Source organism: Mycobacterium sp. IDUB_1 (genome assembly GCF_055419625.1).
The window spans coordinates 1-113,669 of record NZ_JBVAYA010000007.1; the positions used below are offsets into that span (position 1 = coordinate 1).

Here is a 113,669-nt window from a genome sequence, read left to right on the forward strand (position 1 = left end):
GCGGCGTTCGTCAGGGTCGACGCCTTCCCCCTCACCCCCAGCGGAAAGCTCGACCGCAAGGCCCTACCCGACCCGGTGGTCACCGGCGGCGGAGGTCGCCCGCCCACTACCGAGCGGCACCGTCGACTATGCGACCTCTTCGGTGATGTGCTCGGTACGTCGGTGGACTCGATCGACGCCGACTTCTTCGAAATGGGCGGACATTCTCTGCTCCTGGTGCGGCTTGCCTCGGCGTTGCGCCGGGAGTTCGCCGGTCCGGCAGAGGACCTGTCGGTCGCCGACCTGATGGTCGCCTCGAGCGTCGCGGCGGTGGATGCCCTGTTGTCGGGGCATTCCGACAGCGCCGGCGCCGGGAGCTTCGCACCGGTCCTGGCGCTGCGCGCAACGGGGACCGCAGCCCCGCTGTTCTGCCTGCCCCCGGCCAGTGGCCTGGGATGGCCCTACGCAGGGCTCAAACATGTTCTCCCGAAGGACATCCCGCTGTACGCCTTGCAGTCACCGCTGTTCTCGGGTGGCGAGTTGCCCGGCGACCTGACCACTCTGGCAGCCAGCTATGCCGACAGCATCGAGGCGATCGCTCCCACCGGGCCCCTCCGTCTACTCGGGTGGTCGTTCGGTGGCGCGGTCGCGCTGATGACCGCGCAGGCGCTCCGTCGGCGTGGTCGGCGCATCGGATTCCTCGGGATGCTGGACTCCTACCCCGAAGTCACCGAGGCGGGCCGCACACTGGATCGGGATGCGGTCCTGACCCGTGTACTCGCCGAGATGGGTTTCCCGGTCCACCCGGAGGACAGGATCACCGTCGAGCAGGCCATCGACCTGATGAAGTCCCAGGGCGACGCGATCACGGTGCTCGACGACCAGCACGTCGCGGCGGCGATAGAGAACTACATTGCCGCAGAACACTTCACGGCAGACGCCGACTACGGCCGCTACGACGGCGACGTGTTCTTCGTCGACGCGGCCGAGGAGGTGGATCAGTGGGGAACGGCATCACCGGCCTGGCGGCCGCACGTCGGCGGCGAACTGACCGCGGTGCCGGTCCCGTTCCGACACTCCGACCTCCTCGACATCGCAGCCCTCGACGAGTACGGCCCGGCGCTGGTCGCGATGCTGACGCGCGAGGACGGGTCCTGACACGACAAACCCCGCCGGCAGTGCGCCGGCGGGGTCTGTCGAGGCTGCGGTCAGGCGTTGGCGAGGTCGGCGACCGGCCGACCCGCAAGAGCATTGGCCAACTGCGGGGTGAGCACGTCGAGGGCGTACATCAGCGCCTGGGGGCCGCTGTAGGTCAGCGCACCGCTGAGGTTCGACTCGAATGTGGTGTACAGCGTCCGTCCGTCACGGACCACACCCAGCCGGGAGAATGCAGGCGAGGACATCATCTGCTCCTGCGTGGCACCGTTGACGAACAACACGTCGCGATCGAGCAGGTCGAGCCGTTCCTCGCTGACATCACCGTGGACATCCTGGGTCTTGAAGCCCAGCGCGGTGAACAGCGAACGGCGAGGGTCGTTTTCGGGCAGCAGATAGTGCCCGCCGTTTTCCGGGCCGAAGTCCACGACGAGCGTCTTCCCCTCGAATTCGGGGTGCGCGGACCGCGCATCGGCGATCTTGCCCTTGACCTCCGCGACGAGCTTCTCCGCCTGGTCCTTCTTTCCGAGCGCCGTTCCGGTGGTGAGCAGCTGGACATCCCACGGCGTCTCCTCGTCGGCGTAGTCGCCGGACTGGATCACGGTCGGCGCGATCGACGACAACCTGTCATAGGTCTGGCGGTCGATCGTCTCGTAGATCGCGAAGATCACGTCCGGCTTCTGCGCGGCGATGGCTTCGAAGTCGATCGTGTCGGCACCCCAGGTGGTGACACCCTTGTCGTCGGTCGCCGCCTTGACCCAGGGGTAGCCGTTGTACTCGGTGAAGAACTCCCGCGTGCTGACGGGAATGACCCCGAAAGGCAGCACGAAGTCCTGGTCGGTCCAGCCGACGGTCACGACCCGCTTCGGGTCGGCAGGAACCTTCGTCTCGCCGAATTTGTGGGCGATCGTCACCGTCTGCGCCTGCGGCGTCTCGGTCGACGACGACCCACAGCCCACCAGCGCGGCGACGAGCAGCAACGCTGCCAGTACGGTCGCGGCGGCACGCCCTCTGCGGCGCCCTCGATGTTGCTGCTCGGTCACGCTGGTGTCCCTTTCGTTCGGTATAGATCGCGCGAGCAGATTAGCTTAGCCTCGCATAACTTACTAGCCGCTGGTTGCGTTGCGTCTGCATGTCCGCGCACCGCTCGACATTCGGCCGCGTTGGCCGCCAACAGTTTTGGCGCCGTGTGACCGGGGACGTAGGTCTTGCAGATCAATAAACATAGGCTAGCCTTATTTTGACAACTGGAGGTGAAATGCTGCGCACAATGCTCGGAGGCAAGATCCACAGGGCGACGGTCACCCAGGCCGACCTGCACTACGTGGGTTCGATCACCATCGACGCGGATCTGATGTCCGCCGCGGGGATCATCGAAGGCGAGCAGGTGCACGTCGTCGACGTCACCTCTGGCGCACGACTGGTCACGTACGCCATCACCGGGGAGCCCGGCTCGGGCATCATCGGAATCAACGGTGCGGCAGCACATCTGATCTCACCGGGCAATCTGGTGATCATCATGTCGTTCGTCGGCGTCGCGCAGTCCGACCTGGAACGTCACCGCAGTGCGGTCGTCCACGTCGACACCGCCAACCGCATCGTCGGCCTGGGAACGGACCCGTCCGAACCCGTCCCCGGCGCGCTCGACCAGATGGCAGGAGCGTGATGACAACGTTCGACCGACCGTCGACCGAGCAGGTGCTCGACCTCGTGGGCGTCGGCTTCGGCCCGTCCAACCTCGCGCTGGCCATCGCGCTACGCGAACACAACGACACCGCCGCCGTACCGCTGACGGCTCAGTTCGTGGAGGCCAAGGCGGAGTTCGGTTGGCACACCGGCATGTTGATTCCGGGCGCGACCATGCAGATCTCGTTCCTCAAAGATCTCGCCACCCAGCGCAACCCCACCAGTGAGTTCACGTTCCTGAACTACCTCACCGACCGGGGCCGCCTGACCGAGTTCATCAACTACAAGACGTTCTTTCCGACACGCGTGGAGTTCCACGACTATCTGCGCTGGGCAGCAGACAAGGTCGCGTCCCCCGTGCATTACGGGTCACGCGTCACCGCGGTCCGCGATGCCGGCGAGTTCTTCGAGATCGAGGTGACGGGCTCCCACGCCGGGACCCTGCGGGCCCGCAACGTGGTGATCGCCGGCGGGCTCCAACCCCAACTGCCGCCCGACGTCACCCCGTCGCCGCGAAAGATCCACAACCACAACTTCCTTCACGACCTCGATCGCCTACCGACCAGACGCCACAACCGGTTCGTCGTCGTCGGTGCCGGGCAGAGCGCAGCCGAGGTCTGTGCGTATCTGCACGACATCGACTCGACCGAGGTGCACGGAGTCTTCGCCAAGTACGGCTACAGTCCCGCTGACGACAGCCCGTTCGCCAACCGCGTGTTCGATCCCGACGCTGTCGACGACTTCTACAGCGCCAGCCCGCCGGTCCGGCGCCAGCTGCTCGACTACCATCGCAGCACCAACTACTCCGCGGTCGACATGCCGCTGATCGAGGATCTGTACGCCCGCGAGTACGCCGAGCGGGTCACCGGACCACGACGGTTGTACCTCCGCGGCGCATCCAGCGTGTGCGGAACAGACGAACGCGACGACGGGATCTCGGTCGACATCCGTCACCATCCGTCCGGCCGGATCGACCGAATCGATTGCGACGCAGTGATCTACGCGACCGGATTCACACCAGCCGCGCTCGGCGCGATCCTCGGGCCCCTTCACGCCGATCTGGTCTATCACGACGGGCGTCCCGCGGTCTCGCGTGACTATCGGCTCGTCACCGAGCCACCCACCGCAGGGGGGCTCTACGTCCAGGGCAACACCGAGCACACCCACGGACTGACCTCATCGCTGCTGTCGAACATCGCGATCCGCAGCGGAGAGATCCTGGCGTCGATCGGCGCCGGCCGGACGGTGTCGGCCCATCAGCGGGAAGTGGAACTGAGCCGCCCCTAGCGGTTGAGCTGCCAGATACGGGTCGACAACGCCGTCGCGAAGGCACACCACAGCGGATAGGGAGCCAGCGCCGCACCCGCGGCAGGCTGTACGGACGCGGCCCGGCGCGCCAGATCGGTGCTGCTGACGGCCAAAGCCGCCGCTGCCACCGCGGCAGCGCCGAGCCGGCGCTGATTGAAGAAGATCCAACTCCATCCGGCGTTCAGCACCAGATTGGCCGTCAACGCTCGGGTGTAGGCGCGTGCCTCGTCATGCCGGCCCTGCTCCTCGAGGGCATCGATCGTCGAGGCCGACACCACCGCGATGTCGGTGTAGAGGATCGGCCACACGATCGGGAACGCCTGCCGCGGAGGCTGGAAGGACGGCTTCTTCAGGCGCGCGTACCAGGGCGACTGAGCGGGCCTGCTGGCCAGCCCGCCGACGACGGCAGTGGCGAGCGCTGCGCCGGAGGTCTTGGCGAGAGTGTTCGAGGGCATCGGTGACCCTTTCCGGCGGCCTTTCCGGCGGCCTTGCTGGCGGCGTTATTCACCGACGCTACCGAAGCGCGGCACCTCGAGCGGTGACGATTCGGTAGCCGCCGTAGAGCACGGCCGCTGCCGCCGCGTTGACGAAATAGGCGATGTCGGCACCGTGCCAGGCTGTCGCGATCGGTCCGTGGATCAGGGTGGTGTTCATGAACGGCACTGCGACCACGTAGGCGAGCACGAACACGATCAGCGCCGCGGCCGCGTCGCGCCTGTTGGTGGACTCCTCGGCAGGATCGACGATGTCGCGCCCCGCCATTCGGCGCCGCCAGTCGATCACCAGCACCACGACGAACGCCGGAATCCAGTAGCTGACGAGCAGCAGGACGTCGGTGAAGCGCTGCGCGGTGTCCGCCGCATGCAGCCACAGGATCAGAGCGAACGCGAGGACGGTGACGATCACCGCAGAGATCGGCCGACGCACCCGGACGCCGACGGTCTGAAGGGCCAGCGACCCGCTGTAGTCGTTCATCACCCCGGACCCGATGGATGCTATCGCGATCACCAGCAGCGCCACGGCCCCCAACGCTCCCCCGCCCATCACCGCGCGCACACCTTCGGCGGTCTGCTCACCCACCAGTTCGGCCGCCGCGATTCCGATGCCCTGCACGAACGCGTAGGCCAGCAGGAGTCCCGCCGTCGTGAACGCGAACACTTTGGCCCGCGAGACATCGGCGGGCAGATAGCGACTGAAATCGGCGGCGTAGGTGGCCCACGACACCGCCAGGCTGAACGCGATCGTCACCTCGAGGACGAACGCGGCGACCAGGTCCGGGCCGGCCGCGGTGGCCGGCGCAACGATGTCATGGCCGCCGATCAACTTGACGGTGAACACGACGAACGTCACGAACAACACCACCGTCAGGACGGCCTGCAACCGGTGGATCAACTCGTAGCCGAAGACGCCGACCACGCCCTGTACCCCGAGCACGATCAGCACCGCTGCCCAGAACGGAATCCCGAGCAACACCGACAACGCCTCGCCACCGAACAGGCCGACCAGCGCATCCCATGCGATGGACGAAATCCATTGCAGCGCAGCGGGGACTACGACCGTCCCGCCAAAAGCCATCCGCGCGTTGGGCATTTGACCGGCGCCGGTGCGCGGCCCCCAGGTCGAGAGGTAACCGACGACCAGAGACCCGAGCAGAGTGCCGATCAGCATCGCGAGCATGCCCAGCCAGAATCCGAGGCCGAGCGCGATCGCCAACGTGCCGGTGAAGACTCCCGTCATGTTCACCTGGGGCGCGAACCACACCGTGAAGAGCCGGCCGGGACCGCCGTAGCGCTGATCGGTCGGAATGGGCGCGATGCCGTGCGTCTCCATCGACAGATCGCCGGCGCCCGACGGCCGATGGCCGGTGAAGACCGGCCCGGTCAGTGCGGCGGATCGGACCTGCGGCGAGCTTCCTTGAGCCATGGCCACATTCGATCACGGACGCCCCACCCGCGGCGTCCCGGGTTGCCGACCTCGCGGGAGAAGAGTCCATAATCGAACACGAATCAAGACGTGCTAACGATCGGAGGGGGCGTGGCCAACAGTGCGCCTCGTCTGCTCGTGGTCGGACTCAGTGTGGTGGTCCTCACCGTGGCGGTGTTGCAGACCGCGGTGGTGCCGGTGCTGGGGGTGATCGCCGACCAGTTGGGCGCATCCACGGTCGCGGTCAGCTGGGTCGTCACCGCCAATCTGCTCGCCGCGGCGGCGGCCACACCGCTGATCGGCCGCCTCGCCGATCTGCATCGCAAGAAGCACGTGCTTCTCACGGTGCTCGCCGTTGTCCTCGCCGGCTCGCTCCTCGCGGCGACGACGACCTCGCTGCCGCTGCTCATCCTGGCGCGCGTCCTACAGGCGGCCTCGTTCGCCCTGTATCCGATCAGCATCGCGATCCTGCGCGAGGAACTCCCCGAGCATCGCATCGGATCGGCGATGGCCGTCCTGTCGGGAACGCTGGGCTTCGGTGGTGGCGCAGGTCTGGTCGTGGTGGGTCTGCTGATGAGCGGCGACGCCGGGTATCACCGCGTGTTCTGGCTGACCACCGGCTTCAGCGTGCTCGTCCTCGCGATCGTGATCGCTGTCGTGCCCAACCGACCGCGTTCCACTGCAGGCACCATCGACTGGGTCGGTGCACTGGGCCTCGCGGTGGGCCTGTCGGCGATGCTGCTGTCCATCACGCAAGGCCATTCATGGGGGTGGGGCTCGACGCGGACAGTGGCCTGCCTGGCGGGGGGCGTGGTCGTGCTCGTGGGTTGGTGGCAGTGGGAGCGACGGGTGAGCCAGCCCCTGGTGTCGACCCGGATGCTGGCCCGGCGCTCGATGCTGCTGACCAATGTGGCCACGGTGTTCGTCGGCATGGGCCTGTACTTCGCGTTCCTCGGCTTGACGCAGTTCGTCCAGATGCCGGGCGGTCCGGACGGCTATGGATTCGACGCTACGGTGCTGCAGGCGAGCGTCGTGTACCTCTTACCCGGAGCTGTCACCGGCTTCGTGGTCGCCTTGGTCAGTGGCCGGTTCATCGATCGGTTCGGCGCGCGCCCCGTGTTGGTCGTCGCCGCGATGGCCGGCATCGTCGGGTTCGTGTTGGCAGCCTTCGTGCACTCCACGCCGTGGCAGGTGATCATCGCCAGCGTGCTGGCCAACGGCTACATCAGTCTCGGCTACGGCGCGCTGCCCGCGCTCGTCGTCGGGGACAGCGACGCCGGAGAGACGGGCGTGGCGACGGGCATGAACGCGATCGCGCGCACCGTCGGCAGCTCCACCGCTGCGGCGGTGGTCGCGGTGCTGCTGGGCCGCACCGATTCGACCGGTGTCCCGCTCGAGAGCAGCTTCGTCGTGATCTTCGCGGCGGGTGCGGTCACCGCGCTCCTCGCGATGGTGTTGATCGCCGCCTCGCGGCCCCGGGCAGCGCCACCCGCGCCGGACGCCCGCTTCCAGACGCGGGCGATGAACCACGAGTGGGGGTGACCCGGCAGCTCCGGTCGGCTCAGCGCAGTTCGGCGAGGTTGCACACCGAACGTTTCACATCGCCCTTGATCACCCGGGCGACGACGTTCCCCACCGGCGTGTTGAGCAGACCGCCGGACAGATTGGCCACCACGCGAAACGACGATCCCCGCGTTCCAGCGGCGTCGTGGGGGTCGACGGTCAGACTCAGCGAGATGCTCACGCCCCCGCGTCCGTTCCCCATCAGCTCGATTGCTTTGGGCTCGTCGTAGCGCGTCACGCGCCAATGGATGGTGTTGCGGAAACCTTTGACCTTGATCAGTGAGGAGACCTGGGTGTCGACCTCGATCTCGTCGGGCACCGGACTCTTCCAGCCTCCGAAGATCGTCAGCCACTCGTCAAAGCGCTTGAGGTCAGACGCCAGGGTCCATGCCCGTTCGGGGCTCAGATCCGAGCTCACGGATACATCGACTGCGGCCATGGCCCTTCACTACCCCGCGGGCTACGGGCGGTAAACGGCGACAAAGGCCGCAGCCGAGCGGCAGACTCATACAGATAACGAAGTTCGCCGGCCGCAGCGCCCCCGGTCCTGCGTGAGTGGCCCGCGTCTCTAAATCCTGAATCGCGCCGGTTCTCGCAACTGATTGCGGTTTGGGCGAAGGATTCCATTGTAAGAATGTAAATTCGTTGCGGAAACGGTTGCGAAGGGCGGCGCGATCCGCGAAGGTTTACTACGGCCACGACGGCCGACGTTCGAGGAGGATCCGCCCTGACCGGCACACACACCACCGCAGCAGACCAGACGTCAGGGTCTGCGGGACGCGACGCGACCCGCGCCAAGAGCGGCCCCGTGATCGAGATCGACCACGTGACGAAACGCTTCGGCGACTACGTCGCCGTCTCGGAGGCCGACTTCACCATCGCCCAGGGCGAGTTCTTCTCGATGCTGGGCCCCTCCGGCTGCGGCAAGACGACCACGCTGAGGATGATCGCGGGATTCGAGACGCCGACCGAGGGCGCCATCCGGCTCGAAGGTCGCGACGTGTCGAAGACGCCACCGAACAAGCGCAACGTCAACACCGTCTTCCAGCATTACGCGCTGTTCCCGCACATGACGGTGTGGGACAACGTGGCCTACGGACCGCGCAGCACGAAGAAGGACAAGCAGGAAGTTCGTAAGCGCGTCGACGAGCTCCTCGAGATCGTCCGGCTGACCGACTTCGCCGAACGCAAGCCCTCCCAGTTGTCAGGCGGACAGCAGCAGCGCGTCGCGCTCGCGCGGGCGCTGGTGAACTACCCCAGCGCGCTCTTGCTCGACGAACCACTGGGCGCCCTGGACCTCAAGCTGCGCCACGCCATGCAGTTCGAGCTGAAACGCATTCAGCGCGAAGTCGGCATCACGTTCATCTACGTCACCCACGACCAGGAAGAGGCGCTGACGATGAGTGACCGCATCGCGGTCATGAACGCCGGCAACGTCGACCAGATCGGTTCTCCGACCGAGATCTACGACCGGCCCTCGACGGTCTTCGTGGCGAGCTTCATCGGCCAGGCCAACCTCTGGGCCGGGCGGCAGACGGGCCGCGTCAATCGCGACTTCGTCGAGATCGATGTGCTCGGTTCGACGCTCAAAGCACGCCCCGGTGACACCACGATCGAACCCGGCGGCCACGCCACGCTGATGGTGCGACCCGAACGCGTTCGCGTGTCGATGGACGCCCCGACCGGCGACGTCGCCTCGGTGCGCGCCACGGTCACAGACCTGACCTTCCAGGGACCGGTGGTGCGCCTGTCGCTGGCCGCGCCCGACGAGTCCACGGTGATCGCCCATGTGGGGCCCGAGCAGGATCTGCCGATGCTGCGCCCCGGTGACGAGGTCCATGTGGGGTGGGCACCCGAGGCGTCGCTGGTGTTGCCCGGTGCCGACATCCCCACCACCGAGGACCTCGAGGAGATGCTCGACGACTCCTGATCGTCCCGCGGGCCGACCCACCCGTTTCGACCCCACCCCTTCTCTGGACCCGACGAAAGGTACGCCTCGCCATGTCCCCCGAGTTCGACCCCCGCCTGCTCGCCCGCCTCACCGCGAACCGCACGTCGCGCCGCCGATTCCTCGGCGGCAGCGCGGCTGCTGCCGCGGCTCTGGGCCTCGGCTCGACCGTGTTGGCCGCCTGCGGCGGATCCGACAGCAACACCGCCAGTTCGAGCAGCCAGGACAGCGGCCCGGCCAGTGGCACACTGCGCATTTCGAACTGGCCGCTCTACATGGCCGACGGCTTCGTCGCAGCGTTCCAGACGGCCTCGGGCATCACGGTGGATTACAAGGAAGACTTCAACGACAACGAGCAGTGGTTCGCCAAGGTCAAGGAACCGCTGTCGCGCAAGCAGGACATCGGCTGCGATCTGGCGGTGCCGACGTCGTTCATGGCGACCCGGCTGCATCAACTCGGCTGGCTCAACGACATCAGCGACGAGGGCGTGCCGAACAAGAAGAACATCCGCCCCGATCTGCTGGAAGCTAGTGTCGATCCGGGCCGTAAGTTCACCGCGCCCTACATGTCGGGACTCGTCGGGCTGGCCTACAACCGTGCGGCCACGGGCCGGGACATCACGTCCATCAACGACCTGTGGGATCCGGCGTTCAAGGGCCGGGTCAGTCTGTTCTCCGATTCGCAGGATGCACTGGGCATGATCATGCTCTCGCAGGGCAACTCGCCGGAGAACCCCACCTCCGAGAGCGTGACGAAGGCGATCGACCTGGTACGCGAGCAGAACGACAAGGGCCAGATCCGCCGCTTCACCGGCAACGACTACGCCGACGACCTCGCCGCCGGCAACATCGCTGTCGCACAAGCATATTCGGGCGATGTGGTGCAGCTGCAGGCCGACAACCCCGATCTGCAGTTCGTGGTCCCGGAGTCCGGCGCCACCACGTTCGTCGACACGATGGTGATCCCCTACACCACCCAGAACCAGAAGGCCGCCGAGGCGTGGATCAACTACGTCTACGACCGGGCGAACTACGCCAAGTTGGTCGCCTTCGTGCAGTACGTGCCGGTGCTGTCGGACATGACCGAAGAGTTGGAGAAGGTCGATCCGGCCGCCGCCAAGAACCCGCTGATCAACCCGTCGAAGGAGACGCTGGACAAGTCGAAGGGTTGGGCTCCGCTCACCGACGAGCAGACGCAGGAGTACAACACCGCCTACGCCGCCGTCACCGGCGGCTGAGCCGATGGCCGGTGTAGCCAGCAGCAGCAGGCAGCGGAGCAAGATCGCTCCCTACCTCATGGTCTTGCCCGCGCTCGTGTATCTCGCGGTGTTCTTCGTCGTGCCGTTCTTCTCCCTGGCCCGCACCTCGCTGTCCACGACCGGCGGCTCGGTGTTCATGCCGACGCTCCAATTCGGCTGGAACTTCGGTAACTTCACCGACGCGTTCGTGCTCTACAAGGACCAGATTTTCCGGTCGTTCGGCTACGCGTTCGCCGCCACGATCCTGTGTCTGCTGCTGGCGTTTCCGCTGGCGTACGTCATCGCGTTCAAGGCAGGCCGCTACAAGAACCTGCTGCTGGGTTTGGTGATCCTGCCGTTCTTCGTGACGTTCCTGATCCGCACGATCGCATGGAAGACGATCCTGGCCGACGAGGGTTGGGTGGTCAGCGCGCTGGGTGCGGTGGGTCTGCTGCCAGAGGAGGGGCGGCTGCTTTCGACCAGTTGGGCTGTGATCGGCGGCCTCACCTACAACTGGATCATCTTCATGATCCTGCCGCTCTACGTCAGCCTGGAGAAGATCGACCCGCGGCTGCTCGAGGCGTCCAAGGACCTGTACTCCTCGGCCGGGCGAAGTTTCGGCAAGGTGATTCTGCCGCTGTCGATGCCGGGCGTGCTGGCTGGCAGCATGCTCGTGTTCATTCCCGCGGTCGGCGACTTCATCAATGCCGACTACCTGGGTAGCACGCAGACCACGATGATCGGCAACGTCATCCAGAAGCAGTTCCTGGTGGTCAAGGACTATCCCGCGGCGGCCGCGCTGAGCCTTGGCCTGATGCTGCTGATCCTGGTCGGCGTGCTGCTCTACACGCGTGCGCTGGGGACGGAGGACCTGGTATGACGACCCAGGCCGGCGCAGCGGTCGCCACCGCGGCACAGCGGACGCCCACCGCGAAAAAGGTCAGGGCGCGGCGCAATTGGGGTGACCTGCTCCTGCGGATCTCGGCGGGGCTGGTGCTGCTCTACCTCTTCCTGCCGATCTTCGTGATCATCCTGTTCTCCTTCAACAAGCCGGCCGGAAAGTTCAACTACAGCTGGCAGGGCTTCACGCTGAACAACTGGGCGCACCCGTTCAAATATCCACCCCTGACCGAAGCGCTCAAGCTCAGCCTCAACGTCGCCGCGGTGTCGACGGCCGTCGCGCTGGTGCTGGGCACGCTGGTCGCGATCGCGCTGGTGCGCCAGCGCTGGCGTGGCCAAGGTGCGGTCGACACCTTCCTGGTGCTTCCGCTGACCGCGCCCGAGGTCGTGATGGGTGCGGCGCTGCTGACGCTGTTCCTCGATCTGGGCTGGGCTGCCGGGTACACCACGATCCTGCTGTCGCACATCGCTTTCGAGGTCAGCTTCATCGCGATGACTGTGCGGGCACGCGTGCGAGGCTTCGACTGGACCCTCGAAGACGCATCGCTGGATCTGGGCGCGAGCCCCGCCCGCACGTTCTTCAAGGTGACTCTGCCGCTGATCGTGCCCGGCATCGTCGCCGCGGCGATGCTGTCGTTCGCCCTGTCACTCGACGACTTCATCATCACCTACTTCGTCAGCGGCTCGACGGTGACCTATCCGCTCTACGTGAACGCCGCGGTCAAGGCCGCCGTGCCGCCGCAGATCAACGTGCTGGCCACCGCGATCCTGGTGATCAGCCTGGTTCTGCTGGCGATCGGAACTCTATACCGCCGCAAGCGTTTCGAGGCCTGAGCTCAGCTCGCGTCGAGACGCACCCGGACCGTCACGCGGCCGCGATCATCCCGCTGCGCCACCGCGTGACCGGTCCGATCGGCACCGTCGAAGTCGGTCAGTGTGATGGGACCGCCGACGCCGGTGAAGTTGCGCCACCAGGTCTTCTGGTCGGGCGCCATCACGCGGATGACGACCTCGTCACCGGAGCGCTGATAGCTGACCGGCGTCTGGAACGTCTGGTGCGATCGCCGCCCGGTGTATCGGATGACCACCATGGTGCGCCGCACCAGTGGACCGATCACCGGGGCGTGGATCAGGCGAGCCGCGCCGCCGTTGACGAGGCCCACCACGGGTGAGCCGAAGATTCCTCTGCCCATGTCTGACACGGTAACCGCTCAGCCGACCTCCAGAGGCACAGGTTGGGCGCGGGCCCCCGAGCGGGCAGCGCCGGCGCCCGCGGCGACCACGAAGGCGACGCCGAACACGCCCAACGGCCCCGGCACCTGGTGCAAGATCACCAGACCTACCAGCATCGCCAACGCAGGCTCCAGGCTCATCAGCGTGCCGAAGGCCGCGGTGGTGAGGCGCCTCAGCGCCAACAGCTCGAGCGCGAACGGCACCACCGGGAGCAGGATGGCCAAGCCGAGGCCCAGCAGCAGGATGTCGGCGTCGATCCGGGGAATCACGGTCGGGCCGACGACAGCGGTGGCGAACAAAGCCGCGACCGGCATCGACACGGCGAGGCCCGCGATGCCGGCAACTTCGTCGCCCACCTTCTGGGTGAGCAGGATGTAGCCGGCCCAGCACACGGCGGAGCCGAGAGCGTAGGCGACGCCGACCTGGTCGACGGTGCCGCTCCACGGTTCGGTCAGCAGGACGACGCCGACCGCCGCCAGACCCGGCCACAGCAGCCGACCGCGGCCGTGCCCGCGAGCGACGGCGACCGCGAGCGGGCCGAGAAACTCCAGCGCGCTGGCCGTCCCGAGGGGAATGCGGGCGATAGCTGCCATGTACAGCAACGTGATTCCAGCTGTGACGACGCCGAGGACGACGCACATCAGGAAGGAACGGCGCGTGAACGCCGCCCACCGCGGGCGCACGATGACGAGCAAAAGGACACCGGCCCACATGAGGCGCAGCCACGCGACGCCTTCCACGCCGATGTCGTCGATGAGCGTCACGGCGAACGCCAGGCCCAGCTGCACGCAGGCCATTGCGCCAACTGCCATCGTGGCGCCCGACCGTGCCCCTTGCGAAGTCATGTCTGCATTGAACGGGACGCCGACTGTTGCGGTCCACCTGATTCTGACGGACATACCGTTCGTATTTCCCGGACGTTCAGGAGTTGTCCCCAGGAGCTGTTTTCATCCCCAGGCGGACGCGGTCGGGCGGTGGGTTGGGCGGCTGGATGTCGGATGGCGCCGGCAGGTTGAAGGCATGACCCCTATCAGTTCTCTCGCCATCGACGAGCGGTTGTCGGTGCTGCATGAGGAGTTGGCGGAGTTGACGGGGCAGCGCAACGCGATCGATGCGCAGATCGTGGAGATCGCTGCGGAGATCGACCGGGATCAGTTGTGGGCGGCGGCCGGGGCCCGGTCGACGGCAGGCTGGCTGGCGTGGAAGGCCGGGGTGTCGCCGTCGCGGGCGCACACCATCGCCGCAATCGCCCACCGTTACGACGAATTCCCCCGGTGCATCGCAGGATTGGCGGAGGGTCGGCTGTCTGTGGACCAGGTCGGGGCGATCGCCGAACGCGGACTGCCCGGCTCCGACGATCACTTCGCGACGCTGGCCCAGTGCGCGACCGTGACTCAGCTGCGCACCGCACTGAGCATGCAACCGAAGCCCGAGCCCGCACCCGCGTCTGACGACCTCCATGACGACGAGGACGAGCCAGCGTCCGAGTCGGGGCCGGTCCCATCGATAACCTCGCGCACTGATGAGCAGTACACGTACTGGCAGATCGCGCTACCCCACAAGGAAAGTGCAGCGTTCGAAGCTGCTCTGGGATCCCATCGCGACGCTCTTGTGGCGGAATGGAACACCGGCGATCCGGATGAGCGGGCACCGGTTCCCAGCATGGCGGCGGCGTTCCTGCGGCTGGTCCAGATGAGTTGGGATGCCGAGGCTTCCACGCGGCCGCATGGGCAGCGCACCACCGTCGTCCTGCACGTCGACGTCGCGGACAATGTCGCGGCGCTGCATCTGGGTCCGGCGCTCACCGATGCCGAACGCCGGGAACTGACGTGCGACGCCACATGCGAGGTGTGGTTCCGCCGCGAGGGGCAGGTGATCGGGGCCGGGCGGACGACTCGCACGGTGAACCGGCGGCTGCGCCGTGCGCTGGAGCATCGCGACCGCAGCTGTGTGGTGCCCGGCTGCGGGGCCACGCGCGGGCTGCACGCTCACCACCTCGTCCACTGGGAGGACGGCGGACCCACCGAACTGTGGAATCTCGCGCTGGTCTGCCCGTATCACCATCGGGCCCATCACCGCGGCCTGATCACCATCACCGGACCCGCCGACCACCTCGTCGTCACCGACGCCGCCGGCCACACCCTCACCTCAGCCTCCCTGGCCCGGCCACCCACCCAACCCCCACCGGACGTCGCACCGTGTCCCGGGCCCACCGGCGAACGCGCCAACTGGTGGTGGTACCAGCCCTACGAACCACCGCCACCTGACTGACGCTCCGATCGGCCACGCGTTGTTGTCGGTACCCCTGCCTAGTGTGCGGGTGGGGTACCGACAACGAGGAGAGACCATGATCACGCTCGACACCACGGCACTGGATTCGTACATCAGCGAGGACAGCGGCGGCCCCGTGGTGATGCTGAACCTTCTTCGCTTCCGCCCTGACGGCGGCCGGGACACCTACCTCGAATACATCGCACAGTTCGAAAGCACCGGCGTGCAATCGAAGTACGGCGTCGATGTGCTCTACGTCGGCAGCGGTGGCGTCGCGCTGTCCGCAGAACCGGGCCAGGACTGGGACATGGTGGCCCTCGTGCGCTACCCCAGCCGTCAGCACTTCGTCGACATGATCAACGATCCGGAGTATCAGCGCTTCGAACACCTGCGCGCTGACGCGCTCGTCGAGGCGGTGCTCCAGGCGACGATCCCGGCCCCCGCGTAGGTGCCGTGCCAGCGTCAAGGGCGCGTTCCGGCCAGCCCGGTGTTGCAGACCGCGCAGTGCCCGTAGCGATGTCTTCCCACGTTGCGCCTGTTCGCCTCGCCCGGATCAGCCGACGATGGTCAGCAGCTTGACGACGTGCCTACGGGAAGTATCGGAGTCGGTCAGCCGTCTCCCGCAAAGCGGGGCGGGACTGTTTCGGGTGACGCTACGACGTGCCGCGAGGCGATCACCCAGCTGACCGAGTGCGGCGCTAACTCCGTTGTGCTTCAGCCGATTTCGGTCGATAAGGAACACCAGATGATCTGCGATCAGCTACTGAGTGCCTGACCGAGTCGCCGGCTACCGTCGCGGCAGGGCCGGGGCCCACGGCCGCGAGCGAGCACAGTCGCTGGCACCGCGGCGAGCGCGAGCAGCACTCCTGCGGTCGAGACGTACACGTGGACGCCCGTCGCTGTGCTGACCGGGGCACCGGAAAACGATGCATCAGGAACGCTCGTCGCTTCGAGGATCTCGGTGCCCACGATGGTCACCAGCACCGAGCCCAACGCCATCACGACGGACACCAACCCTGCGACCATAGCCTGGCTGCCTTCAGCAGCGCTGCCTGTCGCCACCGTGTACCCGGCGGCACCGATGGCGCCCGCCGCCACCCCCATCAGCGCACTGCAGACCATCGCCACCGACAGCGCCGACACACCGACCGTCATCGCACAGGTCGCCGCCGCCCCGATCGCAATGCCGCCCAGCAGCGCGACTTCGGAACCGACACGCAGGGCCAGCCACCCGGCGCCCACGCCTCCGACCGCGATCCCGAGGTTCGCAACGGCGAACAGCGCGGCGACCGCCTCCCCAGAACCGAGGCCGTACCCGAGGCCTTGCTCGGCAGACACGTAGGCGATGACACCCATCAGCTGCAGCATGGATCGGAAGGCCCCGGCCGCCAACAGCAGAGCCGTCAGGGTGAGCACAAGACGACCGCTCACCACTTGCAGATCGATGATCGGATCAGCGATCCGCGACGAACGAAATGACCATGCACTCATCGCAACACCGCCCGCGACCATGAGGTAGACCATCTCGCGTGACAACCAACCGGCGTCGGCGCCGAGGCTGACGCAGGCCAACAGCGCGCTCAGCCCGCCACCGAGAAGAAGCGCCCCGAGGACGTCGAGGCGACCTCCGCTTTGGATGGACGATTCCGGGACGAGCATGCGCACACCCAGTGCGGACACCGCCGCGAGCAGCGCTGCGGCGACGAAAGCGCTGCGAGGACCGAATGCGTCGATGATCGGTTTCATCACCACCGGCTCGACGATTCCCACTACGGACGAGGCGGAGGTTACGAAACCCACCATGACGGTCGCCACCTGCGTGGAGCACACATTCATCACAAGAGCCACCGACAGGAAAACGACGGCAAACGCGGCGCCCTGCAGAACACGGCCCATCAGAAACACCCACAGGCTCGACGCAGCGACACAAAGAAGCGCTCCCGCACAGGCTAACCCGAGAGTGAAGACCATCACCTTGCGCCTGCCGTGTAGGTCGGCGGCCCTCGCAAGCAGCGGCGACCACACGGCGCCGGCCAGCAGCGCGCTTGTGGTCAACCAGGCCGTCTCGTCGGTGTCGAAGCGATCGAGCAACTGCGGGATGATCATCATCGGCGATCCCACGACGACATCGGCCACGACATTGGCGAGGACCAGAATCACTGCCCACCCGACGATTCGGTTCATCGGCGAGCGTTGCGTGGCAATGTCTCTGACCGACGGTTCAGATCGTGGTCGCGTAGCGCCAGGCTCGTCGCGGCGGTCCGCAGGGGCCCCTGCAGAAGGCCGAGCAGTCCGAGCCGCTGCAACCACGGCACGGCGCACAGCTTCACGTTGCGACGCAGCAGCTGAGCGGGCGTTCGCACGAGGACCGTACCGTCGGTGCGCAGCGCCAGGTCCTGGTTCATCGTCACGTACTCGCGCATCCGGTGCTCGTAGGCGGCGAAGGCATCCCGCGCTCTCTCGTGCGCGGACAGCTCACTGGCCAGCACGTACGCACCCGCGATCGCGATGCTCGTGCCCTGCCCGGACAGGAACGCCGGCGCGTACGCCGCATCGCCGACCAGCGCGACCCGAGCAGAGCTCCAGTGCGGCATGCGCACCTGACTGACCGTGTCGACGTAGAGATCACCGGCGTCAGCCATCGTGTCGATGACTTCGGCTGTGCGCCAACGATCGTCGGCGAATGCCTCGCGGAACGCACCCACCAATGCCGCGCCGTCGTGGCGGTCGATGGTTCCCGGCGCCGGGTGAACGAACGTCGCGAACGCCCGACCCGGCGCACCGTCGGCAGAGCGTTCGACCAGAACCGTGCGTCCCGGATGCGAGTAGAAGTAACCGGTTCCCGGCGCGAAGGCCGCCTCAGGCAGGTCCCACACCGCCACGTACGGCCCGAGGTGACGCAGATAGCGCGCCTCGGGCCCGAAGGCGAGCGCGCGGACATTGGAATGGATACCGTCGGCGCCGATCACCACGTCGACGATCTCGGCGGGACGGCGTTCGAACGTCACCTCCACCCCGTCGTCGAACTCCCGCAGCGCGGTGATCGACTCGGAGAACACGTATTCGACGCGGTCGGCGGTCGCCTGGAACAACACCTCACTGAGCTCTCGCCGGGAGATCTCGACGTCACCGTCCCCCGAGGAGCCGAGCAGATTGCCGTAATCGAGCGTGCACAACGAGTGCCCGCGCGGGCTGAGCAGGTCCACCGGCACGTGCCGGTATCGATGCTCGACCAGCCGCTCATGAAGGCCCATGCGGGTGACCACGTCGACGGCGGTACCGCGAACATCGACCGGATAACCGCTGGTGCGCAATTGGTCTGCGCGTTCGACGACCGTGACGTGCCAGCCTGCCTCGGCCAGCCAGAAGGCCAGAACAGGGCCGGCGATGCTCGCGCCGGAGATCAGAGCTTTACGTGTCATGAGAGCCCCACACATGTCGGATGAAATAAGCTACAGGAGCGTTGCTTACTCTCGACACGCTAGCTCTGTGCGTTAAGCTACGCAAGTGTCCTCTAAGGTGACAGTCACCCATCGGCGACGCGGCGCTGAACTCGAGTCCGCGATCTTGGACGCGGGCTGGGAGCAGCTGCTCGACGCCGGCTACGCGGGCTTCACGATCGAGGCGGTGGCGGCCCGGTCACAGGCCGCACGGTCTGTCGTGTACCGCCGCTGGCCGACGCGGTTGGATCTTCTCGAGGCCGTGATCCGCCGTCGCGGCGAGATCGACGTGATTCCCGTCCCGGACACCGGGACACTCCGCGGCGACGTCCTTGCGGTGCTCACCGACTTCAACGATCGCCGGGCGCGCACGATGGGGCTGTTCGCCGCCCTCCTGGGCGCCTACTACGACGAGGCAGGTGGATCGCCGGCAAAGCTACGCGCGCTGTTCGTCCCCGACGGGCCGAGCATCATGGCGCAGATCGCCGAACGCGCTGTCGCACGAGGTGAATTGGCGAGCATGCCGCCGCCCCGGATCCTCAATCTGCCCGCCGACCTACTGCGCCACGAACTGTTCATGACGATGGCCGCGGTACCGCGGGACACCATCACCGAGATCGTCGACGACGTGTTCCTGCCGCTGGTGAGCCGGCGGTGACTCAGCTGCTGGCCTGCGCCGGTTCGTACGAACAGATCGCGTCGACCTTGTCGGCCGAGGCGCTCGTCGGGTCGAATTCGTAACCCAACCAGTCCTTGGCGAGCCGGCGGGCCAGTTCGAGGCCGATCACCCGCTGCCCGAAGCACAGCACCTGGGCATTGTTCGACAGCACCGAACGCTCCACCGAGAAGCTGTCGTGCGCGGTGACCGCCCGGATACCCGGCACCTTGTTCGCGCTGATCGCCACACCCAGCCCGGTTCCGCAGACCAGCAGTGCGCGGTCGGCCTTCCCCTCGGCGATCATGCGGGCGGCGGCCACAGCGACGTGCGGGTAAGCCGTGTTCTCCTCGGCGCTCACCCCGACATCGGTGACCTCGGCGACCCGGTCGTCAGCCTGCAGATCGTTTTTGAGTGCTTCCTTGTAGTCGAAGCCGGCGTCGTCGGAGCCGACGACGATGCGGAGCCCTGCCATGGCGGGTCACTTCCCTTTCGCTGTTGTGCGAGTCGAATTCAGCGTGTCCGCGACGGTGCGCAGGCACATGGCCAGCGACGTCGCGCCGGCGTCGGGGGTGCCGACGCTGCGCTCGGCCAGCGGCCGGGCCCTCCCCACCTTGGGGCGCATGTCGGCTGTGGCCTTCGCGGCCTCGGCCGCGACCTCGGCTGCCGCGCCCCACGCCTCCTGCCACGGTGTGCCGTCGGCGACCCGCCGTTCGAAGTCGTCGACGAACGGCAGCAGGGCGTCGAGCATCGTCTTGTCCCCCGGCGACGCGCCGCCGAGTGAGACCAACGCGTCGTAGCCGTCGCGCATTCCGCCGGACACCGCGTCACCGGCGGGGCGGCCGGTGTCACCCAGTCGTGCGCCGAGGGCCGACAACAACGCGCCCCACAACACCCCGGACGTACCGCCGGCTTTGGCTGCCCATTCCTTGCCTGCCTCGGCGAGCACCGATCCCTGGCCACCGCCCGCATCGACCGCGCGCTGCGCTGCCGAACAGGCGGCCGAGCTGCCCTTGACCATTCCCCTGCCGTGGTCGCCGTCACCGGCGACGGCGTCGATGCGACCGAGCTCGTCTTCCGCCTCGGCCAGCATGCCGGCCATCGCAGTCAAAGAACGCAGCACCACCTGCGCACCGCGGCGACCCTCGTCATCGGCGAGCTCGTCCAACGCCGGCGTCGACGAATTCGCCTGCAGCTCCTGGGCACTGCGTCGTTCTGCGGTGGTCGCAGCCGCGTCCCCGGTGGCCGGCGCGCCCTTGCGATAGGCCGGGGTGTCGGCCGGCGCGGTCCAGTACCGCTCGAGCTCGTCGTCGAGCCACATCACGGTCAGCGAGCAGCCGGCCATGTCGAGGCTGGTGACGAGCTCGCCCACCTCGGGCTCGACGATCTCGAAGCCGCGATCCCGCAGCAGCCGCGCCACCGTCCCCCACACCACGAACAACTCTTCGTATTTGGTGCGGCCCAAGCCGTTGAGGATCACCGCCAGCCGCTTGGACGTCGCGTCTGGACGATCGGCGAGCACACCGTCGACCAGCGTTTCAGCGAGCGACTCGGCGGTCGGCATCGGCTCGTCGGCCACGCCCGGCTCGCCGTGGATACCGAGGCCGACGCCCATCGTGCCCTCTGGCACTGTGAACAGGGGATGGTCGGCACCCGGCATCGTGCAGCCGTCGAACGCCACGCCCAGCGTGCGGGTCGCCGCGTTCGATGCTTCGGCGACCCGGACCACACCCGCCAGATCGAGGCCCTCCTCGGCCGCGGCGCTCGCACACTTGAACACGGTGAAATCACCGGCGATACCGCGTCTTTTCGCTTCCTCGCCCCGGGGCGCGCTGGCGACGTCGTCGGTGACGGCGAAGTACTCGGCATCGATGCCCTCACCGCGCAACTGTGTCACCGCGAGGCCGAAATTCATCACGTCTCCGGCGTAATTGCCGGTGGTCAACAGCACGCCCGCGTCACCGTGGGCGGCGCGAGCCACCGACGCGGCCTCCTCCGCCGACGGCGAGGTGAAGATGTTGCCGACCACCGCACCGTCGGCGAACCCGACACCGACCGTCCCGCAGAACGCCGGGTAGTGGCCCGACCCGCCTCCGATGACGACCGCGACCTTGCCCGGGCGGGTCTGATGGGCACGCACCACACCGCCCGGCACTCCGGCGACGTAGCGGGCATTGGCGTCCAGGAACCCGACGAGCATGTCTTCGGTGAACCGGGCGGGGTCGTTGTACAGCTTGGTCATCGCAGTCGCTCCCCGGTGTCGGCGTCGAACAGGTAGACCCGTTCTGCCGGCGCCGTCACCGCAACGTGCTGCTCGGGTTCGTGGCTCTTTTCGGCCGGGGTCTGCACCACGATACCGTCCTCGATGCCCGCCACCGTCGTGGTCGCCAGGCCGAACTCCAGTAGGTGCTCGAAGTAGGCGACGGTCGCAGCAAGGCCGTCGGTGCCCCGTTCGGCCAGCGCGCAATCCTGCGGACGGATGCCGACCGTGACCGCGGTACCGTCACTGACCGAGGTCGCCGACGTTGCCAGAGATCCTGCGCCAGAGCCGATCTCGACGTGGACCCGGCCGTCGCGCACCCTCGCGACGCCGGGCAGAACGTTGATCGCGGGCTCACCGACGAAGCCGGCGACGAACAGGTTGGCCGGGTCGTCGAACACCTCGTCGGGCGTTCCGAACTGCTGCACGACGCCACCGTCCATGACGGCGAGCCGATCCGCCAGCGACAGTGCCTCCACCTGGTCGTGGGTGACCACGATCGTCGTGTAGCCGAACTCGCGCTGCAGCACCTTCAATTCGCGTCGCACGCGGTTGCGTGCGGAGGCATCGAGGTGGCTCAGCGGCTCGTCGAGCAGCAGCACCGGGGGGTTGCGCACCAGCGCGCGGGCCAGTGCCACGCGCTGCTTCTGACCGCTGGACAGGCTGGCAGGCCGCAGCGACAGCAGATCGTTCATCTCGAGCCGGTCGCAGATCGAGGCGACCATCTTCTCGGCGCCCTTGACCTTGCGGGCCTTCAGTCCGTAGAGCAGGTTGTCGCGTACCGACAGCGGCGGATACAACGCGTAGCTCTCGAAGCCCACGCCGATCCCGCGCTTGGCAGCGGGCAACTGGGAGATCTCACGCTCACCGATCTTGATCGACCCGCTGGTCACCGTTTCCAACCCGGCGATCATCCGCAGCGTGGTGGTCTTGCCGCACCCCGACGGGCCGAGCAACGCCACCAATTCCCCCGGCCGGATGTCGAGGTCGATGCCCTTGACGGCGGTCACCGCATCGCGGCCGCGTGACGAGTAGGTCTTCACCAGGTCGCGCAACGTCAGGCTCTGCGCGCCCTGCTGAGTGGAGTTGTCCGTCGCGACGCTCACTGCACTGCCTCCAGGGTCTGGTCACTGAACCGGCTGGTGTCCCCGTCGCCCGGGGCGAACACGTGCACGTCGGACTCGGCGATGCGCATCGTGATGTCGTCTCCCTCACCGACTCCGTGGCGTCCGGAGGTGAGTGCGATCAACTGCGCCCCGCCCACGTCGACGGTCAGCTCGATGTTGCGGCCGAGTCGCTCAGCGAGTTGGACGCGCCCGCGTAACGAACCCTCCCGGCTGGTCACGTGAATATCGCACGGGCGCAATCCGACTCGGACGCGGGTGCCGCGCTCGCAGTTCACGTCCGGAGGTACCGGCACGTCGAGCGAACCGTCACCCAGCCGGATGCGGCCGTCGTCGACGACACCGTCGAGCAGGTTGATCTCGGGCTGGCCGAGGGCGCGCGCGACGAACGTGTCCGCGGGCCGGCGCCAGATCTCCTCAGGTGTACCGATCTGCATGAGCCGGCCCTCGCGCATCACCGCGATGCGGTCACCCAGCGCCAGCGCCTCCTGGTAGTCGTGCGTGACATAGATCGTGGTGGTGTTCGACATCGCGCCGAGTTGCTTCAGCTCAGCCCGCATGGCCGCACGCAGTTTCGCGTCCAGATGGCTCAGCGGCTCGTCCAGCAGGTAGACATCGGCCGGACGGACCAGCACCCGACCCAGCGCCACGCGCTGGCGCTGACCGTTCGACAGTTCCCGGGGCAACCGGTTCTTCAAGTGATCGATGCCCAGCGTGGTGGTGACCTGGTCGATGCGCTTGGTGCGCTCGGCCTCCGAGTACGTGCCTGTGCGACCCGATTTCAGCGGCGACGCCAGGTTCTCGGCGACGGTCTTCTGCGGGTAGAGCGCATAGCTCTCGAACGCCATCGCCACGTTGCGGTGGTAGGGCTCCACCGCTGTCATGTCCACTCCGCCGATCGACACCGAACCCGAGTCGACGTCGACGAGTCCGGCGATCGACTTCAACGTGGTCGTCTTGCCGGCGCCGCTGGGGCCCAGGATCACGAAGAACTCGCCGTCGGCGATGTCGAGGGAGATGCCGTCGACCGCGCGGACGTCCTTGCCGTAGGTCTTGCAGATGTTGGTGATCGTAACCGTGGCCATCAGGCTTTCACCGCCCCGAATGACAGGCCCCGCACCAGGTATCGCTGGATCGTCAGTGCGAGGACGAGTGGTGGCAGCGCGGCGATCAACGCCGCGGCAGCCGTGAGGTTGTAGTACGCCTGGCCGCCGCCGCCCAGGAACTTGGTGATGGCGACGGTGACGGTGCCGGCGTTGCTGTCGGCCAGGATCAGCGGGAACACATAGTTGTTCCAGGCGAAGATGAACGCCAGCAGCGCTGCCGCCGCGATACCCGGGCGCACCATCGGAAGCGCCACCATCAGGAAGGCGCGCCGGCGCGTGTAGCCGTCGAGGAGTGCCGCCTGCTCCAGATCCGCGGGCAGATCCTGGAAGTAGGACCGCAGAATCCACACCACCAGCGGCATGGTGACCAGCTGCAGCACCCAGATCATCCCGACCTTGGTGTCGAACAGGCCGATCTGGTTGTAGATCACGAACAGCGGCACGATCACCATCAGCTCGGGGGCGAATCGGAACGACAGCATCTGGAACATCAGGTCGTTGCTGCCGCGGTACTGCCAGCGGCCCGCGGCGTAGGCGGCCGGGATGCCGATCACCAGCGACACGATCACCGCGCCACCACAATTGAGCAGGCTGGTGAGCAGCGACGCCTTGAAGTCCACGCTCGTCATCTGCGTGCCCTTGTCGGACACCACCGTCGCGAAGTTCGACCATGTCGGACTGAACGAGAAGTACGTCGTCGTCTGCTGTTCGGCGTTCTTCAAGGCCAGCATCAGCATCCAGAAGATCGGGAACAGCGAGAAGACGAACCAGATGACCAGACCGACGTCGGCGGCCACGGCGCCGATGGACCAGCGCCGCTGACCGGGTTGCAGTTCGGCTCGGGACAGGTTGAGGGCCATTATTACGACTCCGCTCCGGCAGCGCGGCGCTGCGCTTTTCCGAGCACGCTCACCAGGTAGCGCGCGGTGATGAACACGATGATCCAGAGCAGCAGCATGTAGGTGCTGCCCCGGGAGTAGTCCAGGTTGATGATCGAGTCCTCGAAGGCGCCGATCTGGAGGGTGCGGGTGGCCACGCCGGGGCCGCCCGCGGTCAGCACGAAGATGTGATCGAACACCTTGAGGTTGTCCATAAACCGGAAGATCACGGCGACCAGGATGTAGGGCCACAGCATCGGCAGCATCAGCTTGCGGAACATGAAGAACCAGCTGGCGCCGTCGACGTCGGACGCCTCGAACGGCTCCTTGGGCAGGGACCTGATGCCCGCGAGCACGAGGATCGCCACGAACGGGGTGAAGATCCACACGTCGACCAGGATCACCGAGAACAGGGCGTTGCTCGCCGACAGCCAGTCGAACGTGTTGCCCAGGCCGAGAACGTGATTGAGGATGCCGAACTGCGGGTTGAACATCAGCTTCCAGATGACGCCCGCGATCACCGGGGCGATCATCAGCGGCAGGATCAGGACTTTCTCGAAGATCTTGCCGATGATGCTGGACCGGTTGAGCAGCAGGGCCAGCCCGACGCCGAGCACCGTCTCGATCGCGGTGGCGGCGATGGCGAAGATCGCGGTGACCTTCACGCTCTGCCAGAACACCCGGTCCCCGAGGACCGAGGCGAAGTTGTCGAACCACACGAAGTGTGGATTCGGGTTCACGGCAGCGTAGTTGAGGAAGGCGTAGTACGCGCCGACGAAGAACGGGTAGAGGATGCCGATGACGATCACCAGGGCGGGGATCGACAGCAGATAGGGCCGCAACTTGCGGCGCCAGGTCGGCACCTCGGGGAGCTTGCGTGCGCCGGCCGAGGCATCGGGCCGCGGCGACGCCGCAGGCGCCTTGGATGTCTGAGTCGTCATCGATGCCAGAGCTCCTAGAGGTTGACCTTGGACGTGTTGGTCTTGGCGAGGCTGCGCAACCGCGACGCTGCGTCCTCACCGCCGTAGATGTCCTGCAATGCCACCGCCCAGTTCTGGGTGGTGTCGAAGAACTTCTTCTGCGGGGTGAACTGGATCTTGGACTGGCCGATGACCGTCTCGAACGCCTCGAGATAGCCGAACTGATCGGCGGCGACCCGTTTGAATGTGGTGTCGAACACCGACTTTCGGACCGGATCCGCGTAGGTACCACCCTCGACGGCCTTGTTCATCGACTCCTTGCCCGTTGCCCACTGGATGAACAACCACGCAGGCAGCTTGTTGCGCGAGTTCGCGCTCATCGCCCAGCTCCAGGTCCACAGGTTGGTCTTGTAGTTGCCGTCCGGACCGGCCGGCCCCGCGTACCACGCGATGTTGCCGGCCTCCTTGCTCGCACCCGGCTTGTTCTTCGGGTACGTGGCGCTGTCGGCGTCGTAGACCATCATCGCCTTGCCGTCTCCGAGATCGCCGGTGGCGTTGGGATAGTCGTAGGTGGTCCACGACGTCGGACCTGCCTCGTGCTGCATGGCGATCCACTTCTTCGTGAAGTCGATCGCCTTGTCGCTGTCCATCTCGGCGATGAGTTCCGAACCGTTCCAGGTGTAGTCGACGGCGCCTTCGCGGGTGTACTGCGTCATGAAGCCCGGATGGATGGTGGCCCAGGACTTGGAGCCGCGTGTGGAGATGCCGTAACGGTTCTGGGAGCGGTCGGTCAGGTCGATGGCCAGCTGGATGAAGTCGTCGAGATTGTCGGGCAAGCGCGTGATGCCCTTCTCGTCGAACACCCGCTTGTTGTAGGCGACCACGTTGTTCTCGAAACCCCACGGGATCGCCCACTGCCCGCCCGTCCCGAGCGGCTGGCCCAACTCGAAGTCCCAGCGCGTCGAGGTGCGCAGCCCGTCGAAGATGTCCTCGAAGTCGTACTCGGCGTTGGTCGCCGCACTGTTGGACAGCCAGGGGTTGAGGTCCTCGATCCACCCGGGCGGGCCGTACTGCCAGATGAAGTAGGCACCGAGCATGAACGCGTCGTGTTTGCCGGAGCCGCCGGCCAATTCGGTGTTCAGCTTGGTGAAGTAGTCCGCCTCGGGCACCAGATCGACGTTGACGTTGATGCCCGTCAACTCCGTGAACTCTTTGAGCAGCGGCTGGTAGGACAGCTGGTACGGGTGCGGGGTCTGCAGGATGTTGATGGTGGAGCCGGCCGCCTTGCGCCAATCGAACCCACCGGTCACCGCGTCCGCGCCGTTGGGCATGCTGGCCTTGCCGCCCACGCCACACGAACTCAGCACCGGCACGCTGGCGGCCGCGGCGCCGGCCACACCCAGTGCCGTCAGCATCTTTCGACGCGAGAACTGCTGCCCCATAGGGGGATTCGAGAACAGACTCATCGGGGTCCTTTTCTGGGGTGCTTTTCGTGACGTCCCTAGTTCAGGCGGGGATCAGGGAGACCTTGACCGATTCCTTGCCGCTGGCGACGAGGTCGAGACCCTGTTGGAACTCGGTCAGTGGCAGCTGGTGGGTGCAGATCTTGTCCATCGGGAGCACACCGGACTCGATCATCTTGATCGCCGCGGGCCAGCAGTAGGGACCCAGATGCGCGCCGAGGACGTCGAGTTCCTTGTCGTCGCTGATGATGCTCCAGTCGACGGTCACGTCGCTGCCGAACACGCCGTACTCGACGTACCGGCCGAGCTTGCGTAACAGGTTGAGCCCCTGCGGAACCGCCGAGGGATGTCCGGTGCCCTCCAGGTACACATCGGCGCCGTAGCCGTCGGTCAGTTCCTTGACGATCTCCACGGCGTCCTGTTCGGCGATGTTGATCGTGATGTCGGCGCCGCAGAGCTTGGCGAGCTCGAGCTTCTCGGGCGCCATGTCGAGCGCGATGACGTGCATCGGGTTCTTGGCGCGGGCGCCGGCGACCATACCGAGGCCGATGGGTCCGCAGCCGGCGACCACCACGACGTCCTCGAAGAGGATCTGCGCCCGCTCCACCGCATGCAATGAGCACGACAGCGGTTCGGCGAAGGCGGCATGCTGGGGTGCGACGTCGGCAGACACTTTGTGCACCAACGCTTCCGCTGGGTAGACCATGTAGCTGGCCATCGCCCCCGGGGTGCGCCGCTTGAAGCCGTAGAGGTCGTGGGGCTGACACATGTGGTACTGGCCCCGCTTGCAGAATCGGCACTCCCAGCACGGCACGATCTGCTCGGAGACCACCCGGTCGCCCACGGCGATGCCCCAGCGGGAGGCGGCGATCTCGTCGAGATCGACGACGCGGCCGACGAATTCGTGGCCGGGGATCACCATGGTTTCCGCCCAGGCGGGCCGGTTCTCGTCTCCCCAGAACTTCGCCGCACCGTGGTAGCACTTCAGATCGCTGGCGCAGATACCGACCGCCTCGACCTTCACGAGCGCCTCGCCAGGACCGCGTTGGGGGACCGCAACCTCCTCGAGTCGGTAGTCGTGGGGCCCGTGGCAGACCACTGCCTGCATCTTCTCGGGGATCTGAGCGGACATTCTTCGATCGGACGACGCGGTTTGATCAGACAACGCAGGTTCCTCCCTCTGTGTTCGGAGTCACAGTAGCGAAGGCGGTGCACATCTGTCCAGAACATCTGTTCAATGAACTTCTTTCCAGAGCAGACGTTCGGTGTCATACTTTGCCCATGTCTCGGCCGCCCGCGCCCGCCACCTCGTCGGCGAAGCCCGATGGCGCCGCGCCCGAGCCGGAGAGCAGTCATTTCCCCGCCACCCTGCTCTACACAGCAGCGCGGCTCTACTACGAGGACGAGGCCACCCAGGCCGAGATCGCCGAGCAACTGGGCACCAGCCGAGCGACGGTGAGCAGGCTCCTCGCCGAGGCGAAACGCCAAGGCATCGTGCGTATCGAGGTGGTCCCGCCGGCCCAAGCCCGACCCACGGAGCTGGCCGACCGGGTGGCCCGGGCCCTGAATCTGAACACCGTCTACCTGTCGCCGCCTCTGCCCGCGCCCGGACCCGGACGCAGCGTCGTCGACATCATGGGGCGGGTGCTCGCGCCGGCGACGGCACGGGCGCTCGCCGAAGCGGGTTTGCTCCCGGGTGACGTGCTGCTGGTCTCCTCCGGCCGCACGGTCTACGAGCTGGCCCAGCACGAACTCACCTCGCTGCCCGGCGTGGTGGTGACCCCCACTGTCGGCGGCAACGACCAGCCCTACGAGTGGTATCAGACCAACGAGATCACGCGGCTGGTCGCCAATCGCGTCGGCGGGCGTGCCAACTACCTTTTCGCACCGGCACTTCCGGGACCCGCGCTGTATGACTCCCTGCTCGAGGATCCGAGCATCCAGCGCGTGCTGCACCAGTGGCCGCATGCCCGGTGCGCGCTGATGGGTGTCGGCGCGCCACCGCTGACCCGCTCGGACATCCCCCAATTCGTGCCGACCGGCTCGACGTCGCTGCGCGCCGCCGTCGGCGACGTGTGCTCGCGCTTCTACGACCGCAACGGCACCCCCGTCGACTTCGACGGTGCAGAACGGCTGATCGCGCTGGAACTGGAGACACTGCGCCACATCCCGGTCACGATCGCGGTGGCTGTCGGCAAGGACAAGGTGGAATCCATCACCGCCGGCGCCCGCGGCGGGTACTTCAACCGACTCGTCACCGATCCGGGTACCGCCGAGGCGCTGCTGGCGGCCACCGATGACCCCACCGATGCGCAGGTAGCACAGGAGGTTTCGTGACCACCACCGCCGAGCAGAGATACTCCGGGGCGATGCGGCTGGACGGCAAGCGCGCGCTGATCACCGGCGCCACCAAGGGCATCGGCGCCGACATCGCCCGTGCGTTCGCCGCTGCCGGCGCCCATTTGGTACTGAGCGGGCGCGACGAGACCGAACTGGCGCAGGCGCGACAGTCGCTCGGCGATCAGTACGGAGTCGAGGTCCGTGCCGTCGTGGCCGACCTCGCCGACCCAGAGGGTCCGGCGGCGTTGAGCCGCACCGCTCCCGAGGCGTTCGGCGGTCTCGACATCCTCGTCAACAACGCCGGCATCTCGCTGCCCGAACCTGTCGTCGCGACCACCGCGGAGAACTTCGACGCCACGCTCGCGGTGAACCTGCGGGCTCCCGCACTCCTGGCAGCCCAGGTCGGAGCGCTCATGGTGGAGCAGGGCACCGGTGGCGCCATCGTCACCGTCGCCTCCGCGGCAGCGCTGGCCCCGCTACCGGAGCACTACGCCTACTGCGCATCCAAGGCCGGCCTGGTGATGGCGACCAAGGTCCTCGCTCGCGAACTGGGACCGCACGGCATCCGCGCGAACTCGGTGTGCCCCACGGTCGTGCTGACCGAGATGGGCCAGAGGGTGTGGGGCGAGGAAGCCAAGGCTGCGCCGATGATCGCCCGAATCCCGCTGGGCCGCTTCGCCGTTCCGCACGAAGTGTCCGACGCGGTGGTGTGGCTGTGCTCTGATGCGGCGAGCATGATCAACGGCGTCGACCTTCCGGTCGACGGTGGCTACACGATGGGCTGAGCCGGCTCAGTCGACGGTGCCGGCGTCGGCGGCTGCCAGCCGGTGGACCTGCTCCCGCGTGGCCGGATACAGCTGCGCCCACGTCGCGAAGAGCTCCTCGTAGCGGGCTCGATTGCTCGGGTCGGGCGTGATCTCACGCTCGATCGTGGCCCAATCCGTCTCGGGCGGAACCAACCCCACCCCGATACCGGCCAGCAGTGCGTCACCGTAGCTTGCTCCGATGGCCTGCTCGGGCACCAGCTGCGAGCGTCCGGTGACATCGCTGACCGCCTGCGCCCACACCGGGCTCTTGAGACCGCCGCCGACCGCGACGGTGCGACGTGCCTCGTGGGCGTCGTCGAACCGGTCCAGGATCTGCCGGATGCCGAAGGCGATACCTTCATAGGCCGCCCGGAAAAGATGCCCGCGCCCGTGCCGCAAGGTGAGACCGGCAAGCACACCGCGGGCGTTCGGATCGAACACCGGAGTGCGCTCACCAGCCAGGTACGGCAGCATCAGCAGCCCCTCGCTACCCGCGGGCACGGCCAACGCCTCGGCGGTCAGTTCCTCGAAAGAGGGCTTGCCCGTGAGTGATTGCAGCCAGTTGATCATCGTGCCCGCCGTCGAGGTGCCTGCTGCGAGCGCCAGCGTTCGGGGATCGACTCCTGCAGTGGTCCACAGCGTGGGATCGCTGTGGTACTCGTCGATCACCTGGACCAGGAACATCGTCGAGCCGTACATCAGCATCTGGTCCCCGGGACGGCGCACGCCGACCGAGAACGCCTCCGAGTACGCGTCGACGGTCCCCGCGGCGACCGGAACGCCTGCCGGCAATCCCGTCTCGCGGGCGGCCACGGCGCTGACCTGTCCGACGACATCGCTTGGCCACACCAGGGACGGCAGCGGCAGCGGCCCGCAGATGCGCTCGGCCCACTCCCGGTTCCAGTCGAAGTCACGGGTGGCGTACAGCGGGTCGCACTGGCTCGCGGTGTGGTGATCCATCACATACTCGCCGGTGAGCTTCGCGGCGATGAAGGAGTTGGAGCCGTACCAGCCGGCAGCGGCGTCGAACACATGCGGCTCGTGATTGCGCACCCACTCGATCTTCGGCCCGACAGCTTGACTGGACAGCAAGGTGCCCGCCCGTTCGAGGATCTTGTCCTCGCCCAATTCCGCTGTCAACGAGTCGATTTCGGCGTGCGCACGGGTATCGATGCCGTACAGGATGGCCGGCCGCAGCGGGCGCAGATCGGCGTCGCAGAGCACCAGGCAGGGACCCACACCGCTGACACACACGCCGGCCAGGGATGCGTTGGCCGGTTGGCGGGCCATCAGCGCGCTGCTGATCGCGCACACCTCACGCCACCACACCGCCTCGGCGTCGACCTCGGCCCACCCCGGCCGCGGAAGATCCATCCCGTGAGCGATGGTCTCCGTGGCCAGCACTGTGCCCGAGCTGTCGACGAGAACTCCCTTGGTGCTTCCTGTTCCCATGTCGATGCCGAGCAGCGTGTCCACGACCCAACCCTACGTGCAGGAGCACAATCGCTGGCGTGGACTTCCGTCGACTCCAGCTGCTCCTCGCACTGTCGCGCCTCGGTTCGATGCGGGCGGTCGCCGACGAGTACCACCTCACCACCTCGACCGTGTCGGCGCAGATCGCCGCCCTGACACGCGAGACCGGGGCGCAACTGATCGAGCCGCAGGGCCGACGGGTGCGGCTCACCCCGGCGGGACGGCGCCTGGCCGATCACGCGGTGACCATCCTCGCGGCGGTGGACCGCGCACGACTGGATCTGGACGCCGGTGCCGACCCGGCCGGCACCGTCCGTGTCGGCGGGTTCGCGACCGGAATCCGCGTGTCGCTGCTGCCAATCGCCGCAGCGTTTCGCCGACGACTGCCGCAGGTGGACTTCATCATCAGCGAGTACGAGCCGGTGGAAGCGTTTCGGCTGCTGACCGCCGACGACCTGGACCTGGCGCTCACCTACGACTACAACCTGGCGCCGGCATCCCCGGGGGCTCTGCTGGAATCGGTGCCGCTCTGGTCGATCCGCTGGGGTCTCGGGGTGCCGAGTGGCACCGCGCGCACCATGACCACGCTGCGCGACTACTCCGACCAGACGTGGATCGTGAACTCCCGCAACACCGCTGACGAGGATGCGGTGCGCACACTGGCGTCGCTGTCCGGCTTCACCCCGCGGATCGCCCATCAGATCGACAGCCTGGATCTGGTGGAGGAACTGATCACCGCGGGCTACGGGGTGGGACTTCTGCCGATCGAGCGCCCCACCGCCGCCGGGGTGACGGTGTTGCCCCTGACCGGCCCCGACGTCGTGCTCACCGCGTACGCCGTCACCAGGATCGGGCGCGCCGACTGGCCGCCGCTACGGGCCGTGCTGGACGCCGTGCGACCGCCCCCGGGCGAACCGCTGCCGCGCGCGATGTGGCCACGGCCTGAGGCCGCACGGCTCACGTGAGGATCAGCGGAAGGTCAGGCCCTCGGCCATTCGGTAACGGTCGAGAACCTCCGGCGTGGGCTCTGCCTCGTGGACGGTGGTGTCCGCCAGGGACCACTGCGGTGGGTTCTGGCCACCCGCCAGCGCCCAGGCCGCCTGCCTCGCCGCGCCGAGCGCGACGTATTCCGCCGGTGCCGGAACATACACGGGCGCACCGAGAACGGCCGGCGCCACCGCTCTGACCGCCGCCGAGCGTGCCCCGCCGCCGATCAAGATGATGCGGTCGACCGCGACGCCGTGTGCGCGAATCTTGTCGATGCAGTAGGCCATGGACGCCAGCAGACCCTCGACGGAGGCCCGAGCGATGTTGGCGGAGTTGAGGTTTCGCGTGGTGATGCCGTGCAGCGCGCCCGTGGCGTCGGGCAGGTTGGGTGAGCGTTCCCCGTCGAGATACGGCACCAGCGTCAAGCCGTCGGCGCCGACGGCAGCGCTGAGCGCGAGCCGGTCGAACTCGTCGAACTCGACGCCGAGCATGCGCGCCACCGCGGCGAGCACAGGCGCCCCGTTGAGCGTGCAGACCAGCGGCAGCTGCCGTCCTGTCGCATCGGCGAACCCCGCGACGATGCCCTCGGGGTCGCACGGCGCCGTCCCACCGACGGCGCTGACCACACCCGAGGTGCCCAGCGACACCACACAGTCGCCCGGCCCGGCGCCCAGGCCGAGCGCGGCCGCGGCGTTGTCCCCCGCGCCGGCCCCCAGGAGCGCGCCGTGGGCGGTCTGCGACGCCGAACCGGCGGGGTCGACGACGGTCGGCAGCGTCGGGCGTCGCCCGCGCATTGCCAGCTCGAGCAGTTCGACGTCGTAGGAATCGGTCGCGGCTGAGAAGTACCCCGTGCCGCTGGCGTCACTGCGATCCGTGGTCAGCTCGCCGATGTCGGTGGCGCCCGACAGCCGCCATGTCAGCCAATCGTGCGGGAGGCAGACCGCGGCGGTGGCATCGGCATGCTCCGGTTCGTGATCGGCCAGCCACCGCAGCTTGGTGGCGGTGATGGCGGCGACGGGCACGACGCCTGTGCGCTGTGCCCATCTGTCGGGGCCGCCGAGTTCGTCGACCAGATCGGCCGCCGCACCGGCAGAGCGGGTGTCGTTCCACAGCAACGCGTCGCGGACGACGTTCCCCGATGCGTCCAGGCACACCATGCCGTGCTGCTGCGCGCCGACGGAGACTGCAGCGACGTCGTCGATGCCGCCCAGCTCGTCGAACGTCGCTCGGAGCGCGTCCCACCAGTGCGCCGGCGCCACCTCGGTGCCGCCCGGGTGGGCACTGGTGGCCGACCGGACGGTTCGGCCGGTCTCGGCATCACAGATCAGCACTTTGCACGACTGGGTGGACGAGTCGATTCCCGCGACGAGTGGCACGCCTGCGAAGCTACCCCGGCACGTCACCCGGTCGGGTTTGGTCGCCGAATCGCGTGGGAACATGTCCGGCATGTTGATCCGTCGCGTTGCGCGTCCAATGCTGTCCGCCGTGTTCATCTCCCGAGGGGTCGAGGCCCTGCGGAGCCCCAAACCCGCAGCCCAGTCCACGCAGAACACTCTCGACGGGCTCAGCAAGCTCCCCGATCCGGTCAGCACCAACCTGCCGTCGGATGCCGAGACGGTGGCCCGGATCAACGCGGCCGTTCAGATCGGCGGCGGGCTGCTGCTGGCGACGGGGAAGCTCCCGCGGTTCGCATCGGCGGCGCTGGCGCTGACCGTGGTGCCGGGTTCCCTCGGCGGACACAACTTCTGGAACGAGACCGATCCGCAGCGCAAGGCCGACGAGCGGCGCGCGTTCGTCACCGACATCAGCCTCATCGGAGGCCTCATCATCGCCGCGGTGGACACCGAGGGTAAGCCGTCGCTCGGCTGGCGCGGCCGGCGCGCAGCACGCAAAGCCGCCGAGGCGGTGACAGCCGCACTTCCCGTCGGCGCGGCCGCCGGCGGTTCGTTGGCGGACAGCGAGTTCGCCGACAAGCTGGGCCACGGCCTGCAGGTCGGCGCTGAGCGCGGTCGCGAACTGGCCCACATAGCGCGGGAACGCGGCGGCGAATTCGCCGAGGTCGCGCGCGAACGCGGCGGCGAACTCGCCGAGGTCGCGCGCGAACGCGGCGGCGAACTCGCCGAGGTCGCGCGCGAACGCGGCGGTGAACTCGCCGAGGTGGCTCGCGAACGCGGCGGCGAGTGGGCGGTGCTGGCCCGCAAACGTGGCGAGGAATTCGCCGACGTGGCACGCGACCGTGCACCCGAGCTGGCCGATGCCGCCCGTGAGCGCGCCCTTCGCTCGGCCGACATCGCACGCGAGCGCGCCGCAGAACTGGCCGACACCGCGGGTTCCGAGGTCAAGAAGCGCCGCAAGCAGCTGCGCTGACCCCTGCACAGAAGAAGCAGCAGCCCCCGCGAAGCCCTTTCGCGGGGGCTTCCTGCTGGGTACGGTGGGCTCGCAATCCAGCCGCCGCCACAAGGAGCTCCCCGATGACCAGCGACTATCCCCCGCAGTCCGGCCAATACGGCTACCCGGGGTCGTACCCGCCGCCCGGCGGCGGCGCCCAACCCGGCGGCGTCGGCGTGCGCTTCGCCGCCCGGTTCATCGACGGTCTGATCGTCGGCATCGTCGGCAGCATCATCGTCTTCGCGATCGGCGCGATGTCCAACGTCTGGATCACCGGGCTGTTCACCGGCGCGCTGAGCTTCGCCTACTACGTGGCGTTCGAGGTCACACAGGGCTGGACCCCGGGCAAGAAGCTGCTCGGCCTCAGTGTGCACGGTCCCGGCGGTGCACCCAAACCGACTGCCGCACAGTCGGCGATCCGCAACTCGTGGACGCTGCTGCCGATCATCCCGTTCATCGGCGGCCTGCTCGGCGTGGTGGCGATCGTCGTCATCGCGGTGACGATCAACAGCAGCCCCACCAAGCAGGGCAAGCACGATGAGCTCGCCGGCGGCACCCAGGTGCTGAAGGCCCCCTGAAAGCCTGAGGCCCGCCGCTGGACTCAGATGACGAGTCCGAGCAGCAGCACCAGGATCAGGCCAGTCACCGAGAGCACCGTCTCCATCACCGACCAGCTCTTGATGGTCTGTCCGACGCTCATCCCGAAGAACTCCTTGATGAGCCAGAAGCCGGCGTCGTTGACGTGGGAGAAGAACAGCGAGCCGGCACCGATCGCGAGCACCACCAGCGACACCTCACCGGTGCTCAAGCCCTCGACCAGACCCAGCATCAGCGACGACGCGGTGATGGTGGCGACCGTGGCCGAGCCCGTCGCGAGCCGGATCAGCACCGCGAGTGTCCAGGCGAGCAGGACCACCGAGACATTGGCGCCCTTGGCCCAGTCGGCCAGCAGCGTGCCGATGCCGGTGTCGACGAGCAGCTGTTTGAACCCGCCGCCCGCGGCGACGATCAAGATGATGCCCGCGACGGGCGGCAGCGACGATTCGATGCATTTGACGATCTGATCGCGGGTCATCGCGGCCCCGCGGCCGAGCGTGAAGATCCCGACGATCACGGCGATCAGCAGCGCCATCAGCGGCCGGCCCAGGATGTCGAAAGTCTGTCGCAGCACGTTGTTCTCGTCGTCGATGAAGATGTCGACCAGCGCTTTACCCATCATCAACGCGACCGGCAGCAGCACGGAGAAGATCGTGATGCCGAAGCTCGGGCGGGTGCGCTGCGCGACCGTCTGCATGCCGCCGCGCCCGGCCTCACCTGGGCCCGCGCTGCCGGTGCCGCCGTTCCCATCGCCACCGCCACGGACGTCGTCAGCGTTGAAGCGGTCAGGAATGTCGATGACGACCCAGCGTCCGGCCAGCTTCCCGAACAGCGGCCCTGCGACGATGACGGTGGGGATCGCCACGGCCACACCCAGGGCGAGCGTGACGCCGAGGTCGGCTCCGAGCAGGTCGATCGCGGTGAGCGGACCGGGATGCGGTGGGACGAGCCCGTGCATCGCGGAAAGGCCTGCCAGAGCGGGGATTCCGATGGTGATCAACGACAGACCCGAGCGCTTGGCGACAAGGTAGATGACGGGCATCAGCAGCACGACGCCGATCTCGAAGAACATCGGGAGACCGATGATCGCACCGACGACGGCCATCGCCCACGGCAGTGCACGTGGTGAGGCGCGGCCGACGATGGTGTCGACGATCTCGTCGGCACCACCCGAATCGGCGAGCAGCTTCGCGAACATCGCGCCCAGCGCGATCAGGATGCCGACACCGGCCGCCGTGGTACCGAATCCGTCGGAGAACGATCCGAGGACGTCGCCGACGTTCATGCCCGCGACGATCCCGACGGCCAGCGCGCCGAAGATCAACGACAGGAACGGATGAAGCTTCGCCACGGTGATGAGCACGACGATCAGTGCGATACCCGCCAGTGCCGCCACCACGAGTTGCCAGCCCGATGCGACGGGCTCCGGTAACTCGGTGTCCGCCGCGAGGACGGTCAGCATGGTCGCTGGTGATGTGGGTGACGAGATCATCACTTCTCCTGTTCGATCGCCGAAGCTGTTGTGGTGCAATAGGTGTCGATGATGGCGTCGATGCTCTGATCGACGTCGATGGTGGTGCCCGGTTCGTCGGCGTCCAGCGGCTCGAGGGTCGTGAACTGCGAGGCCAACAGCGACGCGGGCATGAAATGCCCTGGCCGGCTCGCCTGCCTGCGGGCGATGACGTCCGGCGTACCGCTGAGGTGCAGGAACAGCACACCCGGGCAATGCCGGCGCAACTGCTCCCGGTAGCTGCGCTTGAGCGCAGAACAGCTCATCACCCCGCCGTCCTCGCAGCGTTGCATCAGCCAGTCGCCGATTGCTTCGAGCCAGGGATACCGGTCGCCGTCGTCCAGGGGATGGCCGGCCGTCATCTTGGCGATGTTGGCGGCGGGGTGGAAGTCGTCCGCGTCTGCGAACGGCACCCGCAGCCGCTGCGCCAAGGCGGCGCCCACAGTCGACTTGCCCGAACCTGATACGCCCATGACCACCACGGGTGACGCCACCTTGTTCTCCTCACGCGGCCCACTTCCGGAGCCGGCTACCGCGCCGACTTCCCTGCTGTGCCTGCCGTCACACACGATGCCTTAATAGGCATACGATTGCAAGTAGATATCGATATCTATCTGATTATTCGAGGTGGCTGCCGCGTATGACAGGATGATTGCGTGTCCGAGACGCCGTCCGCAGCGCTACACGGCAGCGTGCTGAGCGCGCTGGGCGCGGCCATCGTGTCCGGCACCCACGCAGCCGGGGACGTCCTGAACCTGGACGGCGTCTGTGCCCGCTACCAGGTGTCGCGCAGCGTCGCCCGGGAGGCCATCCGCGTGCTCGAATCCATGGGCATGGTGGCCTCACGCCGCCGCGTGGGCATCACGATCCAGCCGGCCACCGCGTGGAACGTCTTCGACCCCCGACTGATCCGATGGCGCCTGGACTCCGACGACCGCGCCCGGCAACTCGCCTCACTGTCGGAACTGCGACGCGGGTTCGAACCGGCAGCCGCCGCGTTGGCCGCGCAGCGCGCCGATCCGCACCAGTGCCGCATCATGGCCGCGGCTGTCTCCGACATGGTGATGCACGGGCGCTCCGGGGACCTCGAGTCGTACCTGTTGGCCGACAAGGTTTTTCACCGGACACTCCTGGAGGCCAGCGGTAACGAGATGTTCCGCGCCCTCTACGATGTGGTCGCCGAGGTGCTCGCCGGCCGCACTCATCACGGCATGATGCCTGACACCCCCAACCCGGCGGCGATCGCGTTGCATGACGAGGTGGCCCGTGCGGTCCGGCTGGGCGACCCCGATGCCGCCGAGACGGCGATGCGGGTGATCATCGACGAGGCGGCCTCGGCCGTCGCCGGCGACGACTGAGATCAGCGCCGGGGCGCATAGGTGTAGTCGATCTTGGTGCCGTCGACGGCGGTCACCGTGAGCACCAGCTCGGCCCGTTCCGTGCCCGACACCACTGTGCAGTCGACGGTGTTGCCGACCCGGCCCTCCAGGCTGCCGCCGCACACCGCCGAGTCCGGTCGCCTGTTCACCCTGGCGGCGAGCTCGTCGAGCAGCGACGACTCCAGCTCCTCCTTGGTGAGTAGCGGCACCACGTCGAAGGTCATCGTCAGCCCCGTGACGCTGGTGACCGTGGCCGTGCGACGCACCGGAGTACCCCCGGCGGACACATCGCACTGTGCGACCGCACCGGCACGACCCGGCAGCCCCGAGAAGCACGCCACCGCGTCCGGCGTGCTCGCCACCAGTCGCGCCACGGCACGTTCCAGTTGAGGTCGAGACAGCGCGGGAATCATCTCGTAGACGATCGAGGCGCCGTCGATGTCGGTGACGGTGACGATCGGCTCGAAGCTGTTCGTCGGACTCAGCACCACGTCGCATCGAGCAGACTGCCCGACTTCACCGACCAGCGGCTCCTTGCAGACCACCGACTCCGGCTTCTCCCCCGCCTTCGCCAGGCGCGCAGCGATGTCGGCCTGCAGATCCTCGGGCGCCACGGCGGGGATCGCGTCGGAACTCACCGGCGAACTGCAGGCCGGCAGGACGCTGCAGCCGAGAGCCAGCCCGGCGAACACCCCGATCAGCTTGGCCATCTGCCTGCCCGTCACCCCCGACCCACGGTGCTGGGGACGTTAGCAGACCTGCGCCCGCGGGGTGATTGACTGCGGGGGTGCGCAACCCTTCTCGCCCGATCACGCTCGCCCGCCGCTTCTTCGACCGGATCGAGCCGGTCCACGCCGTGACCTACTTCGCGCCGGAGGCCCGCGCGGCCCTGGACGGCCTCGGCTACCGCGGCTTCTGGATGGGTTACTTCGCCGCCCGGTCCGCACCGCTGGGCATCGTCCCGGCCGAAGTCGTTACCGCGGCGTTCTACAACTTCACCGCAGATCGGGTCGCCACAGCGCTGCCCGCCGCGTGGGATGTGGCTCCTCCGGCCGACGCCCTGCGCGCCCGTGAGGAGGGCGCGGTGGCGGCGCTGCGGCGCAGCGGTGTCACCGACGCAGACGCACAGACCGCGGCGGAGCTGGCCGCTCGCGCGGCGGTGGGTGCCGACCTCGACGGTCGCGTGCTGTACGCGGCCAACCGATCGCTGACGTGGCCGAGCGAGCCACTGCCACGGCTGTGGCACGCGGCCACCCTGCTGCGCGAGCATCGCGGCGACGGCCACGTCGCCGCGCTCTCCGCCGAAGGTCTGTCCGGCCGCGAATGCAACGTGCTGCACGCCGCTGCCGGCCGGGTGCCCGAGCAGATGATCAGGCGCAGCCGCGACTACGACGACACACAGTGGGCCGCACACAGTGATGCGTTGCGAGAGCGCGGGTTGCTCGACGACGCCGGCGCCATCACCGACCAGGGCCGCGCGCTGAAACAGCACATCGAGGACAGGACCGACGCGCTCGCCCTGCCCGCCCTGGACGCGCTCGACGATGACGAGGTCGAGGCGCTGTTCGGTGCACTGACGCCGATCACCCGCGCCGTGATCGCGGCGGGCGACGTGCCCGCAGGCACGCCGATGGGGCTGCGTCGCGACGATCTCGACGACGCCCACGCCCATCTCCGATGACCCCTCAGCGGGGCCCGTACATGATGAGCGCCACGCCCAGCAGGGCCACCAGCGCGCCTGCCACATCCCAGCGATCCGGGCGGAACCCGTCCAGGGCCATACCCCAGAGCAGGGAGCCGGCGATGAACACGCCACCGTACGCGGCGAGCACCCTGCCGAAGTGGGCGTCGGGTTGGAACGCGGCGACGAATCCGTAAGCGCCCAAGGCGATCACACCGGCCCCCATCCACAGCCAACCTCGGTGTTCGCGCACTCCCTGCCACACCAGCCACGCCCCGCCGATCTCGAGAACCGCTGCGAGAACGAACAGTGCGGCGGATTTGGCGACCATGGGGCTCAGTGGTGCGCGCTGGTACTCGAGGTGTGACACGCCTGCGGCGGGGTGTCGATGACGTCGAGTGCGGGGTTGCGATCGAAGAAGCCGAAGGGCTTGAGCCAGAACGAGACGATGTCGGCGGGCATCACCGGCCAGTCCTCGGGCCGAGTGATGTGGTGGATACCGAACACATACCAGAGCACCACGTCGGTGTTCTCGATCGGCCGGTCGGCAGCCGTCCACTGGGTCAATCCGGTGTCCCGAGCCGATTGGTTGACGAATTCGCCTGCAGGCCAACGCTCGTCGGGACGGTTCGGGGTGACCCAGAGGGTATGGGCGATCACCCCCGCACGCTGCAGCACCGGTGAGGCGGGGTCGAACATCGGCGGGATGGCACCGGTGGGCACGAGCTTGTACGCCGGATGGGCGCCCAGTCCGGTGACCACGTTGGGGTTGACCACCTTCCAGGCGCGCTGCGTGCCGAAGTCGACATCCTGGCGGGCCTCTTTCTCGCTGCGCAGCGGGACATTGCGCGTCACGACCGACAGGCCGTAGGGATTCTCGGGACCGATCGGCTCTGCCGCCGACTCGCTCATCACGACCGTGTTGTCCGTGCCGTCGACGTCCATGTCGAGGCGGGCCACCAGGAAGTGTTGGTGGAAAGGCGCATACGTGCGTTCGTCGACGATCGTGCCGTTGGGGCTGGGCGCACCGGCCGGCAAGGGCGTGGTCACCATGATGCCGGTCGCGCGGACCTCGCATTCGATGTTGCCGTCCTGGTAGAGACGCCAGTAGACCAGGTATTCGTAGTTGGCGACGGTGACGTGGAACGACAGCGTGAGCCGGCGCATGCGGCGCACCTCGGCACCGATGTCGTGGTCGACGTGCTTCCACAGCACGGCGTTGTCCTCTTCGTGCAGGCAGATCGCGTTGGTGATGCGGTACGGCTCCCCCGCGCTGTCGTGCAGCACGGCATCGAGATACCGGATCTCCCCCAGACAGTCACAGCCGAGCTCCAACGACGTCGTCATGAAGCCCAGGCCCCACTCCCCGATGTCGAAAGCGGTGCGCCGGTAGTGATCCGGTGATGGATCGCGGTAGGGCACCACCATCTCGGCGAACGACATCCGGTGGGCGACCGACCGGTCACGGTCCCCGTCCCGGTACCGGACCGTGTGCAGCGTCATCCCCTCACGGTGGTTGAAACCCACACGCAGCGACCAGTTCTGCCACGTCACCAGATTCCCGTCGACGGAAAACGACGGCCCCTCGGGCTGGGTGATGTGCAGCGGCTTCAGCGGTTCCCGGCGGCTGCGGCCGAGAATCCGGTCCGGGATGTGCCGAGGTACATACTCCCCCATCACCTCCGGCGGCGTCGCACCGCCGGAGGGCGAGAACGGTCCGACGTCCTCGATGCGTACCAGCTCCATCGCGTTGAGGTCGATCACGCAGTGCAGACCGCTGAGCAGCCGTGCGTACGGGTTGGCACCGGGCGCGCCCTTGACCCAGCTGTCCGACCAGCCGATGCGCCGGTCGCGCAACTCCGGCGGCGCCACCGCGTCACCGTAGGTCCAGGTGTCGAAGAACACGAGGTCGATGTCGGTGACGCCACGACCTCGCAGCGCGGTGACGACGTCGGGGTGGCTGCGCAGAAGTCGGTCGCACTCGGCGAACTCGTCGACGGTGAAGTTGGCCTGGACACCGGGGACGTGCTCGAACGACTCGACGCGGTCGTCGGTCAGCGAGACCACGCTCTTGTAGGTGGCGTTCGTGCTGCGGTCGAAGCACACCACCGACGCACGGCGCACGGGCCGCCGTGCGTCGGCGTCGAAGTCGGCGAGCTCGGCCTTGGACGGTTCGATCAGCTCGATCGAGGCGAATCGCCACCCTCTGCGCTCCCCCGACGGTGCCGCCTGCACGCCGTGCTCGCGGTGCAATAGCGCGGCGATCGTGCGGAATTCGGCCTCGTCGAGCGGGTCGAGCGGGTGGTCTGCAGGTGTGGGGAGCGCATCAGGCACCCGTTCACGCAACCACACCGCGCAGCGGTCAGCACGTTATTGCGCGAACTCGAACGTCTTCCACACCTCGCGCCGCTCCGCGTGCGGATCGTGCTCCACGCGACGCCGCCTGTCCAGCACCATGACCGCGCGCTCGTCGTGGTCGTACTGCGGCCAGTCACCGCCCGGTGTCCCGCCTGAGGCGAAGCCCAGCCACCGCTTCTGGATGTCGTCGCTGACCTTTCCCGCGACGCGTGCGTCGAGGCCGGCGGCCAGCAGCTTGCCGTATCGGGACCGATAGACGTCGAAGACCGCGAGCAACTCCATCGCGTGCGTGGCGCCCAGCCCCGACAGGTGCAGGGCACGCGTCGCGTAGTCGTAGCGGTACACATACGTCGGCGCGTGCCGGCTGTGCGCTTCGGCGATCTGCCACATCGCGGACGCAAAGACGAAATCGCCGCCGAGCCGTACGCAGGCCTTGGGGTTCGGATAACCCGGGTAGGCCGCCAGAATCCGTTCGCGCACACCGGGTTCGGCTTGCGAGAACAGGCGCTCGATGGCCGTCTCGGTGGTCGGCAACAGTTTGAGGAAACGGGTGAACAGCTTGCCTTCGTCGGCGTTGGTCCCCACGATCAGCGGGACGCGATGCGCCGTCCCGTCGGCCATCGCGTCAGCAGGATTGGTCGGCAGGTACTCGGTGTCAAAGGCGGGCCCGATTGCGAAGGCGCCCAACATCTCTCGCTGCCCCTCGATGATCAGCGCTTCCAGCGCCATCACCAGCTCCGCGGGTCGGGTGCGCATCAGCACCTCGGCTGCATCGGATTCCGTCGCGCCCAGGAGGTGGGCGAACCGCACGGCGTACTGCTCGGCGACATCGGCTCCGCGGGTCATGCCGCTGCTGGGGCTCTGCGCGATCGCCCGGGCGAACAGTCCACCGGCGTCAGGAGTGGCGAGCAGCGTCGCGACCGCGTGGGCACCGGCGCTCTCGCCGAAGATCGTAACGTTGTCGGGGTCACCTCCGAACGCGGCGGCGTTCTCACGCACCCACCGCAACGCCATCACCAGATCCCGCAGGAACAGGTTGTCGTCGATCGGATGCTCAGGCGTGGACAGCGAGGACAACTCCAGGCAGCCCAGCGCGCCGAGCCGGTAGTTCACCGACACGTACACGCACCCACGCCGCGCCAGCGAGGCACCGTCGTAGATCGGAGTCGCCGAACTCCCCAGCAGGTAGCCACCGCCGTGGATGAACACCATCACCGGGAGCGGCCCGCTGTCGGAACGGGCGTGCGGCTCGCTGTCGGACCCGGCGGGAGCCACCACGTTGAGCGTCAGACAATCCTCGCTCATCGGCTGGTACTTGCCCGGCCGCAGGAGCGTGTACATGCGCTGCTGCGGTGCACACGGCCCGAACCCGTGACAGTGCCGCACCCCCGACCACGGTTGAACCGGGACGGGTGCGCGGAAGCGCAGCGGCCCCACGGGCGGCTTGGCGTAGGGAATGGACCGCCAGCGGTGAACGCCATCGCGGGTGAACCCCTCGACGACGCCGGATGCGGTTCTGACCCGCACGGTGTGCTCGTGCATCCTCCCGACGGTAGCGAATCGACGCCCGGCCTGCCTCGCCAGCCGTGCCGTGTCGGGCAGCTAGCCTGGCGGAATGCGCATGGCCGGCCTGCTCGCAGCGGCGACCCTGGTCGCCGGTTGCGCACAATCGACCGACGGCAGGCCGGAGTCGGCATCGCAGAACGCGGCCAGGCCCACGGCCACCACCAGCACCGCTGTCGCTCCGTCGACCACGCCGGCCGCGGCAGCGCCGCCCGACGGCGCGTCGATCGACGAGGTCATCGCGTTCATCGAGGCGGGGACACCCGCCGACGCCGCCACCTTCCACGTCGCGTTCCGCGACGGAGTCACCACCCGTCTCGGTGACGACGTCGCCTTCACCGCCACTTCGGGGGCCCCGTCGGGTACCACCCAGTGCATGACCACAGCGGACGGCCTGACATGCCTGCTGGACCTGGCCACACCGCCGCCCCCACCGCCGGACGCCGAGGGAGTGTGGAAGCCGGGGTGGGTCGATTTCCCCGGTGACGAGCTGCGCGTCGGGGCGCTGCGCGCAGATCCGGGGCCGTTCATCGCCGGATCGGGGCCCGAATTGCCCAGCGGGGGCGCCCTGAGCATCGGCGACACCCGCTGCCGCAGCGACGCCGCCGGCCTGTACTGCGTGAACTACGCCCGCCGCTCGGCGGTGCGAATCAGCGCCGACGGCGTCGCTCCGTTCGGCTGTCTGCAGCCGATGACGCCTCCGGCCGGTGTCGGAACAGCGTTCCGCTGCTGATCCCTCAGGGGATCTACGGTCGCGCCTTCTCCCGGGCTCGGCCCGGATAGGCCTGGGTCATGCCCACCGCCCCCACGATCACCACGACCGGGATCACCGCCTTGGTGAGGTGCACCGTGATCGGTGCGGTGGCCGCGAGGTAGCCGAGCACCGCGATCAGCGCGAACACCAGTGCCCACATGAGCGTCAACACCTGGTTCGTGCGGCGGAACGCGGCCTCCTCCCAGTCCTGCCGCGGCGCCGACGCCGGGGCGTATTGGGCGGTGAACGGCTCGAACGCCAGCGAACCCAGAGTCATCGCCGCGAGCACTCCGCTCGACAGCGTCGTGGCGTAGGTGTCCATCCAGTCCCGGTCCTCGGCGCCGATGACCAGGCCCACCACAGTCACACCGGTGAAGAACACGACGGTGACGACGTCGAGCAGGCGCACCCCGGCGAAGCCGGCCGATACCCCCAGGATCACCGTCGCAAGCACCGCGCAGATCGCACCGAACAACCAGGTGCTCGGGCCGTCAGCCACCACCCAGTAGATGATCCACGGGACGAACCCGACGAACGGGCTGCGCTCGAACCATTCGTCCACGCCGCAAGAGATACCAGACTTTCGCCGCACCCGGCCGGTCAGGCGACTCCTTTGCGCTTCAGGATCGGCAGCACGCCCTCGGCGAACCAGTAGGCCTCTTCCAGGTGCGGGTAGCCCGACAGGATGAACTCGTCGAAACCCAGGGAGTGGTACTCGAGAATCAGATTGGCCACCTCCTCGTGCGAGCCGACCAGCGCTGTACCAGCGCCCCCACGCACCAGACCGACACCCGCCCACAGGTTGGGGTAGATCTCGAGCTGGTCGATGCGTCCGCCGTGCAACGCTGTCATCCGACGCTGACCTTCGGACTCCGATCGAGCGTGCAGCGCGGTGGCCGCAGCGATCTGATCGGGCGACAGGTCTGCCAGCAGTGCATCAGCGACCGCCCACGCCGCCTCCGAGGTGTCGCGGCTGATCGTGTGCAGACGAATACCGAATCGCACCCGGCGGCCGCGTTCTTCGGCCAAGGCACGCACCCGGGCGATCTTGGCCGCCGCGTCCTGCGGCGGTTCACCCCACGTGAGATAGACGTCGACGTACTCGGCTGCGATCGGCAGCGCCGCCGCCGACGAGCCGCCGAAGTAGATCTGCGGCAACGGATCTGGCGCTGCGGACACCCGTGCGTCTGCCACCTCGTAGAAGGAGCCCGTGAAATCCAGCGACTCTTGCCGCCAGATCGCGTTGACGATGTGCAGGAACTCCCCCGTGCGCGCGTAACGCTGGTCATGGTCGAGCCAGTCGCCGAAGCGACGCTGCTCCCGATCATCTCCGCCGCTGACGATGTTGAGCAGCACCCGCCCCTCGGAGTATCGCTGAAGGGTCGCCGTCTGCTGCGCGGCGAGCGTGGGCGGCACCAGACCCGGACGGAACGCCACGAGGAACTTCAGACGCTCGGTCTCGGCGAGCAGCGCCGAGGCCGTGAGCCAGGCGTCTTCACACCATGTACCGGTCGGGGTGAGCACGCCTTCGAAGCCGAGCCGATCGGCCGCCCGTGCGATCTCGGCGAGGTAGCGCCGGGTGGGCGGCCGGTATCCGGCGGGCACTGTGTGGTGCGACGACGCATGCGAAGCTCCGACGATGGAACGGCTGTCTCCGTTGGTGGGCAGAAACCAGAAGAATTTCGCGGAGGGCATGGGTTCCTAATTGGTCGAGACGAACAGCGGACGGAGTACGTCGTTGAATCTGCGATCCACCCACTTGTTGATATCTGGTGCCGGTGAGGCGATTTGGCCCGATTGGGCGAACAGGTCGGCGATCTTCTGCTCGGAGGCCACCACATCGTCGTCCAGCTCGGTCGGCAACCGCAGGCTGCGAGACTGTGAGACCGTGGCCACCTCGGGGCTCAGCCCGACCGCCTTGGCGTAGCTAGTGGCCCACTGCTCGCGGTTCTGCTGGGCCCACCTCGCGGCCTTCTCGAACCGGACCAGCAGGTCGGCCAGCGCGGTGTTGCGCTTCGGGTCAGCCAGCGCCTGGTCCGAGGCCACGCCGAACCAGTAGCCGTTGGTGACGTCCTTCGCCTGCCCGATGGAGCGCACCGGCAGCTGCGCAGCAGTCTGCGCCGTGTACGGATCCCAGATTGCCCACGCGTCGGCCTGACGCTGACTGAATGCCGACAGCGCGTCGGCCGGTTGGAGGAAGATCAACGTGACGTCGTCCGGGGTCAGTCCCGCGTTCTTGAGTTGGGCGAGGATGTGGCCGTGCGCGGAGCTACCTTTTCCAACGGCGATCTTCTTGCCTCGCAGATCTGCGATCGAGGTGATCGGTGAATCCTGATGCACGAGAACCTGATCGCCGGTACCGCCGCCATCGTAGGCGGAGACCACCTTCACCTTGGCGCCTGATGCGGCACCGAAGATCGGCGGGGTGTTGCCTGTGATCGCGAAGTCGATCTTGCCCGCTGTCGCGGCTTCGATCTGCGGCGGCCCGGACGTGAACGTCGAGAACGCGATTCGATAGGGCAGACCGTCGAGCGCACCTGCGGCGCGCAGCAACGACTCGGTGCCACCCTTCTGGTCGCCGACCTGCAGGGTCAGATCTCCCAACTCTGCCAGAGGTACCTGTTCGGGAGGCTTCTGGGCGCCCGAGACGTCCTGTCGCGATACGCAACCCGCCAACAGCAGACTGACCGCGGCGATCACTGCAACAACCCTGGACATGATGGCCCCCTCGTCGACGATGGTCAGGACTGCACGCCGAGCGTGTCGAGAAGCTCGGCGCGGTAGCGGTCGGTATGGCCTTCTCCGGGGGCGCGCCGCGGGTCCGGAATGTCGAGGGTGTGCGCGATCGCTCCGTCCTCGAGCACCAGAACCCGATCGGCCAACGCGACGGCCTCGTCGACGTCGTGGGTCACCAGGAGAACGCCGAAGCTGTGGCGCCGCCACAGGTCGAGCAGGAGGGCGCGCATCGAGAGCCGGGTCAACGCGTCCAGCGCCCCGAACGGTTCGTCGAGGAGCAGCAGTTGCGGCTCGGCGACCAGCGCGCGGGCGAGCGAAACTCGCTGTGCCTGCCCGCCGGAGAGCGTCGACGGCCACGCAGACGCGCGGTCGGCCAAGCCGACGTCGGCCAGCGCCTGTTCGGCGCGGGTCTGCGCCTCTGCCTTCGACAACCTCGCGCGGGTCACGCCGTAGGCGACGTTGGTGCGAACGTCGCGCCACGGGAACAACCGCGGTTCCTGGAAAGCCACGGCGGGCGCACCGGCCACCACGCGTTCACCGGTGTGGTCGGTCGACAATCCCGCGAGCACACGCAGGACGGTCGACTTGCCTGATCCGCTGCGGCCGATCAGGGCGACGATCTCGCCGCGGCCGATGTGGATCGAGAGGTCGGTCAGCACGTGGCGGTCGCCGTACCACTTGTTCACGCCGCGCAGCTCGCCTGCGCTGTCGGCGCGCTGTGCAATCACCCGGCTGGATGCGTCGGTGGTGAGGGTCATGTCCGGTACCTCGCTGCCCTGTTCTCGAGTGCGCGGACCACGGCGTCGGTGCCGATGCCCAGCAGTGCGTAGATGATGAGACCGAAGATGATGATGTCGATCCGCAGGAAGTCACGCGCGTTCATGATCAGGAATCCAATTCCTTTGTCCGCGTTGATCTGTTCGGCCACGATCAGGGTCAGCCACGCGATCGCCAGCGACTGCCGCAGACCGACGAGAACCTGTGGCGCCGCGCTGGGCACGATGATGGTGCGCAGCTTCTGCCAGAACGAGAAGCCGAGCACCTGCGCGGTCTCGAGCAATTTGGGGTCGACCTGGCGGATGGCCGAGAAGGTGTTGAGATACAGCGGAAAACTCACGCCGAGCGCGACGAGAAGCACCTTGGGCAATTCCCCGATGCCGAACCACACGATGAACAAGGGGATCAATCCGAGGTGCGGCAGCGCACGGACCATCTGCATCGGCGGATCGATGGTGACCTCGAACCACGTGGACAGGCCGACAGCGATGCCGAGCGCGATCCCGACCGTGCCACCCAGCAGCAGGCCCTGGATGACTCTGACCCCCGACACGGCCAGGGCATCCGCGAGCTGGCCCGTTCTGATCAGCTCGACCCCCGCTTCGGCGATCAGCGAGGGTGCGGGCAGCACGTCCTGGGGTATGAGCCCGATCGCGCTGCCGATCTGCCAGAGGGCCAGCAGCACGAACGGCGAAGCGAGGCGGATGAGCATCCACCTACGCCGGGGGCTGACGCGCGGGGCTGCGGCGGCCGACGGCACGGCCAGGTCAGCGGGACTGGTCACGGTCAGGCGACGCTACGCCCGGCCGGTTCTCCCCTGAAGCGTTTGACTCGGCGTGACGGAAACAGCTGCGGGGTCAGCGCCACCCGTCGGCGGCGCGCGCCGCGCGCATGACGGCATCACACAATTCCCGGAGTTCACTCGCCTCGGCGCCCTCCTCGAGGGCGGTCGCCATGTCCTCCGCTGCGCAGCGCACCTGATAGACCCTGTCGGACAGCACCGAGGCTTCCTCGGCGCTCAGCACCACCGCATCCTCGGCCACCGCCGACCCCTTGACCAGGGCGCGCTGCTCGTAGGCCCGCTGCCGACACGATTGGCGGCAGTACTGCCGCCGTCTACCCATCCCGGCGTCAGCCACTTCGCGTCCACACCACCGGCACATCTGAGGGCGTGTGCGGGATCTGCGAGGGGGAGCCAGCCGGTCCGGGGAGGCGGTCACGGGCCGACTCTAAACCGGGAGATACTCAGATCCCGGTATCATCAGGGGCCGAGTCGGGAACTCCGTTGGATAGATCTGCGTTGAATACCCCGGACCACATGCTGAAGAGGAGTTGACGATGGCTGATCGTGTCTTGAGGGGCAGCCGCCTCGGAGCTGTGAGCTACGAGACGGACCGCAACCACGACTTGGCGCCGCGTCAGGTCGCGCGCTACCGCACCGACAACGGCGAGGAATTCGACGTTCCGTTCGCCGACGATGCCGAGATCCCGGGTACCTGGCTGTGCCGCAACGGCATGGAGGGCACGCTCATCGAAGGTGATGTGCCCGAGCCCAAGAAGGTGAAGCCGCCGCGCACCCACTGGGACATGCTGCTCGAGCGGCGCTCGGTCGAAGAGCTCGAGGAGTTGCTCAAGGAGCGCCTCGAGATCATCAAGACCCGCCGCCGGGGCTGATCAGCGGGCCCATTCAGCGGGCAACGCCCCGGGCCCGGTCCAACCGGGCCCGCATACCCCACTGGGCGACTTTGAGGATGGCTTCGCGGATCGTCGAACCATCCATCTTCGAGACGCCATGCTCACGTTCGGTGAACGTGATCGGTACCTCGACGACCGTGAACCCGGCGTTGATGGAGCGCCAGGTCAGGTCCACCTGGAATCCGTAGCCCTTCGAATCGACGGCCCCCAGGTCGATTTTCTCGAGAACCTCGCGGCGGTACGCCCGGTATCCGGCGGTGATGTCGTGGATGTCGACACCCAGCAGGATGCGGGAGTAACCGTTGGCGGTCTTGGACAGGACCAGCCGCCGGCGCGGCCAATTCCGCACCTCGCCGCCGCCGACGTAGCGTGACCCGATCGCCAGATCGGCGCCGCCGTCGACGGCATCGAGCAGCCGGTACAGCTGCTCGGGGGCGTGACTGCCATCGGCGTCCATCTCCACCAGCACGGTGTACTGCCTGCTCAGCCCCCAGGCGAAGCCGGCGAGATACGCGGCGCCGAGGCCGTCTTTGGAGCTGCGGTGCATGACGTGGACGCGGTCGGGATCGGCCAGCGAGAGCTCGTCGGCCAGCGCGCCGGTGCCGTCGGGGCTGCCGTCGTCGACGATCAACACGTGGACCTGCGGCGCCGATTCGGTGACCCGGCCGACGATCTTGAGCAGGTTGTCGCGCTCGTTGTAGGTCGGGATGATCACGAGGGTGCGTGCGCTGGGTTTCGCCCCGGCTTCCTGGCCACCGGCGCTACCGGGGACGCTCATGAGGCTCCTTTGCCGTTCTCGGACGTCGATTTCCGACGCTTCGTTCTCAGGGCCTCCACGCGGCCCGCGAAGAAACTATTGTGCAGCATCGCTGCCAGAAGTCCCGCAACGCCAATGGCCACCAGCGCCGCCTCCACGTAGGGACCGAACCGGGTCGCCGGGGTCAGCGACGTCCGCAGCCGGATCTGTTGATCCAGGTAGGCGGGCTCGAAGAACTGGGTGCGCGCCAGCTCGCGACCTGCCGGCGAGATCACCGCGCTGATGCCGACCGTCCCGGAGACGACGACGTAGCGATCGTGCTCGACCGCCCGCAACCGCGCGAACGCGAGCTGCTGTTCGCTCATCGCCTCGTCGAAGGTCGCGTTGTTGGCCGGGACGGCGAGCATCTGCGCACCGCTGCGGACGGCCTCGCGCGCGGCCCGGTCGAAGATCACCTCCCAGCACGTGGTGACACCGATCGGTACCCGGGCCGCCCGCACCACGCCGTCGCCGTGTCCCGGTACGAAGTAGCCGGCCCGGTCGGCGTACGACGAGAGCCTGCTGAAGAAGCTGCGCCACGGCAGGTACTCGCCGAACGGCTGGATGATCTGCTTGTCGTGGCGGTCGGCGGGCCCGGTGTCGGGGTTCCACACGATCACCGAATTGGTCGACACCGGGTTGTCGCGGCGGTACCCGGGCGCAGCGAGCACGCCGCCTACCAGGATGGGTGCCCTGATCGCTGCGGCCGCGGCGGAGATCTCCTTGGCGGCGTCGGCATTGGCCAGCGGATCGATGTCCGAGGAGTTCTCCGGCCAGATCACCACCATGGGCTGCGGTGCCCGGCCCGCCCGCACGTCGTCGGCCAGGCGGATCGTCTCGTTGACGTGGTTGTCGAGCACGGCACGGCGCTGCGCGTTGAACTCGAGGCCCAGACGGGGCACGTTGCCCTGGACGACCGCGACGGTGACCGGTGGCTCGTCGCCGACGCTGGCGCCGGATTTGCGGACGTGCGGCCACGCCAGGGCCGCGGTGAGCAGCACGACCGCCACACACAGGCCCGACACGACCACCGCAGGCGGCTTGGCGGTGCGCGCGGCGTGGTCGCTGCGCCACCACCTGACCACCTCGATGGTCATCGCCGCGAGACCGAAACCGACCAGGGCGACACCAAAGGACACCAGCGGGGCGCCCCCCAAGTACGCCAGCGGCAGCGCCGGACTCTGCGTCTGCGAATAGCCGACGACACCCCACGGGAATCCGCCGAACGGCACCGTCGACTTCAGCCACTCCTGCGTAGACCACAGGCCGGCGAACCACAGAGGCCAGCCGGGCACGCTGCGAACCACGACCGCGACGGCACCGAACAGCGCCGGGAACAACGCCTCGAGCGCACTGAGCGCCAGCCATGGGACGGGTCCGACCAGCCCGCTGATCCAGGGCAGCAGCGGGATGTAGAACGCCAGACCGAACAGCAGCCCGTAGCCGAACCCACCCTTGACGGTGACCGACGGCGTGGTCAGCACCCAGCTCAGCGCGGCGAAGGCGGCGATGGCGGCGAACCACCAGCCGAATGGCGGAAAACTGAGGCACAACATCAGCCCGCCGAGCAGAGCAACGGTCAACTGCGGCAACCGGTCCAGCACCGCGCGGTTCAGCACGACACGGCCGATCCGCGCTCGGCGAGAAGGCGGTTCGGCGGTGACGGATTCGGCTTGGGGTTTTCGTTCGGTGGCCTCAGCCATGGAGGACCACGCCTCGATGCACCGTCTGCCGGCATCGCGGCGCAGCGCCGTCCAGGCGGGGCAGCACAGGAACCCGAGAGCGCGGATCGGTGGACCAGCGTTGCACCGCGTCCGCGGGGGCAGTGACATCGAACTCGTCGGCGTCCCACACGGCGTAGGAGGCGGGCGCTCCTGGCACGAGCGTGCCGGTCACACCGTCGCGGGCACCGCCGGCGCGCCAGGCTCCCCGGGTGGCGGCCGCGAAGGCGGCGCGGGCCGACACGGCGCTGCCGGGTGTCTGATGCGCGGTGGCCGCGCGCACCGCAGACCACGGGTCCATGTCGGTCACCGGGGCGTCGGAGCCGAAAGCGAGGGGCACGCCTTGGGATGCTAACAGCGCGAAATTGTTCATCCCCGACGCACGCGTCGGCCCGACACGCTGGGCATACATGCCGTGCGGACCACCCCACAGCGCGTCGAAGGCGGGCTGCAGACTGGCGATCACACCCCAGCGGCCGAGCATCGCGGCCTGCTCGTCGGTGACCATCTCCAGGTGTTCGAGGCGGTGCCCGCAGCGGGCGACGGCCACGCTGCCGAGCTCGTCGACCACGGCGCCCAGCGCCTGTACGACCGCGGTGACGGCAGCGTCGCCGATGACGTGGAAGCCGGCCGTGACGCCGGCTTCGGTGCAGGCCATCAGGTGCGCGGTGATCGCGTCGACATTCAGATACGTGTTGCCGTGCGGGGCTGCGCATCCTGGCGGTGCGTCGGCGTAGGGCTCGTGCAGCCAGGCCGTGCGCGAGCCGAGGGCGCCGTCGACGAACAGGTCACCGGCCAACCCCTGCGCACCTGTTTCGGCGATCAGTGCGCGGGCGGCGTCGGCGGAGTCGACCGCCTCACCCCAGTAGCCGACCACGTCCACACCGTGGTCAAGCGCGCGCAATTCCCGCCAGTCGTCGAGACCGCCGATCTCCGGTCCCGCGCATTCGTGGACGGCGACGATGCCGCGCGACGCCGCGAGGTCGAGGGTGGCCCGTCGGGCGTCGTCGCGCTGGCCGGCGGTCAGGTGTTCGCGGGCCACCCGGCGCACGCGGTGGTGGTCGTCGGCGGTCAGCGGCCCATGGCCGGACACTCCCGCGGCGCGCTGCAGCGCAGTGGAGGCCACCGCGGAGTGCACGTCCACCCGGGCCAGGTAGGCCATGCGGCCGGGTCCCACCGCGGCGTCCACGTCGTCGACGGTCGGCGGCGTCCGGTCGGGCCACCCCGATTCGTCCCATCCGTGCGCCCACAGCACCCCGTCGGGACGGGTGCGGGCGAAGGCGGCGAGCAGATCCATGCAGTGCGGGCGCGAGGTCGCTTCCCGCAGGTCAAGTCCGGTCAAACTCAGGCCGGTGGCCGTGACGTGCACGTGGCTGTCGACGAATGCCGGGGCGACGAACCCGCCCGCGAGATCGACGATCTCGGCGTCGGGGAACTGTTCTGAGCCGACGGCGTCGCTGCCGAGCCAGGCGATCACACCGTCGCGCACGGCCATCGCCGTGGCGTCGGGCATGGCGGCGCTGTGGATGCGCCCACCGATCAGGAGGCGGGTGGCGTTCACTCCGGCAGACGGCGGAGTTCGGCCTGGGACTCGGGCGTGGCGTCCACAGGCGCATCGACGATGTCGATGACCTCACCGTCGATGTAGTCGCCACCTGTGTACGCGCCGCGGGCGGGCCGGTAGGCGAATGGCGTCGCAGTGCCCGCGCCGACGATCAGCGGAGCCCGGCGGGCCGCCATCGCGGTGACGACGGGACGCGCGAGCGCACGCGTGGGGGGAAGCAGCAGGAGTGCGCCGACGACGGAGCTGGCGAGGCCGGGAATCACGACGAGCACCGTACCGAGAGCCACGAGTGCACTGTCGGTGACCACCCCGGCGGCGTTGTCAGCGGTGAGCCCGGTCTGTAGACGGCGCAGGTGGCGGCGCAGCTGGGAGCCGGCCAGCGCGAGGCCGAGCAGGAACGTGCCCGCGACTGCCAGCATCGTCCAGCCGAAACCGATCGTCGCGGTCAGCGCAACCAGCACGGCCATCTCGACCACCATGTAGAGCACGAAGAGCCTCATCGCCATGTCCGGTCAACGTCCGGGGCGCGCGTTCGGTTCCTAGCTGCCGGTTCCTAGCTGCCGGAGGGAGGTGCGGTCACCTCGATGGCGGCGTGCACCTTGTCGATACCGCCGCGCAGGATCGCCTGGGGAATGAAGTACCAGGCGTGGTTCCAGTAACGCTTGATGATCATGGTGAACACCCTGCGCGTCTCGGACTTGGGCAGCATCCGGGCGACACCTTCGACGGGTTCACCCTTGACCTTGCCGAGGACGCCGCACTTCTGGATCGTCACGCGCGGAGTGTTGTTGATCCGCTTGGTCTTCCACGACCCGTCGTCGGTGATGATCAGCAGCTTGTCGCCGTCGGGGACCCCCCAGACCGGGGTGGGCTTCGGTTTGCCGTCCTTGGTGAACGTGGTCAGCAGCAGGTACTTCTCGCGGTAGACGTCGCCGAAGGTGGGTGCCATGGGTCAGCTCGCCGCCAACTCGATGGTGACGTTCTTGTCCATGCCGCCCCGCAGTTTGGAGAAGAAGTTGAACGCCTTCCCCAGCAGGCCGTAGCGCTTGCCGAGCGCGTCGTAGGTGGCAGCGTTGGCGGACTTGTCGAGAATCTTCGCGGTGGCCTCCACCGCCTCGCCCTTGGGTTTGCCGCCCCGGTCACACGGGGCGATCGTCACCCGGGAGGTGTTGCGGATGCGCTTGACCTTCCACGACTTCTCCTGGGTGATGGCGATCAGCTTGTCCCCCGCCGGCGCTGCCCAGATCGCGGTCGGCTTCGGCCTGCCGTCCTTGGTGAACGTCGTGAGCAGGATGTACTCGGACTTGGCGACCTGGGCGAACGTCACGGGCATAGCACCAAATGTAGCGGGATCAGCCCTCGAGATCGCCCTCGGTCTCCAGCAGCACCTGCCGCAGCGCGTCGAGGGTGGCCTGCTCGGGTGCCGACCACATGCCGCGCCCGGCCGCCTCGAGCAGGCGTTCGGCCATCCCGTGCAGCGCCCACGGATTGGATTCGTTCATGAACTTGCGGTTCTCGTCGTCCAGCACGTAGCTCTCAGAAAGCTGCTCGTACATCCAGTCGGCCATCACACCCGCGGTCGCGTCGTAGCCGAACAGGTAGTCGACTGTCGCGGCCATCTCGAAGGCACCCTTGTAACCGTGCCTGCGCATCGCGGTCATCCAGCGCGGGTTGACGACCCGGGCCCGGAACACGCGGGTGGTCTCCTCCGAGAGCGTGCGTGTGCGCACGGCGTCGGGTCGTGTGTTGTCCCCGATGTAGGCCGCCGGAGCGGTGCCGGTCAGCGCTCGCACCGTGGCGACCATGCCGCCGTGATATTGGAAGTAGTCGTCGGAGTCGGCGATGTCGTGCTCACGGGTGTCGGTGTTCTTGGCGGCCACGGCAATTCGCCGGTAGGCCCGGTTCATGTCGTCCGTGGCGGATGCGCCGTCGAGCCCCCGGCCGTACGCGAAGCCGCCCCACGCGGTGTAGACCTCGGCGAGGTCGGCGTCGTCGCGCCAGTTGCGGCTGTCGATCAGCTGTAGCAGGCCGGCACCGTACGTACCGGGCTTGGAACCGAAAATCCTTGTCGTCGCTCGTCTCTCGTCACCGTGCTCCGCCAGGTCGACCTGTGCGTGCGCGCGCACCAGGTTGTCGTCGTCGGACTCCTCCAGTGACGCGACCAATCGCACCGCGTCGTCGAGCATCGCGACCACATGTGGGAAGGCGTCCCGGAAGAACCCCGAGATCCGCACGGTCACGTCGATCCGTGGCCGGCCGAGCTCCTCGAGCGGGATGGCTTCGAGGTCGACCACGCGCCGTGACGCGTCATCCCAGATGGGGCGAACCCCGAGCAGCGCGAGCACCTCGGCGATGTCGTCACCGGCAGTGCGCATGGCGGAGGTGCCCCACACCGAGAGTCCGACCGATTCCGGCCAGCGCCCGTGGTCGGCCCGGTACCGCTCGAGCAGCGAATCCGCCATCGCCACACCGGTTTCCCAGGCCAGCCGCGACGGCACGGCCTTCGGGTCCACCGAGTAGAAGTTGCGTCCGGTCGGCAGTACGTTGACCAGTCCGCGCAACGGTGATCCTGACGGACCCGACGGGATGAAGTGGCCGTCGAGCGCCCGCAGCACCTGGTCGATCTCCCCCGCGGTCTGCCTCAGCCTCGGCACCACCTCGGTGGCCGCGAACCGCAGGATCGCCGCAACGTCGTCGTTGTCGGTCAGCGCATCGACGACGTCGGCGTTCCAACCGCTGTCCTGCAGCGCCGCAACGAGTTCGCGGGCTCGGGCCTCGGCCTCGTCGACGGCGGTCCGGTCGTCGTGGCCGTCCTCGGCCAGTCCGAGGGCCTGGCGCAGACCGGGAACCGTCTGTTCCCCGCCGAACAGCTGACGGGCCCGCAGGATCGCCAGCACGAGGTCGAGTTCGCCGGAGTCCACGGGCCGCTGACCGAGAATGTGCAGACCGTCGCGGATCTGCACGTCCTTGATCTCGCACAGCCACCCGTCGACGTGCAGCAGCATGTCGTCGAAGGAGTCCTCGTCGGGCCGGTCCTCGAGCCCGAGGTCGTGATCCATCTTGGCGGCGCGCATCAACGTCCAGATCTGCTGGCGGATCGCGGGAAGCTTGCCCGGGTCGAGCGCGGAGATGTTGGCATGCTCGTCGAGCAGCTGCTCCAGGCGGGCGATGTCGCCGTAGGTTTCGGCCCGCGCCATCGGCGGGATCAGGTGATCGATCAGCGTCGCGTGGGCGCGGCGCTTGGCCTGGGTGCCCTCCCCCGGATCGTTGACCAGGAACGGGTAGACCAGCGGCAGGTCGCCCAGCGCGGCGTCGGTGCCGCAGGACGACGACATGCCCAGCGTCTTGCCCGGCAGCCACTCCAGGTTGCCATGCTTGCCGAGGTGCACGACGACGTCGGCGTGAAAGCTGTTACCGAAGGCCCCGTCCAACCACCGGTAGGCCGCGAGGTAATGGTGACTGGGGGGCAGATCGGGGTCGTGGTAGATGGCGACGGGGTTCTCGCCGAAACCGCGGGGCGGTTGGACCAGGATCACGACGTTGCCGCACTGCATGGCGGCGATGACGATGTCACCGTCGGGATTGTGAGTGCGATCGACGAACAGCTCTCCCGGCGGCGGTCCCCAGTGCTCGACCACCGCGTCGGCGAGCTCGCCGGGCAGCGTGGCGAACCAGGCCCGATAATCCTTGGCAGACACCCGGATCGGATTGCCGGCGAGCTGAGTCTCGGTGAGCCAGTTCGGATCCTGGCCACCGCGTTCGATGAGTGCGTGGATCAGCGCGTCCCCGTCGCCGGCGTCGAGGCCGGGGACTTCGCCGACGTCGTAGCCGGCATCACGCATGGCGCCCAGCAGGGCGATCGCGCTGGCGGGGGTGTCCAGACCCACCGCGTTGCCGATGCGGGCGTGCTTGGTGGGGTAGGCGGAGAAGACCAGGCCGACCCGTTTGTCGGCAGCAGGTACCGACCGCAGCCGGGCGTGGCGCACGGCCAATCCGGCCACGCGGGCGCACCTTTCGGGATCGGCGACGTAGGTGATGAGGCCCTCGTCGTCGATCTCCTTGAACGAGAACGGGACCGTGATGATCCGGCCGTCGAATTCCGGGACGGCGACCTGGGTGGCGACGTCGAGTGGCGACATCCCGTCGTCGTTGGCCTCCCACTGGGCGCGCGACGACGTCAGGCACAGACCTTGCAGGATCGGAACATCAAGGGCGGCAAGGTGAGCCACGTTCCATGCGTCGTCGACCCCGCCTGCTGACACGGCCGCGGGCGTCGCGCCACCGGCCGCGAGCACCGTGGTGATCATCGCGTCGGCGGTGCCGAGCAGTTCGATCAGCTCGGGCTCGGGCGTGCGTAGCGAGGCGCAGAACACCGGAAGCGGCACTCCTCCTGCAGCGTCGATCGCGTCGCACAGCGCCTCGATGTAGGCGGTGTTACCCGCCAACTGCTGGGCACGGTAGAACAGCACGGCGACGACGGGTCCGTCGGATCGTCCGGAAGGTCGGTCCAGAACACCCCAGGCCGGTGTGCTCGTCGGCTCGGCGAACCCGAAACCCGTCATCAGCAGTGTGTCCGACAGGAAGGCGTGCAGGTTCGACAGATTGTCGACGCCGCCCTGCGCGAGATAGACGTGGGCCTGCAGAGCGACGCCCGCCGGCGTTGTCGAGCGGTTCATCAGGTCGGCGTCGGGCGCCTGCTCGCCGCTGACCACCACGGCAGGCACCCCGCTGGCGACCACCGCGTCGATGCCGTCCTCCCAGGCGCGGTAGCCACCGAGGATCCGGACCACCACGACGTCGGCGGTGGCCAGGAGTTCCTCGAGCTCACCGTCGACCAGCCGCGACGGATTGGCCCACCGGTAGCGCGCCCCGCATGCGCGGGCAGTGATCAGATCGGTGTCCGATGTGGACAGCAGCAGAACGGTCGTCACCCCCCATTCGTACCGGACTACGGTGATCTCTGTGACTGAGGGGACCTCGGGCGTCGCAGTCGGCACCCCGGACCCCTCGCTGCGCGGAGTGGTGCTGCGCTACGAGGGGTTCTGCGAGCGCGGCGTCGATCCGGTCACGTTCCGCGAGGTGGCCTGTACGTTCGTGCCGATCATCATCGATCTCGACGCGGGCTGGACCGTCGCCCACCAGAGGGATGCGCCGCTGCGGCTGCAGTCTTTCGTGGCGGGTCTCACGGACGCGCCGGTGCTGGTGGGGCACGGCGGCTCCGCGCACTGCCTGCAGATCGACCTCACGCCGTTGGGTGCGCGCCGCATCCTCGGGCTTCCGCTCTCGGAGCTGGCCAACCGCTCGGTGCCGGTCGAGGCCGTGCTCGGCCGCGGTGCCGCCGACCTTGTCCAGCGCATCGGGGAGACCTACCGCTGGGAGGACCGCTTCGCACTCGTCGACGCGATGCTGCTGGCCCGACTGGGTGACGCGCCGGACATCGACCCCGGGGTGGCCTGGTCGCTGGGACGCATCACCGCCAGCGGCGGGCGCACCGCCATCGGGCCGCTGGCCGACGAGCTCGGCTGGAGTCATCGCAGGTTGATCGCGCGGTATCGCGACGCGATCGGATTACCGCCGAAGACGGTCGCACGGATCGTGCGCTTCGAGCGGGCCCTCGGGCAGGTGCGCGCCGGCGCCGAGCTGTCAGCGATCGCCGCCGACTGCGGCTATTTCGATCACGCGCACCTGTGCCGCGACGTCCGTGAACTCTCCGGCCTCACCCCGGCGGCGCTGCGCGCCGTGGTCAATTCCGAAGTCAATTCCGTCCAAGACCCGGGTGGTTGACCGGCCTACCGTTCGATGCATGACCACACCCATGCACGCGTCCGGCGCGATCCCCATCGTGCACTTCACCGAGCCACGCGAGGCGATCGGCTGGCTCTCGAACGCCTTCGGCGCGATCCCTGCGCTGCTCGTCCCACCTGAGCCGAATCTGCCGCTGCAGCACGCCGAGGTCCGGATCGGTACCGGAGTGGTGATGGTCGGCGACGCCGAGCGCGACAGCGTCTTCGCGCTGCCGGGTCCTGTCGTCGTCTACGTCGTCGTCGACAGCGCGGCCGAGGTCGACGCGCTGCATGACAGGGCAGCCGCGGCCGGCGCAGAGATCGTGCAGGGGATCAGCGATCAGGACTACGGTTCCCACGACTTCGCAGCGCGCGATCCGCACGGCAACATCTGGAGTTTCGGAACCTACCGGCCGTCGCTGAGCTGAGCGATCAGCGGCTCCAGCGGCTGTACCAGGTCTGCCGATAGGGCGTGCCCGCGACGACGACGAGCCCGGCGACGACGACGGTGAATGCGATGAGTGCGAACATCATTGCTCCTTTCCCACGACGGGGTTCCTTTCCCACGTCCCTGCTGATCGCAGGGGCTTCATGAGGCGTGACGGTACCGCCGGTACCGGGTTCTCAGCGGGAAAGGTGTGGCACGGAACTATCGTTCGAGATGTGTGACGACGATCACTTTCGGGGTCAGCCCGCGGTCACGAACCCCTGCGACACCATCCAGTCGCGCGCGACCACGCTGGGGTCGCGGCCGTCTACGTCCACCTGTTTGTTCAGCTCGGTGATGACTTCGTTGGTGATCGCCGCGGTGACCGGCGCCGTCACGTCCGCGATCTCGGGGTGGGCCTCGAAGAAGCTGCGCTTCATCGTCACCGACGGGTTGTAGTGCGCGAAGAACTGCTTGTCGTCGGTCAGCACCGTGAGGTTCAAGGCGGCGATGCGGCCGTCGGTGGTGAAGACCTCACCGAAATCGCACTGCGTGCCGTCGGCGGTGGCCTGATAGATGATCCCGACCTGCAGGATCGGCGTGTTCGCGCGGGCCGGGTCGAAGCCGTAAGCCGTTGCCATGCCGGGGAATCCGTCCTGACGGGCACGAAACTCGGTGTCGACGCACGTACGCGCCGCGGCAGGGTCGCGCGTGACCAGAGCGGCGTAGTCGGACAGCGTCCGCACGCCGGTGCGCTCCACGGTGCGGGTGCTGGCAGCCAGCGCGTAGGTGTCGTCCATCGGCCCCGGCTCCAGCCACACCATGTCGTTTCGTGCGAGGTCCTCGTCGCGCACCGCCTCGTACTGCTTGCGCGTGTCGGGCAGCGGCTTCTCGTGGCCCAGGTAGTTGATCCACGCGTTGCCGGTGAACTCGTAGGCGACGTCGACCTGACCGGACAGCTGCGCGCCCCGGGTACTGCGGCTGCCCACGATGCCGGTCAGGTCCCGCACCTGCGCCCCTGCCGCCGCCAGCGTGTACTCGAGGATGTAGCCGAGGATGACCTGCTCGGTGTACTCCTTGGAGCCGACCGTGATCTGCACACCCTCCAGGCCGGGTGTGGGCTTGATCGAGCCCGGCCCGACCTGCAGCGGTACCGCGCTGCCCGAGCCCAACCCGCACGCGGTCGTCACCAGCATGACGACGGCGGCGAGCGCGGCCAGCTGCCGGCGGGCGTTCATCGCAGACCCTTGGGGCCCACGTAGAACTCGGCCAGCCCGCCCAGCCAATCCACCAGCAGCGCCAGACACACCGCGAGCACGCTGCCCAGGATCAGCGTGACGTTGTCCTGCAGCTTGTATCCGGTGTCGATGAGGATGCCCAGACCGCCGGCGTTGACGAGGAACGACAGCGTGGCCGTGCCGACTGCCAACACCAGCGAGGTCCGCAATCCGGCGAGGATGAACGGCACCGCGAGCGGTAGTTCGACGCGCGTCAGCAGGGCGGCGCGCGACATGCCCTGCCCGAGACCCGCATCGATCAGCGCACGGTCGACCCGGTCGATTCCGAGGATCGTGCTCGACAGCACCGGAAGCAGCGAGTAGAGCGCGATCGGCAGCACACCGATCCAGAAGCCGGTGCGCGAGGTGAGCAGGAACAGCAGCACCAGCAGGCCGATCGCGGGCGCCGCCTGCCCGATGTTGGCGATACCGATGACCAGGGGCCGCAACGGTTTTGCGCCCGGCCGGGTGACCAGGACGCCGAGCGGAACACCGATCAGCACGACGATGGCGGTGACCGCCGCGGTGATCAGCAGGTGCTGCCAGATCAGCGTCGCGACGCTGGCGGGGTTGATGTTCTCCCGCTGGGTGGCGGTCAGCTCGCGATCGAACGCCCAGAACACCACGGCCGCCGCGACGATCAGCACCAGCACGGGTTGGATGTACAACCGCACCCGCTCGGCGTTGGTGCGTGCCGGCGCACCGCCTGGAGCGCTCTGGGCGGTCTCGGTCGTGGTCACGAGGGGCTGCCGCCGTCCGCATCGGTGGCGTCTTCGGCATTGCGGCGCAGCCGCGTGATCGTGTCGATGAGCGTGTCGAGGGTGACCACGCCCTCGTACCGGCCACCGGGGCCGGTCACGACGGCTGACGCGTGCTGCTCGGCCAGTATCGCTTCGAGAGCGTCTTCCAGCGTCGCCTGAGTGCTGACCACATCGAGATGCTCCACCGCGTCGGCGAGCGTGGCGGCCTGCCGCAACCGATTGACGCGCACCCAGCTGACCGGCCGCTCGCGACCGTCGAGCACCACCGCCCAGTCGTAGTCGCTTGCAGCGATGGTCGCGCGCACCTGATCGACGGTGTCGTCGTGGCGCACGGACGGACGCGATTCCAGCGCAACGTCTTTCACGCGCAGCAGCCCGAGCTGACGCAGCGACGCGCCGGAGCCGACGAAGCCGGCCACGGTGTCGTCGGCCGGGCTGGCGAGGATGTTCTGCGGGGTGTCGTACTGCAGTACCGCGGATTGCTGGCCGAGCACGGCGATCCGGTCGCCGAGTTTGACCGCCTCCCCGAAGTCGTGGGTGACGAAGACGATGGTCTTGTGCAGTTCGTCCTGTAGCCGCAGCAATTCGTCCTGCAGCGTGCTGCGCGTGATCGGGTCCACGGCACCGAACGGCTCGTCCATCAGCAGCACCGGTGGGTCCGCTGCGAGTGCGCGCGCGACGCCCACTCGCTGCTGCTGCCCACCGGAGAGCTGGCGCGGGTACCGGTCGGCGTACTGAGCGGGTTCGAGGCCCACGAGGTCGAGCAGTTCGTCGACCCGGTCGGTGATGCGCTGACGGTCCCATTTGAGCAGGCCCGGCACCAGTGCGACGTTCTGCCGAATCGTCATGTGCGGGAACAGGCCCGCCTGCTGGATCGCGTAGCCGATCGAGCGGCGCAGCTCCGTCGGTTTGATCGACAGCGCGTCGTCGTCACCGATGAGGATGCGGCCCGACGTCGGCTCGCTGAGCCGGTTGATCATGCGCATCGTGGTGGTCTTCCCACACCCCGACGGACCGACGAACACGACGATTTCCCCGGCGGGGATGTCGAGCGAGACATCGTCGACCGCAGGTGTTTTCGCGCCCGGGTAGACCTTGGAGACGTGGTCGAGTTCGATGCGAACCCCGGTGACATCGGTTGTCATCGAACACCTTTCGATGTGGTGAGTCGCCCGAGGAGGACGAGCAGGGCGTCGAGCGCGAGTGCGAGGATCACGATCAGCAGCGTGGCGGTCAGGGCCATCGGCAGGGCGGTGGGGCTGCCGACGCGCGACAGCCCGGCGAAGATCAGGTTGCCCAGGCCGGGGCCCTTGACGTAGGCCGCGATCGCGAGCACGCCCATCGACATCTGCGTGCTCAACCGCATGGCCGACAGGATGGCGGGCCAGACGAGCCGCAGTTCCACGCGCGTCAGCGTGCCCAGCCGGCTCATGCCGATACCTCGCGCCGCATCGGTCAGCGCCGGGTCCACGGAGTTCAGGCCGACGATCGTGTTGCGGACGATGGGCAGCAGCGAGTACAGCACCAGGGCTGCGACGCTCGGGATCACCCCGAGCCCGAAGAGCGGAATCAACAGACCCAGCAGGGCGAACGCCGGCACGGTCAGGATCACGCTCGACGTCGTCGTGGCGAGATTTGCCGCCAGCGAGTTGCGATAGGTCAGCACCCCGAGCGCCACGCCGATGACGGTCGCGATCAGGACGCTTTGCACGACGGCGCTGACGTGCTGATACGAGTCGAACATCAGCTGCTCGTAGTGCGTGGAGACATACCCCCACACCGTGGAATTCGAGGTCACCGCGTCACTCCCCAGCTCCCCCGATTCCGCGCGCCTTTGCTGACGCACCATGCGCCCGTCGTGCTGCCTTACCCGATCCTTTATCGGGCGAAACGGCCCGAGTTCAGTTCTCGGTGAACCAAACCCTGGGCGGTCCGCACCGTCGCGAGGACACTCGCGGCGAGAAGACTGCGAGGAGGTGGCTCGATGGTTCGTGTGGTCAAGCTGGGTGCGGTGATCGGAGCGCGCATCGAGGGCGTCGATCTGGCCGCAGGCGTGGACGCGGCCACCGCAGCGCAGATCAACGACGCCCTGCTCGAGCACAAGGTGATCTTCTTCCGGAACCAGCACGATCTCGACGACGACGGCCAGCTGGCGTTCGCCCGGTCCCTCGGTACGCCGACCATCGCGCACCCGACAGTGACGTCGCGCGGCCGGGCTGTGCTTCCAATCGATTCGCGCTACGACAAAGCCAACAGCTGGCACACCGACGTCACGTTCGTCGACCGCATCCCCAAGGCGTCACTGCTGCGCGCCGTCACCCTGCCGCCCTACGGCGGAACCACCACGTGGGCGTCGACCGAGGCCGCCTACGACCAGCTGCCCGAGCCGCTGCGCGCCTTGGCCGAGAACCTCTGGGCGGTGCACACCAACACCTACGACTACGCCCGCGACATCGACGGCCGGCGAGAGGCGCTGGAGGACACCGAACGTCAATACCGGGAGGAGTTCGTCTCCGACTACTACGAGACCGAGCACCCGGTCGTGCGGATCCACCCCGAGACGGGCCGGCGGGTCCTGCTGCTGGGCAACTTCGTCAAGGGGTTCGTGGGCCTCGGACGCACGGAATCCGCGGCGCTGTTCGACCTGTTCCAGACCCGCATCACGAAGCTGGAACACACGGTGCGCTGGAACTGGGAACTCGGCGATCTGGCCGTCTGGGACAACCGTGCCACTCAGCACTACGCCGTCGCCGACTACGACAACCAGTTCCGGCGGCTGAGCCGGGTGACGCTGGCCGGCGACGTCCCGGTCGACGTGCACGGACAGCGCAGCCGTGTGATCGCCGGCGACGCATCGGGCTACTCCGACATCGTCGTCCCGGTCCGCCTGGCCAGCTGAGCGCACCACCTCACTCCGCCACGTACCGTGGTCGGATGGCCAGAACCCGGGACACCGACGCCTGTCCCGGCGCGCTGCAGACCCACCGCGCTGCCGACGGCGACCTTGCCCGCGTCCGGCTTCCGGCGGGAATGCTGACCGCTGAGCAGATGGAGGCGATCGCCACCGCGGCGCTCGATCTCGCCGCACCGGCCCTGGAGCTGACCTCGCGGGGCAATCTGCAGATCCGCGGCATCCGCGATGCGGAGGAACTCGCCGCCCGCCTTGCCGAGGCGGGCCTGCTGCCGTCGCCCGACCGCGAGAAGATCCGCAACATCGTGGCGTCCCCGCTGTCGGGCCGCCAGGGCGGGCTGCTCGACGTGCGTGCGATGGTGCACGCGCTCGATGAGGCGTTGCAGCGGGACCCGACGTTGGCCGATCTGCCGGGGCGCTTCCTGTTCGGTCTCGACGACGGCCGCGGCGACATCGCCGGCCTGGGTGCCGATGCCGCCGTGTGTGCCGTCGACGCGGACACCATGACAGTCGTGCTGTCCGGCACCGACACCGGGGTTCGGGTCGCTGCCGAAGACGCGGTCGACACGCTGCTGGCCATCGCCCGCCGGTTCGTCGAGTTGCGCGGAAAGGCCTGGCGGATAAAGGAATTGGCGACCCCCGGCAGTGTCCTCGATGGTCTCGGCGGCCTGGCGCCGACGGAGGAGGTCGGGCGGAGGTGGCCGGTGTGCACCCGCCCCCCGGTCGGCTGGCTCACCCAGGACGACGACCGGATCGCGCTCGGCGCCGCGGTGCCGCTGGGTGTGCTCGAGGCGGAGTTGGCCCGCTACCTCGCCGCGGTACAGGCACCTCTGGTGATCACCCCGTGGCGATCGGTGGTCATTGCCGATCTCGACGACGGCGTGGCCGACGCGGCGCTGCGGGTGCTCGCTCCCCTGGGATTCGTGTTCGACGACGCCTCGCCGTGGCTGGCTGTGTCGGCGTGCACGGGCCGCCCGGGGTGCACCCACGCGCTCGCCGACGTCCGCGCCGACGCGACAGCGGCACTCCACGAGGGGGAGTCGCCGCGGCACCGCCACTTCGTCGGCTGCAACCGGGCCTGCGGCAGCCCCGCTGACGCGGACGTGCTGATCGCCACCGGAGACGGCTACCAGCCGCGGCGGCGCCACCCGTAGGGTGATCGAGTGCTCGACTACATCCGCGATGCCGGGGAGATCTACCGGCAGTCGTTCGCGACGATCCGTGCCGAGTCGGACCTGTCGTCCTTCCCCGCCGACGTCGCGCGAGTCGTGGTCCGGTTGATCCACACCTGCGGGCAGACCGACGTGCCCGACCACGTCGCCTACACCCCCGACGTCGTCGTCCGTGCCTACGAGGCGCTCGCCGCCGGCGCCCCGATCCTGTGCGACTCGTCGATGGTCGCCGCAGGCATCACCCGCTCCCGGCTGCCCGCCGACAACGAGGTGGTCTCGTTGGTCTCCGACGAGCGGGCACCGGCGTTCGCCGCCCAGCACGCCACCACTCGTTCGGCCGCGGCGATCGACCTGTGGGCCGAACAGCTGCCCGGCGCCGTGATGGCCATCGGCAACGCCCCCACGGCGCTGTTCCGGCTCCTCGAGCTCGTCGACGGGGGCGTCGCGCCGCCGGCCGCCGTGCTCGGCGGCCCGGTGGGCTTCGTCGGGTCCGCGCAGTCGAAGCAGGAGCTCATCGACGATCCGCGGGGCATGTCCTATCTGGTGGTCACCGGCCGCCGTGGGGGCAGCGCGATGGCCGCCGCCGCCGTCAACGCGATTGCGACGACCATCGAATGAGCGAGCAATGACCGGCCGCGGCACGTTGTGGGGAGTCGGCCTCGGGCCGGGCGACCCCGAGCTGGTGACGGTCAAGGCGGCTCGGGTGATCGGCGCCGCCGACGTCGTCGCCTACCACAGCGCTCGCCACGGCCGCAGCATCGCGCGCGGCATCGCCGAGCCCTACCTGCGCGAAGGCCAGATCGAGGAACACCTGGTCTACCCCGTCACCACCGAGACCTCCGATCACCCCGGCGGCTACGCGGGGGCGATGGACGACTTCTACCGCGAGGCGGCCGCACGCATCGCCGCGCACCTCGACGCCGGGCGCGACGTGGCGCTGCTGGCCGAGGGCGATCCGCTGTTCTACAGCTCGTACATGCACATGCACACCCGGCTCACGCAGCGCTTCGACGCGGTGATCGTGCCGGGGGTGACGTCGGTGAGCGCCGCGTCGGCGGCCGTGTCGACACCGCTGGTCCAGGGCGACCAGGTGCTGACCATCCTTCCCGGCACCATGGCTCCCGCGGAGCTCGAACGCCGCCTCGCCGACACCGACGCGGCCATCATCATGAAACTCGGCCGCTCGTATCCTGCTGTGCGGCAAGCACTTGCGGCCGCGGGCCGGCTACAGGACACCTACTACGTGGAACGGGCCAGCACGTCACGTCAGCGGGTGCTGCCGGCCGCCGACGTCGAGGACGGGTCGGTGCCCTACTTCGCGCTGACCATGCTGCCCGGGCCGATGCAGGCCCCGGACGCCCCAGGATCGACCACCGGATCGACCACCGGATCGACCACCGGATCGACCACCGGATCGACCACTGAGTCGAGCACCGGATCGGTCACCGTCGTCGGACTCGGTCCCGGTGCCACGGCCTGGATGACCCCGGAGAGCCGCCGCGAGCTGGCCGCGGCCACCGACCTCATCGGCTATGGCCCCTATCTGGACCGCGTCGGGGTGCGCGAGGGCCAGCGCCGGCATCCCAGCGACAACACCGACGAACCCGCCCGCGCCCGCCTGGCCTGCTCACTGGCCGAGCAGGGCCACGCCGTCGCCGTGGTCTCCTCCGGGGACCCCGGAGTCTTCGCGATGGCGACCGCGGTACTCGAAGAAGCCAAACAGTGGCCCGGTGTCGAGGTGCGGGTGATCCCGGCGATGACGGCCGCCCAGGCGGTGGCGAGTCGCGTCGGCGCCCCTCTCGGCCACGACTACGCCGTCATCTCGCTGTCGGACCGCCTCAAGCCGTGGGACGTCATCGCTGCGCGTCTGGAGGCGGCCGCACGTGCCGACATGGTGCTGGCGATCTACAACCCGGCGTCGAAGACGCGCACCTGGCAGGTCGGTGCGATGCGGGACCTGCTGCTCGAGCATCGCGATGCCGGCACCCCCGTCGTGATCGGCCGCGATGTCGCCGGGCCGACCGAATCGGTGCGGGTGGTGCGGCTGGCCGACCTCGACCCCGCCGACGTGGACATGCGATGCCTACTGATCGTCGGATCCTCACAGACCCAGTGGTACTCGGCCGGATCGAGCACCGATCGGGTGTTCACCCCGCGGCACTATCCCTCGCAGTGACGGAAGGCGCGCCCGTGACCATCCCCCGCATGCCGGCCGACATCACGGCGACATGGTTGAGCTCGGTGCTGGACACCCCCGTCACCGACGCCACGGTGACGCCGATCGGCACCGGCCAGACCGGCGCCACCTACCGGGTGACCGCGACCTACGGCGCCCCGACGGACCTGCCAGCGACATTCGCGGTCAAGCTGCCCGCACAGGACGACGCGGTGCGTGAGCGGGTGGCGCTCGGATACAAGTCGGAGGTCGAGTTCTACGCCGCGGTCAGTGCCGATGTCGACGTGCCGGTGCCGCCATGCCTGCACAGCGACATCTCCTCGGACGGAACGGATTTCGTGCTGGTTCTGGCCGACATGGCGCCCGCCGAACAGGGCGACCAGCTCGCCGGGTGCACACCGGAAGAGGCGGCACTGGCCGTCGACGCATTGGCCGGCTTGCATGCGCCGAGCTGGTGTCAGCGGCGTTGGTACGAGCTGACCTCGATCATCATGCCCAAACCCGGCGACGACGCGGCGGCCGCCGGCATGGGCGACGTGTCGGCCATGGCGGCCACCATCACCCTCGACCGCCTCGGCGAGCGGATCAGCGACGCCGACCGCGAGACGCTGACGACGTCGATGAACCTGGTGACGCCGTGGTTGTCGGCCGAGCCGGAGCGCTTCTCGCTGCTGCACGGCGATTACCGGCTCGACAACCTGCTGTTCGACCCTGACCGCACGCAGGTCACCGTGGTGGACTGGCAGACCGTCGGGCTCGGCCTGCCCGCCCGCGATCTCGCGTACTTCACCGCGACCAGCCTGCTACCGGAGGTCCGGGCCGCGGTCGAACACGATCTGGTGCGCCGCTACCACGCCGCGGTGTGCCGGTACGGCGTCACCGACTACGACGTCGACACCTGTTGGCAGGACTACCGTCTCGGCGCCCTGCAGGCACCGTTCCTGACGGCGCTGGGCTTCGCGTTCTCCACCTCCACCGACCGTGGGGACGAGATGATCCTGGCCATGCTGAGCCGGGGCTGCCGGGCGGTGCGCGAACTCGGCACCATCGAGCTGATCAGGTCGTATCAGGCTTCGTCGCCGACCACTGCGTGACGGGCATGGCGGGGCGCCAGCCGGTGAACGAGCCCACTGCCTCCCCGGCGTAGTGCTGGTACCGGCGCAACTGCCCGCCGTGTTCTGAATACCGTTGCGCGAGAACAGCTTCCGATTCAACTGTGACGGCGTTGGCCACCAGGCGGCCGCCAGGGCGCAGCGCCTCCCAGCATGCTTCGATCAGCCCGGGCGCACTGATGCCACCGCCGACGAAGATCGCGTGTGGCGACGGCGTGAACGAGAAGGACTCGGGCGCGTCGAACGTCACCTCGACCGGCACACCGAACGCGCGAGCGTTGGCCTCGATCCGGGCCCGGCGGGCCTGATCCCGCTCGAACGCGACGGCCCGGCATGCCGGCCCGGTCAGGCACCACTCGATCGCGACGCTGCCCGACCCCGCGCCGACGTCCCAGAGCAGTTCTCCTGGGCGGGGAGCCAGCGCGGCCACAGTGGCCGCACGGATCGCCTGCTTGGTGATCTGACCGTCGTGGGCGAACGCATCGTCGGGCAGCGCGCCGACGCGGCGATCATCGGGCAGGTAGCGCACCGCCATCACGTTGAGATTGTCGACGTCTGCGGGAGGCCGCTGCGCCCATTCCCGCGCGGTCGATGATCGTCGCAATTCCCTTGGGCCGCCCAACTGTTCGAGCACAGTGAGCTCGGAATCCCCACGCCCGACGTCGGTGAGCAGACGCGCCAGTTCGGCCGGGGTCGAGCCGCTCTGGGAGAGGATCACGGCGTGCCCCCCGCGGCGCACCGCGGTGTGCACCGGCCGCCACACCAGGCTGATCACCTCGGTGTCCTGCACCGCCCACCCGACGCGGGAGCACGCCAGCGTCACCGACGACACGTGCGGCAGGACCGCGACCCGGTCCGCGCCGTGAGCGCGGATCAGTGTGCTGCCGATGCCGTGCAGTAGCGGGTCGCCGCTGGCGATCACGTGGACGTCGCCGTCCGCGCCGTCGAGCAGGGTGTGAATCGCGGGCAGCAGCGGACTCGGCCACGGCCGCCGCACAGCGCGCACACTGTCGTCGAGCAGTGCCAGCTGACGCTCCGAACCGTAAATGACGGTGGCTCTTGTCAATTCGTCGCGTGACGGTGGCGCGAGTCCGGCCATCCCGTCGGCGCCGATCCCGACGACGACGATCATCTCGGCAACCTCCGCCACACCGGGCGCGGGGTGACGCGGAACGCCGCCGCGAGCGCGACGAGCGTGCTGGGCACCCACACCACGCTGCGTCCGCGCCGCATCGCGGCCACGGTGGCGTCGGCGACCTGCGCCGGAGTGCTCGACAGCGGCGCAGGCGTCATCCCCTCGGTCATCCGGCCGATCACGAAGCCCGGTCGCACCAGCAGCAGGCGCACGCCGGTGCCGTGAAGCGCGTCGGTCAACCCGCTGCAGAAGGCGTCGAGTCCGGCCTTGGCCGAGCCGTAGACGTAGTTCGCGCGCCGCGCCCGAACTCCGGCGACCGACGAGAACGCGACCAACTTTCCCTGGCCAGCGGCCCGCATCGTCTCGGCGAGCACCGTCAGGAGGCTGACCTGGGCGACGTAGTCGGTGTGCACGATCGCGGCCGCATGCGCGGCATCACGTTCGGCCCGGGCCTGGTCGCCGAGGATGCCGAACGCGAGCACGGCGGTACCGATCGCGCCGTGGCGCTCCACGATGCCCGCGACGACGTCGCGGTGGGAACCGAGGTCGTCGGCGTCGAAGGCGAGCGTGTGCACCGCGCGGGCACCGTCGCCGAGCAGCGTCGCGCTCTCGGCCTCGAGATCGTCGGGGCGGCGGGCCGCCAGCACGATCGTCGCGCCGCGGGCCAACCGCCGTGCCACCTCGACGCCGATCTCGCTGCGGCCGCCGAACATCACGACCAGATCGGTGTCGGCCCGCTCAACCGTGTCTTTCATGGCTGCGATTATGTCCTGCGCTAGCGTGGACCACGATGGGCAAGGCAACCACGCGGCTGACCACAGATGCGATCGCATTCCTGACCGAGCGGCATCTGGCGATGCTCACGACGCTGCGGGCTGATCAGTCTCCGCACGTGGTCGCCGTCGGATTCACGTTCGACCCGACCACGCACATCGCCCGCGTCATCACCACCGGCGGCTCGCAGAAGGCCGTCAACGCCGATCAGCGCGGCGTCGCGGTGCTCAGCCAGGTCGACGGCGCGCGCTGGCTCTCGCTGGAGGGCACATCCACGGTCTACACCGAGGCCGACAAGGTGCGCGACGCCGAACGGCGCTACGCGCAGCGCTATCGCACGCCGCGCCCGAACCCCAAGCGGGTCGTCATCGAGGTCCGGGTCGAGCGGGTGCTCGGCTCCTCGGGCCTGCTCGACCGCGGCGACAGCTAGCTGCTCACCGGCACCACGACGAGGTCGTGCGGCCGGTTGTTCACCGACACCGCGCCGTCGGCGGTGACGATCACGATGTCCTCGATGCGCGCGCCCCACTGCCCGGGGAAGTAGATGCCAGGCTCGACGGAGAAGGCCATCCCCTCCTGCAGCGGCAGGTCGTTGCCGGCGACGATGTAGGGCTCCTCGTGCACCGACAGGCCGATGCCGTGCCCGGTGCGGTGCACGAAGTACTCGGCCAACCCCTCGGCGGCCAGTACGTCGCGGGCTGCGGCGTCGACCTGTTCGGCGGTGACACCGGGGCGGACGGCCGCCACCGCCGCCTGCTGGGCACGCTGCAGCACCGCGTAGCGGCGGACCACCTCGGGGTCGGGCTCGCCGATGCTGTACGTGCGGGTGGAATCGGAGTTGTAGCCCGGCTCGTACGGGCCGCCGATGTCGACGACCACGACGTCGCCGGCCTGCAGTTCGCGGTCCGAGCACTCGTGGTGCGGATCGGCTCCATGCGGGCCGGACCCGACGATGATGAACGCGGCCTCGGAATGTCCTTCGGCGACAATGGCTTCGGCGATATCGGCGGCGACGTCGGCCTCGGTGCGGCCGGGGGCGAGGAAGTCGGGCACGCGGGCGTGCACCCGGTCGATCGCGGCGCCGGCCTTGCTGAGCGCGTCGACCTCGGCGGGGTCTTTGACCATGCGCAGTGTGCGCAGCACGTCGGTGGCGAGCACGGGCACCGCGCCGAGCACGCCGGCCAGGGGCAGAAGGTGCAGCGCCGGCATGGCGTCGGCCACCGCGACGCTGACCGGGCCACCGCCGAGCGCGTCGGCGACCAGCGCGTAGGGGTCGTCGCCGTCGACCCAGTCACGCACCGTCACGTCGAGGTCGGGAACGGCCGATTCCTTCAGCGATGCCAGCTCCATGCGCGGCACCACGATCGTTGCGGCGCCGTCTGCTGACAGCACCAGCGCGGTCAGCCGCTCGAAGGTCTGTGCGCGCGAGCCCACGAGGTAGCGCAGGTCGTAGCCGGGGGTGATGACCAGACCGGCCAGCCCGGCGTCCGCGGCGGCGTGGGCCGCGGCGCTCAAGCGGTGGGCGTACACGTCGGTGCTGAATCGGGACGCTGCACTCATACCCACCAGGCTAGTGCCCCGGTTCCTTTGCGCGAGCCGGGGAAACTGGCCTGGCAGGATGGCGGGGTGACTGCTCCCCTGGTACTCCTCGACGGTGCGAGCATGTGGTTCCGCTCGTATTTCGGTGTGCCGTCGTCGATCACCGCACCCGACGGCCGCCCGGTCAACGCGCTGCGAGGGTTCCTCGACGCCGTCGCCACCGTCATCACCCGCGAACAGCCCCGCCGTCTGGTCGTGTGCCGCGACGACGACTGGCGCCCGCAATGGCGCGTCGACCTGGTGCCGTCGTACAAGGCCCATCGAGTCGTTCAGGAGAACCCGGGCGACGAGCCCGACGTCGAGGAAGTGCCCGACGAGCTGACCCCGCAGGTCGACATGATCATGGAGATCCTCGACGCGTTCGGTATCGCCACCGCGGGCGCGCCCGAACACGAGGCCGACGACGTGCTGGGCACGCTGGCGAGCCAGGAGACCCGCGACCCCGTCGTCGTCGTCAGCGGCGACCGCGACCTGCTGCAGGTCGTCCGCGACGAGCCGACCCCGGTGCGAGTGCTCTACCTGGGCCGCGGCCTGGCCAAGGCCACGAAGTACGGGCCCGACGAGGTGGCCGAGACCTACGGGGTGCCGATCGATCGCGCCGGGCCGGCCTACGCCGAGCTCGCACTGCTGCGCGGCGACCCGTCCGACGGCCTGCCGGGAATCGCGGGCATCGGCGAGAAGACCGCCTCCACGCTGATCACGAAGTACGGCTCGCTGGCCGAGCTGCGCACCGCGATCGACGACCCGAAATCCACGCTCCCCAAAGCCCAGCGGGCGAAGCTGCGCTCGGCGGCCGATTACCTCGCGGCGGCCGAACCCGTGGTGCGCGTCGCAACCGATGCGCCGGTGCGGTTCTCGACGGCCGACGACACGCTGCCGTTGGCCGCGGAGCACCCGCGCAAAGTCGCCGAACTCGCCGAGCGCTACGGCGTGTCGTCGTCGGTCGGGCGCCTGCAGAAGGCGCTCGACGGCCTGCCCTGATGAACTGACGGGCCGGATGACCTACTTGGGCCGGCCCACCTCGTAGGTGCCCTTGTCGTCCTGGAACGTCACCGTCACCTGGCGCTTGGTGCCGTCGATGCTGACCTCGCAGTTGAAGGTGTCACCCTTCTTCACCGTGGGGCTGACGCCGTTGTTGCACTTGACGTTGTTGACGTTCTTGGCGCCGTATCCGTTGGTCTGATCGGTCAGGATCTGCTGCACACCGGTCTGCGCGGCGTTGACGTCGAGCTTGGTGGTGACGAAGAAGCCCGGCTTCCAGAACCCGAGGACCAGGACGACGGCGACGATGATCGCGGCGAGCAGGCCGACAATGGTGCCGATTACCGCCATCGACTTCTTGGAGCCCTCTTCGCCGCCCGGGGCCTGGTAGTTCGGGTACTGCCCGTACTGACCGGGTTGTCCCGGCTGGCCTGGTTGGCCGTACTGACCCGGCTGGCCGTAGGCGCCGGGCTGCCCGTACTGGGGCTGCTGACCGTAGGCACCGGGCTGGCCGTACTGCCCCGGCGGCGGATAACCGGTGGGACTGGTGCCGTACTGCTCCGTCGGCGCGTACTGCTGCGGCGGATAGACAGGCGGCGCCGTCGGCTGCTGGTACTGCGGGTACTGCTGCGGCGTGTACGCCGGCGGCTGCCAGGACTGCTGGTCCGGCGCCTGCGGCTGCTGCGACCCGGACGGCGGCTGCCAACCCTGGTTGGCTGCCGACTCGCTCGACGGCTGCTGCTCCGCGCCAGACTCAGGCTGTTGACCCGGCCAATGCTGGTTCGGATCAGATCCCTGCGGTCCGCTCATTTCTCTCCTCGGTCGTGCGCGGCTGTGGCGGTGTAGCTGGCCACACACTACCCGGCATCAACGGCGACGACGCCGCGCCGAACGTCGTTGATGGCGCGTTTCGCGGTCGTCCGCAACGCCTGCGAGGGCGCGGTGGTGCGCACCTGATCGGCGAGATCGAGCACCTGACGGCACCATCGCACGAAATCACCCGCCGGCATCGTCACACCGGTGCCGGGGTCGCTGGCGGCCAGCGCCGAGGCGAGATCCCCCGTGCTGGCCCAGCGGTACATCGCGGCGACGAAACCGTCGTCGGGTTCGCGGCTCGGCGGGAGCCGGTGCCGCTGCTCGTCCGATCGCAGCTCGGTCCACAGCCGGCGGGTTCGGTTCAGCGCGCGCCGCAGCCGGCCCGTCGGCACGCCGGATCCGTCCGTCGGCCCGTGCCCGTCCCGGCGCGATTCGTAGAGCACCGACGACAGGGCTGCCGCGAGTTCCGCAGCGTCGAGGTCGTCCCACACCCCGGTGCGCAGGCACTCGGCGACGAGGAGATCCGACTCGCTGTAGATGCGGGCCAGCAGGCGACCGTCCGCGGTGACCGAGCGCATGTCGCCGTCACCCGCGACGTAACCCCGCTCGGTGAGGAGGACGACGATCCGGTCGAAGGTGTGCGCCAGCGAGTTCGTCGCGGCCGCGATCTTGCGACGCAGCGCCTCGTTGTCGCGCTCCATCTTCAGGTAGCGCTCGGCCTGGCGCGCCTTCTCTTCCCGGTCGGGCAGCTGATGGGCCCGGTGGGCACGCATCCGGTCCCGCAGCGCGACCAACTCGGGATCGACGTCGGGCTCGGCGGCCGGACCGCTGCGGCGCCTGCGTGCCGACGGGACGTCGAGCCCCTCCGCGGCCGACAACAGCGCCGAGGCCAGATCGCGGCGGGCGCGGGGATTTCGGTGCTCGACGCGTTTGGGCAGCGTCATGCGACCCATCGGTCCGATCGCCCCTGAATAGTCGGCCGAGGAGATCCGGCCCGCCCACCGGGTCTCGGTGAGGACCAGTGGGCGCGGATCGTCGTCGTCGCGGGCAGGCTCGAGCACGACAGCCAACCCGCCTCGCCTGCCATGGGTGATCGTGATGATGTCGCCGCGGCGCAACGCTGTCAGCGCGTCGTTGGCGGCCTGCCGGCGCTGCAGCCGCGATGCCCGCGACTGCGTGCGCTCCCGCTCGCCGATCTGGGCCCGCAGCCGGGCGTAGTCGAGAATCGGCGCTCCCCGACCGCCGAACTCGGCGGCGAGCTGGTCGAGCATCTTCTCCGCCCGCTCGACGCCGCGCACCAACCCGACCACCGACCGGTCGGCCTGGTACTGCGCGAACGACCGCTCGAGCAGCTGGTGCGCCTGCTCAGGGCCCATCTGGTGCACCAGGTTGATCGTCATGTTGTAGGTCGGGGCGAACGAGCTGCGCAGCGGGAAGGTCCGTGTCGACGCCAGCCCGGCCACCTCCGCCGGGTCGACATCGGGGTTCCACAACACCACCGCGTGACCCTCGACGTCGATACCGCGCCGGCCCGCCCGGCCCGTCAGCTGCGTGTACTCCCCCGGCGTGAGCGGCAGATGCTGCTCACCGTTGAACTTCACCAACCGCTCGAGCACCACCGTGCGGGCCGGCATGTTGATGCCGAGCGCCAAGGTCTCTGTGGCGAACACCGCCTTGACCAGGCCCGCGGTGAACAGCTCCTCGACGGTGTGCCGGAACACCGGCAGCATGCCCGCGTGGTGGGCGGCCAGACCGCGCAGCAGGCCCTCGCGCCACTCGTGGAAATCCAGGACGATCAGGTCCGAGTCGTTGAGGTCAGCGGTGCGGCGGTCGACGATCTCGGCGATCCGCGATCGTTCGGAGTCGGTGGTGAGCCGCAGCGACGAGCGCAGGCACTGCTTGACCGCGGCATCGCAGCCGGCCCTGGAGAAGATGAACGTGATCGCGGGGAGCAGGTCGCGCTGCTCGAGCACGGTGATGACGTCGGCGCGGCCGGGCGTCCGGTAGACCGTGGGACGCCCGCCCTGACCTTCCCGCCGTCCCCCACGGCCTCCCCGTCCCTGGGGTTGCCAGTCGGCAAGCCGGTCGGCTTCGCGGCGGTGGGCGATGTGGCGCAACAACTCCGGGTCGACCAGCAGGTCACCGTGAGCAACCATGCTGCCGCGCGCAGGCCCCGAAGCCCGGTAGTCGAACAGGTCCATCAGGCGCTTGCCGACCATGACGTGCTGCCACAACGGCACCGGCCGGTGCTCGTCGACCACGACCGTGGTGTCGCCGCGCACGGTCTGGATCCAGCCACCGAACTCCTCGGCGTTGCTCACCGTCGCCGAGAGGCTGACCAGCCGCACGTCGTCGGGCAGGTGCAGGATCACCTCTTCCCACACCGCGCCGCGCATCCGGTCGGCCAGGAAGTGCACCTCGTCCATCACGACATGCGAAAGTCCTTGCAGGGCAGGAGAATCTGCGTAGAGCATGTTGCGCAGCACTTCGGTGGTCATCACCACCACGTCGGCGTCTCCGTTGATGTTCTGATCGCCGGTGAGCAGGCCGATGCGTTCCGGGCCGTACCGGCGCACCAGATCGTTGTGCTTCTGGTTGCTCAGGGCCTTGATCGGCGTGGTGTAGAAGCACTTTCGGCCCGCTGCGAGCGCAAGGTGCACAGCGAACTCGCCGACGACCGTCTTGCCCGCACCCGTGGGTGCGCACACCAGAACCCCGTGGCCCTGCGCCAGCGCGTCGCATGCCCTGCGCTGGAATCCGTCCAGCGCGAACGGGAGCAGCTCGGTGAACGCCGAGACCGAGTCAAGGGTCACCTCTGGGGGCGCCTCAGGTCGCATCATCTCTACGTGGCATCGTCGTCGATCGACAGCCGCGACGGTGACGGCACCGGTGACGGCGCGTCGACCTGTTCAACTGCGCCGACCGGTTCGGCTGCGCCGATCGGGGCGGCCTCGTCGTCGCCGACGGTGTCGAGTGCGCGGCGCGCCTTGCGGCGGTCGTTGACGCGGGCGATCTGGATCGCCACCTCCAGCAGCACGGTGAGCGCCAGCGCCAACGCCAACATCGAGAACGGGTCCGAGCCGGGCGTGGCGAACGCCGCGAAGACGAACAGGCCCATGATGAGCCCGCGCCGCCACGCCTGCAGCCGCTCGTAGGTCAGCACGCCGACCAGGTTGAGCATGACGATCAGCAGCGGGAACTCGAAGCTGATGCCGAACACCAGCAGCAGGTTGATCAGGAAGCCGAAGTACTGGTCGCCGGACAGGGCCGTCACCTGGACGTCGCTGCCGACCGTCAGCAGGAATCCCAGTGCCTTGGACAGCACCACGTAGGCCAGCACCGCGCCGGTGATGAACAGCGTCGCCCCCACCGTGACGAACGCGACCGCGAACCGGCGCTCCCGGCTGTAGAGGCCCGGGGTGATGAACGCCCACAGCTGGTAGAGCCACACCGGGCAGGCCATCACCAGGCCGGCGGTCAGGCCGACCTTGAGCCGCAGCATGAACTGGTCGAACGGTGCCGTGGCCAGCAGGCGGCACTCGCCGTCGGGGGCGATCGTGGCGCGCGCGGACGCAGGCAGAGAACAGTAGGGGCCTCGCAGCCAGTCGCCCAGGCTGGGCAGCCCGAAGGCACCGTGGCTGTACCAGACGAAACCGATGATCGTGGTGAGCATCACCGCGAGGGCAGAGATGAGCAGACGGGTACGCAGCTCGGTGAGGTGCTCGACCAACGACATCGTGCCGTCGGGGTTGACCCGCGACCGGCGTCGACGGGGATCGAGCTTCTTGAAGAGTCCGGGGATCTGCACGACGACGTGGGTTACCTGTCGACAGGCACTCCGATCACGACGCGGTCAGCTCCCGCGTCGCGTCGAGGTGGCGATTCAGGCGGGGCGCTTGTCCGACGACGGCTCGGTGTGCCCCACGGGCCGCTCGGCGTCCGACACACGCTCCGAGGAGATCTGGGTGGGCTGGTCCGACTTGCCGTCGGCCTGCATCTCCTTGATCTCGGACTTGAAAATGCGCATCGACTTACCCAGGGAGCGGGCTGCGTCCGGCAGCTTCTTGGCACCGAAGAGCAGCACGAACACGGCGATGACGATGATCCAGTGCCAGGGTTGTAGACCACCCAATTTGGTTACCTCCAGACGTTGCGGCCGAGTCTACCCGCCGTCGGGGCCCACCCGATAGGCGTCCAGCGCGGCGACGGCCGCCCGCTGCACCCGCTCGGCAAGCGGTTGCGGCTCGAGAACCCGCACCGCGGACCCGAAGCCGAGTACGAACCTGGCCATCCAGTCATCGGAGGCGTAGGTCATCGCGGCGTCGCACGATCCGTCGGGAAACTCGGCCAGCACCCGCAGCGGGTAGTAGTCGAACATCCACGACGCCGACCGGTCCACGCGCAGCGTCGCGGTCGGCAGCGACGGGTCCGCGGTGTCCGGGTCGAACAGTGACGTGTCGGGGCCGGCCTGCACCGCCGGAGGCGGCGGCGCAGACGGTTCGTCGAGCACCCGGGCGTCGACGATCCGGTCGAACCGGAACAGCCGGACGGCCTCGGCGGTGCGGCACCACGCCTCGAGGTAGCTGTGGTCGGCGACCAGCACCACGCGGATCGGGTCCACCACCCTGGCCGACAGCATGTCATGCGAGGCCGAGTAGTACTCGATGGCCAGCGCCCGGTCGCCGCGCACCGCGGTACGGACCGCCGCGGCGGCCTCGCTCTCCGCCGGCGCCGGCTCGTCGACCGCGGTGCCCTCCACCGAGGCGCTGCCCGCCGCGGATTCGATCTTGGCGATCGCGCTGCGCGCGGCTTCCGGATCGACCATGCCGGGCACGTCGACCAGGGCACGCAGGGCCACCAGGATGCCGGTGGCCTCGGGCGAGGTGAGCCGCAGCGGATGGTCGATGCCCGCGGTGAAGGTCACCTCGATGGTGTCGCCGGAGAACTCGAAGTCGATCAGATCGCCGGGCCCGTAGCCGGGCAGGCCGCACATCCACAGCTGGTTGAGGTCGTCGCGCAGCTGTTTGACGCTCACCCCCAGGTCGGCGGCGGCCTCGTCGTAGGTGATCTTCGGGTTGGCCTGGAAGTAGGGAACCATGTTCAACAGCCGGACCAGCCGGGTGCTCAGCGCGGTCATGCCTGCACCTTCTCGACGCCGGCCTGGGCCTGCAGGCGCGCGATGACGTCCTCGCGCAGGGACGCCGGTTCGAGCACCACGGCGTCGGCGCCGTAGCTGGCGATCTCGCGGGCGAGCCGGTCGAACATGCCGACGTCCACGGTGATCTCCTGCCCCAGCCGCCCACCGAGTGTCTTCGCGCCGACCACGGTGGCCTGTCTGCGCAGCGCCGTCGCTCGCCCGTCGGCGACCCAGACCCGGGCCTGCCCGGCCCCGGGCCAGTCCCCCACCACCCGTGCGACGATCTCGCGCAGGTTGACCTCCGGCGGGCGCACCACCGAGCCGGGTTCACCGATCGGCGTCACCTCAGCGCCGATGCGCGAGAGCCGGAACGTCCGCACGGCGTTGCGGTCGCGGTCGTGGCCGACCAGATACCAGCGGCCCCGGTCGGTGACCACCCCCCACGGCTCGACCGTGCGCGTGACATACGGCTCGCTGCGCGACGGCCGGTGCGGGAACTGCACCGCACGCCCGGAGTCGATGGCAGACAACAGGATTCCCAACACTTCCTCGGAGCCGCGCAACCCGGGCAGCGCCGCCGTCGACGTGATCGTCACGTCGAGCTCGTCGACGGCTTCGATCTCCACGCCGGCGGCCCGCAACTTGAGCAGTGCGCTCTGGGTCGCGGTGATCAATTCGGGCGATTCCCACAGCTGGGTGGCCACCGCGACGGCGGCGGCCTCGTCGGCGGTCAGCTCGACGGCGGGAAGCGCATACGCCTCGCGGTTGATCCGGTACCCCTCGGTGGGGTCAGTCGACGACACGCGACCGGTCTCCAGCGGGATGCCGAGATCGCGCAGTTCGTTCTTGTCGCGCTCGAACATGCGGGAGAACGCCTCGTCGCTGGACCCGTCGGAGTAGCCGTAGACGGTCTCGCGGATCCGGTCGGCAGTGATGAACGTGCGCGTCGAGAGCAGCGCGATGACGAGGTTCATCAACCGTTCGACTTTCGAAATCCCCACGGCGTAGAGCTTAGGACGAATCGGCGGTGGGCTCGGACGGCTGTCGCGGCGCGCCATGGCAGCATGAGGCGATGAGCAGCCGCTGGCAGTCCTCCGACCGGCCCCGCGGCGCCGACTACGACGCCCGGTGGGAGCGGCTGAAAGCGGCCGGACGCAGTGTGCACGGCGAAGCCGACCTGGTGGAGTCGCTGCTGCGCACCTGCGGCGGCACCCGGGTGCTCGACGCCGGCTGCGGCACCGGGCGGGTCGCGATCGAGCTCGCCGACCGCGGCTTCTCGGTGGTCGGTGTCGATGCCGATCCCGCGATGCTGACGGTCGCCCGGGACAAGGCTCCCGATCTGCGCTGGGTGCAGGCCGATCTCGTCGACGCCGCCACCGTGGTTCCCGACGAGTTCGACGTGGTCGTCCTTGCGGGCAACGTGATGATCTTCCTCGACCAGGGCACCGAGGCCGCAGTCGTCGCGCAGCTCGCCCAGCGGCTCACCCCCGGTGGGCTGCTCGTGGCGGGGTTCCAGCTCCTGGCGGGCCGGCTGACGCTGCAGCGCTACGACGACATCGCCGCCACAGCCGGTCTGACGTTGATGCACCGGTGGGCGACGTGGGAACAGGCACCCTTCGACGGCGGCGAGTACGCGGTCTCGGTGCACCAACTCACATCGATCACATAGAAGCTGGGTCTACATAGAAGCTCGATCTACATAGAAGCTGGGTCTACATAGAAGCGATGAGCCTCTTGACCCTCTCGTCCACCGACCGGAACGGGTCCTTGCACAGCACCGTGCGCTGCGCCTGATCGTTGAGCTTGAGGTGCACCCAGTCGACGGTGAAGTCACGGCCCGCTTCTTGTGCGGCACTGATGAATTCGCCGCGCAGCTTGGCCCGGGTGGTCTGCGGCGGAGTGTTGACCGCAGCCTCGATCTCCTCGTCCGTGGTGATCCGGGTCGCCAGACCCTTGCGCTGCAGCAGGTCGAACACACCGCGGCCCCGCTTGATGTCGTGGTAGGCGAGATCGAGCTGGCTGATCTTGGCGTCGGAGAGATCCATGTTGTAGCGATCCTGGTAGCGCTGGAAGAGCTTGCGCTTGATCACCCAGTCGATCTCGGTGTCGACCTTCGCGAAGTCCTGACTCTCCACTGCGTCGAGCTGACGGCCCCACAGATCGACGACCTGCTCGATCTGCGTGTTGGGCTCGCGGGTCTGCAGGTACTCCACGGCGCGCGCGTAGTACTCACGCTGGATGTCCAGAGCGCTGGCCTGCCTGCCGCCGGCCAGCCGGACGGGACGCCGCCCGGTCAGGTCGTGGCTGACCTCGCGGATCGCCCGGATCGGATTGTCCAGAGAGAAGTCCCGGAACGCGACGCCGGCTTCGATCATCTCCAGCACCAGCGATGCCGAGCCCACCTTGAGCATCGTGGTGGCCTCGCACATGTTGGAGTCGCCGACGATGACGTGCAGACGCCGGTACTTCTCGGCGTCGGCGTGCGGCTCGTCGCGGGTGTTGATGATCGGGCGCGACCGAGTGGTGGCGCTCGAGACGCCCTCCCAGATGTGCTCGGCACGCTGCGACAGACAGAACGTCGCCGCCTTGGGTGTCTGGAGCACCTTGCCAGCACCGCAGATCAACTGGCGCGTCACGAGGAACGGCAGCAGCACGTCGGAGATCCGGGAGAACTCCCCGGCCCGCACGATCAGGTAGTTCTCGTGGCAGCCGTAGGAGTTGCCTGCCGAGTCGGTGTTGTTCTTGAACAGGTAGATGTCGCCGCCGATCCCCTCGTCGGCCAATCGCTGTTCGGCGTCGATGAGCAGATCCTCGAGCACCCGCTCCCCGGCCCGGTCGTGGGTGACCAGTTGGATGAGGTTGTCACATTCGGCCGTCGCGTATTCGGGGTGGCTGCCCACGTCCAGATACAGGCGCGCGCCGTTGCGGAGGAAGACGTTGCTACTGCGGCCCCACGACACCACCCGCCGGAACAGGTAGCGGGCGACCTCGTCCGGGCTGAGCCGGCGATGCCCGTGAAAGGTGCAGGTCACGCCGAATTCGGTCTCGATGCCCATGATCCGTCGCTGCACCTCATCGAGACTACAAGCTGGTCGGCGCATGCGTGGGCGCCCACGCCCAAGACGCCTGTGGATAACTCCCGGTACGGGGATCTCCGGGTGCCAGCATGAGCCATGGGGGAAATCACGAGAGTTGACGTCCAACGCCTGGCGCAGCTCGCCGACCGCATCGCCGGGATCGCCGACGACATCGAGGCGCTGCGGTGCCCGACGCTCGACCCGGCCGCGCTGCCAGGCTCGGCCGTCGCCGAGGTGACGGGCGCCGCAGCACTCACCGACGAGTTCGACGACATGGTCGCCGGGCTGCGGGGATGGTCGCTGGCCGCCCGCCGATCGGCCGAGGGGTTCGAGCGGGCGGACCGTGACGGCGGCGACCGGCTGGGCGGGTGACGCCGCCGACGCTCACGCAGGCCCAGACGTGGCGGCCGGAGTCACTCGCCGAGCTCGCGCAGCGCTGGGACGCGACCGCGCGCCGCATCGACGACGCCGCCGACGACGTTGCCGCACTGATCGAGTCCAGCCGCGACCACTGGGCGGGGCACGCCGCCGACGCCGCGGCGCAGCGGGCCCGCGAACTCGCGGCCACAGCCGCCGCCCGGGCGCGGGCGTTGGTCGCGGCGTCGGTGGCCGCAAGCGACGGTGGCCACCAGATCGCCTCGGCCAGAACCGATCTGCTGGACATCGTGGAGACGGCCCGGCACGACGGATTCACCGTCGCCGACGACGGGTCGGTGGCCCCGGCCGGTGAGGCGGACCCGCTGCTCGTGTTGCTGACCGGCGGGGATGCCGCGACGATCGCGCAGATCCTCGCCGTGCGCGCCGCGGAGGTGCAGGATCAGATCACCGCTGCTCTCCGACGATTGGCCACCGCCGACGGGGACGCGGCCGCCGACATCACCGGAGCGCTCGGCGCCGACGACAGGACCGATCCGCCCACGACGATGCCGGCCGACGCCGTGAGTGCGTGGCCCAGGATGGGTCAGGATGCGATCGCCGCCCAGATCGCGGCGATGACCGAACAACAGCGCGACCGGTTGGTGGCCGAGTTCCCCCACGAAGTGGGCAACACCGACGGCGTGCCCTGGCCGCTACGGGTCGCCGCGAACCGGATCAACATCGCCGAGGCGATCCTCGCCGAGTCGGGCGACGACGACGGCTCGCGGCATCGACTGGCGCTCTATCGGGAGCTGCTCGCCGAGGTGGACGATCCGAAGCAGGCCGGTGGCCGGATCCAACGCCAGATCCTCGGCTTCGATCCGGCCCGCGCGTCGCTGATCGAGCTGCACGGCGATCTGGCCTCCGCACGGGACGTCGCGGTGTTGGTGCCCGGCGTCAACACGACGATCGACGGTTCGGCGGCCAATGTCGCAACGGCCCGCCGGTTCGTCGCAGGTTCCGGCGGGGAGGTCGCGATGATCACCTATCTGGGTGGCCCGTTCCCGCAGGTCCACAACCCGCTGGCGGTGCTGCTCGACGCGGCCGATCCGCGCACGGCGCTGGACATGGCACCTCGGCTGGTCGCGTTCACCGAGGACGTCGAGCGCACGGTCGCCCCCGGCGTGCTCGTGACGGTCATCGGACACTCCTACGGCGGCTCGATCGTCGGTACGGCCGAGTCGCTGGGCATGACGTCGGACCGCACCCTGTTCCTTGCGGCGGCGGGTGCCGGCGTCGGAATCGACGACCCGGCGGAGTGGCACAACCGCAACCCGAACGTGGTGCGGTTCTCGATGACCGCGCCCGGCGACTTCATCGAGATGGTCCAGGGCATCCCGGGCGGACCTCACGGCGCCGACCCCGACGAGATGCCCGGCGTGATCCCACTGGCCACCGGTCGGTACGACGACGGCAGCCTGGTGGCCGGGTTCAGCGCGCACAGCGGCATGTTGAATCGTCCCTCGGATTCGTGGCGCACGATCCTCGCGGTGATCACCGGGGACACCGCCACGTGGCACCGGGCGCTACTCGATGCCGGCCGCTGATCCCGGGGCTGCAACCCCGGAATCAGGACAAGATCAATCCTGTTGCTTCCCAAGCGATGACGATCACCCCCTCCCCAGTGCTGTGGATTCCGCAGCGCGTTCTGGTCACCCGCTCGGCCGCAGAGCTACCGCATGGCGCCGAGATCATCCGACGGTGCGAAGCCGCCGGCGTGCCGGCGATCGACGTGCTCGCCGGCGATCGGCTCCCGTCACTGCGCGGTGCCGACGAGCGAACGACGTACGCAGCGGCCAAGCGCACGTTGGCCGTGGTCGTGGCGCCGCCGTCGAAGCGCCGCATGCAGCCGATCCCGCCCAGCGCCGACTGGCGGATGGACCTCGCCGAAGGCTGCCCCGGGCACTGTCAGTACTGCTATCTCGCCGGATCGCTGAACGGGCCGCCGATCACCCGGGTGTACGCCAACCTGCCCGAGATCCTGGCCGGGATGGACGACCACGTGGGCCGCGGCACTGTCACGTCAGCCTCGGCTCGCGCCGGCGAAGGCACCACGTTCGAGGCGTCCTGCTACACCGATCCGTTGGCACTCGAGCACGTGACCGGCTCTCTGTCGGCCGCGATCAGCCACGTCGGCACCCACCACTGGGCTGCGCCGGTGGGCCTGCGCTTCACCACCAAATACGACGACGTCGCGCCGCTTCTCGCTCTCCCTCACCGAGGACGCACCAGGGTGCGGGTGTCGGTCAACGCCGGGGAGGTCGCGGGGCGCTTCGAGGGCGGCACCGCCCGCCTGCCGCGCCGCGTGGCGGCGCTGGCCCAGCTCGCCGCGGCGGGCTATCCGGTGGGCCTCACGATCGCTCCGATCATGCCGATCCCCGACTGGCGCAACTCCTACGGCGCGCTGCTGCGATCCGTGGCCGAGGCGACCGCCGGCATTCCCGAGCTCGATCTGACCGTCGAATGCATCACCCACCGGTTCACCGCCGCCAGCAAGGAGGTGCTGACGTCGTGGTATCCGCGCACGAAACTGGAGATGGACGAGTCCGTGCGCACCCGCAAGTTCGGCAAGTTCGGCGCGGCCAAGTACGTCTATCCCAAAGAGACCATGGCGCAAATGCATTCGTGGTTCGACAGCGAGATCGCCGCGACTCTGCCCGCCGCCCGCACGCTGTACTGGACCTGAACCCCTACAGCCCGGACAACCCGACCGTGCCGACACGGCGTCGCACGGCGGCGATCTCGCGCAGGCCGTCGCCGAGTTGGCTGCGATCCAGCGGGGACAGCTCCGAAGACGCGACGATGTCTCCGGGCGGCCGTCCGGCGGTGATCTGCTGGACCTGATGAGCCATCCGCATGCGCTGGAGCATGGTGAACACCTCGGTGAGCGTGCCGGCATCGCGTTCGGTCAGCGCGCCGGCCTGCGCGGCCGCGGCGAGGCGGGTCGGGGTCGCAGCCGAGGTCACCCCGGCGACCAGACCACCCCAGCGGGCGAGGTTCACGATCGGGGTCACAGCGTGGTTCTTGAGGTCGAACGTGCCTCCGCGCCGCGACAGCACGTCACGCAGCGAGCGGGTGCGCATCCGGCCCGACAGCGCGTCGAGCAGCTGCAGCCGCAACGCCTCCGGGTACTGCTCGCGGATGCGGTGGTACGCCGACGGCACGGTGTGCAGCCCCGGATCGCCCCACACGACGCGGCCGTCGATCAGGAGCGAGGAGAACATCAACCCTCGGCCGATCAACGGTTCGGCGAGCCAGCCCTGGGCGGCGGTGCGCCACTCCGATTGCGAGCGAGAGAATTTCGGCTTGTCGGCGGTGGCGCCGTTGCGGTCGGTCGGCAAGCCGGCCTGCGCGAGCAGCTCGTGGACGTCCGCGGCGATCTGCCGGAACCGGCCGGCGTGCACGCCGAGGTCGTCGCGCCATGACACCGCGCTGTCGACGTCGGAAGACGGCATCGCCTCACGGCGCGCGACGCTACCGAGCGTGAGCCAGGCGAATCCCTCTGGTGGCGGGTTGCCCGCTTGTGCGACAACGATTTCCAGGGCGCGCCGCACCAGGCTGTCGACGACCACCGACAGGATGGCGCTGGTCGCCACCGCCTTGGTGCCGTTGCGGAACAGAGCGACAGCCGTCCCGGTGACCTGGCGGCCCACCTCGCGCAACTGGGCGGCGTCATCGGCCGCAGCGATCGAGCGGCGCAGCAGGAAACTCTGTCGCGCCGAGGCCGCCAGCAGGTCGGCGTCTTCGAGGACGCCGAGCACCTCTCCCCGCGGCGTCAGCACCGGCATGTGCCGCAGCCCGCACTCCAGCATCTCCATCAGCACGCTGTCGGCCGTCAGATCCGAGGTGACGGTGCGGGCCGGTGCGCTCATCACCGACGCGATGGGAACGTCGACCGACCGCCCGGCGGCCACCACCCGGGTGCGCAGATCACGGTCGGTGAAGATGCCCAAACTCGAGTCGGGCAAGCGGATCAGGGCGTACGACACGTGGTGGCCGGTCATCTTGATCACCACGTCGCGCACCGTCTCGTCCGGCTGCACCAGCAGGACATCGCCGTGCACCAGCTCGGACACCGGACGGGCATCGGTGGCCGGCGCGATGGTCGCCCGCTCGGCGGCCCGGTTCCATCCCGACGCGGCGAGGAAAGCCAGGCCGGACGGTTTGGCGAACTGCTGCTGCACCAGGGCACCCGGTAGGCGGATCAGCGTACTCGGCGCGGACGTCCTTGCCTGGAAGTCCATTCCGGCGCCGCTGAGCAGAGGCAGGTAGCCGAAGATCCCGCCCGGGCCGACATCGTCGATGAACACGCCGTCCCCGCTGCCGCGCAGCGTGACCAGACCGTCGCGAACCATCCACACCGCATCGGGCACGCGGGATGCGTAATCGGCCACCACGACGTCGGCCGGGAACGTCTCGAGCGCGGCACCCTCGGCCAGCGCGGTCAGCTCATCGTCGGTCGCGGCTTGAAACGGGGTGTGTGCGGCCAGGAACTCGGCCAGCCCGGCCCGGTCAGCCTGCTCGGATGAGATCGGCACACTTCTCCGCCATCGTCATCACCGTGATGTTCGGGTTCACCGCAGGCAGTTTCGGCATCGCCGAGGCGTCCACGACGCGCAAACCCGTGACACCCTTGACCCTCAGCTGCGGGTCCAGCACCGCCATCGGGTCCGTCGGCGCACCCATCCGCGCGGTCGCGGCCGGGTGATAGACGGTGTTGTGGCACTGGTGGATGTAGTCGAGCAGCTCGTCATCGGTGGTGGCACCGGGTCCCGGCGCGAGCTCGCGCGCTATCCAGGGCGCCAGCGGGGACTGTTCGGCGATCCGGCGGGCGAGCTTCACACCCGCGAGCATGATCCTGTCGTCGTAGCCGTCGGGGTCGGTGAAGTAGCGGGGGTCCACGCGGGGACGGTCGCGGAAGTCGCGGGTGCGCAGCCGCACCGTGCCGCGCGAGTGGCCCTGAGTCACGTTGGGCGTCAGACAGAATCCGTTGTCGGTGGTCGGATAGCCGCGACGCAGCGTGTTCATGTCGAATGGCACGCTGCCGTAATGCATCATCATGTCGGGCTGGCTGACACCCTCGTCGATCGTGGTGAACAGCCCGATCTCCCACCACTGAGTGGAGGTCGTCACCATCGGCTGGGCGGCCTCCCAGAACACGAGGCCCTCGACGTGGTCATCGAGGTTGGCGCCCACGCCCGGTGAGTCGACCCGGACGTCGATGCCGATCTCCCGCAGATGCGCCGTGGGCCCGATTCCGGAGAGCATCAACAACTTCGGAGTGTCGATGGCGCCGGCGGTCACGATCACCTCGCGCCGGGCCGCGATGGTGTCGTAACCGGTCAGATCCGGCCGCTGGTACCGCACCCCGGTGGCGCGCAGGGCGTCGTCGAACAGGATCTCCGATACCCACGTGTCGGTTCGGAGCTCCAGATTCTTGCGCGTGCCCAGGATGGGGTGCAGGAACGCGTGCGATGTCGAGTTGCGGATACCGTCCTCGCCGGCATTGATCTGGAACCAGCCGGCGCCGTTGCGCACCGTCTGCCCGCGGTTGAACGACACCGTGGGAAGCCCGACCATCGCGGCAGCTTCGAGAACCGCTGTGCCGCAGGGGTCTTCGGGCGGAACGTCACGCAGCGTCACCGTCTGGGTGAGTCGCTCGACCAGCGGGAGCACCTCGGCGGCGCTCCAGCCCGTCGCGCCCACGGCCGCCCACTCGTCGAGCGCCTCGGCGGGCGGATGGAAGGCGATGCAGGAGTTGTGCGACGAACACCCGCCGAGCACCTTCCCGCGCGCATGGCGCATGAACGAGTTGCCCCGCTCCTGCGGTTCGACGGGATAGTCCCAGTCGTACCCGGAGTCCAACAGGTGCATCCAGTCCGCCAGCACCAGGATCTTGTCGTCGTCGACATCCGACGGACCCGCTTCTATCAGGCAGACCGTGACGTCAGGATCCTCGGACAACCGGGCGGCGAGCACGCAGCCCGCGGTGCCACCACCGGCGATGACGTAGTCGAACACGCCCGTCTCAGCCATCGGTGCGGGCCTCCGCAACCGTCGCGGCAGCATGCGACTCGAGCGTGCCGATGTGGTTGCGGCCCTTGACGGCATACCACAGCAGCCCGGCGCCGAGGATGACGCCGATGTACACGAACGCGCCCCAGGTGTTGTACCAGGGCTCGCCGTAGACGGCGGCTCGCGGCCAGGCGAGGTTCAGTGCCATGCCGACACCCCAGACCACCGCGACGATGTTGACCGGCAGACCCCACTTGCCCATCGTGAAGTAGCCGCCCTCCTTGAGGTCAGCGGGCGGCCACTGTCCCTGCAGCCTCTTCTTGAGCAGCGGACCGGTGACCATCAGGTAGGCCAGGTAGATCATGATGATCGCGATCGAGGTCAGCACCGTGAAGATCTTGGGCTGCTCGATGTTGATGACCAGGATGATCACCGAGATCACGCCGATCGTGACCGCGGGGACGATGGGGGTCTGGGTCTTCGGGTGCACCGTGGCCAACCGCTCGCCGAAGGGCAGCGCGTTGTCGCGTGCCATCGCGAAGGTGAGCCGGATCGCCGCGGTGTGCACGGCCAGCGTGCACACCGTCACCGCCACCACGATGCAGACGAGGAAGATCTTGCCCAGCGGTCCCCACATCACCGACTCGACGATGTACTGCAGCCCGCCGGAGCTCTCCCCCAGCTTCGGGTCCTCGAGGTTCGGCGCGGCCATCACCGCGAACACCAGGATCGCACCGCCGATCACGAACGAGGCCAGGATGGCCCGCAGGATCGCCTTGGGTGCGGTTCGGCGTGGTTCGACGGTCTCCTCACCGAGCGAGGAGGCCGTGTCGAAGCCGTACATCACATACCCCGATGCCAGCGACGCGACCAGGAACGCGCCCAGGTAGCCCATCGACTCCTCGGCGCCGTACCCGTTGGTGGAGAAGAAGATATCGGGGCCACGCTCGATGTTGACGGCCAACAGCACCGCGATCAGCACCGCCGCGATCAGTTCGATGAACACGCCCGCGCTGTTGATCATCGACATCAACCGCACGCCCAGGGCGTTCACCAGCGTGGTGAACGCGATGAGGATCGTGCCGAGAAGCACCGCGTTGGCGGCGTAGTCGTATTCACCGGTGCCATCGCCGATGATCTGGAACCCGCTCCACAGCCTCGGCAGATTGAGTTGGTAGGCCAGCGCCACCGCCGAGATCGTCACGATGGACGCGGTCAGCATCAGCCAGCCCGACGTCCATCCCACGATCCGGCTGGCCAGCTTCTTGCTCCAGTTGTAGACCGACCCGGCGACCGGGTACTTGGCCGCGAGCTCCATGAAGCACAGCGCGACGGCCATCTGGCCGACGAACACGATCGGCCACGACCACAGGTACGCCGGCCCGGCGCTGGAGAATCCGAAGTAGAAGAGCTGGAAGGTACCGGTGAGGATCGAGATGTAGCTGACTCCGGCAGCGAAGCTGGCGAACTTGCCGATGCTGCGGTCCAGGGATTCCTTGTAGCCGAAATCCTCCATGCCGCTGTCGGGGTGGGGATCTTTGATCACCATGCGTGTTGCCCTTCTACTCCGGGACTGCCCTCAGTTAGTGAACCAGCCCGCGGCAGCGGGGGCCGTGTTGTGCCAGATGTGTTTGAGCTCTTGGTATTCGGCCAATCCGGAGGGTCCGAGTTCGCGCCCGTTACCCGACGCACCGAAGCCGCCCCACTCCGCGGCGGCGGTGTAGTAGCCGAAGTCGTTGAGCCACACGGTGCCGTGCCGCAGGGCGCGCACCACGCGCTCGCCGCGCGCCGAATCCGAGGTGCGCACACCGGCAGCGAGCCCGTAGCGGGTGTCGTTGCCCAACGCGATCGCCTCGTCCTCGGTCGTGAAACGCTCGACGGTGAGGATCGGTCCGAACGTCTCCTCGGTGACGATGCGCATCGACCGGTCGCAGTGGTCGAAGATGGTGGGCAGGTAGAAGTATCCATTCGCCAGGGCGGGGTCGTCGGGTCGCTTGCCGCCGCACACCAGCGTGGCCCCTTCCGAAACACCCAGCGCCACATAGCTTTCGACCTTGGCGCGATGCTGCTCGGACACCAGCGGCCCGGTCTCGCTCGCCGAGTCGAGCCCGTTGCCGACGCGGATCGTGGCCGCCCGTTCGGCGAGTGCGGCGACGAAGTCGTCGGCGATGGACTCTTCGAGGATGACCCGGGTGCCCGCAGAACACACTTGACCGGAGTGCAGGAACACCCCGGTGAGGACGTGGTCGACCGCGGCGTCCCAGTCGCCGCTGTCACGGACGTCGGCGAAGACGATGTGGGGATTCTTGCCACCGAGCTCGAGGGCCACCTTCGTGACGTGCGCGGCGGCGGTCGCGGCGATGGTGCACCCGGTCGACAGGCCGCCCGTGAACGAGATGAAGTCGACGTCCGGATTGTCGGTGAGCGCGGCGCCCAACGTTGCGCCGCTGCCCTGCAGCAGGTTCACCACACCGGGCGGCACACCCGCCTCGTCGAGCAGGTGGACGAACGCGATGGTGCTCAGCGGGGTGACTTCACTGGGTTTGGCGACCATGGTGCATCCCGCCGCCAGCGCCGGGGCCACCTTCCACGACATCTGCAACAGCGGATAGTTCCACGGTGCGATGAGCACGCACACACCGATCGGCTCGGCCACCACCCGGCTGATCACCGCAGGGTCACCGACGTCGACGAGCGTGTCGGCCTCGACGCCGATCAGGCGCGCGTAGTAGCGGAACACCGACGTGACGTCGTCGATGTCGATACGACTTTCCGCCAACGTCTTTCCGGTGTCGCGGGTTTCCAGCAGCGCGAGATCTTCCTTGTCGCGCTGCAGCAACTCGGCGATGCGGTGCAGCAGCTCGGAACGCTCGGATGCCGTGGTGGCGCTCCAGGTTCCCTCGTCGAAGGTGGCGCGCGCCGCCGCCACCGCGGCAAGCGCGTCGTCCGGGGTGGCCTCGTCGACCACCGCGGCGACGCTGCCGTCGGCGGGGTTGACGATCTCGCGTGTGCCACCGTCAGAGGCGTGCCGCCAGGCACCACCGATACAGAGGTCAGGTTGACCGTCCATGCCCGCTTCGGCCTCCTCGCCTGGTGTCTCGACGTCGCCAGCGGGGACACTACCCAGTCAGGGCACTGCGCGCGCGGTTGTTCGTCAGGAACGGGCGGGACCGTCACGGTGGCAGGAGAAGAGATTCAGCCTTCGGTGTTCTCTGCCGCAGCCTGCTCGTGCGCACTGCTGTCAGGCGATGCCGGCAGCAGCGCCTCCAGGGCGGCTCCGGTGATGCGGCGGAACGCCCGGCGCGGCCGGTTGGCGTCGAGCACCGCGACCTCCAGGGTGCCCGGGCCGAGTGCGCGCGGTTCACTGCCGTTTCCGCCCGCACCCATCGCAGTCACCGCGGTGGACACGGCATCACTGAGGCTCAGGCCCTCCGAGTAGGACTCGGTCAGTGCGGTCGAGATCGGCTCCGTCGTCCCGCCCATCACCACGAAGTGCGGCTCGTCGGCGATCGACCCGTCATAGGTGATGCGGTACAGCTCGGGCGGCTTGGTCTCGCCGTAGTGGGCCACCTCGGCCACGCACAGCTCCACCTCGTAGGGCTTGGCCTGCTCGGTGAATATGGTGCCCAGCGTCTGGGCGTACACGTTGGCCAGTTGGCGCCCGGTGACGTCGCGACGGGAGTAGGCATACCCCTGCGTGTCGGCGAATCGGATACCACCGCTGCGCAGATTGTTGAACTCGTTGAACCGGCCGACAGCGGCGAAGCCGACGCGGTCGTAGAGTTCGCTGACCTTCTGCAGCGAGCGCGACGGGTTCTCGGCGACGAACAGCACGCCGTCGGCGTAGGCGAGCGCGATCACGCTGCGGCCACGGGAGATTCCCTTACGGGCGAGCTCGGAACGCTCCCGCATCGCCTGCTCGGGTGAGATGAAATAAGGGAAGCTCACAGCTGCTCACCTCTAGCGCGCTCGGCGTCGGGGCCGAAAGTGTCTGCCCGCGAACGACTCTCGATGATCTCGCGGGCCAGCCCGGCGATCTGCTGCTCGGCCACATCGACTGCGCCGTCGGCGGTGATCACCACAGCGGTCGGGTAGATGCCCCTCACCAGGTCCGGACCACCGGTGGCCGAATCGTCGTCGGCGGCGTCGTAGAGCGCCTCGATGGCCACGCGCAGCGCGGAATTGGCGTCGCTCACCCGGGAGTACAGCTTCTTCATCGACGACTTGGCGAAGATCGAGCCCGAGCCGACGGACTGATAACCCTCTTCTTCGACGTTGTGGCCGCCGGCGGCGTCGAACGACACGATGCGCCCGGCTGCCTCCGGGTTCGGATCGTCGAGGTCGTAACCGGCCAGGAGCGGCAGCGCGATGAAGCCCTGCAACGCAGCGCCCAGGTTGCCGCGCACCATGGTGGCCAACCGATTCATCTTGCCAGGGAACGTCAGCGGAACGCCTTCGAGCTTCTCGTAGTGCTCGAGCTCGACGGCGTAGAGGCGGGCGAACTCGACCGCGATGGCCGCGGTGCCCGCGATACCGGTGACCGTGTAGTCGTCGGTGATGTACACCTTCTGCACGTCACGGCTGGCGATCATGTTGCCCTGAGTGGCGCGACGATCCCCCGCCATCAGCACACCGCCCGGGAACTTCAGCGCCACGATCGTGGTGCCGTGCGGCACGATGTCGGTCGGCAGGGCGGTCGGCACCGCGCCGCCCGCACCCGGAAGCAGATGAGGGGCCTGGTGGCGCAGGAAATCGGAGAACGACGACGGGTTCACACCGCCGTGCGACAGGCCTGCGGGCAAGGCGTCAAAGGCTCCCGGTACGGGGTTGGCAGAGGTCTGATCGCGATGCGGCCAGGTCACTGTCCACCCTTCTGCACGTACGCACGCACGAAGTCTTCTGCGTTCTCTTCCAGGACGTCGTCGATCTCGTCGAGCAGATCGTCGGTTTCCTCGGTCAGCTTCTCTCGGCGCTCCTGGCCGGCAGCCGTACTGCCGGTGAGGTCGTCGTCCTCGCCGCCTCCGCCGCCGCGCTTGGTCTGCTCCTGCGCCATCGCTGCCTCCTGCGTCTCTCACTCCAGGCGTGACATCCTCAGATGCCGAGTTGTCCCGCCCGCCGTTCCTTCACACTACCGGTCAGCCACCGGATTGCCGGGGATAGCCCGATCAGTTCGTGAGTTGCTCGACGAGCTCGGCCGCGCTGTCGACCGAGTCCAGCAACGCACCCACATGGGATTTGCTGCCTCGCAGAGGCTCGAGGGTGGGGATGCGCACCAACGAGTCACCGCCGAGATCGAAGATCACCGAATCCCAGCTGGCCGCCGCGATGTCGGCACCGAAGCGACGCAGGCACTCCCCGCGGAAGTAGGCCCGGGTGTCGGTGGGCGGGTTGTCCACCGCGTCGAGCACCTGCTGCTCGGTGACCAGCCGCTTCATCGAGCCGCGGGCCACCAGTCGGTTGTACAGGCCCTTGTCCAGCCGCACATCCGAGTACTGCAGGTCCACCAGGTGCAGCCGGGGCGCGTTCCAGCTCAAGTTCTCCCGGTTACGGAAACCTTCGAGCAGACGCAGCTTGGCCGGCCAGTCGAGCAGGTCGGCGCACTCCATCGGGTCCCGCTCGAGCAGGTCGAGCACGTGCGCCCACGTCTCGAGAACGTTGTTGGCGCGCGGGTCGGGGTCACGGCTGTCGACGAGCTTGGCCACCCGATCGAGGTAGATGCGCTGTAGCGCAAGGCCGGTCAGCTCCCGACCGTCGGCCAGCGCCACCGTCGCCCGCAGGGACGGATCCCTGGAGAGCACATGCACGGCGTGCACCGGACGGGCCAGCGCGAGATCGCTCAGATCGATGCCGACCTGCGCTCCCTCTTCGATGACGTCGAGCACGAGGGAGGTGGTGCCGACCTTGAGGTAGGTCGACGTCTCGGCCAGGTTGGCGTCGCCGATGATGACGTGCAGGCGCCGGTACTTGTCGGCGTCGGCATGCGGCTCGTCGCGGGTGTTGATGATGCCGCGCTTGAGTGTCGTCTCCAGGCCGACCTCGACCTCGATGTAGTCCGAACGCTGCGACAGCTGGAAGCCCGGCTCGTCGCCGGACGGTCCGATCCCGACCCGGCCACTGCCGGTGACCACCTGACGGGACACCAGGAACGGGGTCAGGCCGGCGATGACGGCCGAGAACGGCGTCTGGCGCGACATGAGGTAGTTCTCGTGGGAACCGTAGGAGGCGCCCTTGCCGTCGACGTTGTTCTTGTAGAGCTGCAGTTTCGCCGCCCCGGGCACACTCGCCACGTGACGGGCCGCGGCCTCCATGACCCGCTCGCCGGCCTTGTCCCAGATGACCGCGTCCATCGGGTCGGTGCACTCCGGTGCGGAGTACTCCGGATGGGCGTGGTCGACGTAGAGCCGGGCGCCGTTGGTCAGGATCATGTTGGCCGCGCCGACCTCGTCGGCATCGACGACAGGTGGCGGCCCGGACGAGCGGCTCAGATCGAAGCCCCGGGCGTCGCGCAGCGGGGATTCCACCTCGTAATCCCAGCGCGTGCGCTTGGCTCGCTGGAGGCCGGCCGCCGCGGCGTAGGCCAGGACCGCCTGGGTGGACGTCAAGATCGGATTGGCGGTCGGGTCGGACGGCGAGGAGATGCCGTACTCGACCTCCGTTCCGATGATCCGTTGCATATCGACCAGCGTAGAGGTGCGCCATGATCGGCTCACAGCTGCCCGGTCCGGAATACCGTCGATGAGCTGGGCGGCATGGTGCAATGAGGGCGATCATGATCACCCGATCCGGCGACACCGACCTGCGCTCGGCCGCAGAAGCGTGGTTCCTGCGCCGAGGCCTGCCCGCGGTGCTGCGGCCCGGGACGCTGGTGCGCGGGGTGTGGGCCCGGTCGGCGCCGGCGCTGGCCGCGTTCGGGGTGTGCATGGCGTTCTCCGTCGTGGTCGTCGCGGCGACCGGGAAGCACACGATCGACATCGACGGCACCCCGACCCGCACGGAATGGTTCGTCCTCGCGATCGTGGTGTTGGTGGCGCCGGCGGCCGTGACCGTGGGCCGGCTGGTCTCGCGCATCACTCACCGTCGGCGACGGGAAGCGGTGTCGGCAGCCTCGGTGGCGGTGGCGGGTGTGGCCGCGGTGTTCGGTGGTCCGAGCGCGCGGATCGTCGTGGACGTGGTGGCCGAGGGGGTCGTGATCGGGGTGATCCTGCTGGGCACCGCGACGGGACTGGGGTCGGTGCTCGGCTGGGTCGCCGGCGTGACGCTGCGCAATCTCGCATCGGTGGGCAGCCTGCTGCTGCGGGCGCTGCCGGTGATGCTGTTGACCGTGCTCGTGTTCTTCAACGGTCCGGTGTGGACGATGGCGTCGACGGTGAGCCGGGGCAGGTTGTGGCTGGCCCTGCTGTTCCTGTTCGCCGTGGCTGCGTCGTTTCTGGTGTCCAGCACACTCGGCCTCGCGCGCCCCATCCTGACGCCGGAGGCGAAGCGGCCCGAGCACGCCCAGATGCTCGTCGGCACTCCGTTCGAGTCGATGCCCGATCGGCCGCGACGAGTCCCGCTGTCGCGGCCGGAACGGACGAATGTCGTCTTCGTGCTTGCCCTTTCGCAGATCATCCAGGTGCTGACGGTGGCTGTGGTGACGGGTGCGCTGTTCGGTGTTCTGGGGTTGATCCTGATCAGTCCCGAGTTGCTGGACGCCCTGACCGGCGGCAGCCCCGGCGACGGCCAGCTGCTGGGCATGACACTGCCGATCCCCGAGGCACTGATCCAGCTCACGATGTTCCTGACCGCCCTGACGTTCATGTACCTGGCGGCACGCGCGGTCACCGACAAGGAGTACCGCCGGCAGTTCGTCGACCCGTCGATCGAGGACCTGCTGCTCACGCTGGTGGCGCGTGACCGCTACCGCACGGCGACGGTGACTCCGAATCGTGCGCAGAACGGGGACGTATGAGCGGGCCAGCCGCCGCTACCCGGCAGATCCACGAGTGGTTCCTGCATCGCGGGTTGCCGCTGGTGCTGACGCGGCGGGTCCGCTCCCGCGCGCTGTTCGCCCGCTCGGCGCCGGCGGTCGCCGGGGTCGGCGCACTGACAGCGACCGTTCTTCTGCTGGCCGAATGGACCGGCGAGAGTCCCGACGTCGGACTACTGGTGCGACTGGCCGGCATTGCCGTCGTGTTGGCTGCCGCGCCGTTCGCGCTGGAGGTCCTGCACCGGCGCTCCACCACCGCCGCGCGGGTGGGCCGTCGGACCACGGCCCTGGCGGTGATGGGGATCTTCGTCCTGGCGATGCCCGTCATGGTGTCCGGGTGGTCGGCCGCGGCAGCGGCGGAAGTGCCGGTCTTCCTGACGGTGACGCTGCTGACGATCTGGCTGACCTACATCGGACTGGGCTCGATCGCGCTGTGGGCCTTCCGTTTCGCGTGGGAGCAGGTCGGTGCGCTGGGCACGTTGATGAGCCGGGCGCTGCCGCTGTTGATGCTGACCGTCGTGGTCTACTTCACGGGCGAACTCTGGCAACTGTCAGCCCGCATGACGCGTGAAAGGCTCTGGCAGACGGTCGGATTCCTCGCCGCGGTCGCGCTGGCGTTCATGGTGGCCACGATCCGCGACGAGGTCAGCGCGCTCCGTCAGGACCGGACCCGGCAGTCCGATCCCGCAGCGCTGCTCGCCGACACCCCGCTGGCAGGGCTGTACCCGGGGACGCCGACACCGCTGTCGCGACCCGAGAAGGTCAACGTCGTCGCGGTGATGGTGGTCGCCCAGGCGATCCAGGTGGTGTTGTTCACCGCCGGCCTGTTCGTGTTCTTCCTCGCCCTGGGCTTCGTCACCGTCCCCTCCGACGTCATCGTGCTGTGGTCGGGTGAACAGAGTTGCCCGGTCGGAGTACCGCCCTGCGACGGAACGTGGTTCGGGGTCCACGTGCCGATACCGCAGACGGTCGTGCACATGTCGCTGTTCGTCGCCGTGCTCTCCGGCCTGTACTTCACGGTCAGCACCAGCGTCGACCCGCTCTACCGTCAGCGCTTCTTCGAACCACTGATCTCCGACGTCGCGGTCAGCCTGGCAGGCCGCGACACCTACCTGGCGATGCACCGAGAGGAGTCCAACCCATGAGGAACACCGGATTGCGGGGTAAGCGCTACGGCGAAGTGTTACTGGTCAGCGCCGGTCCGGAGGGTCCTCAGGCAACCGTCTACAACACCTATCCGCTCAACGACTGCCCGCCGGAGCTGTGGAGCCGGCTCGACGCCCAGACGCTGGCCACCGAGCACGGCGCGCTGGCGGCCGTGCTGAACGGGCCGCGCTACTGGTTGATGGACGCCATAGAGAAAGACATGGGCAGGGACCGCGAGATCGTCACGTTCGGCGGGCTGGACATGTACCGGCAAGCGACGGTCACGCTGTCGTCGATGAATCCCGCACCGTACGTACCGAACACGGTGGCGCGTAACGCGGTGTTCGTGTTCGAGCCGGCGCCCCGGTGTTCGAGCTCGTCGACACCGACGGTGGGAACTGGGTGATGCAGACGTGGAGCCAGATCGTCGACCCCGCGCTGGGCTACGACGACCTGCCGGATCTGTCCGACCGACTGACGCTTCCCGAGGGCTGGGTCTACCGCACCCGCACCCTCGAGACCGAACTGCGTGTCGACACCAGCAGTCAGGCCGCCCAGGTGCTCCAAGACGGCCTGACCAACAGCTACTCGCTGCTGAGCTAGAGGTACTGCCCCAGGTTGCTCTCGGTGTCGATGGCCCGGCTGGCACTCGACGACTTCCCGGTGACCAACGTGCGGATGTAGACGATCCGCTCGCCCTTCTTGCCCGAGATACGGGCCCAGTCATCGGGATTCGTGGTGTTCGGCAGGTCCTCGTTCTCGGCGAACTCGTCGACGATCGAGTCCAGCAGGTGCTGGATACGCAGACCCGGCTGACCGGTCTCCAACACGGACTTGATCGCGTTCTTCTTCGCCCGGTCGACGACGTTCTGGATCATGGCGCCGGAGTTGAAGTCCTTGAAGTACATGACTTCCTTGTCACCGTTGGCGTAGGTGACCTCCAGGAACCGGTTGTCGTCGATCTCGGCGTACATCCGCTCGACGACCTTCTCGATCATCGCCTTGATGGTCAGCCGGCGATCGCCGTTGAACTCGGAGAGATCGTCCGCGTGGATCGGCAGCTGCTCGGTGAGGTACTTGCTGAAGATGTCCTGGGCCGCCTCGGCGTCGGGCCGCTCGATCTTGATCTTGACGTCCAGGCGGCCGGGCCGCAGGATCGCCGGGTCGATCATGTCCTCACGGTTGGAGGCGCCGATCACGATGACGTTCTCCAGGCCCTCGACACCGTCGATCTCGCTGAGCAGCTGCGGCACCACGGTGGTCTCCACGTCGGAGCTCACGCCCGTGCCTCGGGTGCGGAAGATCGAGTCCATCTCGTCGAAGAACACGATCACCGGCGTCCCCTCGGACGCCTTCTCCCTCGCGCGCTGGAAGATCAAGCGGATGTGTCGCTCGGTCTCGCCGACGAACTTGTTCAGCAGCTCGGGACCCTTGATGTTGAGGAAGTACGACTTCGCCTCCCGGGCGTCGTCGCCACGCACCTCGGCCATCTTCTTGGCCAGCGAGTTGGCCACCGCCTTCGCGATGAGCGTCTTACCGCAGCCGGGGGGACCGTAGAGCAGCACACCCTTGGGCGGGCGCAGCGAGTACTCCCGGTACAGGTCCTTGTGCAGGAACGGCAACTCGACGGCGTCACGGATCTGCTCGATCTGCCGCGTCAGGCCGCCGATGTCGTGATAGCTGACGTCCGGCACCTCTTCGAGCACCAGGTCCTCGACCTCGGCCTTGGGAATGCGCTCGAACGCGTAGCCGGCCTTGGTGTCGACCAGCAGAGAATCACCGGGACGGAGCCGGCGCGGCTGATCGTCGCCGAGGCTCGGGTCCTCGACGTCGGGCAGGTGCTCGGCAGCCACGAGCGGCTCGGCCAGCCACACGATGCGCTCCTCGTCGGCGTGACCGACGACCAGGGCGCGGTGCCCGTCGGACAGGATCTCGCGCAGCGTGCTGATCTCGCCGACCGATTCGTAGTGGCCCGCCTCGACCACCGTCAGCGCCTCGTTCAGGCGAACGGTCTGGCCCTTCTTGAGCACCTTGGTGTCGATGTTCGGGGAGCACGTCAGCCGCATCTTGCGACCGGAGGTGAAGACGTCGACGGTGTCGTCGTCCTGGACCCCCAGCAGAACGCCGTAGCCGCTGGGCGGCTGACCGAGCCGGTCGACCTCCTCACGCAGCGCCAGCAACTGCTGGCGGGCCTCTTTGAGGGTGTCCATCAGCTTGGCGTTGCGGGCCGCCAGTGAATCGATCCGCGCCTCCAGTTGATGGACGTCGCGCGCGGCCCGCGCGCTGCTCTGCGGGCCCACCGCACCGTCTAGCTGTTCGCGCAGGATTGCGGCTTCCCGACGGAGCTGCTCCAACTCGGCAGCGTCCTCAGGGGACAGCCTTCTCTCGGGGGATGTTCCGGAATGCTCGGTCTCACTCATTCTGAGCTCCTTTCCCACACCGGGAGTTGGTGCGGTAACAACTTCAACGCTACCGGCGATTCAGCCATTGTGTGTGCTCTAGGAATTCGACACACCAGCAACACTGTTAGCCTCTGTACATCAGTTCGTCCGAACGGAAGGACCGTCGTGACCCTCAAATCCCTCTTTACCAGCGTGACCGCTGGGACCGCAGCAGCCGCACTCGCGGGTGCCGCGGCCGTGGGTGTGACCTCGATTGCAGTCGGTGCGGGCGTGGCCTCCGCCAACCCGGTCGTGGTCAATGCGCCGCTCGCGCCGGCGCCGGATCTGGCCGGTCCGCTGTCGGCGACCTTGAACGCGCTGATGGCGCCGGGGTCATTCGGCGGCAAGGCTTCTTACATCCAGGGTGGCCTGCGGGTTCGCGATACGGTGCTGGCCGACGCGGCGTACAGCCGCGCCGCTGCCAAGGGCTTGTTCCCGCTGAGCTTCACCATCGCAGACATCGACCAGAACGGTGACACTGCAACGGCGAACGTGACCGCCACCTCGGCCACAGGCGCGGTCACGACGCAGCCGCTCACCTTCGTCGCTGGCCCCAGCCCGTCCGGTTGGCAGCTGTCGAAGAGCTCCGCTGTGAACTTGGTGACCGCCGCAGGCTGAGCCCTTACCGAATCGTGACGCCTGCGCGTCGCGGTTCATTCGCGCCGTGAAAGCAGCACCTAGCCTCAGTACCGCCGCCATTGCGGCGGTACTGGGGCTAGTCGCGTGTGCCCCGGCGCCGGCACCTCCGGCGGCGACCTCCGTCGAGACCTCGCCCACGCCGACGGCGGGCATTCCTGCCCCCGCCCCACCCGCACCGGGTGGCCCGCCGCTGCCCCAACCGTCCGCCCTGACCGACGTCCTGGCCCGGCTGTCCGATCCCGCCGTCCCCGGCGATGCCAAGATCTCGCTGATCGAAAACGGCACCCCGGGCGAGGCCGCCGGCCTGGATCGCTTCGCCGCCGCGCTGCGCGACAACGGCGCTCTGCCGCTGACGTTCGAGGCGCGCGACCTCGGCTGGACGCAGAACGGTACCGGTGACGTCGTCGCGACCGTGACGATCACGCTGGCCACCCCGCCGGGCTCACAGTTCACCTACCCGATGCAGTTCGCGCCCGAGGCCGGCTCGTGGCAGCTGACGCGTCAGACCGCCGATCAACTGCTGGCCCTGGATGCACCTGCCGCTCCCCCTCCCTCCGCACCGCCGCCACCCCCTCCTTCACCGCCACCCCCGCCGCCTCGGTGAGCATGTGGATCGGCTGGCTGGAGTTCGACCTGCTCCTCGGCGACGTGCATTCGTTGAAGCAGAAGCGTTCGGTGGTGCGGCCGCTGGTCGCCGAGTTGGCCCGCCGTTTCTCGGTGTCGGCCGCAGAGACGGGAGACCAGGATCTCCACCGCCGGGCGGCCGTCGGGATCGCGCTCGTCGGCGGCGACCGAGCCCATGTGGTCACGGTGCTCGATGCCGCCGAACGTCTGGTCGCGGCACGTCCGGAGGTCGAGTTGCTCTCGGTCCGGCGGAGCCTGCGGCGCAGTGACGACGAGTGAGAGCTAGACCGTCGGACGCTTCTTGCGCAACGGAATCGGCGCGATCGCGCCGGGCGCGAGTTTGCGCGCGCTGATGAGGAACGCGGTGTGGCCGCGCATCGTGTGTTCGGGCCGCACGGCAAGACCCACGACGTGCCAGCCGCGCTGCATGCTCTCCCAGGCGCGCGGTTCGGTCCAGCATTGCTGCTCGCGCAGCGCCTCGACCGTCTTGGACAGCTGCGTGACGGTGGCGACGTAGATCATCAGCACACCGCCCGCGACGAGCACCTCGCCGACGCGGCCGAGCACCTCCCACGGCGCCAGCATGTCCAGCACCACCCGGTCGACCTCCGGTCCGGCGTAGTCGACCAGGTCGGCGGTGACCAGCTCCCAATTGTCCGGGGCCGCACCGAAAAACGTCGTCACGTTGCGCAGCGCGTGCTCGGCGTGATCCTCGCGCAGTTCGTAGGACGTGACGCGGCCCTCGGGTCCTACGGCGCGCAACAGCGAGCACGTCAGCGCACCCGAACCCGCGCCCGCCTCGAGCACCCGGGCGCCGGGGAAGATGTCGCCCTCGTGCACGATCTGCGCGGCGTCTTTCGGATACACCACCTGCGCGCCGCGCGGCATCGACATGACGTAGTCGACGAGCAGCGGACGCAACACCAGGAACTGGTCGCCGTTGGTGGAGCGCACGACGCTGCCCTCGGGCAGTCCGATCACCTGGTCGAGCGAGATGATGCCGCGATGGGTGTGGAACTCCCCGCCCGGCTTGAGCAGCATCGTGTAGCGCCTGCCCTTGGCGTCGGTGAGCTGCACGCGGTCACCCACGTCGAACGGACCGGTTCTGCGCACAGCTGACCAGCCTGCCAGCACCGGCGTCGCCGACTACGGCCGGGTTACCCCGATCTGTCGGCGGCCGGTTCTAGGGTGGGATTCGTGAACGAGCAGCCCGATCGGGAGATACGCCGGCCGGCGCTGTCCCCGTCGCGGGCCAGCGATTTCAAGCAGTGCCCGCTGCTGTACCGGTTCCGCGCGATCGACCGTCTACCCGAGCCGTCGTCGACGGCGCAGGTGCGCGGATCGGTGGTGCACGCCGCACTGGAGCAGCTGTACCTGCTGCCGGCCGCCGAGCGGGTGCCGGAGGCGGCACTGGAGCTGGCGTCCCCGGCGTGGGAGCGCGTGCTCGCCGAGAAGCCGGCACTGGCCGACGACATCGGCCCCGAGATGCGCGCCGTCCTGCTCAAGGAGGCCAGGACGCTGCTGGCGGGCTACTACCGGTTGGAAGACCCGACGCGCTTCGATCCGCAGGCATGTGAACAGCGCGTCGAGGTCGAGCTGGCCGACGGCACGCTGCTGCGCGGATTCATCGACCGCATCGACGTCGCGCCCACCGGCGAGGTGCGGGTCGTCGACTACAAGACCGGCAAGGCGCCGCCCGCGGCTCGCGCGCTGGCCGAGTTCAAGGCGATGTTCCAGATGAAGTTCTACGCCGTGGCGCTGCTGCGTTCTCGTGGCGTGCAGCCGACGCGGTTGCGGCTGATCTATCTCGCCGACGGACAGGTCCTCGACTACAGCCCCGAACTCGACGAGCTCCTGAGGTTCGAGAAGACGCTGATGGCCATCTGGACTGCCATCCAATCTGCCGGCGCCACAGGCGATTTTCGGCCCAACCCGTCGCGACTGTGCGGCTGGTGCGCCTACCAGTCGTTCTGCCCGGCGTTCGGCGGCACCCCGCCCCCCTACCCGGGCTGGCCGCAGATCCCCGCCGGCCCTCCCGATGACGGCGATCCCGATGCGGTGTTGCGCGCGCCGGGGACCGCGGCGTGATCGACTGCCTGTTCCGCTCCCGGGGCGTCGACGGCGAGTTCGCGGTGTTCGAGTCCACCGACGGCACCCGCAGCAACTGGGATCCGCAGATCCAGCACGGCTCGCCGCCGCTGGCTCTGCTGACCAGGGCGATCGAGCGCCTCGCCGAAGGCACCGGCATGCGCGTCGGGCGCCTGACCCTGGACATCCTCGGCGCGATCCCGGTGGAGCAGGTGAAGGTGCGCGCGTGGGTGGACCGGCCCGGTACGCGGATCGCGCTGATGGTCGCCGAGATGGTAGTCGACCGCCCGGACGGCACCACGCGGGCAGTCGCGAGGGTGACGGCCTGGCTGTTGGCGACCAGCGACACCGCCGATGCCGCCATCGACCGCTACCCCCCGATGCCCGAGGGCGAGACGGCCGGCCTGACGCACGCTTGGGACGGCGCCGCCGGGTACCTGGAGACGGTGAGCTGGCGCAGGCAGGCCACCGCGCCGGGCGCAGCGTTCGAGGCGTGGCTCACTCCCCTTGTGCCGCTCGTGGATTCGGAGCCGACGACGGCGTTGCAACGTCTGGCGATGGTCGTCGATTCGGCGAACGGTACGGGCGCGGTTCTCGATCCCACGCAATTCGTTTTCATGAACACCGACACCGTTGTGCACCTGCATCGGCTCCCCGTTGGCCAGGACTTCGGGCTGCGCGCGCGGGCGTCGATCGGCCCTGACGGCATCGGGGTCACCACCGCCGAGGTCTTCGACCGCAGCGGGTTCGTCGGCACCTGCGCCCAGACGCTGTTCGTGCAGCGCCAGGCGTGAGGCAGCTGCCGCGGGAATAACAGTGATCTGCGGCACTGTTGCGCCTCACCATGAAGGCTTTCTCGGACGACGAACGGCAGAAGTTCCTCACTGATCTGCACGTGGGTGTGCTGGCGGTGGCGGCCTCGGACGGCAGGCCGCCGGCCAGCGTTCCGATCTGGTACGACTACGTCGACGGTCTCATCCGCATCAACACCAGTGCGTCGTCGCGCAAAGCGCGACTGATCCGCGAGGCTGGGGCGATCACCCTGGTGGTCCAGCGCGAGGAGCCGCCGTACCAATACGTCACCGTCGAGGGCACCGTGGTCGACACACTGGACCCGTCGCCCCGGGACATCCAGGAGACCATCGCGATCCGCTACCTCGGCGAGGAGGGCGGACGCGCGTTCGTGGCATCCATGGAGGGCGGCCACAGCGTGATCTTCCTGGTCCGCCCCGACCGCTGGCTCACCGCGGACTTTTCCGACGAACTCTAGGCAGAAGTAGCCAGCGCCTTGCGGTCCTCGTCGGCGAAGGTGTCCTCGAGGTGCAGCGGCGAGTAGTCGACATCGATCTCGGCCAGCGGTCGACCTCGCGCGCTGCTGATCGTGCCGAATCGGCGCATCCCCTTGTCGGCGGCGTAGGCCTGGAACTCGTCTTTCTCCAGGCCGAATGGGATCTCGTCGTAGAGGTCGTAGGCGTCGTCGGTGTTCTTGAGCGCCAACGGGATGAGCTCGTTCATGCGGCTCTCGAACACCGCCCAGTTGCTGTCGTCGGCGGCGACGTGGCGCCGGCAGGTGAATGTGCCCCACGCCATGTGTCGCCGTTCGTCGTCGCCGATCCTGCGGACCAGTTCCTGCATCCCGGGAAGGATGTTGTTGTCGACGCAAATGCGGTGCCACGCATAGTATCCCGTCAACGCCATCATGCCTTCGATGACGTGGTTGTACGTCACCGACGCCCGCACTTGGGCGGCCGGCGACGGGTCGGAGACCAACGCATCGAGTGAGGCCGGCAACTCTTCGTAGAAGATCGTGCGGTAGGTGGGCAGGTCGTCGAGGAAGACCTGCATGTCGTCGGTGACCCCGACGGCATCGAGCCAGAGCCGGAACACCTGCGTGTGCTTGGCCTCCTCGAACGCGAACTGCGTCAGATACATCTCGTCACCGAGGCGGCCCTCTGCCCGCATGGCGGCCATGAACGGCTGGATGTCCTGGGTGACGGCCTCCTCGCCGGCGATGAACTGCGCACACAGCCGGGTGGCCCACTCGCGTTCCAGATCGGTCAGCCCCTCCCAGTCGGCTCGGTCGCGGGAGAAGTCGATGTCGGCGGGATTCCAGAATTTCGCGTTACCACCGGCAAAGAGCTTGAGCGGCAAGCTGTCCCAGTTGAGGCCGCCCGCGGCGAGCGAATCCGAACGTGTCCTAGGGGTGTGGGACATAGGGGTGTTCTCCTTCATGCGATGCGATGGGCAAGGTCTGACGAGCGTGGGATCCGTGGGATCCAAAAGCGGAGGCGAGCACCGCGACGTATCGGCGGACGACCAAGGCCGGTTGATCCGGCGACAGTTCGTCGAGACCGAGCAACGGATCCATGCCGCGCACATAGGGCGCGAGCGCGAGGTGGGGCAACAGCATGAGCAGGAGCGACAACAGCGCGTCGAGGTCGGCGTCGGGACGCACGTCGCCGCGCTCACGCGCGCCGTGCACGAGTGGTCGCAGCACCTCAAGGTAATGGCGGTGGACGACCGCGCGGATGCTGACCCGAGCATCGGTGTCGACCTCGAAGCTGGCCGCGGCGTGCAGGGCCCGCTCCCGGGGATGCTCGGCGAAGTAGGCCACCCAGACGTCGAGCAGGTCGGTGAGGAAGTCGAAGAACGCCCGGGTCGGGTCGAGGTCGCGAATCTGGTCTTCCATGTACGTCCGCACCCGCTGACTGCCGACGTCGGTGATGTGTGCGTACAGGTCGCGCTTGTCGGCGAAGTACTGGAAGAGGCTGCCTTTAGCGACCCCCGCGCGCCGGGCGATGACGTTGAGGCTGCCTCCGGAGAAGCCGTGGGCGGCGAACTCGGCCTCGGCCGCGGCCACCACCGCAGCCCGGCGTTCGCCGCCGAGACGGGACCAGGTGACCGTGGGCATCGCGCCTCCCAGGCTTGATATGACCACTGGTCATATTACTGTGACTCATGCCACAGTCAAGGGGCGGCGCTCAGTCCAGCGGGGTCAGCTCCTGCAGCATCGTCGGTACCAACTCACTGACCGTCGGGTGGATGTGCATGGTGCGTGAGATCGCGGTGTAGGGCAGCTTCGCGGTCATCACGTCGAGGATGTCCTGGATCACCTCGTCGCCTCCGACGCCGAGGATCGCGGCGCCGAGAATCTGTTCGGTCTCCGCGTCGACGACGACCTTCATGAAGCCCTGCGTCTCGCCCTTCTCCACCGCTCGCCCGACCCGCGTCATGGGCCGCTTGCCCACCAGTGCCTTCCGTCCCGAACGGCGCACCTCGTCGACGGTCATGCCGGCGCGACCGAGCGGCGGGTCGATGTAGAGCGCGTAGGTCATCACCCTGTCGCTGACCCGGCGCGGATCGTCGTCGAGAAGGTTGGCGGCCACGATCTCGAAGTCGTTGTATGACGTGTGGGTGAACGCGCCGCGGCCGTTGCAGTCCCCCATCGCCCAGATGTGGGCGACATTGGTGCGCAGCTGGTCATCGACGGTGATGTAGCCGTGCTTGTCGGTCTCGACACCGGCGGCGTCCAGTCCGAGGTCGTCGGTGTTGGGTTGTCGCCCGACTGCGACGAGCAGGTGCGATCCGGCGATCGGATCAGCGCCGGCGTGCGGTGTGACCGTGAATGCGTTCTCCTGCTTGGCAAATGAAATGCCCTCGGCCCCGGTGACGATCTGGATGCCTTCGCCTTCGAGGATCTCTCGGATGGCCGCGGAGACATCCTCGTCCTCCCGGGAGGTCAGCCGGGGGCCCTTCTCGACGACGGTCACCTCGGCGCCGAAACGCCGGTACATCTGGGCGAACTCCAGTGCGATGTAGCTGCCGCCGATGATCACCAAATGCTCGGGCACCACGTCGAGTTCGAGGATGCCGACATTGGTCAGGTAGTCGACGTCGGCGAGCCCTGGCATGTCCGGGGCGACGGCACGGCCGCCGACGTTGAGGAAGATGCGGTCGGCTTCGAGCACCTGGTCGTCGACGCGCAGGGTGTGCGGGTCGTCGAAGCGCGCGTGGCCGCGGATCAGCGTGGCGCCGTCCATGCCGTCCAGCCACGATTCGAGGCCTTCCCGGTCGCCGATGCTGATGCGGTCCTTGCGCGCCTTGACCGCGGCCATGTCGACGGTGACGTCCCCGGTCCCGATGCCGAAGTCGGCGCTGCGTCGGGCGATATGGGCGGCATGGGCGCTGGCGACGAGCGTCTTGGTGGGAATGCAGCCGGTGTTGACGCAGGTTCCACCGACGTGTTTGCGTTCGATGACGGCGACCTTCTGCCCCGCCGCGGTGAGTCGGCCGGCCAGCGGTGGGCCTGCCTGTCCCGCACCGACGATGATCGCGTCGAATTTCTGTGTCATGGAGCTAGCTCAGGCTCACGAGGAAGACGACCACGACACCACCGATGACGGCGAGTGCGTCTTCGCCGAACGCGCCGGGGCGGTCATTGCCGCCGCGTGCCGCGGCGACGCGGCTGCGGAGCTCGGCCCCGGCCAACGTGCCGAGGACGGCACCGATCATGCCGGCCCCGGTCCCGATGAAGGTGTGGAAGGACGCGCTGCCGATGACTGCGCCGGCGAAGCCGCCGGTGATCAGGCGGGCGATGAACTGGGGCGGCACTTTTCGGCTCGGCGTCTTCGGCAGCTGATCCGTCACGAGTTCGACGACCAGCAGGATCGTCAGCACGGCGACGGTGATGGGGTGTGCCACCCACTCCGACCATTTGCCGTCGACGCCGATCCAGCCCAGGAGTGCACCCCAGGCGACGACGGCCGGGGCGGTCATGGCACGCAGGCCAGCGATCACCCCGATCAAGAGCGCGAACACGAGAACAAGGACCTGCGTCATCTGCGACCTCCGTCGTTGGAAACCGCGACGCTAACACGCTAGAAGCGACAGAACCGGATGTCCGATGCCAGGATCGCTTTGGCGCCGATGGCGGCGAGTTCGTCCATGATCGCGTTGACGTCGCGGCGCGGCACCAGCGCCCGGACGGCGACCCACGCGGGATCGGCCAGCGGCGCGATGGTCGGCGATTCCAGACCTGGCGTCACCTCTGTCGCTCGATCGAGAACCGTACGGGGACAGTCGTAGTCGAGCATCAGGTATTGCTGACCGAACACCACGCCCTGGACCCGCGCGGCCAGCTGGTCACGCGCGGGATTCGGCGCGGAATCGGCGCGCTCGATCAGGATCGCCTCGGAATCGCAGAGGGATTCGCCGAAAGCCACCAGGTTGTGCAGCCCGAGGGTGCGTCCCGATCCGACGATGTCGGCGATGATGTCGGCCACCCCGAGCTGGATGGAGATCTCCACGGCTCCGTCGAGCCTGATGACGGTGGCTTCGATTCCCTTGTCGGCCAGATCTTTTCGAACCAGGTTCGGGTAGGCGGTCGCGATGCGTTTGCCCGTCAGGTCCGAGATCTGCCAGTCGCGGCCGGCGGGGGCGGCGTAGCGGAAGGTGGAGGCGCCGAAGCCGAGCGCAAGCCGCTCCTTCACAGGGGCGTCGGCGTCGGCCGCAAGATCACGGCCGGTGATGCCGAGGTCGAGCTGCCCCGAACCCACGTAGATCGCGATGTCCTTGGGCCGCAGGAAGAAGAACTCGACGTTGTTGGCCGGGTCGACGACCGTGAGGTCCTTGGGGTCCGTCCGGCGGCGATAGCCGGCTTCGGACAGGATCTCCGACGCCGATTCGCTAAGGGCGCCCTTGTTGGGGACGGCGACGCGCAGGGTGGGGGCCACGGTCAGAGCTTCCCGTACACGTCGTCGAGCGTGAGACCGCGCGAGAGCATCAGGACCTGCGTCCAGTAGAGGAGCTGGCTGATCTCTTCGGCCAACGCGTCGTCACTCTCGTGCTCGGCGGCCAGCCACACCTCACCGGCTTCCTCGAGGATCTTCTTGCCGATGCCGTGTACCCCGGCGTCCAGCGCGGCGACGGTGCCGCTGCCTGCGGGCCGCGTGTGGGCCCGCTCGTTCAACTCGGCGAACAGGGCGTCGAAGGTCTTCACGTTGGCCGATTCTGTCACGCCGGGCAGGAAGAGCCGCGATCGGTCGGTGGCGAACGCGGCTGGAGAGCCCTAGCCGGCGGCGGTCTTGTCCTGGTGCAGGATCTCGCCGTGCATGTCTTCCAGCGACACGCCCTTGGTCTCCATCACCCAGCGCCACACGAACAGCCCCGACAGTACTGCGCACAGGCCGTAGAAGCCGTATGCCAGGCCGAGGTGCTCGCGCAGGCCGGGGAAGGTGACAGTGATCAGCCAGTTGGCCGCCCACTGCCCTGCGGCCGCGAGGCCGAGCGCGGCGGCGCGGATGCGGTTGGGGAACATCTCGCCGAGCAGCACCCACACCACCGGGCCCCAGGACATGCCGAACGCGACGACGAAGAGGTTGGCCGCGATCAGAGCGATCGTCCCGGACGCGCCGGGCAGGCTGGGAGTCCCGTCGGGGTTGAGCGTCGCCTGGCCGAAGATCACCGCCATCGTGATCAGCGTGACCGCCATGCCCGTCGACCCGATCAGCAGCAACGGCTTGCGGCCGATCTTGTCGATCAGCGCGATGGCGATCAGCGTGGTCAGCACATTGATGACCGACGTGATCACGGTGAAGGTCGCGGAGTCGTCAGCGCTGAAGCCGACGGCCTGCCACAGCACGTTGCTGTAGTAGAAGATCACGTTGATACCGACGAATTGCTGGAAGATCGACAGGCCCAGGCCCACCCAGACGATGCCGTAGATCCCACCGGTCGGCTTCTTCATATCGCGCCAGGACGGCTTGTCCTCGCGCTCCAGCGTTTCCTGGATGCGGCTGATCGTGATCTCGAGGTTCTTCTGCCCGAGCAGCATCGTCAGGACGCGGCGCGCTTCGGGAATCTTGTGGCTGGCAACCAGATAGCGCGGCGATTCGGGGATGGTGAAGGCTAGCGCGCCGTAGAGCACCGCGGGCACCGCCATCGCCAGGAACATCCACCGCCAGGCATCGAGGCCCAGCCACAGCGGCTCGTTGGGACCGCCGGCGAGCCATTGCAGCAGATAGTTGATCGCGAACGAGGCGAAGATGCCCGACACGATGGCCAGCTGTTGCAGCGAGCCGAGCCGTCCGCGGATTCCGGGCGGGGACGTCTCTGCGATGTAGGCCGGCGCGATCACCGAGGCGACACCCACGCCGATGCCGCCGACGACTCGGAACAGCACCACCGTCCACACCTCGTGCGCGAAACCGGTGCCGAAGGCGCTGATGAGGAACAGCACCGCGGCGATCTTCATGACCGCGATGCGGCCGATCTTGTCGGCGATGCGACCCGCCGTCATCGCGCCGGCGGCGGCGCCGAGCAGTGCCGAGGCCACCGCAAAGCCCAGCTCGGCGTTGCCGATACCGAAGTCTTCCTGAATGGAGTCGACCGCCCCGTTGATCACCGCGCTGTCGTAGCCGAACAACAACCCGCCGAGCGCCGCGACCGACGCGATGCGGATCGCGGTTTTGCCCGAGGAGAAGTCCTCGTCCTTGGCGAAGATCTCGGGGCCTTCCCCGACTGGACCACCGTGACCGGCCATCAGACACCCTTCCGCACCGTTGCGTGATACCCGTCACATTCAATCACTCGTGACCGACGGTCGGGTGCATTCCCACAAGTGCGGGGGTTTATGCGCTGCGCAGCTCGCGATCGATCTCGACGAAGATGCGCCGCAGGTCGGCGGCACCGAGACCGGTGAGCGAATCAGCGTGCCGGCGCCGAATACCGCCGGGGACGGGCACGTCGTTGGGAACCACCAACACTGCGCAGCCGGCCTTCTCCGCCGCTGCCGCCCCGGTGACCGAATCCTCCACTGCCAGGCATTCGGCAGGCCGCAGCTCGAGCAGCTCCGCCGCACGCAGGTACGGGTCGGGTTCCGGTTTGCCGCTGGCCACCTCGTCGGCGCAGACCGTCACCGAAAAATAGTGTCTACCAATGCTGTTCAGCGCCCGCTCGGTCAGCGCACGCTGGGTGTTCGTGACGAGAGCCATCGGAACGCCTTCTGCGGCAAGCGAATCGAGCATCTCGCGGGCGCCGTCACACCACGGCAGGCCTCGGTCGAACAGCTCTCCGGTGTAGGTGTGCAGCCACCGGATCGAATCAGCCATCGCGGCCGGATCGGGATCGAGGCCCAACTCCGCGTACACGGTGACCATCGTCTCCTCCGCCGAGGCCCCGACGAGCGCGGTCCGGGTCGTGCGACTCATCTCGCCGCCGAACGATTCGTAGAGGGCAGACAGCGAGACGTCCCACAGCTTTTCGGAGTCGACGAGCGTGCCGTCCATATCCCACAGCACCGCTTGCACCCGGCAATTGTGTCACGGGTGCGCCGCGGCGAGCCAATCTGCGACCCGCACCGAGGCGACGATCACATTGCCGCGGCGAGAGCGCGCGCAGACCACGGGTGTGCCAGGCTCCGTCCGATGCGCGTCCTGGTGACCATGCTCGGCCGGCCGGGTGTCGACATGGTCGCGCCGGTCGACAATGCTGAACCCGCAACCCCGTAAAGATCCCCGCGTATCGGCCGCCGGCCAGGAGGCACCGTGTCAGACCTCGACCAGATCATCAGACGTCGGCACTCCACACGGATGTTCCTGCCCGACAAACCTGTTCCGCAGGAATTGCTCAACGAAGCGCTGACCCTTGCGATGCGTGCACCGTCGAACTCCAACGTCCAGCCCTGGCGGCTGTTCCTGGCCACCGGCGCCCGGCGCGACCGCCTTGCTGCCGCGCTCACGGCCGCGGTGCGGCAGACCCCGCCGCCGTCATTGGGCATCCCGGAATCGCACAGCCACCTGCGGCGCCAGCTGGGTGCCCTGATTTACGGCGCGATGGGCGTCGCGCGAGACGACGCCGAGGGGCGCTGGAACGCCCAGTTGCGCAACTGGGACTTCTTCCGCGCACCGGTCGCAGGGATCGTCTGCATGCATCGCGATCTGGGGCTGCCCGACGCTCTCGGCGTCGGCATGTTCCTCCAGACTCTGCTGCTGGCTCTCACCGACCGCGGACTCGACTCCTGT

Annotated in this window: 111 protein-coding genes and 1 pseudogene (1 of these 112 running past the window's edge); 43 read left to right on the top strand and 69 right to left on the bottom strand. The window is 68.3% G+C overall.

Features of this window, described 5'->3' with window-relative positions; translation table 11 throughout:
- Positions 1-1,137 (top strand): thioesterase domain-containing protein (locus tag ACZYYX_RS27805; protein WP_463818063.1); only part of this gene is annotated, 1,137 nt, incomplete at its 5' end.
- A 50-nt stretch (positions 1,138-1,187) separates the two neighbouring features.
- Here the strand turns inward: ACZYYX_RS27805 and ACZYYX_RS27810 are convergent.
- Positions 1,188-2,177: an iron-siderophore ABC transporter substrate-binding protein gene (locus ACZYYX_RS27810; RefSeq protein ID WP_463818064.1), complete on the bottom strand. Its 990-nt coding sequence runs from the start codon at positions 2,175-2,177 to the stop codon at positions 1,188-1,190.
- 215 nt (positions 2,178-2,392) lie between these two features.
- Here ACZYYX_RS27810 and panD point away from each other — a divergent pair, with 215 nt between their 5' ends.
- Together panD and ACZYYX_RS27820 are read left to right on the top strand one after the other, a co-directional pair.
- Positions 2,393-2,800 carry an aspartate 1-decarboxylase gene (gene panD / locus ACZYYX_RS27815; RefSeq protein ID WP_463818065.1) on the top strand — a complete coding sequence of 136 codons (408 nt, stop codon included), beginning with the start codon at positions 2,393-2,395 and terminating at the stop codon, positions 2,798-2,800.
- Entirely contained in the window at positions 2,800-4,107 is a 1,308-nt protein-coding gene (locus ACZYYX_RS27820; RefSeq protein WP_463818066.1) for a lysine N(6)-hydroxylase/L-ornithine N(5)-oxygenase family protein, read from the top strand. Before panD ends, ACZYYX_RS27820 begins: the two co-directional genes overlap by 1 nt.
- On the opposite strand, the gene ACZYYX_RS27825 is transcribed toward ACZYYX_RS27820, so the two are convergent.
- A complete protein-coding gene (locus ACZYYX_RS27825; RefSeq protein WP_463818067.1) occupies positions 4,104-4,583 on the bottom strand; it encodes a TspO/MBR family protein in 480 nt (159 codons plus the stop codon). The genes ACZYYX_RS27820 and ACZYYX_RS27825 overlap by 4 nt on opposite strands.
- Before the next feature lie 58 nt (positions 4,584-4,641).
- Positions 4,642-6,051 (bottom strand): purine-cytosine permease family protein, encoded by a 1,410-nt coding sequence (locus tag ACZYYX_RS27830; RefSeq protein ID WP_463818068.1) that lies wholly within the window; start codon positions 6,049-6,051, stop codon positions 4,642-4,644.
- Between the two features lie 111 nt (positions 6,052-6,162).
- Here ACZYYX_RS27830 and ACZYYX_RS27835 point away from each other — a divergent pair, with 111 nt between their 5' ends.
- The gene (locus tag ACZYYX_RS27835) at positions 6,163-7,593 is read left to right on the top strand and encodes an MFS transporter (protein WP_463818069.1); all 1,431 of its coding nucleotides are present in this window, start codon (positions 6,163-6,165) and stop codon (positions 7,591-7,593) included.
- Positions 7,594-7,612: 19 nt separating this feature from the next.
- Here ACZYYX_RS27835 and ACZYYX_RS27840 read toward each other — a convergent pair whose 3' ends face one another.
- A complete protein-coding gene (locus ACZYYX_RS27840) occupies positions 7,613-8,053 on the bottom strand; it encodes a type II toxin-antitoxin system Rv0910 family toxin (RefSeq protein WP_463818070.1) in 441 nt (146 codons plus the stop codon).
- A gap of 369 nt (positions 8,054-8,422) precedes the next feature.
- Between ACZYYX_RS27840 and ACZYYX_RS27845 the strand changes: the two genes are divergently transcribed.
- The 4 genes from ACZYYX_RS27845 to ACZYYX_RS27860 all read left to right on the top strand — a co-directional run bounded on the left by ACZYYX_RS27845 (position 8,423) and on the right by ACZYYX_RS27860 (position 12,534).
- The gene (locus tag ACZYYX_RS27845; protein ID WP_463818071.1) at positions 8,423-9,544 is read left to right on the top strand and encodes an ABC transporter ATP-binding protein; all 1,122 of its coding nucleotides are present in this window, start codon (positions 8,423-8,425) and stop codon (positions 9,542-9,544) included.
- Between the two features lie 71 nt (positions 9,545-9,615).
- Positions 9,616-10,800 carry a polyamine ABC transporter substrate-binding protein gene (locus tag ACZYYX_RS27850; protein WP_463818072.1) on the top strand — a complete coding sequence of 395 codons (1,185 nt, stop codon included), beginning with the start codon at positions 9,616-9,618 and terminating at the stop codon, positions 10,798-10,800.
- 4 nt (positions 10,801-10,804) lie between these two features.
- Positions 10,805-11,680, top strand: a complete 876-nt coding sequence (locus ACZYYX_RS27855; protein WP_463818073.1) for an ABC transporter permease — start codon at positions 10,805-10,807, stop codon at positions 11,678-11,680.
- On the top strand, positions 11,677-12,534 hold the full coding sequence (locus ACZYYX_RS27860; protein WP_463818074.1) for an ABC transporter permease: 858 nt from the start codon (positions 11,677-11,679) through the stop codon (positions 12,532-12,534). Before ACZYYX_RS27855 ends, ACZYYX_RS27860 begins: the two co-directional genes overlap by 4 nt.
- Positions 12,535-12,536: 2 nt before the next feature.
- Here ACZYYX_RS27860 and ACZYYX_RS27865 read toward each other — a convergent pair whose 3' ends face one another.
- Positions 12,537-12,893: a hypothetical protein gene (locus ACZYYX_RS27865; RefSeq protein WP_463818075.1), complete on the bottom strand. Its 357-nt coding sequence runs from the start codon at positions 12,891-12,893 to the stop codon at positions 12,537-12,539.
- 18 nt (positions 12,894-12,911) lie between these two features.
- A complete protein-coding gene (locus tag ACZYYX_RS27870; protein ID WP_463818076.1) occupies positions 12,912-13,778 on the bottom strand; it encodes an EamA family transporter in 867 nt (288 codons plus the stop codon).
- A gap of 175 nt (positions 13,779-13,953) precedes the next feature.
- Here ACZYYX_RS27870 and ACZYYX_RS27875 point away from each other — a divergent pair, with 175 nt between their 5' ends.
- Positions 13,954-15,204 carry an HNH endonuclease signature motif containing protein gene (locus ACZYYX_RS27875; protein ID WP_463818077.1) on the top strand — a complete coding sequence of 417 codons (1,251 nt, stop codon included), beginning with the start codon at positions 13,954-13,956 and terminating at the stop codon, positions 15,202-15,204.
- Positions 15,205-15,280: 76 nt separating this feature from the next.
- Complete coding sequence (locus ACZYYX_RS27880; RefSeq protein ID WP_463818078.1) at positions 15,281-15,652, top strand: DUF1330 domain-containing protein; 372 nt, start codon at positions 15,281-15,283, stop codon at positions 15,650-15,652.
- A gap of 308 nt (positions 15,653-15,960) precedes the next feature.
- On the opposite strand, the gene ACZYYX_RS27885 is transcribed toward ACZYYX_RS27880, so the two are convergent.
- On the bottom strand, positions 15,961-17,388 hold the full coding sequence (locus ACZYYX_RS27885) for an MFS transporter (protein ID WP_463818079.1): 1,428 nt from the start codon (positions 17,386-17,388) through the stop codon (positions 15,961-15,963).
- Positions 17,385-18,626 (bottom strand): FAD-dependent monooxygenase, encoded by a 1,242-nt coding sequence (locus ACZYYX_RS27890; protein WP_463818080.1) that lies wholly within the window; start codon positions 18,624-18,626, stop codon positions 17,385-17,387. Before ACZYYX_RS27890 ends, ACZYYX_RS27885 begins: the two co-directional genes overlap by 4 nt.
- An 85-nt stretch (positions 18,627-18,711) precedes the next feature.
- Here ACZYYX_RS27890 and ACZYYX_RS27895 point away from each other — a divergent pair, with 85 nt between their 5' ends.
- Positions 18,712-19,302: a TetR/AcrR family transcriptional regulator gene (locus ACZYYX_RS27895; protein WP_463818081.1), complete on the top strand. Its 591-nt coding sequence runs from the start codon at positions 18,712-18,714 to the stop codon at positions 19,300-19,302.
- A gap of 1 nt (position 19,303) precedes the next feature.
- Here ACZYYX_RS27895 and ACZYYX_RS27900 read toward each other — a convergent pair whose 3' ends face one another.
- The 8 genes from ACZYYX_RS27900 to eltD form a co-directional block, all read right to left on the bottom strand.
- A complete protein-coding gene (locus ACZYYX_RS27900) occupies positions 19,304-19,774 on the bottom strand; it encodes a ribose-5-phosphate isomerase (protein ID WP_463818082.1) in 471 nt (156 codons plus the stop codon).
- A gap of 6 nt (positions 19,775-19,780) precedes the next feature.
- Entirely contained in the window at positions 19,781-21,541 is a 1,761-nt protein-coding gene (derK, locus tag ACZYYX_RS27905; RefSeq protein ID WP_463818083.1) for a D-erythrulose 4-kinase, read from the bottom strand.
- Positions 21,538-22,665: an ABC transporter ATP-binding protein gene (locus ACZYYX_RS27910; RefSeq protein ID WP_463818084.1), complete on the bottom strand. Its 1,128-nt coding sequence runs from the start codon at positions 22,663-22,665 to the stop codon at positions 21,538-21,540. Before ACZYYX_RS27910 ends, derK begins: the two co-directional genes overlap by 4 nt.
- The gene (locus ACZYYX_RS27915) at positions 22,662-23,768 is read right to left on the bottom strand and encodes an ABC transporter ATP-binding protein (protein ID WP_463818085.1); all 1,107 of its coding nucleotides are present in this window, start codon (positions 23,766-23,768) and stop codon (positions 22,662-22,664) included. The genes ACZYYX_RS27910 and ACZYYX_RS27915 overlap by 4 nt, the downstream gene beginning before the upstream one ends.
- A complete protein-coding gene (locus ACZYYX_RS27920; protein WP_463818086.1) occupies positions 23,768-24,649 on the bottom strand; it encodes a carbohydrate ABC transporter permease in 882 nt (293 codons plus the stop codon). Before ACZYYX_RS27920 ends, ACZYYX_RS27915 begins: the two co-directional genes overlap by 1 nt.
- A gap of 2 nt (positions 24,650-24,651) precedes the next feature.
- Entirely contained in the window at positions 24,652-25,608 is a 957-nt protein-coding gene (locus ACZYYX_RS27925; protein WP_463818087.1) for a carbohydrate ABC transporter permease, read from the bottom strand.
- A 14-nt stretch (positions 25,609-25,622) separates the two neighbouring features.
- A complete protein-coding gene (locus tag ACZYYX_RS27930) occupies positions 25,623-27,002 on the bottom strand; it encodes an extracellular solute-binding protein (RefSeq protein WP_463818273.1) in 1,380 nt (459 codons plus the stop codon).
- 91 nt (positions 27,003-27,093) lie between these two features.
- Positions 27,094-28,182 carry an erythritol/L-threitol dehyrogenase gene (gene eltD / locus ACZYYX_RS27935; RefSeq protein ID WP_463818088.1) on the bottom strand — a complete coding sequence of 363 codons (1,089 nt, stop codon included), beginning with the start codon at positions 28,180-28,182 and terminating at the stop codon, positions 27,094-27,096.
- 149 nt (positions 28,183-28,331) lie between these two features.
- On the opposite strand from eltD, the gene ACZYYX_RS27940 reads away from it, so the two are divergent.
- Positions 28,332-29,387, top strand: coding sequence for a sugar-binding transcriptional regulator (locus ACZYYX_RS27940; RefSeq protein ID WP_463818089.1), 1,056 nt, complete (start codon positions 28,332-28,334; stop codon positions 29,385-29,387).
- Positions 29,388-29,419: 32 nt separating this feature from the next.
- Positions 29,420-30,175, top strand: coding sequence for an SDR family NAD(P)-dependent oxidoreductase (locus tag ACZYYX_RS27945; RefSeq protein ID WP_463818274.1), 756 nt, complete (start codon positions 29,420-29,422; stop codon positions 30,173-30,175).
- A gap of 6 nt (positions 30,176-30,181) precedes the next feature.
- Here ACZYYX_RS27945 and ACZYYX_RS27950 read toward each other — a convergent pair whose 3' ends face one another.
- Entirely contained in the window at positions 30,182-31,672 is a 1,491-nt protein-coding gene (locus ACZYYX_RS27950) for an FGGY-family carbohydrate kinase (protein WP_463818090.1), read from the bottom strand.
- Between the two features lie 35 nt (positions 31,673-31,707).
- Here ACZYYX_RS27950 and ACZYYX_RS27955 point away from each other — a divergent pair, with 35 nt between their 5' ends.
- On the top strand, positions 31,708-32,634 hold the full coding sequence (locus ACZYYX_RS27955; protein WP_463818091.1) for a LysR family transcriptional regulator: 927 nt from the start codon (positions 31,708-31,710) through the stop codon (positions 32,632-32,634).
- Between the two features lie 3 nt (positions 32,635-32,637).
- Here the strand turns inward: ACZYYX_RS27955 and xylB are convergent, their stop codons facing one another.
- Positions 32,638-34,032, bottom strand: a complete 1,395-nt coding sequence (xylB, locus tag ACZYYX_RS27960) for a xylulokinase (RefSeq protein WP_463818275.1) — start codon at positions 34,030-34,032, stop codon at positions 32,638-32,640.
- A gap of 70 nt (positions 34,033-34,102) precedes the next feature.
- On the opposite strand from xylB, the gene ACZYYX_RS27965 reads away from it, so the two are divergent.
- Positions 34,103-35,023 carry a DoxX family membrane protein gene (locus ACZYYX_RS27965; protein ID WP_463818276.1) on the top strand — a complete coding sequence of 307 codons (921 nt, stop codon included), beginning with the start codon at positions 34,103-34,105 and terminating at the stop codon, positions 35,021-35,023.
- Between the two features lie 104 nt (positions 35,024-35,127).
- A complete protein-coding gene (locus ACZYYX_RS27970; protein ID WP_463818092.1) occupies positions 35,128-35,622 on the top strand; it encodes an RDD family protein in 495 nt (164 codons plus the stop codon).
- 23 nt (positions 35,623-35,645) lie between these two features.
- Here ACZYYX_RS27970 and ACZYYX_RS27975 read toward each other — a convergent pair whose 3' ends face one another.
- Together ACZYYX_RS27975 and ACZYYX_RS27980 are read right to left on the bottom strand one after the other, a co-directional pair.
- Complete coding sequence (locus ACZYYX_RS27975; protein WP_463818277.1) at positions 35,646-37,103, bottom strand: GntP family permease; 1,458 nt, start codon at positions 37,101-37,103, stop codon at positions 35,646-35,648.
- A 29-nt stretch (positions 37,104-37,132) separates the two neighbouring features.
- Complete coding sequence (locus ACZYYX_RS27980; RefSeq protein ID WP_463818093.1) at positions 37,133-37,645, bottom strand: gluconokinase; 513 nt, start codon at positions 37,643-37,645, stop codon at positions 37,133-37,135.
- Between the two features lie 162 nt (positions 37,646-37,807).
- Here ACZYYX_RS27980 and ACZYYX_RS27985 point away from each other — a divergent pair, with 162 nt between their 5' ends.
- Positions 37,808-38,509, top strand: a complete 702-nt coding sequence (locus ACZYYX_RS27985; RefSeq protein ID WP_463818094.1) for a FadR/GntR family transcriptional regulator — start codon at positions 37,808-37,810, stop codon at positions 38,507-38,509.
- A gap of 2 nt (positions 38,510-38,511) precedes the next feature.
- Here ACZYYX_RS27985 and ACZYYX_RS27990 read toward each other — a convergent pair whose 3' ends face one another.
- A complete protein-coding gene (locus tag ACZYYX_RS27990) occupies positions 38,512-39,255 on the bottom strand; it encodes a DUF4333 domain-containing protein (RefSeq protein WP_463818095.1) in 744 nt (247 codons plus the stop codon).
- 62 nt (positions 39,256-39,317) lie between these two features.
- Between ACZYYX_RS27990 and ACZYYX_RS27995 the strand changes: the two genes are divergently transcribed.
- Positions 39,318-40,211 (top strand): SCO6745 family protein, encoded by an 894-nt coding sequence (locus ACZYYX_RS27995; protein ID WP_463818096.1) that lies wholly within the window; start codon positions 39,318-39,320, stop codon positions 40,209-40,211.
- Between the two features lie 4 nt (positions 40,212-40,215).
- Here the strand turns inward: ACZYYX_RS27995 and ACZYYX_RS28000 are convergent, their stop codons facing one another.
- From ACZYYX_RS28000 to ACZYYX_RS28010, 3 genes are read right to left on the bottom strand one after another with little or no spacing between them, the layout of a single operon-like run.
- Positions 40,216-40,542: a YnfA family protein gene (locus tag ACZYYX_RS28000; protein WP_463818097.1), complete on the bottom strand. Its 327-nt coding sequence runs from the start codon at positions 40,540-40,542 to the stop codon at positions 40,216-40,218.
- 5 nt (positions 40,543-40,547) lie between these two features.
- Positions 40,548-42,563 (bottom strand): primary-amine oxidase, encoded by a 2,016-nt coding sequence (locus ACZYYX_RS28005; protein WP_463818098.1) that lies wholly within the window; start codon positions 42,561-42,563, stop codon positions 40,548-40,550.
- A gap of 18 nt (positions 42,564-42,581) precedes the next feature.
- Entirely contained in the window at positions 42,582-44,111 is a 1,530-nt protein-coding gene (locus tag ACZYYX_RS28010; protein ID WP_463818099.1) for a carboxylesterase/lipase family protein, read from the bottom strand.
- 73 nt (positions 44,112-44,184) lie between these two features.
- Here ACZYYX_RS28010 and ACZYYX_RS28015 point away from each other — a divergent pair, with 73 nt between their 5' ends.
- Positions 44,185-44,865 carry a hypothetical protein gene (locus ACZYYX_RS28015; protein ID WP_463818100.1) on the top strand — a complete coding sequence of 227 codons (681 nt, stop codon included), beginning with the start codon at positions 44,185-44,187 and terminating at the stop codon, positions 44,863-44,865.
- Between the two features lie 13 nt (positions 44,866-44,878).
- On the opposite strand, the gene ACZYYX_RS28020 is transcribed toward ACZYYX_RS28015, so the two are convergent.
- The 6 genes from ACZYYX_RS28020 to ACZYYX_RS28045 form a co-directional block, all read right to left on the bottom strand.
- Positions 44,879-45,448, bottom strand: coding sequence for a hypothetical protein (locus ACZYYX_RS28020; protein WP_463818101.1), 570 nt, complete (start codon positions 45,446-45,448; stop codon positions 44,879-44,881).
- Between the two features lie 38 nt (positions 45,449-45,486).
- Positions 45,487-46,581, bottom strand: coding sequence for an LLM class flavin-dependent oxidoreductase (locus tag ACZYYX_RS28025; RefSeq protein ID WP_463818102.1), 1,095 nt, complete (start codon positions 46,579-46,581; stop codon positions 45,487-45,489).
- 6 nt (positions 46,582-46,587) lie between these two features.
- Positions 46,588-47,607, bottom strand: a complete 1,020-nt coding sequence (locus tag ACZYYX_RS28030; RefSeq protein WP_463818278.1) for an ABC transporter substrate-binding protein — start codon at positions 47,605-47,607, stop codon at positions 46,588-46,590.
- Positions 47,608-47,627: 20 nt separating this feature from the next.
- Positions 47,628-48,380: an ABC transporter ATP-binding protein gene (locus ACZYYX_RS28035; protein WP_463818103.1), complete on the bottom strand. Its 753-nt coding sequence runs from the start codon at positions 48,378-48,380 to the stop codon at positions 47,628-47,630.
- The gene (locus ACZYYX_RS28040) at positions 48,377-49,111 is read right to left on the bottom strand and encodes an ABC transporter permease (protein WP_463818279.1); all 735 of its coding nucleotides are present in this window, start codon (positions 49,109-49,111) and stop codon (positions 48,377-48,379) included. Before ACZYYX_RS28040 ends, ACZYYX_RS28035 begins: the two co-directional genes overlap by 4 nt.
- A 145-nt stretch (positions 49,112-49,256) precedes the next feature.
- On the bottom strand, positions 49,257-49,562 hold the full coding sequence (locus ACZYYX_RS28045) for a hypothetical protein (protein WP_463818280.1): 306 nt from the start codon (positions 49,560-49,562) through the stop codon (positions 49,257-49,259).
- 175 nt (positions 49,563-49,737) lie between these two features.
- On the opposite strand from ACZYYX_RS28045, the gene rbpA reads away from it, so the two are divergent.
- Positions 49,738-50,073, top strand: a complete 336-nt coding sequence (gene rbpA, locus ACZYYX_RS28050) for an RNA polymerase-binding protein RbpA (RefSeq protein WP_043409883.1) — start codon at positions 49,738-49,740, stop codon at positions 50,071-50,073.
- 13 nt (positions 50,074-50,086) lie between these two features.
- Here rbpA and ACZYYX_RS28055 read toward each other — a convergent pair whose 3' ends face one another.
- Genes ACZYYX_RS28055 through cobN form a run of 7 tightly spaced genes read right to left on the bottom strand, consistent with a single transcriptional unit; the run spans position 50,087 to position 59,106 of the window.
- Positions 50,087-50,872, bottom strand: a complete 786-nt coding sequence (locus ACZYYX_RS28055; RefSeq protein ID WP_463818104.1) for a polyprenol monophosphomannose synthase — start codon at positions 50,870-50,872, stop codon at positions 50,087-50,089.
- Positions 50,869-52,593 carry an apolipoprotein N-acyltransferase gene (gene lnt, locus ACZYYX_RS28060; protein WP_463818105.1) on the bottom strand — a complete coding sequence of 575 codons (1,725 nt, stop codon included), beginning with the start codon at positions 52,591-52,593 and terminating at the stop codon, positions 50,869-50,871. Before lnt ends, ACZYYX_RS28055 begins: the two co-directional genes overlap by 4 nt.
- Complete coding sequence (locus ACZYYX_RS28065) at positions 52,586-54,124, bottom strand: amidohydrolase (RefSeq protein WP_463818281.1); 1,539 nt, start codon at positions 54,122-54,124, stop codon at positions 52,586-52,588. Before ACZYYX_RS28065 ends, lnt begins: the two co-directional genes overlap by 8 nt.
- 44 nt (positions 54,125-54,168) lie before the next feature.
- Positions 54,169-54,681, bottom strand: a complete 513-nt coding sequence (locus ACZYYX_RS28070; RefSeq protein WP_463818106.1) for an FxsA family protein — start codon at positions 54,679-54,681, stop codon at positions 54,169-54,171.
- A 47-nt stretch (positions 54,682-54,728) separates the two neighbouring features.
- Complete coding sequence (locus tag ACZYYX_RS28075) at positions 54,729-55,124, bottom strand: PPOX class F420-dependent oxidoreductase (RefSeq protein WP_463818107.1); 396 nt, start codon at positions 55,122-55,124, stop codon at positions 54,729-54,731.
- A gap of 3 nt (positions 55,125-55,127) precedes the next feature.
- Positions 55,128-55,508: a PPOX class F420-dependent oxidoreductase gene (locus ACZYYX_RS28080; protein WP_463818108.1), complete on the bottom strand. Its 381-nt coding sequence runs from the start codon at positions 55,506-55,508 to the stop codon at positions 55,128-55,130.
- Between the two features lie 19 nt (positions 55,509-55,527).
- Positions 55,528-59,106, bottom strand: a complete 3,579-nt coding sequence (gene cobN / locus ACZYYX_RS28085; protein ID WP_463818109.1) for a cobaltochelatase subunit CobN — start codon at positions 59,104-59,106, stop codon at positions 55,528-55,530.
- Between the two features lie 31 nt (positions 59,107-59,137).
- On the opposite strand from cobN, the gene ACZYYX_RS28090 reads away from it, so the two are divergent.
- Positions 59,138-59,959 carry an AraC family transcriptional regulator gene (locus tag ACZYYX_RS28090; protein ID WP_463818110.1) on the top strand — a complete coding sequence of 274 codons (822 nt, stop codon included), beginning with the start codon at positions 59,138-59,140 and terminating at the stop codon, positions 59,957-59,959.
- A gap of 19 nt (positions 59,960-59,978) precedes the next feature.
- Entirely contained in the window at positions 59,979-60,386 is a 408-nt protein-coding gene (locus ACZYYX_RS28095) for a VOC family protein (RefSeq protein WP_463818111.1), read from the top strand.
- A gap of 259 nt (positions 60,387-60,645) precedes the next feature.
- Here the strand turns inward: ACZYYX_RS28095 and ACZYYX_RS28100 are convergent, their stop codons facing one another.
- Genes ACZYYX_RS28100 through ACZYYX_RS28115 form a run of 4 tightly spaced genes read right to left on the bottom strand, consistent with a single transcriptional unit; the run spans position 60,646 to position 64,167 of the window.
- Positions 60,646-61,623 (bottom strand): glycine betaine ABC transporter substrate-binding protein, encoded by a 978-nt coding sequence (locus ACZYYX_RS28100; protein WP_463818112.1) that lies wholly within the window; start codon positions 61,621-61,623, stop codon positions 60,646-60,648.
- Positions 61,620-62,402: an ABC transporter permease gene (locus ACZYYX_RS28105; RefSeq protein ID WP_463818113.1), complete on the bottom strand. Its 783-nt coding sequence runs from the start codon at positions 62,400-62,402 to the stop codon at positions 61,620-61,622. The genes ACZYYX_RS28100 and ACZYYX_RS28105 overlap by 4 nt, the downstream gene beginning before the upstream one ends.
- The gene (locus ACZYYX_RS28110) at positions 62,399-63,568 is read right to left on the bottom strand and encodes an ABC transporter ATP-binding protein (protein WP_463818114.1); all 1,170 of its coding nucleotides are present in this window, start codon (positions 63,566-63,568) and stop codon (positions 62,399-62,401) included. Before ACZYYX_RS28110 ends, ACZYYX_RS28105 begins: the two co-directional genes overlap by 4 nt.
- Positions 63,565-64,167 (bottom strand): ABC transporter permease, encoded by a 603-nt coding sequence (locus ACZYYX_RS28115; protein ID WP_463818282.1) that lies wholly within the window; start codon positions 64,165-64,167, stop codon positions 63,565-63,567. Before ACZYYX_RS28115 ends, ACZYYX_RS28110 begins: the two co-directional genes overlap by 4 nt.
- 240 nt (positions 64,168-64,407) lie before the next feature.
- On the opposite strand from ACZYYX_RS28115, the gene ACZYYX_RS28120 reads away from it, so the two are divergent.
- Genes ACZYYX_RS28120 through ACZYYX_RS28140 form a run of 5 tightly spaced genes read left to right on the top strand, consistent with a single transcriptional unit; the run spans position 64,408 to position 69,776 of the window.
- On the top strand, positions 64,408-65,322 hold the full coding sequence (locus ACZYYX_RS28120; RefSeq protein ID WP_463818115.1) for a TauD/TfdA dioxygenase family protein: 915 nt from the start codon (positions 64,408-64,410) through the stop codon (positions 65,320-65,322).
- 35 nt (positions 65,323-65,357) lie between these two features.
- A complete protein-coding gene (cobG, locus tag ACZYYX_RS28125) occupies positions 65,358-66,488 on the top strand; it encodes a precorrin-3B synthase (protein WP_463818116.1) in 1,131 nt (376 codons plus the stop codon).
- Between the two features lie 9 nt (positions 66,489-66,497).
- Positions 66,498-67,124 (top strand): precorrin-8X methylmutase, encoded by a 627-nt coding sequence (locus tag ACZYYX_RS28130; protein ID WP_463818117.1) that lies wholly within the window; start codon positions 66,498-66,500, stop codon positions 67,122-67,124.
- Between the two features lie 7 nt (positions 67,125-67,131).
- Complete coding sequence (locus ACZYYX_RS28135; protein WP_463818118.1) at positions 67,132-68,682, top strand: precorrin-2 C(20)-methyltransferase; 1,551 nt, start codon at positions 67,132-67,134, stop codon at positions 68,680-68,682.
- Positions 68,683-68,696: 14 nt separating this feature from the next.
- Positions 68,697-69,776: a phosphotransferase family protein gene (locus ACZYYX_RS28140; RefSeq protein ID WP_463818119.1), complete on the top strand. Its 1,080-nt coding sequence runs from the start codon at positions 68,697-68,699 to the stop codon at positions 69,774-69,776.
- Here the strand turns inward: ACZYYX_RS28140 and cbiE are convergent.
- Both cbiE and ACZYYX_RS28150 read right to left on the bottom strand, forming a co-directional pair.
- Positions 69,739-70,926: a precorrin-6y C5,15-methyltransferase (decarboxylating) subunit CbiE gene (cbiE, locus tag ACZYYX_RS28145; RefSeq protein WP_463818120.1), complete on the bottom strand. Its 1,188-nt coding sequence runs from the start codon at positions 70,924-70,926 to the stop codon at positions 69,739-69,741. The genes ACZYYX_RS28140 and cbiE overlap by 38 nt on opposite strands.
- A complete protein-coding gene (locus tag ACZYYX_RS28150; protein ID WP_463818121.1) occupies positions 70,923-71,684 on the bottom strand; it encodes an SDR family NAD(P)-dependent oxidoreductase in 762 nt (253 codons plus the stop codon). The genes cbiE and ACZYYX_RS28150 overlap by 4 nt, the downstream gene beginning before the upstream one ends.
- A 35-nt stretch (positions 71,685-71,719) precedes the next feature.
- Between ACZYYX_RS28150 and ACZYYX_RS28155 the strand changes: the two genes are divergently transcribed.
- The gene (locus ACZYYX_RS28155; RefSeq protein WP_463818122.1) at positions 71,720-72,133 is read left to right on the top strand and encodes a F420-dependent biliverdin reductase; all 414 of its coding nucleotides are present in this window, start codon (positions 71,720-71,722) and stop codon (positions 72,131-72,133) included.
- Here ACZYYX_RS28155 and ACZYYX_RS28160 read toward each other — a convergent pair.
- The gene (locus ACZYYX_RS28160) at positions 72,130-73,263 is read right to left on the bottom strand and encodes a M24 family metallopeptidase (RefSeq protein WP_463818123.1); all 1,134 of its coding nucleotides are present in this window, start codon (positions 73,261-73,263) and stop codon (positions 72,130-72,132) included. The genes ACZYYX_RS28155 and ACZYYX_RS28160 overlap by 4 nt on opposite strands.
- A gap of 66 nt (positions 73,264-73,329) precedes the next feature.
- Here ACZYYX_RS28160 and ACZYYX_RS28165 point away from each other — a divergent pair, with 66 nt between their 5' ends.
- On the top strand, positions 73,330-74,283 hold the full coding sequence (locus tag ACZYYX_RS28165) for a 5'-3' exonuclease (protein WP_463818124.1): 954 nt from the start codon (positions 73,330-73,332) through the stop codon (positions 74,281-74,283).
- Positions 74,284-74,304: 21 nt separating this feature from the next.
- Here the strand turns inward: ACZYYX_RS28165 and ACZYYX_RS28170 are convergent, their stop codons facing one another.
- From ACZYYX_RS28170 to ACZYYX_RS28195, 6 genes are all read right to left on the bottom strand, one after another.
- Positions 74,305-75,093, bottom strand: coding sequence for a DUF4333 domain-containing protein (locus ACZYYX_RS28170; protein ID WP_463818125.1), 789 nt, complete (start codon positions 75,091-75,093; stop codon positions 74,305-74,307).
- A 47-nt stretch (positions 75,094-75,140) separates the two neighbouring features.
- Positions 75,141-77,936 (bottom strand): DEAD/DEAH box helicase, encoded by a 2,796-nt coding sequence (locus ACZYYX_RS28175; RefSeq protein WP_463818283.1) that lies wholly within the window; start codon positions 77,934-77,936, stop codon positions 75,141-75,143.
- Between the two features lie 5 nt (positions 77,937-77,941).
- Positions 77,942-78,907 (bottom strand): twin-arginine translocase subunit TatC, encoded by a 966-nt coding sequence (tatC, locus tag ACZYYX_RS28180; protein WP_463818126.1) that lies wholly within the window; start codon positions 78,905-78,907, stop codon positions 77,942-77,944.
- A 75-nt stretch (positions 78,908-78,982) separates the two neighbouring features.
- Positions 78,983-79,231 (bottom strand): Sec-independent protein translocase subunit TatA, encoded by a 249-nt coding sequence (tatA, locus tag ACZYYX_RS28185; protein WP_335330418.1) that lies wholly within the window; start codon positions 79,229-79,231, stop codon positions 78,983-78,985.
- Positions 79,232-79,261: 30 nt separating this feature from the next.
- A complete protein-coding gene (locus ACZYYX_RS28190) occupies positions 79,262-80,236 on the bottom strand; it encodes a helix-turn-helix transcriptional regulator (RefSeq protein ID WP_463818127.1) in 975 nt (324 codons plus the stop codon).
- Positions 80,233-81,237 carry a helix-turn-helix transcriptional regulator gene (locus ACZYYX_RS28195; RefSeq protein ID WP_463818128.1) on the bottom strand — a complete coding sequence of 335 codons (1,005 nt, stop codon included), beginning with the start codon at positions 81,235-81,237 and terminating at the stop codon, positions 80,233-80,235. Before ACZYYX_RS28195 ends, ACZYYX_RS28190 begins: the two co-directional genes overlap by 4 nt.
- A gap of 71 nt (positions 81,238-81,308) precedes the next feature.
- Between ACZYYX_RS28195 and ACZYYX_RS28200 the strand changes: the two genes are divergently transcribed.
- Complete coding sequence (locus ACZYYX_RS28200) at positions 81,309-81,905, top strand: class I SAM-dependent DNA methyltransferase (RefSeq protein WP_463818129.1); 597 nt, start codon at positions 81,309-81,311, stop codon at positions 81,903-81,905.
- A 43-nt stretch (positions 81,906-81,948) separates the two neighbouring features.
- Here the strand turns inward: ACZYYX_RS28200 and pafA are convergent, their stop codons facing one another.
- Entirely contained in the window at positions 81,949-83,307 is a 1,359-nt protein-coding gene (pafA, locus tag ACZYYX_RS28205; protein ID WP_463818130.1) for a Pup--protein ligase, read from the bottom strand.
- A gap of 102 nt (positions 83,308-83,409) precedes the next feature.
- Between pafA and ACZYYX_RS28210 the strand changes: the two genes are divergently transcribed.
- From ACZYYX_RS28210 to ACZYYX_RS28220, 3 genes are read left to right on the top strand one after another with little or no spacing between them, the layout of a single operon-like run.
- Positions 83,410-83,685, top strand: a complete 276-nt coding sequence (locus ACZYYX_RS28210; protein ID WP_463818131.1) for a DUF7162 family protein — start codon at positions 83,410-83,412, stop codon at positions 83,683-83,685.
- A complete protein-coding gene (locus ACZYYX_RS28215) occupies positions 83,682-85,277 on the top strand; it encodes an alpha/beta hydrolase (RefSeq protein ID WP_463818132.1) in 1,596 nt (531 codons plus the stop codon). The genes ACZYYX_RS28210 and ACZYYX_RS28215 overlap by 4 nt, the downstream gene beginning before the upstream one ends.
- A 56-nt stretch (positions 85,278-85,333) precedes the next feature.
- Complete coding sequence (locus tag ACZYYX_RS28220; protein WP_463818133.1) at positions 85,334-86,416, top strand: spore photoproduct lyase family protein; 1,083 nt, start codon at positions 85,334-85,336, stop codon at positions 86,414-86,416.
- 4 nt (positions 86,417-86,420) lie between these two features.
- Here the strand turns inward: ACZYYX_RS28220 and ACZYYX_RS28225 are convergent, their stop codons facing one another.
- The 8 genes from ACZYYX_RS28225 to dop all read right to left on the bottom strand — a co-directional run bounded on the left by ACZYYX_RS28225 (position 86,421) and on the right by dop (position 96,419).
- Positions 86,421-88,268 carry a putative nucleotidyltransferase substrate binding domain-containing protein gene (locus ACZYYX_RS28225; protein WP_463818134.1) on the bottom strand — a complete coding sequence of 616 codons (1,848 nt, stop codon included), beginning with the start codon at positions 88,266-88,268 and terminating at the stop codon, positions 86,421-86,423.
- On the bottom strand, positions 88,243-89,766 hold the full coding sequence (locus ACZYYX_RS28230) for a GMC family oxidoreductase (RefSeq protein WP_463818135.1): 1,524 nt from the start codon (positions 89,764-89,766) through the stop codon (positions 88,243-88,245). Before ACZYYX_RS28230 ends, ACZYYX_RS28225 begins: the two co-directional genes overlap by 26 nt.
- Positions 89,759-91,294 carry an APC family permease gene (locus tag ACZYYX_RS28235; protein WP_463818136.1) on the bottom strand — a complete coding sequence of 512 codons (1,536 nt, stop codon included), beginning with the start codon at positions 91,292-91,294 and terminating at the stop codon, positions 89,759-89,761. Before ACZYYX_RS28235 ends, ACZYYX_RS28230 begins: the two co-directional genes overlap by 8 nt.
- Before the next feature lie 30 nt (positions 91,295-91,324).
- Positions 91,325-92,815, bottom strand: a complete 1,491-nt coding sequence (locus ACZYYX_RS28240) for an aldehyde dehydrogenase family protein (RefSeq protein WP_463818137.1) — start codon at positions 92,813-92,815, stop codon at positions 91,325-91,327.
- Positions 92,816-92,940: 125 nt separating this feature from the next.
- Positions 92,941-93,693: a proteasome subunit alpha gene (prcA, locus tag ACZYYX_RS28245; RefSeq protein ID WP_463818138.1), complete on the bottom strand. Its 753-nt coding sequence runs from the start codon at positions 93,691-93,693 to the stop codon at positions 92,941-92,943.
- Positions 93,690-94,607, bottom strand: coding sequence for a proteasome subunit beta (prcB, locus tag ACZYYX_RS28250; RefSeq protein ID WP_463818139.1), 918 nt, complete (start codon positions 94,605-94,607; stop codon positions 93,690-93,692). The genes prcA and prcB overlap by 4 nt, the downstream gene beginning before the upstream one ends.
- Positions 94,604-94,798, bottom strand: a complete 195-nt coding sequence (locus ACZYYX_RS28255; protein ID WP_046365221.1) for a ubiquitin-like protein Pup — start codon at positions 94,796-94,798, stop codon at positions 94,604-94,606. The genes prcB and ACZYYX_RS28255 overlap by 4 nt, the downstream gene beginning before the upstream one ends.
- A gap of 112 nt (positions 94,799-94,910) precedes the next feature.
- Positions 94,911-96,419 (bottom strand): depupylase/deamidase Dop, encoded by a 1,509-nt coding sequence (gene dop / locus ACZYYX_RS28260; protein WP_463818140.1) that lies wholly within the window; start codon positions 96,417-96,419, stop codon positions 94,911-94,913.
- 95 nt (positions 96,420-96,514) lie between these two features.
- On the opposite strand from dop, the gene ACZYYX_RS28265 reads away from it, so the two are divergent.
- The 3 genes and pseudogenes from ACZYYX_RS28265 to ACZYYX_RS28275 all read left to right on the top strand — a co-directional run bounded on the left by ACZYYX_RS28265 (position 96,515) and on the right by ACZYYX_RS28275 (position 99,460).
- Positions 96,515-97,693 (top strand): hypothetical protein, encoded by a 1,179-nt coding sequence (locus tag ACZYYX_RS28265; protein WP_463818141.1) that lies wholly within the window; start codon positions 96,515-96,517, stop codon positions 97,691-97,693.
- On the top strand, positions 97,690-98,856 hold the full coding sequence (locus ACZYYX_RS28270; RefSeq protein ID WP_463818142.1) for a hypothetical protein: 1,167 nt from the start codon (positions 97,690-97,692) through the stop codon (positions 98,854-98,856). Before ACZYYX_RS28265 ends, ACZYYX_RS28270 begins: the two co-directional genes overlap by 4 nt.
- Positions 98,853-99,460, top strand: a pseudogene (locus ACZYYX_RS28275) (hypothetical protein). The gene ACZYYX_RS28270 and the pseudogene ACZYYX_RS28275 overlap by 4 nt, the downstream one beginning before the upstream one ends.
- Here ACZYYX_RS28275 and arc read toward each other — a convergent pair.
- On the bottom strand, positions 99,457-101,277 hold the full coding sequence (gene arc, locus ACZYYX_RS28280; protein ID WP_463818143.1) for a proteasome ATPase: 1,821 nt from the start codon (positions 101,275-101,277) through the stop codon (positions 99,457-99,459). The pseudogene ACZYYX_RS28275 and the gene arc sit on opposite strands and share 4 nt — an antisense overlap.
- A 147-nt stretch (positions 101,278-101,424) precedes the next feature.
- Between arc and ACZYYX_RS28285 the strand changes: the two genes are divergently transcribed.
- From ACZYYX_RS28285 to ACZYYX_RS28295, 3 genes are read left to right on the top strand one after another with little or no spacing between them, the layout of a single operon-like run.
- Positions 101,425-101,916 carry an MTB12 family secreted protein gene (locus tag ACZYYX_RS28285; protein WP_463818144.1) on the top strand — a complete coding sequence of 164 codons (492 nt, stop codon included), beginning with the start codon at positions 101,425-101,427 and terminating at the stop codon, positions 101,914-101,916.
- A gap of 46 nt (positions 101,917-101,962) precedes the next feature.
- Positions 101,963-102,541: a lipoprotein LppK gene (gene lppK / locus ACZYYX_RS28290; RefSeq protein WP_463818145.1), complete on the top strand. Its 579-nt coding sequence runs from the start codon at positions 101,963-101,965 to the stop codon at positions 102,539-102,541.
- A 2-nt stretch (positions 102,542-102,543) separates the two neighbouring features.
- Entirely contained in the window at positions 102,544-102,840 is a 297-nt protein-coding gene (locus ACZYYX_RS28295; RefSeq protein WP_463818284.1) for a DUF503 domain-containing protein, read from the top strand.
- 3 nt (positions 102,841-102,843) lie between these two features.
- Here ACZYYX_RS28295 and ACZYYX_RS28300 read toward each other — a convergent pair whose 3' ends face one another.
- Positions 102,844-103,674, bottom strand: a complete 831-nt coding sequence (locus tag ACZYYX_RS28300; RefSeq protein ID WP_463818146.1) for a tRNA (adenine-N1)-methyltransferase — start codon at positions 103,672-103,674, stop codon at positions 102,844-102,846.
- An 84-nt stretch (positions 103,675-103,758) separates the two neighbouring features.
- On the opposite strand from ACZYYX_RS28300, the gene ACZYYX_RS28305 reads away from it, so the two are divergent.
- From ACZYYX_RS28305 to ACZYYX_RS28315, 3 genes are read left to right on the top strand one after another with little or no spacing between them, the layout of a single operon-like run.
- Complete coding sequence (locus ACZYYX_RS28305) at positions 103,759-104,649, top strand: RecB family exonuclease (RefSeq protein WP_463818147.1); 891 nt, start codon at positions 103,759-103,761, stop codon at positions 104,647-104,649.
- The gene (locus ACZYYX_RS28310) at positions 104,646-105,443 is read left to right on the top strand and encodes a thioesterase family protein (protein WP_463818148.1); all 798 of its coding nucleotides are present in this window, start codon (positions 104,646-104,648) and stop codon (positions 105,441-105,443) included. Before ACZYYX_RS28305 ends, ACZYYX_RS28310 begins: the two co-directional genes overlap by 4 nt.
- A gap of 50 nt (positions 105,444-105,493) precedes the next feature.
- Positions 105,494-105,919, top strand: a complete 426-nt coding sequence (locus tag ACZYYX_RS28315) for a pyridoxamine 5'-phosphate oxidase family protein (RefSeq protein WP_463818149.1) — start codon at positions 105,494-105,496, stop codon at positions 105,917-105,919.
- Here ACZYYX_RS28315 and ACZYYX_RS28320 read toward each other — a convergent pair.
- The 8 genes from ACZYYX_RS28320 to ACZYYX_RS28355 all read right to left on the bottom strand — a co-directional run bounded on the left by ACZYYX_RS28320 (position 105,916) and on the right by ACZYYX_RS28355 (position 112,955).
- Positions 105,916-106,863 carry a R2-like ligand-binding oxidase gene (locus ACZYYX_RS28320; RefSeq protein WP_463818150.1) on the bottom strand — a complete coding sequence of 316 codons (948 nt, stop codon included), beginning with the start codon at positions 106,861-106,863 and terminating at the stop codon, positions 105,916-105,918. The genes ACZYYX_RS28315 and ACZYYX_RS28320 overlap by 4 nt on opposite strands.
- On the bottom strand, positions 106,847-107,560 hold the full coding sequence (locus ACZYYX_RS28325) for a TetR/AcrR family transcriptional regulator (protein WP_463818151.1): 714 nt from the start codon (positions 107,558-107,560) through the stop codon (positions 106,847-106,849). Before ACZYYX_RS28325 ends, ACZYYX_RS28320 begins: the two co-directional genes overlap by 17 nt.
- A 70-nt stretch (positions 107,561-107,630) precedes the next feature.
- A complete protein-coding gene (locus tag ACZYYX_RS28330; protein WP_463818152.1) occupies positions 107,631-109,001 on the bottom strand; it encodes an FAD-containing oxidoreductase in 1,371 nt (456 codons plus the stop codon).
- 4 nt (positions 109,002-109,005) lie between these two features.
- Positions 109,006-109,488 (bottom strand): DUF4126 family protein, encoded by a 483-nt coding sequence (locus ACZYYX_RS28335; RefSeq protein WP_463818153.1) that lies wholly within the window; start codon positions 109,486-109,488, stop codon positions 109,006-109,008.
- Between the two features lie 38 nt (positions 109,489-109,526).
- Positions 109,527-110,369 carry an ATP phosphoribosyltransferase gene (gene hisG, locus ACZYYX_RS28340; RefSeq protein WP_463818285.1) on the bottom strand — a complete coding sequence of 281 codons (843 nt, stop codon included), beginning with the start codon at positions 110,367-110,369 and terminating at the stop codon, positions 109,527-109,529.
- Between the two features lie 14 nt (positions 110,370-110,383).
- Entirely contained in the window at positions 110,384-110,665 is a 282-nt protein-coding gene (locus tag ACZYYX_RS28345; protein ID WP_463818154.1) for a phosphoribosyl-ATP diphosphatase, read from the bottom strand.
- A gap of 51 nt (positions 110,666-110,716) precedes the next feature.
- Complete coding sequence (locus ACZYYX_RS28350; protein WP_463818155.1) at positions 110,717-112,189, bottom strand: sugar porter family MFS transporter; 1,473 nt, start codon at positions 112,187-112,189, stop codon at positions 110,717-110,719.
- Between the two features lie 88 nt (positions 112,190-112,277).
- Complete coding sequence (locus ACZYYX_RS28355; protein WP_463818156.1) at positions 112,278-112,955, bottom strand: HAD family hydrolase; 678 nt, start codon at positions 112,953-112,955, stop codon at positions 112,278-112,280.
- 237 nt (positions 112,956-113,192) lie between these two features.
- Between ACZYYX_RS28355 and ACZYYX_RS28360 the strand changes: the two genes are divergently transcribed.
- Positions 113,193-113,669, top strand: the 5' portion of a protein-coding gene (locus tag ACZYYX_RS28360) for a nitroreductase (RefSeq protein WP_463818157.1). Its footprint extends 177 nt past the window's final position; only the first 477 of its 654 coding nucleotides appear in the window; the start codon lies at positions 113,193-113,195; its stop codon lies off the right edge, out of view.

Coding starts and splice junctions, on each gene's coding strand:
- panD (WP_463818065.1), top strand. CDS start 2,393: ATGCTGCGCACAATGCTCGGAGGCAAGATCCACAGGGCGACGGTCACC.
- ACZYYX_RS27820 (WP_463818066.1), top strand. CDS start 2,800: ATGACAACGTTCGACCGACCGTCGACCGAGCAGGTGCTCGACCTCGTG.
- ACZYYX_RS27825 (WP_463818067.1), bottom strand. CDS start 4,583: ATGCCCTCGAACACTCTCGCCAAGACCTCCGGCGCAGCGCTCGCCACT.
- ACZYYX_RS27830 (WP_463818068.1), bottom strand. CDS start 6,051: ATGGCTCAAGGAAGCTCGCCGCAGGTCCGATCCGCCGCACTGACCGGG.
- ACZYYX_RS27840 (WP_463818070.1), bottom strand. CDS start 8,053: ATGGCCGCAGTCGATGTATCCGTGAGCTCGGATCTGAGCCCCGAACGG.
- ACZYYX_RS27850 (WP_463818072.1), top strand. CDS start 9,616: ATGTCCCCCGAGTTCGACCCCCGCCTGCTCGCCCGCCTCACCGCGAAC.
- ACZYYX_RS27855 (WP_463818073.1), top strand. CDS start 10,805: ATGGCCGGTGTAGCCAGCAGCAGCAGGCAGCGGAGCAAGATCGCTCCC.
- ACZYYX_RS27860 (WP_463818074.1), top strand. CDS start 11,677: ATGACGACCCAGGCCGGCGCAGCGGTCGCCACCGCGGCACAGCGGACG.
- ACZYYX_RS27865 (WP_463818075.1), bottom strand. CDS start 12,893: ATGGGCAGAGGAATCTTCGGCTCACCCGTGGTGGGCCTCGTCAACGGC.
- ACZYYX_RS27870 (WP_463818076.1), bottom strand. CDS start 13,778: ATGACTTCGCAAGGGGCACGGTCGGGCGCCACGATGGCAGTTGGCGCA.
- ACZYYX_RS27875 (WP_463818077.1), top strand. CDS start 13,954: ATGACCCCTATCAGTTCTCTCGCCATCGACGAGCGGTTGTCGGTGCTG.
- ACZYYX_RS27880 (WP_463818078.1), top strand. CDS start 15,281: ATGATCACGCTCGACACCACGGCACTGGATTCGTACATCAGCGAGGAC.
- ACZYYX_RS27885 (WP_463818079.1), bottom strand. CDS start 17,388: ATGAACCGAATCGTCGGGTGGGCAGTGATTCTGGTCCTCGCCAATGTC.
- ACZYYX_RS27890 (WP_463818080.1), bottom strand. CDS start 18,626: ATGACACGTAAAGCTCTGATCTCCGGCGCGAGCATCGCCGGCCCTGTT.
- ACZYYX_RS27900 (WP_463818082.1), bottom strand. CDS start 19,774: ATGGCAGGGCTCCGCATCGTCGTCGGCTCCGACGACGCCGGCTTCGAC.
- derK (WP_463818083.1), bottom strand. CDS start 21,541: ATGACCAAGCTGTACAACGACCCCGCCCGGTTCACCGAAGACATGCTC.
- ACZYYX_RS27915 (WP_463818085.1), bottom strand. CDS start 23,768: ATGGCCACGGTTACGATCACCAACATCTGCAAGACCTACGGCAAGGAC.
- ACZYYX_RS27920 (WP_463818086.1), bottom strand. CDS start 24,649: ATGGCCCTCAACCTGTCCCGAGCCGAACTGCAACCCGGTCAGCGGCGC.
- ACZYYX_RS27925 (WP_463818087.1), bottom strand. CDS start 25,608: ATGACGACTCAGACATCCAAGGCGCCTGCGGCGTCGCCGCGGCCCGAT.
- ACZYYX_RS27930 (WP_463818273.1), bottom strand. CDS start 27,002: ATGCTGACGGCACTGGGTGTGGCCGGCGCCGCGGCCGCCAGCGTGCCG.
- eltD (WP_463818088.1), bottom strand. CDS start 28,182: ATGTCCGCTCAGATCCCCGAGAAGATGCAGGCAGTGGTCTGCCACGGG.
- ACZYYX_RS27940 (WP_463818089.1), top strand. CDS start 28,332: ATGTCTCGGCCGCCCGCGCCCGCCACCTCGTCGGCGAAGCCCGATGGC.
- ACZYYX_RS27945 (WP_463818274.1), top strand. CDS start 29,420: ATGCGGCTGGACGGCAAGCGCGCGCTGATCACCGGCGCCACCAAGGGC.
- ACZYYX_RS27965 (WP_463818276.1), top strand. CDS start 34,103: ATGTTGATCCGTCGCGTTGCGCGTCCAATGCTGTCCGCCGTGTTCATC.
- ACZYYX_RS27970 (WP_463818092.1), top strand. CDS start 35,128: ATGACCAGCGACTATCCCCCGCAGTCCGGCCAATACGGCTACCCGGGG.
- ACZYYX_RS27975 (WP_463818277.1), bottom strand. CDS start 37,103: ATGCTGACCGTCCTCGCGGCGGACACCGAGTTACCGGAGCCCGTCGCA.
- ACZYYX_RS28000 (WP_463818097.1), bottom strand. CDS start 40,542: ATGGTCGCCAAATCCGCCGCACTGTTCGTTCTCGCAGCGGTTCTCGAG.
- ACZYYX_RS28010 (WP_463818099.1), bottom strand. CDS start 44,111: ATGCACGAGCACACCGTGCGGGTCAGAACCGCATCCGGCGTCGTCGAG.
- ACZYYX_RS28015 (WP_463818100.1), top strand. CDS start 44,185: ATGCGCATGGCCGGCCTGCTCGCAGCGGCGACCCTGGTCGCCGGTTGC.
- ACZYYX_RS28025 (WP_463818102.1), bottom strand. CDS start 46,581: ATGCCCTCCGCGAAATTCTTCTGGTTTCTGCCCACCAACGGAGACAGC.
- ACZYYX_RS28035 (WP_463818103.1), bottom strand. CDS start 48,380: ATGACCCTCACCACCGACGCATCCAGCCGGGTGATTGCACAGCGCGCC.
- ACZYYX_RS28040 (WP_463818279.1), bottom strand. CDS start 49,111: ATGCTCATCCGCCTCGCTTCGCCGTTCGTGCTGCTGGCCCTCTGGCAG.
- ACZYYX_RS28045 (WP_463818280.1), bottom strand. CDS start 49,562: ATGTGCCGGTGGTGTGGACGCGAAGTGGCTGACGCCGGGATGGGTAGA.
- rbpA (WP_043409883.1), top strand. CDS start 49,738: ATGGCTGATCGTGTCTTGAGGGGCAGCCGCCTCGGAGCTGTGAGCTAC.
- ACZYYX_RS28055 (WP_463818104.1), bottom strand. CDS start 50,872: ATGAGCGTCCCCGGTAGCGCCGGTGGCCAGGAAGCCGGGGCGAAACCC.
- lnt (WP_463818105.1), bottom strand. CDS start 52,593: ATGGCTGAGGCCACCGAACGAAAACCCCAAGCCGAATCCGTCACCGCC.
- ACZYYX_RS28065 (WP_463818281.1), bottom strand. CDS start 54,124: ATGCCCGACGCCACGGCGATGGCCGTGCGCGACGGTGTGATCGCCTGG.
- ACZYYX_RS28070 (WP_463818106.1), bottom strand. CDS start 54,681: ATGGCGATGAGGCTCTTCGTGCTCTACATGGTGGTCGAGATGGCCGTG.
- ACZYYX_RS28075 (WP_463818107.1), bottom strand. CDS start 55,124: ATGGCACCCACCTTCGGCGACGTCTACCGCGAGAAGTACCTGCTGCTG.
- ACZYYX_RS28080 (WP_463818108.1), bottom strand. CDS start 55,508: ATGCCCGTGACGTTCGCCCAGGTCGCCAAGTCCGAGTACATCCTGCTC.
- ACZYYX_RS28095 (WP_463818111.1), top strand. CDS start 59,979: ATGACCACACCCATGCACGCGTCCGGCGCGATCCCCATCGTGCACTTC.
- ACZYYX_RS28100 (WP_463818112.1), bottom strand. CDS start 61,623: ATGAACGCCCGCCGGCAGCTGGCCGCGCTCGCCGCCGTCGTCATGCTG.
- ACZYYX_RS28110 (WP_463818114.1), bottom strand. CDS start 63,568: ATGACAACCGATGTCACCGGGGTTCGCATCGAACTCGACCACGTCTCC.
- ACZYYX_RS28115 (WP_463818282.1), bottom strand. CDS start 64,167: ATGTTCGACTCGTATCAGCACGTCAGCGCCGTCGTGCAAAGCGTCCTG.
- ACZYYX_RS28120 (WP_463818115.1), top strand. CDS start 64,408: ATGGTTCGTGTGGTCAAGCTGGGTGCGGTGATCGGAGCGCGCATCGAG.
- cobG (WP_463818116.1), top strand. CDS start 65,358: ATGGCCAGAACCCGGGACACCGACGCCTGTCCCGGCGCGCTGCAGACC.
- ACZYYX_RS28135 (WP_463818118.1), top strand. CDS start 67,132: ATGACCGGCCGCGGCACGTTGTGGGGAGTCGGCCTCGGGCCGGGCGAC.
- cbiE (WP_463818120.1), bottom strand. CDS start 70,926: ATGATCGTCGTCGTCGGGATCGGCGCCGACGGGATGGCCGGACTCGCG.
- ACZYYX_RS28150 (WP_463818121.1), bottom strand. CDS start 71,684: ATGAAAGACACGGTTGAGCGGGCCGACACCGATCTGGTCGTGATGTTC.
- ACZYYX_RS28155 (WP_463818122.1), top strand. CDS start 71,720: ATGGGCAAGGCAACCACGCGGCTGACCACAGATGCGATCGCATTCCTG.
- ACZYYX_RS28160 (WP_463818123.1), bottom strand. CDS start 73,263: ATGAGTGCAGCGTCCCGATTCAGCACCGACGTGTACGCCCACCGCTTG.
- ACZYYX_RS28170 (WP_463818125.1), bottom strand. CDS start 75,093: ATGAGCGGACCGCAGGGATCTGATCCGAACCAGCATTGGCCGGGTCAA.
- ACZYYX_RS28175 (WP_463818283.1), bottom strand. CDS start 77,936: ATGCGACCTGAGGCGCCCCCAGAGGTGACCCTTGACTCGGTCTCGGCG.
- ACZYYX_RS28190 (WP_463818127.1), bottom strand. CDS start 80,236: ATGACCGCGCTGAGCACCCGGCTGGTCCGGCTGTTGAACATGGTTCCC.
- ACZYYX_RS28200 (WP_463818129.1), top strand. CDS start 81,309: ATGAGCAGCCGCTGGCAGTCCTCCGACCGGCCCCGCGGCGCCGACTAC.
- ACZYYX_RS28210 (WP_463818131.1), top strand. CDS start 83,410: ATGGGGGAAATCACGAGAGTTGACGTCCAACGCCTGGCGCAGCTCGCC.
- ACZYYX_RS28220 (WP_463818133.1), top strand. CDS start 85,334: ATGACGATCACCCCCTCCCCAGTGCTGTGGATTCCGCAGCGCGTTCTG.
- ACZYYX_RS28230 (WP_463818135.1), bottom strand. CDS start 89,766: ATGGCTGAGACGGGCGTGTTCGACTACGTCATCGCCGGTGGTGGCACC.
- ACZYYX_RS28235 (WP_463818136.1), bottom strand. CDS start 91,294: ATGGTGATCAAAGATCCCCACCCCGACAGCGGCATGGAGGATTTCGGC.
- ACZYYX_RS28240 (WP_463818137.1), bottom strand. CDS start 92,815: ATGGACGGTCAACCTGACCTCTGTATCGGTGGTGCCTGGCGGCACGCC.
- ACZYYX_RS28255 (WP_046365221.1), bottom strand. CDS start 94,798: ATGGCGCAGGAGCAGACCAAGCGCGGCGGCGGAGGCGGCGAGGACGAC.
- dop (WP_463818140.1), bottom strand. CDS start 96,419: ATGCAACGGATCATCGGAACGGAGGTCGAGTACGGCATCTCCTCGCCG.
- ACZYYX_RS28265 (WP_463818141.1), top strand. CDS start 96,515: ATGATCACCCGATCCGGCGACACCGACCTGCGCTCGGCCGCAGAAGCG.
- ACZYYX_RS28270 (WP_463818142.1), top strand. CDS start 97,690: ATGAGCGGGCCAGCCGCCGCTACCCGGCAGATCCACGAGTGGTTCCTG.
- arc (WP_463818143.1), bottom strand. CDS start 101,277: ATGAGTGAGACCGAGCATTCCGGAACATCCCCCGAGAGAAGGCTGTCC.
- ACZYYX_RS28295 (WP_463818284.1), top strand. CDS start 102,544: ATGTGGATCGGCTGGCTGGAGTTCGACCTGCTCCTCGGCGACGTGCAT.
- ACZYYX_RS28315 (WP_463818149.1), top strand. CDS start 105,494: ATGAAGGCTTTCTCGGACGACGAACGGCAGAAGTTCCTCACTGATCTG.
- ACZYYX_RS28320 (WP_463818150.1), bottom strand. CDS start 106,863: ATGTCCCACACCCCTAGGACACGTTCGGATTCGCTCGCCGCGGGCGGC.
- ACZYYX_RS28325 (WP_463818151.1), bottom strand. CDS start 107,560: ATGCCCACGGTCACCTGGTCCCGTCTCGGCGGCGAACGCCGGGCTGCG.
- ACZYYX_RS28330 (WP_463818152.1), bottom strand. CDS start 109,001: ATGACACAGAAATTCGACGCGATCATCGTCGGTGCGGGACAGGCAGGC.
- ACZYYX_RS28335 (WP_463818153.1), bottom strand. CDS start 109,488: ATGACGCAGGTCCTTGTTCTCGTGTTCGCGCTCTTGATCGGGGTGATC.
- ACZYYX_RS28350 (WP_463818155.1), bottom strand. CDS start 112,189: ATGGCCGGTCACGGTGGTCCAGTCGGGGAAGGCCCCGAGATCTTCGCC.